Source organism: Chryseobacterium sp. RLHN22 (genome assembly GCF_051011795.1).
GTDB lineage: Bacteria > Bacteroidota > Bacteroidia > Flavobacteriales > Weeksellaceae > Chryseobacterium > Chryseobacterium zhengzhouense.
Window position 1 is genome coordinate 346,029 of sequence record NZ_JBPCHW010000001.1, and the last position, 115,343, is coordinate 461,371.

The following is a 115,343-nucleotide window of genomic DNA, read 5'->3' on the forward strand; positions in this document are numbered from 1 at the left end:
TTCCAATAAAATTGTACGTTATCTGAAGAAAATGGCGGTAAGCTATGAAATTCCGGATGAAAGAAGATTTGAAAATGACGTCGAAGAAGTTCTCAATTTTGTTCACAGTACTTCTCTGAAAGATATTGATCCGAACGTAATTATCAACAAAATGAAAGACGTTCTGAAAGACAACAGACTGTATATGCCTGATTATTTTTATCTTTTATTTAAAGGAATCGGCTTAATAGAAGGGGTTGGAAGAACCATCAATCCTGATTTGGACATTGTAAAAAGTCTTCATCCGTACACAAAAAAAATGTTCACAAAGAAAATCAGTCCTAAAAAACTCCTGAAAAAAGGAGTGGAAAAGGTCATGACTTTTACGGATAATGTGGATGAAATACCTAAAGAATTACGTTCTGTTCTACAGAAATTGGATGACAACAGTTTTACAATTTCAAGTGAAATTAAAAATATTGAAAAGACCAATCAATTAATCAAATCGAGTATTGTAAACCTGATTTTAGCGATGGTTTTGGGTGCAAATATAATTGCAACAGCTATTGTTTTTGTATCAGAATCAGGTCCGAGAATTTGGGAGATGTCTTTGGTAGCGATTTTAGGATTTATATTTTCGGTTTTATTGGTAATTATTCTTTTGTTAAGAATTTCAAGAAAATAAATTTCCCACTAATGGCACAGGTTTTCACAGATGTTTGAAAATAAAAATTGCCACGAGTACATGAATTATCTTCTATAATTTAAAAGAAAAAATTCGTGTATTCGTAGCAATCTGGAATATAGATGTTCCGGAATTTACTGTTTAAATGCATTTAAAAGATGATAATCTGTGTAAATCAGTGAAACCTGTAGGACAAAACTTCCCGCTTACAACATCCATCATTCAGCCTTAACACCCATCATAAAAATTGTCTATCTTTGCAAAATGGAAAAACTCACTTTTGCAGATTTCGAATTACAGGAAAAAATTCTCGATGTTCTTGCTGATTTAAATTTGTTTGAACCAACTCCGATTCAGGAAAAAAGTTTAAAACCAATTCTTTCAGGAAGAGATGTGATGGGAATTGCACAAACCGGTACCGGAAAAACATTAGCTTATCTTTTACCCGTTTTGAAAACCTGGAAGTATAATAAGTCAGGAAACCCAACGGTTCTTGTTCTTGTTCCAACAAGAGAATTGGTGGTTCAGGTAACTGAAATTGTAGAAAAGCTGACCGAAAATATTACGGCAAGAGTGATTGGTATCTATGGTGGAAAAAATATCAATACCCAGAAGCTTTTATTTGATAATGGCTGCGATATTCTAGTGGGAACTCCGGGAAGAGTAATGGATTTGGCGATTGACAATGCGATTTCTCTGAAAGAAGTAAACAAGTTGATCATCGATGAGTTTGACGAGATGCTGAACCTTGGTTTCAGACCCCAGTTGACGCATATTTTTGAAATGATGAAAGAGAAGAGACAGAATATTCTTTTCTCGGCAACCATGACAGAGGCGGTTGATGATATGCTGGATGAATATTTCGCAAGTCCTGTAGAAATTTCTTTGGCTAAATCAGGTACTCCACTTGAGAAAATCGAGCAGACAGCAATTAAAGTAGAAAATTTCAACACCAAAATCAATTTGCTTGAGCATTTGTTGAAAACCAATGAAGAGATGTCTAAGGTTTTAATTTTTGCCAATAATAAGAAACACGCAGATCTTTTATTTACGAAAATAGATGAAATTTTTCCTGAACAGTTTGATGTGATCCATTCAAACAAATCTCAGAACTATCGTTTAAAGGCGATGAAACGTTTTGAAAACGAAGAAATAAGAGGTTTGATTACGACTGACGTAATGGCGAGAGGTTTAGATATTTCAGATATCACACACGTTATCAATTTTGAAACGCCTGAAGTTCCTGAACAATATATTCATAGAATCGGTAGAACGGGTAGAGCGGATAAAGACGGTAAAGCCATAACTTTCGTAACGAAGAAAGAAGAAAATTTAGCATTGGATATCGAGTTGTTAATGGATAAAGAATTAACTTATGTTGATTTCCCTGAAACCGTAAAAATTAATCCTAAGAAAATTGCTGCTGAAGAAGATAATGTAGTCATGAAAAATCCTGTTCAGGTAAAACTGAATGAAGGTGGTGGTGCATTTCATGAGAAAAAAGACAAAAACAAAAAAGAAAACTGGGGCGGACCTTCCAAAAGAAAAGCTCCTAAGAAATTCGGAGCCAACAGAGCACAACAGAAAGCAATTTCAAAGTCTAAAAGAAAGAAATAAGAAAAAACACTTCCCTCTGGAAGTGTTTTTTTGCATTTATCTTTTAAAGTAAACGATGTATTCATCATCTTTACCATCTCCGTCATAATCATCATTTTCTCCCTGAAGAGCAAGCTCAGAGCCTGTAAGGTTTAATACTCTGAAGTTTACAGTACCATCTCCTAAATTGATTGCAAGTGTTTTCCCGGATTCGTTGTAAGAATACGTTCCGTTATCATTATCAGAAACGCAGTTTCCTGAACTTGTATAATAATCATTGCTGGTAACAGATCCGTCTTCCTTGAAAGCAACAGTCGATTTAGCTTCACATGCATCAGGAATTTCTGTATCAGAAGATCCACTGCCATATTTATAAACAAACTTATTAACCTTCCAAGTTCCTACAATTAAATTCTGATCGTCATCGTCTTTTTTACAAGAGCTGAAAACGAAACCTGCAGCTATTGCTAATACTAAAATTCTTTTCATTGTTATTAAAATTTTTAAAGTTCACAAAGAAATGAATTTTTATTATATCAAACAAGAAAGATTTATTTCTAAAAAATACTTCCGGGAATAAGTGTTTTTTTTAATTATCTTGCTAAAACAAAAATGATTTTATCATCAATACCGTCATTATCTCTGTCATCATACTCACTCACAATTTGTATTTCATTTACTGTACGGCTTACTATTTCAATGTTTTCCCCATCAATCACTAATTTCTTTGCCGCATGATCATAAGTATAAGGAACTGTTTCTATACCTGTACTTACGCAATTATTGCTGGTATTCAATTCAAATATATTTGAAACCAAAGTGTTGTTTGATTTAAAATCAAAAGTACTTGTTGAATAACATCCTGAATAAGATGTGTTTGAAAGTGTTACTCCGTTGCTTCCTGAAACTACAATTTCTCTTGAAGGCTGCCATATTCCTACAATTGAAAACTCGTTATTCTGTTCGTCATCATCATTAGAACAAGAAGTAAATAATAATCCTGTAGTAAATGCAATTGCTAAAAGTTTTTTCATTATAATCTATTTGGGTTCACAAAGTAATGAATTTTTATCAATAAATTGGGTTACTTATTTCAGGAAAGAAAAAACTCCAGTAAATCTGGAGCTTAAAAGAGGTTTTTGATTTATTTCATGTAAGGACTCATGACAGAAGTCCAAAGTCGGTAACCTTCCGGAGTCATGTGGAGCATATCTTCCACGAAAAGGTCTTTTCTGATATTTCCGTTTGAATCGTTCATCACCTTGGTAATGTCTATGAAATCAGCATTTTTTTCTTTTTTCATAAACTTTGCAATCTTCTTGTTGGCTTGTTTCATTTGTGGCCAAAGATGCTCTCTGCTTGGCGAATATTTCATTGAAATATAATCTACCTGGATATTCGGGAATTTTTGCCGGATTTTTTTATAAAAAGTCTTGTACCGGTCGACTACGACATCCGCTTTTAATTTGGCATCATCTGCAAAATCATTTTCACCGCAATACACAATAATCTGTTTTGGCTGATAAGGACTTAATAAATCTTCTGAAAAATAATTAAGATCTGTTAATCTTGAACCTCCGAATCCTCTATTGATAATTATTTTACCCGGGAAGTAATCTGAAACATCCTGCCATTTGGTAAATGATGAACTTCCTAACAAAAGAATTGAATTCTTTGGTGGCGTAGTTTCCTGATCAAGTTTTTTAAAATTCTGAATATCTTGCCAGAACATGGGTTGTTTTTCCTGAGATAACATCAGGGTACATGCGAATATCAGTAAGAATACTGAAAGAATCTTCTTCATTGTCTCTAAATTTTTAACGGAATAAAGGTAATAAAAAACTCCCGGAATTACCGGGAGTTTCGTTTATCTTTTGTACGTTGTGTACGTATAATCTATTTTCATGTCACCATCCTGATCGACGTTGTCGCTCATGGTCATCATTCTCAATTCGGAGTTGCTTAAAATAACTACTTTGTAAGGTCTTTCGTTATCATTATCAAATTTTGTTACAAGCAGTTTTTCTTCGCTGTCATAGCTGTATGTACCTTCTGTTTTTGTATTGTTACAGTTAGCACCCACTCCTGTAAAAGCGTTGTAAGAAAGATAATAATCTGTTCTGAATTCCACTGTATTTTTTGTTTCACAACCGGATGGGGTGATGGTAGTGATAACCGTTTTATTGTCAGCTCCGGAAATTACTTCAGTTTTTACAGTTTTCCATTCACCTTTAAGCATATCCAATTCATATCCTTGAACGTCGTCATCCTCACATGAGGTTAATGCTAATGCAGAAAAGGCAAATAAAAGTAGGTGTTTTTTCATTTTCACAAATTTAAGAATGTGCTAAAATATAAATAAATTTGTAATATCTGTAATGAAATCAAGGTTTTTTAAGCTAAATTTTACAGAAAAGATAAATTTCTGTTTTAGGACAAATAATTAATCCAAAATGTTGTAGATAAACTTAATATTTTAGACAACAATCATCAGATAACAAAATTATCTTTAGTAACTCATCTCTACAATTTTATAGGCATCTTGCGGAGAAAGCTTTCTATATTCACCTAAACCAAGCCAGTTTCTTTCTGTGAAAGCTCTTTCAACACGTTCTGCGGTTCCTGAAAAATCTTGAGTATAATCTGAGAGTTTTGTTTGAATATTTAAGCTGTGGAAAAATTCTTCCAGTTTTACGATTCCCTGTTCAGCCTTTTCTTCTACAGTTCCATCTGTGATTCCCCAGACTCTTTCCGCATATTGTGCTAATTTTCCTTTTTTAGCTTCAAAATTATAGCGGTAATGCGATGGTGCGATCACAGCCAAAGTTCTTGCATGATCAATTCCATAATAAGCGGTCAATTCGTGTCCCATTGCATGAACGGCCCAATCGGTGATTACACCTTTCTGAATCAATCCGTTTAAAGCCATGGTACAGCACCACATAAAGTTAGCAGCAGCATCATAATTAAATTCATCGTCCATTACTTTCGGGGCTGCATTCTGAAGACTTACCAAAATACTTTCAGCAATTCTTTCCTGAAGATCTGCAGAAGATGGCGCAGTCATATACTGTTCTAAAACGTGGGTATAAGCATCAGCAATTCCGTTAGCAATCTGATTTTTTGGAATCGATCTTATAACTTCCGGATCCAAAACTGAGAACTGCGGAAATAGTCCCGGTCCGCCCGAAGATAATTTTTCATTGGTTTCTCTTCTCGAAATCACATATCCTGAATTCATTTCCGAACCTGTTGCCGGTAAAGTTAAAACAGTTCCGAAAGGCATACCTTCACCCTCAAAAGTTCTTACCGGTTTTTTTAAAATTTCCCAAGGCTCTCCAACGTAATTGGCTGCTGCAGAAATAAATTTCACACCGTCAATCACAGATCCGCCGCCTACAGCGAGAAGGTAAGTGATATTATTTTCTTTAATGAAACTTAATGCATTGATGAGAACTTCATATTCCGGATTGGCAGGAACTCCGCCAAACTCATACAACTGATGATTTTTTAACGCTTCTTTTACCTGATCATAAACGCCATTATTTTTGATGCTTCCACCGCCATAGATCATCAAAACTCTTGCATCAGATGGGATTTCGTTTGAAATTTTAGCGATTTCACCTTTACCGAAAAGTATTTTAGTCGGATTTTTAAACTCGAAATTAAGCATTGTCTAATTTATTTTTATCAAAGGTAAGAAGACATTGATAAAAACTGAGTTAATAAAATTTTAAAATTTGTATCATTAAATTTTACGCAAACTATCGGTATTTTGCTTTGATTTCATTTAAAGTATAAGTTGTTGGCATAATCTCTTTTCCGTCAGTATTGATCATTCCAAAACCATGCGTGTAGTTTTCAACTAATGCTAAATCTTTTTTAATTTCGCCGAATTTTCCGATTTTAAGATATACTGGCCGCGTAATTTGTTCTCCTTTACCGTTAATCAATCCATAAAGTCCTGTGACCGATTTTACAACTGTCAGATCAGAATGAATTTTACCAAAAGCTTCTATTTTATCGTACTCTGCAGGTGTTACTAAATTTCCTGATTTATTAATTAAACCATACAGTCCTGTAATCGATTTTACAACAGCTAAATCAGGGTGAATTTCTCCAAATTTTCCGATTTTTGAATAGATAGGAGCGACAATCTGTTTTTTGTTCTGATCTATAAGACCATAAGTCCTGGAATCTGTTTTAACCAAAGCCCAATCCTTATGATAATCACCATAAGAGTAGATCTTTTTGTATTGAGCATTCACAAAAAAATTCAAGCATACAAATACGGATAATGATACAATTTTTTTCATGGGAATTACTTTATTTATAAATATTTGGATTTTCGGGATTTAATTTCGGTATTGATCTGATTAATATTCATTAAAGTAGGCATTAAGATGAAAAAACTACCAAATGCTATAGCAATAAGCGCAAAATTTCCGGTTATAACCGCAAAATAGAAAAGGACGCAACAGGCAACAAACATTACAGCACTGATTCCTATTGCTGCACCCTGAATCTTTTTCTTCTTTGATGTTAATTCTTCCAAGCTTAGTTCTGATAATTTATTTTCTTTCTTCATGTTAGTCTAATACAATTCTGTAGTATCCGTTTTCTTTTGTAGCTGCTACATTTTCAAAATGAATCTCATCAATCTGAAATCCGTCACAATCTGTTGTTACAGATGATGATTTGATGTTAAAAAAGAAAATCGTCGTTCCTGAAGTAAACCTGTAATCTACTGTTCCGTTAAATGATCCTGCATTTTTAAGAATTATTTTTTTATCTTCAGTGGGAGTTAGCTCGACGCTGGTATAACTGTTTTGCCCGGTTTTTCGCATAATGCTGTAGCTGGTAAGAGTTCCATTAGCAATAAGATTTTCTCCCGAAGCATTTACAAATTCAAAAACAACCTTTTCCGGTGCAGTATAGCAATCTTTCTTGCATGAAATAAGAAATAAGGAAAAACACAGTAACAGCATAACATTCTTGAACATAATCTCGGTATTTTGGATTTGAATCTTACGAAACTACAAAAAATAAGGGAATTTTTAAATTAAAATTCCCTTAATATTGAAAAATATTGATCTTGTTTTGTTATTAAATCACTCTCATTAAAGCATAATTTATTTCATAATAAAACTATTGCAGTACAATCTTATAATACCCGTTTGCATCGATTACATCGATGTCGATACCGGTGAAAGTTAGCTTATTGATTTGATAGCCATCGCAGCCACCTTTAAATTCTGACGATTCTATTGAAAAATCAAAATTTTTGATATTAGAAAAGAAATTATAATTTTTTGTACCGTTGTAAGCACCCACGTTTTCCAGAAGAATCTTGTCGTCATCTGTTTTGCTGAGCTCTATTCCTGTCTGGTTTTCTTCATTAATAGTGTAAGTTGTAAGTGTTCCGTTTGTGATAAGATTTTCACCATTAGAATCAACAAACTCAAAAACGATTGGTAGTGGAGGATTGTAGCAATCTTCGCCACAGGCAGTGAGAAGAATAGTGATTAAAAAGAAAACAAATATTTTTTTCATAGGATTGATGCCTTATTATATGATTGTTAAGAGAACTATTCCCAAAATTAATTAATATTCATGCAATAATTTAATATTTGTTTTAAATTCTTATTGTTATTTATCTGTAAAATTCCCACATTTGTTATATGATACACGACAAACGCGCAGAAAAATTCAGGCAGATCGTGGAAAATAAGTTCCAGATCTACAATTCATTGTTTATGAGCCTGCCTTATGATAAAATGACGAATATCGGGATGTTGCTTCCGTTTCTTTGTGAAGAAAGCAAGATCGGTTACGATCAGGGGAAAACTCCGGTAGAAATTGTCGAAGAATTTTTTAAAAATCATACCGATTTAGAATCGGAAGAACAGAAACTTGAACTGCTTTTTAAAATCATTCAATATATTGAAAGACAGGTAGTTCTGTTTGATAGTATTGAAGATGCTGCATTTCCCGGATTGCATTCTGAAAGTGACAGCGGAACAGTTACCAATCTATACGAAAGATCATTTCATGATCACAAGCTTGAAAAAGTACGTGAAAAGCTGAAAGATTTTTCCGTAAAAGTTGTTTTCACCGCTCACCCGACTCAGTTTTATCCTAATTCTGTGCAGCGAATCCTTCATGATTTGAGAAATGCAATAACGAACGATTCAATTACCAATATCGATACACTTCTACAGCAATTGGGCAAAACGCCATTTGTAAATAAAGAAAAGCCGACACCGATTGACGAAGCGATGAGTATCATTTATTACCTGAGATATGTGTATTATGATACGATTGGTGAATTATTTACTAAAATAAAGTCGACATTCAATAATGATCATTTTCATCTGCATGAAGACCTTATCCAGCTTGGTTTCTGGCCGGGTGGTGACCGGGACGGAAATCCTTTTGTGACTGCAGAAGTCACTAAAAGAGTTGCAGAAGAGCTTCATTCTGCTATTTTAAAAGCGTACTATAATCATCTGAAATCTGTCAGAAGAAGACTCAGTTTCAGAGGGGTTTCGGATGTTCTGACTAAACTAAGTAACGAATTGTACGCGGCTATTTTCAGAAACGAAAAAATGACGGCAGATCAGATTGTCAACAGAATAGAAGAAGCTGAAAAAATTCTTACAGAGCAGCATAATTCTTTATTCATTGAGGTTTTATATGATTTTAAAGACCGTGTGAAGATTTTTGGAACTCATTTTGCGACTTTAGATGTACGACAGGACAGCAGAATTCATCAGAAAGTTATTGATGAAGTGTTTGCTAAAGTTACCGGAGACATTAATGCAAGTAATGAAGATAAGTTTAATAAATTAATTCACATTTCGGAAAGCGTAAATCCTGATGATTTTGAAGATATTGTAAGAGATACTTTACTGACCGTTTCTCAGGTTTCAGAAATCCAGCAACTAAATGGATTGCGAGGAATGAACCGTTATATTATTTCCAACTCTGATGCCGTAAAGGATGTGATGAATGTATATGCATTTTTCAAAATTTGCGGTTACAAAGATGAGGAAATCAATATGGATATTGTACCGCTTTTCGAAACAATGGAAGGCCTTGCGAATTCTGAAAATGTAATGAATGAATTGTATCAGAACTCCATCTACAAAAAACATTTGGAAAGAAGAGGAAATCAACAGACGATTATGCTTGGTTTCTCTGATGGCACAAAAGACGGCGGTTATCTGAAAGCAAACTGGGAAATTTATAAAGCAAAAGAAGTTTTAACAAAATTATCAGAAGAGAACGGAATTAAAGTAATTTTCTTCGATGGACGTGGCGGCCCACCTGCAAGAGGAGGCGGTAAAACCCATGATTTCTATGCTTCACAAGGTAAAACAATTGCCAATAATAAAATTGAACTGACAATTCAGGGACAAACCATTACAAGTATTTTCGGAAATAAAGAACAGGCAAAATATAATTTTGAACAACTTCTTACAGCCGGGGTGGAGAATGACGTTTTCAAAAACTCCAAAAAAGATTTAACCGAAAAGGAAAGGGCATTAATAATAGAATTGGCAGAAATCAGCTATCAGAAATATTCGGATCTTAAAGCTCACCCTATGTTTGTGCCTTATCTGCAGGAAATGAGTACCCTGGAATATTACGGTAAAACCAACATCGGAAGTCGCCCATCAAAAAGAGGTGGTGGAAATGAGCTGAAATTTGAAGATCTTCGTGCTATTCCGTTTGTTGGATCATGGTCTCAGCTGAAGCAGAATGTTCCCGGCTTTTTCGGATTCGGATTTGCGATGCAACAAATGAAAGAACAGGGAAGGTTCGAAGAAGTAAGGGAGCTTTACAAAGGTTCTGATTTCTTTAAAACACTTGTCTTAAACTCAATGATGAGCATGAATAAGACCTATTTTCCGTTGACGTATTATATTAAAGATAACCCGAAATTTGGCGCATTCTGGAACATTTTGTTTGATGAATATTCACTTTCTAAAGATATTATGCTGGAATTAACAGGGTTTAAATTACTACAGCAGGAAGATCCGATTTCCAGAAAATCGGTGAAAATTCGTGAGCGAATTGTTTTGCCTTTGTTGAGTATTCAGCAATATGCCTTAATGAAAATCCAGAAAGGTGAAGGTAACAAAGAAGCGTATGAAAAGCTGGTAATGCGTTCATTGTTTGGAAATATCAATGCAAGCAGAAATTCAGCTTAAAAGATTTAATTGTAATTTAATAAACGTATCAGAAAATCTGATACGTTTATTTTTATAAATAAATTGGTATTATTGTAGTTTAATTCAAATCACAATGAAAAAAATATTTTTCCCTTTAGTTATTATTGTGTCTTTTTTGCAGAACTGTAAAAAAAACGAAGAAATTAATCCTGTAAATAAACCCAAAGAATTAATCACAAATTCTATTGTGCCTGAGCGATCTTTAAAGGAAGAAAAGCCTAATAAACCTGAGGATTTTGTTCCGAAAGGCTTCAGAATTTTTGAAAAGACGGAAGGTGATCTTAACGGCGATGGTGAAGCAGACTGTGTATTAATTATTAAAGGAACCGATAAAGATAAGTTTATTAATCATGAATACCGTGGCGAATTAGACCGTAACCGAAGAGGATTGGTTATTCTTTTCAAAAAAGGAAATCATTATACTTTAGCCCTGAAAAATGAAACCTGTTTTTCATCTGAAAACGAAGAAGGAGGGGTTTATTTTGCTCCGGAGTTGGTGGTTTCTGCCGAAAAAGGAAAATTATTTGTTCATTATGCTCACGGAAGATATGGATATTGGGCTTATACTTTTCAATATAGAAATTCAGATTTTTATTTGATTGGATACGATTCTAGCGAGAATCACGGTCCGATAGTACAAACAATTACAAGTATAAATTATCTTACGGGTAAAAAACAGGTTAAGGATAATATCAATAAATATGAAGGTGATGCCGATGAAGTTTTTGAAGAAACTTGGACGAAAATTGATTCGAAAAGGCTGACGAAATTATCAGAAATTAAAGACTTTGATGATTTATTATAGAAACTAATTCAAAAAAATAACCTCCCGAGATTGGAAGGTTATCTATTTTTTTAATTTTTAGTGATTTCCTGTTCGTTAGAAGTATTTACTAAAGTAATACTAGTAGGTGTTACCAAAGGAATTCCATCCGCATCAAGCCGTTTTTTTATCTTCATTAATGCTTCGCTTTTGATGTGAACCATATTAGCACCAACTGCAATCCAGAATTTTGCTTGTAACGTGAAGATTCCCTGTTTCAGACTGGTAAAAATAACTTCTGAAGTTTCTACACGGTCTATGTTTTCAAGATTTTTAATGACATCTAAAATTCCTTCCTGTGCTTTTGTAATATCTTCATCTGCAGGAATTTCAAAGTCTAAAATTATTTTTCTCTGCGGCGATGCTGTAATGTTTGAGAATGGCGCATTAAAGATTACCTGATTCGGAATGTAGACTTTCTTTCCGTCATCACTGATAATTTTTGTTGTCAGAAAACCAATGTCCATTACTGTACCTGAATTGTTCCCTAAAATGATATAGTCACCGACTTTAAAAGCTTTATCAATTCCGATCAGCATTCCTGAAAATATACTTGAAACCAGATCTTTCAAAGCAACCCCTGCAATAACCCCTGCAACTCCTAAACTACCAATAAATTTCCACAGGAAACCACTGAATCCCATAATTTCAAGAGCGATAAAAGTTCCCATCAGAATAATAATAAATCTGAAAACTCCGATCACCGTTAAAACCGAGCCTTCATTTCTGCTTTTAGGGAATACTTTATGCATGATTTTTACCGCAAGCTTACTAAGATATTTGCTTGTAATCAGGAAAAAACTGAAAACCAAAATCCCCACAACAAGTTTTGGAGTGAGTTTTGCAAATGTGATATACCAGTTTTCTAATACTTTGTAAACCGTATCTATATAGCTCCAGCCATTTTCCATAAACGTAAAATTATTTTTATTTTAAGATTTTTTTTAAGCAAAAATTTTGCCAGTTGTAAAAAGTCTATTAAATTTGTAGACTAATAAAACGAAATATTATGTCAATCAAATTAGGAGATATCGCACCGAACTTTCAGGCAGATTCATCAGTAGGAAATTTAGATTTCTATGAATATTTAGGAAACTCATGGGGAATATTGTTTTCGCATCCCGCCGATTTTACTCCTGTTTGTACAACAGAATTAGGCTTTACTTCAAAATTGCAGTCTGATTTTGAAAAAAAGAATACCAAAGTGATTGCCTTGAGTGTAGATGGAGTAGAAGATCATAAGAAATGGATTGAAGATATTAACGAAACTCAGAACACGGAAGTGAAATTCCCTATTATTGCCGATAAAGACAGGAAAGTTTCGGAGCTATATGATTTTATACACCCCAACGCTTCTTTAACCGCAACGGTGCGTTCTTTATTAATTATTGATCCTGAGAAAAAAGTAAGATTAATTATTACATATCCCGCATCTACAGGAAGAAATTTTAATGAGATCAACCGTGTTTTAGATTCATTGCAATTGGTAGATTCTCACAAAATTGCAACTCCTGTTAATTGGAATGATGGTGATGACGTTATAATTCCACCAGCAATAACTACGGAAGATGCTAAAAATATTTTTCTTAAAGGGGTTACCGAAATAAAACCTTATTTGCGTTATACACCGCAACCTAATAAATAGGCTTAGATTTTTTATTTATTATATATAGTTTAGTTTAATTGAAAAAGCGGCTCAGAAATTCTGAACCGCTTTTGTAGTTTATTATGATAATAGTTTATCCTTATCTTACATCGTTAGCAATATCTTTTGCCTTCGAAGTTGGTAAATAGATGCTGAAACCAACATTAAAAGTAATATTTGAATTCAGACCTTCATTGCCAAATCCTGTTTGTCCCTGATATTTTACTAATCCTTCAAGACCGATGTTTGGCGTGATAAAATATGAATAACCAGGGCCAACTCCGAAATCTAAACCTGTTGTAGAGTTTCCGTTTTCAACAGAAGAACCTCCGATTCCCACATTACCTTCAAAGAACCAACGACCGTGGTTTAATAAATTATCAACTCCTTTTTCGCCCGGTGATAAAAAATAACGTCCTAAAGCTCCAACTCCATAATCAAATCTTGTCGGGCTTCCGTTTGTTACTTTACTGATTCCAAGATTTACATATCCACCGACTGCAACGTTATCTTCTACAAAATATGCTCCTTTTGGCTGTAATGCAATGCTGTAACCACCACCTGTATTTAAACCGAAATTACTTGAAAGCAAGCTGCTTCCTACCATCCAGTTGCCTTTTTGAATCTGTGCATTTGCTGTAGTAGCCAATCCTGCAATCGCTAATATTCCTGTAAAAATTAACTTTTTCATAATTTATAATTTTAATAATTAATGTTTATTATTTTTGATGAAAATTGAAATCCAATTAATGTGCCACAGAGCTGTTTCAGGGACATTTTTTTCAATTTTTTGTGATACATTAATTATGAAAAAAGTTAAAGACTATAGTTATAATTATAAATTACAGCTTTTATATAAGTAGCAGAATAATAGAAATCACCAGACCGGCAATGGTGAATTTAACCCCTCTTTTGAATGGTTTGCTTTTAGGATTGAACATCCAGAAGCTTGAGATTACGAAGAAAAATAAACAGATTCCGAAAAATGCATTTAAGGGAGAAAGGCGGTCTTCTGATTTTGCTTTATGAAGCTTGGTCATTTTATCTAAGACAAAAGGAAGCTCTTTTTTTGTGTAATTTGCTTGCCCTGTAAGAGTATTGTAAGATCCTTCTTTAAACCGAATAATATTATTTTCAGTTTTCAGCACTTCGAAATTTTTTATTTTGAGCTCTTTTCCAAGTTCTTTTTCGGAGAGGTTTTTCGCAATTACTTTATCATAAATCTTTTCTCTTTTAAGAAAATCTGTGTCTCTGTAGATAAGTAATACTCCGCTTAATGCATAAATTACCATGATTCCTGCCATAAAATATCCCAGATATCGGTGGGTAATTCTCATGAAACTTCTTGTGTCCTTAATTTTATCCATTTTTTTAATAAAGATTATAAAAATTCAAAAGTGAAAACTGCAAAAATGCAACTTCCACTTTGATCTGAAAAATTATTTAGTAATAATTTAAAGCTTATAAGTTAATGTGAAATAATAATTTCTTGGTGTGATAGGATTTACGGAGTAATTTTCGTGAACATTGTAATTTTCAACATCAAACAGATTTCCTACTTTCGCCTGAATCATGAACTTTTTCCATTCATAACCTGCAGATACAAAAACTGTTGTGTAATCTTTTAGTTCAAATGATCTGCTTACTCCATTTCTTACAGACAAACTGTTTGCTCCTGTCTTCGTATCATTCCAGCCTGCGAGTCTGTCACCAATATAATAAGCTCCTGCTCCGATTTTCAAGCCCTTCACTCCTTTGTTAAACGTATAAAATACAGAGAGATTTGCAGTTGTAGCCGGAGTTCTTACTAATCTCTGCTTTTCTACATAACCGACTTTTTCAGGAGTATCTAAATACACAGAATTGTTGTAAGAAAATCCTCCTACAATAGATAAATTGGTAGTCGGATTACCCGTGATATCCAATTCTACTCCGCGGCTTCTCATTTTTCCGACAAATTCTTTTAAATTTCTTGGATCCGTAGAAGCCGCATTGGTTGCAGGATCCACATAAGCCTGATAAAAATCTCTGTATGAAATCTGATAAACAGAAAGATTAACGGCAAGTGCATTATTCCATAAATTTTTCTTTGCCCCAACTTCATATTGGTCTACCAAAGAAGGTTTTAAAGATTCAAATGAGAAAGCATCCAATCCTGTATTAGCAACAAATGAATTGGTGTATGTTGCAAAGATCGAAAGATTTTCGTCAGGATTATATACCAAACCTACTTTTGGAGAAACAGCTTGGTCTGAAGTCGCTGAATTATCTACTAATCCTTTACCGATTGTTGAATTAGGATTGACAATATTATTTTTTGCTGTCTTAAAATCTGTCTTTATTGTAGGCATATTTTCAATATACGACCAACGCAAACCTGCAATTACCTTAAATTCTTTTGTAAGACTGATAAAATCCTGAGCATAGAAACCGATTCTTCTCGTATTTACCCTTGTTTTACTCAATCTTGCAGAGTTAGGCATTGTTCCTGAAACCCAGGTAGACGAGTCATCCAGGTAGATGGTTCCTGGCTGTCCGTTGATGCCAGATAAACCATTGGTGCCAAAATAGTAGCTTGTACCAAAAACTTTGTTATTGTCGGGATTATAATAAGTGTAAGAATCTGCAACCCCATAATCGGCATCAGCTCCGATTAAAACTTTATGGTTGATCCTCCCTGTATTGAATTCACCATTTAAATTTATCTGGGCGGAAGTATAATTCTGTTCGTTATACGTTCTGTTTAATGGTCTGTTCCAGGAAAGTCGGGTAGGGCTTGCTGCTGCATAACCCCACTGAACTCTTTCCGTAGAGAAATAATCTTTTGTGTAATTCTGATAAGAGACTGTAGAATTTAGAGACCATTTTTCATTAAGGTGATGATTAAAAGTTACATTCGTAGAAACCTGCTCCACATCCTGATATTGCCAGTCTGTTCCCAAGAACGCATTTCTGGCCAATCCCGTATTCATAGAATAGCTTTTATCTTTATTTTCTACAGCACCGATTCCGAAATCTGGGGTAAAATTATTTTTAAGATAATCTGCTTCTATGATCAGCTGAGATTTAGGGCTTAAATTAAACAGAAAAGAAGGATTAAAATAATATTTCTCAGATTGTACAACATCTCTGAAGCTTTCAGCATACTCATAAGCTCCATTTACCCGGAATGCTATGTTTTTTGTCAATGGCCCGTAGATATCAACAGTTGGTTTGTAAGAATTCCAGCTTCCTGCATTCATACCTATACTTCCTCCAAAATCAAATTTAGGCTTTTTGGTAATCATGTTAATAACTCCTCCTGCTGCAGTATTTCCATATAACATGGCATTTGCGCCTTTTAAAACTTCAACTCTTTCTAATCCGCTTACTTCAGGGAAAACACCACTGTTTATTCTTGATCCGTTTTTAAACATATTATCATTGCCAAGGATGAATCCACGTCCTCCGAAGCTGTCCTGAGAATTTCCTCTGGAAGAAGTAACGTACATCCCGTTTACATTTTGTAAAACGTCACTCAGCTGCTTTGCCTGTTGCTGTTCAATAATCTCATGCGTTACAATTGCCATAGCCTGCGGATTTTCCATTACCGTTAAATTGGATTTAATGGATAGTGGTCGAGCTTTGTTAGGATTTCCGGTTTTATGAAGATTCACATCTTCGATCGTTTGAACCTTGATGCTATCATTTTCAGAATTTCTTGTCTGTGCGAAAGCTGTTGCTGTCATGATGAGAAATCCAAGCGTGGTAATTTGTTTTTTCATAGCTTATTTAGAGCAATTTTAAATAATGCGCAAATGTATGATTGTTGTTTAGAATAATTAAAAATAAATTTGTGATTTTTATCATATCATTCTTAAGATTGAAATTATTAATTCAGGTGTTTTTAAATTAAATATCTTTGTTGAAAATACATCTTATGCAATTGGTAAAAGTAGGTCTTTGTGCGTTTGGAATGAGCGGCAAAATATTTCATGCTCCTTTCTTAAAGCAGCATCCAGGTTTTTTTCTGGGAGCGATTGTGGAGCGTTCAAAAGAGGAATCAAAAATAAAATACCCTGATGCTAAGCTTTATCGTTCGGTAGAAGAAATGCTGGAAAATGCAGACGTTGAAGTTGTTGTTGTAAACACTCCGGTCCAGACTCATTATGAATACGTGAAAATGGCTTTAGAATCGGGTAAAAATGTAATTGTTGAAAAACCATTTACTGTCAAGGCTTCTGAAGCTCAGGAACTGGTTAATTTGGCTGAGAGCAAAAATTTGTTTTTAAGTGTTTATCAAAACAGAAGATTCGATCGCGATTATCTACAGGTGCAGAAAATAATATCGGAGGGCAAGTTGGGAGATATCAAAGAAGTTGAAATACGTTTTGACAGATTCAGAACGGAGCCGAGTGCCAAAGAACATAAAGAAAATCCTGAACTTAATGGTTCCGGTTCTGTTCATGATTTAGGTTCGCATGTGGTTGATCAGGCGACTCAGTTTTTTGGGTATCCGGAGAAGCTTTTTGCTGATGTCTTTTCGATGAAAGGGGAGACATTTGCTAATGACTATTTTGAAATTGTTCTTTATTACAAAGATAATCTGAGGGTACGACTAAAATCTTCAGTTTTCACAAAAGAAGATCATTTTGCCTATAAAATTCATGGTAGCAAGGGAAGTCTTTTACAGGAAAGAAGTGATGAACAGGAAAATGAGCTGGGTGCAGGAGCAATTCCTACCTACGGAGAAGACTGGACTAAACCTTTAAAAGAAGCTGACGGAATTTTAAATTTTTTAAATGAAAATTCAGAGACAGAAAGAATTTTAACTTGGAGTGAGCCAGGAAATTACATGAATTATTACCAGCAAATCTACGAACATATTGTTTTCGGTTATGCTTTGCCATCATTGGGGAATGAAGTTGTACAGAATATGAAAATCATCGAAGCAGCTCTTGAAAGTTCAAGCAAAGGAAAGCTTATTGACTTAAATTAAAAAGAAAGTTAAATAATGAAAAGAGCTGCAATTTTTAAAGATGCAGCTCTTACTATTTGTATTGAGTTTAGTTTCCCATCATTTCCTGCAGTTCAAGCCATCTCATTTCGTGATTTTCCAGTTTTTCTGAAATGGCTTCCAATTCGGCAGAAAGCTTTGAGATTTTCTCATAGTCTGTTTCATTGTTTAGTTGTTCAAGAATTTTGGCTCTTTTTTCTTCGAAATCGGGCATTTCTTTTTCAATAATTTCCAGTTCTCGCTGTTCTTTGAAAGAAAGTTTCTTTTTTGTTTGTGGCTGGATAACTGAAGCTGAAGAAACAATTTCGTTTTCTTTAATAGTTTCATTTTTTGGAGCTGAGGTTTCCGTCTTTTTGCTTCCATCTTCCAGCCTTTTACTTTCACGATATTCTGAAAAGTTGCCGATGAAGTCTTTTATTTTTCCTTCTCCTTCGAATGCCAGAATGTGGTCAACAATTCTGTCCATGAAATAACGGTCGTGAGAAACGATAATCAAACTTCCCTGAAAATTCAGAAGGAAATTCTCTAATACCGTTAAGGTAGGAAGGTCAAGGTCATTCGTAGGTTCGTCAAAAATCAAAAAATTGGGATTTTGATACAAAATATACATTAGATGCAGCCTTCTTTTTTCTCCACCCGAAAGTTTTGAAATCGGCGAATATTGAGTCTGATCATCAAATAAGAACAATCTCAAAAACTGTGATGCAGAAATGGTTCTTCCGTTTGCTAAAGGAAAATTTTCTGAAATTTCTTTGATAAAATCAATAACTCTTTCGTCTTCTTTATATTGTAATCCTTTCTGAGAAAAATATCCGAACTTAATGGTTTCTCCGGTTTCGATTTCTCCGGAATCTTTCGGCTCAAATCCCTGAATAATATTTAATAAAGTAGATTTTCCGGCTCCATTTTTTCCTACAATTCCTACTTTTTCACCTCTTTGGAAAGAATAGCTGAAATCTTTTAATAATAATTTATCACCGTAGCTTTTCGAAATATCTTTTAATTCCAAAATTTTATTTCCGAGCCTTTTCATTTCAAAATCAAGTTCCAGAGAGTCTTTTCTTGTGTCTGTCTTTGCTACTTTTTCGGTTTCGTAGAAAGCATCAATTCTCGATTTTGATTTTGTGGTTCTTGCTTTCGGCTGTTTTCGCATCCATTCCAGCTCCTTTCGGTAAAGATTGTTGGCTTTATCTATGGTTGCGTTCATATTGTCTTCACGAATCATCTTGTTTTCAAGATACGTTGCGTAAGAACCTTGATGAACGTATAGATTCTGATCTTCCATTTCCCAGATAATATCACAAACGCTGTCTAAGAAATAACGGTCGTGTGTCACAAGAAGCAAGGTTATTTTAGCTTTATTTAAATAATTTTCAAGCCATTCTACCATTTCTACATCGAGGTGGTTGGTCGGCTCATCCATGATCAGCAAAGTATGACGGTGTTCGGCTCTTGTTTCCGTTAACAATTTTGCCAAAGCGACACGTTTGATCTGCCCTCCGGAAAGCATACCCATTTTCGCTTCAAGATCTGTTATTTTAAGCTGAGAAAGAATCTGTTTCATTTCATTCTCCAGATCCCACGCTTTGTGAGCTTCCATATCCAAAAGCGCTTTTTCAATAAAATCGTTATCAGTAGAATGCAGTGATTGATGATAATTTTTTAATGCCTGAATAGGAGCAGAGTCTAAAGTCATCATAAACTCATCAATGGTAAGATCAGAATCAAAATCGATTTCCTGATCAAACAAAACGACCTGAATATCTTTATTAATTATTACATTTCCGCTGTCTGCGATTTCTTTGCCCATCAAAATTTTCAGAAGGGTAGACTTTCCGCTTCCGTTTTTTGCGACGATGGCAATTTTGTCACCTTCATTGATGTGAAATGAGACATTTTTAAACAAAGTTTTAATCCCATATGATTTGGTAAGGTTTTCGACAGAAACGTAATTCATTTTAGAGTGAAGCTTTTGATTGAAATTTCAAGTGAGCCGCAAAAGTACAAAATTTAAACCTTAAAAATATGATAGTAAAATTACGTTCGATTCCTAAAAAAAGATATTGGGATTATTTTATTTTAGTCTCAAGATTTTTATTGGCTTATACTTTTATAGGATATGGTTATAGTAAACTTGACGGTAATCAGTTTGGGGTTTCAGCTGATGATTTACTGATTCCTTTAAAAGACTCATCTTTGTTTAAGATAATGTGGTTTTTATTTGACCATGAACCATTTAAAACAGTTGTAGGAATACTTCAAATTATTACAGGGATACTTTTGCTGTTTGAAGCGACCGCTATTTTGGGTGTGGTTTTCTTTATTCCTGTTGCTGCAAATATTGTACTGATGGACATTAGTTTTATGGATAGTGCGATGGGAACTGCATTTACTTATAGATTTATTTTCTACTTTTTTCTATGTTTTTTGATTTTGTGGAATGACAGAGAAAGAGTAAAAATAATTTGGAATGCAATGATTAAAAAGATTTCTACTAAACGAAAATTTCCGGTAATTTTATATTTATTGCTTCCTTTATTTGCATTGTCATTAGAAATTTTGCATGGAATTCCTTATGCTATCTTTTATTATATAAATAATCCTGAGAAAATTTCTGAAAGTATTAAATTAGTTCAAAGCCTTTTTAAATAAACTTAGTTATATATTTTTTTTAAAATGTTTTTGTAATCATTTTTAATGTAGATTTGAGAAACTAAACTAAATATAAAAACTATGGTGCAAATTAATTTTCTGGCAATACTTTTTGCAGCTTTGATTCCCTTAGTAATGGGATTTATCTGGTACAATCCTAAAGTTTTCGGAAGTGTATGGATGAAAGAATCCGGCTTAACGGAGGAAAAAATGAAATCTGCAAACATGGGTGTAGTGTTTATTTTGTCGATTATTTTATCAGTCTTGATTGGAATGTTTCTTCAGTTTGTAACGATTCATCAGTTTGGAGCTTTGGGAATGATCGGAGGTGATGAAACCTTGGCAAAGCCTTCTTATACAGCTTTTATGCATGATTACGGAAATGCTTACCGTTCTTTTGGTCATGGTGCTTTGCATTCTTTTATGACAGGAATCTTTTTTGTGTTTCCTTTAATTGCAATCAATGCGATGTTTGAAAGAAAATCCTGGAAATATGTTTTTATCAATACTGGCTACTGGACAATCACCATAACTTTAATGGGCGGTATGATCTGCGGTTGGTATGCAATGGACGGATTCAACTGGGTAACTCAGAAATAATTTCACATTATAAATTATAAGGCTACATTTGTGGCCTTTTTTATGTCTTATACCTTTCAAATTTTCAGTTCTGTAAAAGAACTTCCAACAGATTGGAACAAAGTCATCGGGCAGCAGAATATTATGTTGTCTGTAGAATATTTTCATGTTTTGGAAGAATCAAAACCAAAGAATATGAAATGTTTTTTTGTCGGTTTTTATTCAGGTAAAGATTTGATTGGCGGAGCTTTGTTTCAATATTTAAGCTTTATTGAACATAAAACGTTTCAGAAAGATGATGTCTTGTGCAGCTTCAGAAATTTTTTATCCAAAAAATTTTCGAAAGACGTGATGATTCTAGGAAATAATATGTTGACCGGACAAAACGGATTTTATTTCGATACCTCAAAAGTTCCTACCGACAAAGCGATTCTTTTATTAAATGAGGCAGCTAAAAATCTTCAGGAAAAATATAGAAAATCTTCTTTAATTATTTTTAAAGATTATCAGAAAGCGTTTTTAAAGAATTTTGAAGAAGAAAAGTTTAAGGCATTTTTCAGATTTTCAGTTCAGCCAAATATGATTTTAAATATAAAGCCTGAATGGATAACTTTTAAAAATTATGCTGATGATTTTTCCAAAAAGTACCAAGCAAGACTGAAATCTGCAAAGAGAAAGCTGGAAGGAATTCAGAAAATTGAACTTGATCTTGATGATGTAAAAACGTATCAGAAAGAAATGAATATTTTATATCAGAATGTTGCTGAAAATGCCCCTTTCAATACTTTTTTCCTTACTGACTACCATTTTAAATATATGAAAATGTATCTTGCTGAAAACTTTAAAGTTTTCGGATATTTTTTGAATGAAAAACTGATTGGCTTCTATACCCTGATTCTCAATAATCAAGATATTGATACTTATTTTTTAGGTTATGATAAAGAAATTCAGAAAGAAAAACAGATATATCTGAATATGCTTTTTGATATGACCGAATTTGGAATTTCCAATCATTTCAAACGGATTATTTTTGGAAGAACCGCTTTAGAGATAAAATCTACGATCGGTGCTGAGCCTGTTGAAATTTTTGGACTCATCAAACACAGCAATAAAGCAGTTAATCTTTTTACGGGAAAGATTTTCTCATCGCTAAACCCTAAATATGATTGGGTTCAGAGAAAACCTTTTAAATGAAATTAAGATTTTGGGGTCACTTCGTTGTGATTTTTTAAATAATATTTAACGGTTTCAGTTTTAAATTTAATAGGATTTTAAGAGCTTATCATGTGAATATTAATGAATTTTGCTTCAAAATTATATCATGAAAAAACTTAATCTTCTTTTGTGTGTTTTTACCGCAGGCTTATACTTTTCTCAAACCATCTCCGGAACTATTCTCTCCAAAGACGAAAATCATCCGATTGCTTATGCTAAAATAGGTGTTGATAAAGAAAATGTCGGTGTCATTACCGATGAGAACGGAAATTTTAGCATTGACCTGTCCAATACGAACACTTCAGGTAAAATTAAAGTTGAGGTAGCGGGCTATGAACCTTTTACTGAAACCATTTCTGATTTTATCAAACAAAATTCTCAAAAAATCTATTTGAAAGGAAAGGTTAAAAATATTCAGGAAGTTAAACTAAAACCTAAAAAATTAGTCGATAAAAACTGGGGTGTAAATACAAAAACCAAAACTGTGATGTATTCGGTAAATCCGGCATTTAAAAAAGAAGATTTTTTAGGAGAAACCGCATTAGAATTTAAGGCAAGCAGGAGATCAAAAATAAAAACCATCAATCTGAATATTGCAAGTACAACAGCAGACCGTCCTGTAGTGATGCGTTATACGATTTATAACGAAAAAAACGGTTTTCCTAATGAAAGTATTCTGGATGAAGAAATAACCGTTGAGCTAACAAAAGATAAAATTATTGATCAGACCTTCAGTTTGGATGTGAATGATAAAAATATTTGGGTTCAGGGTAAATTTTTTGTCGGAATTCAGTTTTTAAAAGAATTTGAAGGCAGATTGAATATCAGTGCGGCACTTTTCAGAACAGGATACATCCGGAAGTTTTATAGTGATTGGAAAAAGATGACAATTGCCGCTCCTGCTATTAATATTGATGTGAAACTAGATAAAAATGCTAAAGATGAAGAGAAGCAGGAAGAATTTAATGATCAGGCTCTTGCCTATGATTTTGGAGATGTAAGTAAATATATTGAAGAATCAAATAAAGAGATTTACGGAAAAAATGATAGAGTCGGGAAGTTTTTAAACCTGAAAGATGCAGACCTGTATTATGAGGTTTACGGAGAAGGTGAGCCCCTTTTTTTATTACACGGAAATTCTGGGAGTATAAAAGATTTTTATCAGCAGATTCCTGAGCTTTCAAAACAATACCAAGTGATTGTGATGGATACAAGATCGCAGGGAAAAAGCACGGATAAAACGAAAAAAGATTTTAATTATAAGATTTTTGCCGATGATGTAAAAGCGCTTGCAAGCCATTTAAATTTAAAAAAAATCAATATTGCAGGCTGGAGTGATGGCGGAAATACAGGATTAGAATTTGCTTTAAAATATCCCGAAAGTCTTAATCAGTTGATTACTATTGGTGCAAATGCTTTTCCTGAGGGAGTTGATAAAGATTTGACCGAAAATTTTATGATTAAATATAAAGTTTCACAGCTTGAAAATAAACCTGAAAGTTTCAACCAGGGCAGACTGCTGAAATTAATGCTCAAAGAACCGAAAATCACTGATAAGCAGTTAAATAAAATTCAGAATAAAGTTTTGGTAATTGCCGGAGAAAAAGATGTCATTACTCAGGAACACACTCAGTTTTTGGCCAAGCAAATGCCTAATTCCGAATTGAAAATCTACAAAGATGCAACGCACATGATTCCTTTTGAAAATGCAGAGCAGCTTAATCAGGATATTTTAGATTTCATGAAAAAATAACCTAATTATTCTTTCAAAAACTTCTCGTAGTAAACATTGTCTTTTGCCTGGACTTTTAGATAGTAAGTTCCTTTGGCAAAGTCTTCTACTTTGATTGATTTTTGAGATGATTTTAAAATCAGTCTTCCTAAATTATCGTAAACTTCAACTGAAATTACCTGCGCTTCAGTAGCAATATTCAGAATACTTTTTACGGGATTTGGGAAGATGGCTAAATTTTTCTTTTTTACAAGCTCAGAAGTATTTAAAGTTGAATTATAGAAATTTCCGAAATTCAGAATTCCATACCCCATCTGATTAGTATGGGAAGGAAACAGAGAGGCTGTCTGTCTAAGATTTGTTCTCATCAAATCTCTGTTCATTGCAGGAAAAGCCTGAATTAAACAGGCTACTCCTCCTGCAGCAATCGGAGTAGCAATCGAGGTTCCCGAAACAGAAACTGTAGCATTATCATCAACGGTTGTTGAAAAGCTTCCTCTTGTACTTGCATCAGGTTTTATAGCTCCTAAAGAATTCGGACCATACGATGAAAATGCTGACGAACTTCCTGCAGCATCTACTGAGCCAATGGTAAAAACCTTCACATTATCAGCTGGAGTTGTAATATAATGCCAAGGAACTTCTCCCGAATTTCCGGCAGCAATTAAAACGAAAATTCCTTTATTTACGGCAATTTCACTTGCTCTCGCGATAAACGATTTCGAACCGTTCATATCAGCATATGTATAGTTATATTTCGGATCATCAAAATTATTATATCCTAATGAGGTGGTGATAATATCAACACCTTTTCTGTCGGCTTCTTCGGCAGCTTCAATCCAATATAATTCTTCTTCAGGAATTTCGGCGGTTGTGGTTTCACTTCTGTAAAGATAGAAATCAGCATCAGGAGCGGAACCGACAAAAGAATCGGTAAGAAATCCTCCAATGGCTCCCAAAACTACCGTACCATGATGATTTAATGAAGCATTATAAATATCGGAACTTTTTGATACAAAATCATAGCCGCCTTTTATTTTATTATTGGTCCATAATCTGGAAAAAGCAGCTCCTGTATTTACTGTTGGAAATCCCGTGTCAATAACGGCGATTGTTACGCCTGTTCCTGTATAGCCGGCAAGGTGAAGCGGTCTCAAATTAATTTGGTCTATTTGAGCTGAACCTGAACCATAATCGAATACGGTCATATTTTTCTGAGCCAGTTCAAAGTCAGCCCACTTATTAGTTTGCTGAGCTTTTAAAACTAATGAAGAGTTTTTAGCAAAACTTTCAACCGATTGTACAAAAGGTTGAGCTTTAATAAGATTTGCCTGTGTCTGATTTACATTTACAGCCACGCCATTTAACCATTTAGAATAATCGGTAATGGTAAATCCTAAATTCTGTAAGCTTTGAATATACGATTGTTCGATCGGGGCATCCTGATCGTTTAATGCAATTCCCAATGCAGTACGTCTGTCAAGTGACTTTTGTGTAAGTTCAGAAAGCGGATTTGCATAAAATGCTGCTTTGTTGGGTTTATCTGTAAAATATACAAAGACAAGCTCTGTTTGTGCAAAAGTTGTAGAGTAACCTGCTAAAAAACAAAAGAGTAAAAATTTTTTCATCCAATAATTTTGTATAAAGATAAAACAAAATCAATAAAATTTTTGATAGCACTTTAAATTCCTTATTTTTACGAAAATATTCGTTTAGGAAATCGCTGAATTTAATCAAGCGCCAGACTAAAACTTAAAAATAAAATTTACGTATGAAAAAGATACAGATGGTAGACTTGCAAAGTCAGTATTACAAAATTAAAAATGATGTAGACAATGCGGTATTAAATGTGATGGATTCTGCTGCTTTTATCAATGGACCTGAAGTAAAATCTTTCCAGAACGAAATGGAAGCTTATCTTGATGTAAAACACGTTATTCCTTGTGCAAACGGAACTGATGCTTTACAGATCGCTCTAATGGCTTTGGATTTACAGGAAGGTGATGAAATTATTACTGCTGATTTCACTTTTGCAGCCACAGTAGAAGTTATTCATTTATTAAAATTAAAATCTGTACTGGTAGATGTGGATTATGATACCTTCACGATTTCTACCGAAGCAATAAAGAAAGCAATTACACCCAAAACAAAAGCAATTATTCCGGTACATATTTTCGGACAGTGCGCCAATATGGAGGAAATTTTGAAAATTGCCGAAGAGCATAATTTATTTGTAATCGAAGATAATGCGCAGGCAATTGGTTCGCAATTTACTTTTTCAAGTGGTGAAGTAAGACATGCAGGAACAATGTCTACAGTGGGAACCACTTCTTTTTTTCCGTCCAAAAATTTAGGATGTTATGGAGATGGCGGAGCAATCTTTACCAATAATGATGAACTGGCTCACCGTTTACGTGGAATCGTAAACCATGGAATGTACGAAAGATATTATCATGACGAAGTAGGAGTAAATTCCAGATTAGACAGTATTCAGGCTGCTATTTTAAGAAAAAAACTTCCGAATCTTGATTCATACAACGATGCAAGAAGAAAAGCAGCAGATTATTATGATGAGGCTTTTGCAGCAAACGAAAATATTTTGACACCAAAAAGAGCTGAATATTCAACACACGTATTTCATCAGTATACATTAAGAATTCTAAACGGAAAGCGTAACGAATTGCAAAAATTTCTGGCTGAAAAAGAAATTCCGGCAATGATCTATTATCCTGTTGCTTTAAGAAAACAAAAAGCTTATTATCAGGAAAGTAATGATGCTGATTTTGTGAATACCGATAAGCTTTTGGATCAGGTAATTTCTCTTCCGATGCATACCGAACTGGATGAAGAGCAGCTGAAGTATATTACGGATGCTGTATTGGAGTTTATGGGATAAAGTGAAAAAGCGGGTTTTTAAATATAGATTTGTTTATTGGCTGATTATTTCATTAAACTTTTTTTTATTCATATCTTTTTCAATAGGTTTAATTAATAGAATAGAGACTGATAATTTTGATAATTCAATAGATGTGTTTTCATTTACTGCTATTATTATGATATGTATTTTATCTCTCTCTTCTCTTATAATGTTTATTGTAAAGAATAAAAACTCAATTATTACTTTTTCAGCAGTATTGTTTCTAATACTGCTGATCATATCTTTTTTTCTCTTTTATTCAATATTTATCATTAAAGATTTTGGTGAAAATGTTACAGATTTTTACACAGTACCATTAGTGTATGGGATAATTTTAGGCATTCTATTTATTACTAATTACTTCAAGTTTAAAAAAAATATTAATGAACTTGAAATAGAGGAAATTGGACAAAAGCAAAATTAAAAAACATAAATAAAAAATGGCAATACTCGTAACAGGAGGGTTAGGTTATATTGGTTCTCACACTGTGGTAGAACTTATTAATAGCGGATATGAAGTAGTCATCGTAGATGATTTATCGCATTCAGAAAAGTTTATTTTAAATAATATTGAAGAAATTACAGGTAAAAGACCAATCTTTTATCCTTTCGATTTAAAGAGAAAAGAACTTCTTACTCAGGTTTTTCAGGCACATCGGATCGATGGGTGTATCAATTTCGCTGCGTTCAAAGCGGTTGGTGAAAGTCAGGAAAAACCGGTAGATTACTATGAAAATAATTTATTTTCTTTAATTAATATTTTGCAGGAATTTAAATCAAGAAATATTTCTAACTTTATCTTTAGTTCCTCATGTACTGTTTACGGACAAGCGGACGAAATGCCTATCGACGAAAACACACCACTGAAAATGCCTGAAAGTGTTTACGGAAAGACAAAACAGATGGGAGAGGAGATTTTAAAAGATTTCGCTAAAGGGTATAAAAGAAAAGTAAGTCTTTTGAGATATTTTAACCCGATTGGCGCACACCCTTCGGCTTTATTGGGAGAATTGCCGATCGGAGTTCCTAATAATCTGGTTCCTTATGTGATGCAGACTGCTGCAGGAATTCGTGAGAAATTGAATGTCTGGGGAAATGATTATCCAACGGAAGACGGTACGGCGGTTAGAGATTATATTTATGTAGTAGATTTGGCGAAAGCTCACGTTGCGGCTTTAAAAAACTTAATGAGTATACCTAATGATGAAGCTGTAATTGATGTTTATAATTTAGGAACAGGAAAAGGATCATCTGTTTTGGAGGTTGTAAAAGCTTTTGAAACGGCAAATAATGTAGCAGTTCCTTATCAGATTTGTGACAGAAGGGAAGGCGATATTACAATTGCATATGCCAATGCTGACAAAGCGGAACGAAATTTGAATTGGAAGTCTGAGACTTCTTTGGAAGAAGCGTTGAAAACTGTCTGGGAATGGCAGAAATATTTAGAATCAAGAAAAAATTAAATTAACTATAAATAAAACACATGAAAAACGAAAGAATAGGAATCACATTTTCTTCATTTGATTTGCTGCATGCAGGACATATTAAAATGTTGGAAGAAGCAAAAACAGTTTGTGATTACCTGATTGTAGGATTGCAGATTGATCCGTCACACGACCGTCCAAACAAAAATAAACCAACACAGACTATTGTGGAAAGATATATTCAGTTGAAAGCCGTAAATGCAGTGGATGAAATTATTCCTTACTACACGGAAGAAGACCTTGAAGATATTTTGAAATCTTTTGTAATCGATGTAAGAATTATAGGTGATGATTATCTTGACAGAGATTTTACGGGTAAAAAGTATTGTGAAGAGAAGGGAATTGAAATTTTTTATAACAAAAGAGATCACAGGTTTTCTTCAAGTGATTTGAGAAGAAGAATTTATGAAGCAGAAGCGGCTAAAGCTTTAGTAAAATAAATGAAAATCCCGAAATAAAATTTCGGGATTTTTTTATGATAAATAATCTGATTACATTGGTCCGCCTTGCTGGTCGTCTCCTGTTGCATTAGAATTAATATCTTTTTTACGCTTAGGCTGCTCAATTTTTTCGCCCTGTTTAAATCTGTAAGTTAATGATAAAGCAAATTGTCTAGGTTGCCACTGCATATAAGAATCTCTTACGAAATTTGATCCGTATGCGGTTGATTCCATCGCTCTTGTATTAAAAATGTCCTGAATATTAAAGCTCAACGTGCCATCTCCTTTCCAGATTGTTTTTGAAGCACCAAGATTTAAGGCATACATATCTTTTCTGTCGATACTTTGTGTTTTCTGACCTCCTCTGTAAAACCCTTGAATCTGAAAGCTGAATGTTTTATCAATTTTAATAGTTGAAGTTAAACGTGCTCTTGTTGCAAAACCGCTTCCTTCAAAAGAGAAAGGTTCTGGAACAACAGAAAGGTCGTTATAGGTTCCGTTCGTTTTATAACCAAATAAATCTACGTTTCCTAAGAATTTAAGCCATTTTGTTGCATCCCAGTTAAAGTTTAAGTCTAAACCATAACGGTCGTCTGTTCCTAAATTAATAGGTTTAGTTTTAAAAACTCCATCATCAGAGTAAACCAGCATTTTTACATCATCAGTTGTATGTCTGAAGTAAATCGTCGGGTTGATGGTGAACTTTCCTTTTGAAATGCTGTAACCCAGTTCATACGAATCTACGTAAGAAGGATTCAGATCAATATTCCCTTCAAAGATATTCTGATTATCTGTATAGCTTGGATTAGGAATTAAAAACCACGATCTCGGTCTGTCTATTCTTCTTGAATAGTTTACCAAAAACTGATTGTCTTTTGCAATTTCATAGCTTAAGAAAACAGTCGGGAATAGATTGTTATAGCTTTTTTTGTTGTCAATATTTTTTGAATCAGGATTTAAGTTTGAATATTGAATGTCCACATTAGAATATTCATTTCTTACACCAACCTGATAGCCTAATTTTCCGATTTTGCTCTTAAACTGTACATATCCTGCATTAAACATTTCTCGGTAGTTAGCATTGTATGTAAAGTTATTTAAATAATGGAAATCTGCATCAGATGCATAACGCTCTAATACATCATTATCATAATTGTTGTTATTGATGTCGATTCTATAGCCCGCTTCAATTTTTGAGTTTTCACCTATAGGAAGCTCATAATCAGCCTTACCTACCAACGTTTTATTTCTTGTATTTTGGTTGATAGAGTTTTGTAATTCAAAGATATTACTGGTAACCTGATTTACGTTGGTGTCATTATATGATCTGTTACTTTGCAGACTTACAGATAATGAAATGTTTTGTCCCTTATCGTCAAATTTATGGTCTAAACCAAAATCTCCCTGAAAAGCAAGGTTATTATTAGAACCTGTATTCATTCTTTCTGTAAACAGGCTCGGAGCATTTAAGAAACGATAATCATAAGTAATATTTCCCAGGTTGTCACTTTCAAATGTTCTCACCGTTCCGGATGCATTTACTGATGTTTTATCTGAAATATCATAGACCAATCCCGAAGAAACATTATAGTTATTGTTCTTGTTTTTAGTAATAGATTCCTGATCGGTCTGCGTTCTTCCGCCATCGGCTGCATTGAAGAAAGTTGCGTTATTTCTGTTTGTATTTTTAGATTCACGGTAACCGCCTCCACCATTCAAAAACCAGGTTAGATTACCTTTTCTCCAGCTTAAATTGGTATTGAGGTTGGTTTGAGGTAAATATCCTAAAGTTCCGATCACACTACCGTTAAAGCCGGTTTTTTTCGATTTTTTAAGAATAATATTTAAAATACCGGCAGTTCCGCTTGCCTCAAATTTAGAAGAAGGATTGGTAATCACTTCAATTCTTTCAATCTGATCAGCAGGAATACTTTGTAAAGCATTAGCTCCGTCATCAATTCCTAAAAGAGCTGAAGGCTTTCCATTAATTAAAAACCGTACATTTGAGCTACCTCTCATCGAAACAGTACCGTCTGTATCTACCGAAACTGAAGGAACATTTGATAAAACATCCTGTAAGCTACCTCCTTTACTTACAATATCCTGAGAAGGATCGTATGTTCTTTTATCAAGCTCAACTTTATATGGCTTTGCAGTTGCCGTAATGACTACACCCTGAATATCCTGAGTTTTCATATTGGTAGCGGTTGCTTCCGGTTCAATAGATAGTGCAGCTATACTTCCTGCAGTAGTAATCTGTTTGTTGACAACACTTTTCTTGTAATCGATTGCTTCAATGGTAATATCATAATTTCCAGGAGTAAGATCCAGTTTATAATTTCCTTTTTCGTCGGTAAGCGTTGCATCGCTCAAAAGTTTGCTTTGTTTATTGCTGAATGTTACAGAAGCATAAGGAACAGGCTGGTTGCTTTTATCTACAACCGTTCCCGAAATTCCTACTTTATCCTGAGCAAAAGCAAGAGCTGCTGCAGACAATACGAAGGTAAGCCCCAAGGTTTTCTTTGTGAAAATACTGATTATTTCCGTTTGATTCATAAGGTATTCTTTAGATAAAACTGTAATAAATTGTCATAAATTTTTAAAATTTATTAAAGAAGAAAATTACAGCTTTACGATTCGTTTATTTTTATTTTTAATAGATCAGTCGTTTTATAGGCTGATTTGTTAATTATTAATTTGTTAAATTAAAGTTAAATATTTTTATTATTTGATATTCTTTGAGTTTAACCAATCCTGATATGCTTTTGCATTGATAGCATGCTCTTCTGCACTGGCTGTGAACTTATGATATCCGAACCTTGCGGGATCCGCACACATGAAAATATAGCCATTCTGTTCAGGACTCAATACTGCATCTACTGAATTTTTATCAACAACACAGATAGGTCCCGGAGGAATTCCTGTGTTTGCATAGGTATTGTAAGGAGATGGAGTAGTAAGGTGTTTGTAGAAAACTCTTTTAATAGGTTCTTTAAAGTTGGTCTGTTTATTTATTGCATAAATTACCGTCGGGTCAGATTGTAGTTTCATCCCTTTTTTGAAACGGTTTAAGTATAATCCAGCAATGGTCTTCATTTCGTCTGGTTTTCCACCGGACTCTTTATAAACAATAGATGCTAATGCATAAATCTGATCTCTCGTTAAGCCGGATTGTTGCTCTTTAGCTTTTCTATCAGAATTCCAGAAATCATTATACTGATCTTCAAATTTTTTGAAAAATTCTTTAGGCGTAACGGTCCAGAAAAAATTGTAAGTATCGATGAAGAAATATTTTTTAAGGTCTTCTGCATTTTTGTAGCCTTTTTCAGAAGCAATTTGATCAAGATCATTTACAAATCTCAAAGAATCGAGTTCTGTTTTTTTACTTACTCTTCCAACCATCTGATACATATCTCCGAAATCTCCGATTCTGAAAGAATTTTCAGACTGATTTCCTGCTTTAATCATATTCACAAGACTTGTATTGCTTGCTCCTTTCGCAAAATGATAACGACCCGGTTTGAAATACTCATCCATATTCTTATCTTTTGCAACTTCTGTGAAAGATTCTTTATTTTTAACGTAAGGTGTAATCGAATCTAAAATCTGATCGAATTTTGCACCGTGTGGAATTAGAACATATCCGTCTTTTGAGATATTGTTCCCGTAATATTTATTGTAAAATTTAAAACCAAAAAATCCTGCCACGGCAAGAATAAGAAGTACGATAATGAGAATAGCTTTTTTCATTACTTACAAGAGATTAAAAGTTTTGTTTTTTAAATAAGATCTATCTTACCTCTGAAAACCTGTTTTGCAGGACCTTCAAGCCAGATTTCACGGAATGATTCTCCATTTTTCTCGGCATAAACTTTCAGGTTTCCGCCCAACGTTTTAACTTTTACAGAGGTTAGATTGTTTTTTTGCAGAAAAGTTAAAGCAGAGGCCGTAACTCCGGTCCCGCAACTGAAAGTTTCATCTTCAACGCCTCGTTCATAGGTTCTTACAAAAATTTCATCATCAGAAATATTTTCCACAAAGTTTACGTTGATGCCTTTCTCCTTATAATTTTCAGAATTTCTGATGCTGTTTCCTTCCGCAAAAACCTTGTAATTTACAATGTCTTCGACATATTTTACGTAATGTGGTGAACCAGTATTTAAAATCGAGTCATTGCCGTCGTTGGAAATTGTATCGACGTCAATCATCTTCAGTTTTACGATTCCATTGTGGATTTCAGCTTCATGTTCTCCATCGATAGCGATAAATTTACATTTGCGCTCAAAAATATCGAGAAAAAACGCAAAAGCAACCAGACATCTTCCGCCATTTCCGCACATCGTACTTTCTCCGCCGTCAGAATTGTAATAAACCATTTTAAAATCGTACTGCTCGTCATTTTCTAATAGAATTAAGCCATCTGCTCCTATCCCAAAACGTCTGTCACACAATTTTTCAATGATGTTTTTGTCTTTAGGGAACTGTAAGTCACGATTGTCGACCATAACGAAGTCATTTCCTGTACCCTGATATTTATAAAAGTCCATACTTTCTGTTTTTCTAAAATCAACCTGCAAAATTACTGTATTTTATACAAAAAACGAACAGGTCTTCCTGCTCGTTTTATTATTTAGAATACTTATTTATTATCTGAAACCACCTGAGCGATTTTCTGTGTTCTGACGTGGCTGACTGTTGTTTTGTGGTGCTTCAGTTCTGTTTCCGCTGGAATTGTTATTTCTGAAACCACTGTTGCCATTATTTCTGGGAGCCTGTTGTGAGTTATTTTGTTGATTATTTCTGAAACCGCTATTACTATTGTTGCTGTTTCTCGGTGGCTTCTGATTATTGTTCTGTCTGTTATTATTTCTAAATCCGCTATTATTGCTGTTATTTCTCGGAGTAGAAGATGTATTGTTTCTGAAGCCACTGTTTCCTGTAGCTCCACTACGTCTTTCTACGTAAACTTTTGTTCTGTTGTTTCCGTAATAATAAGGTATCCCATTGTCGTAATAATAATTCAGATCATTTCTGTAATAATATCCGTCATTTCCCCAATATCCGCCGTTTCCGTAATACGCCTGCGGAGCATAATAATATCCGTTGTCATAATAAGGATCTCCATAAGCTGAATAGTTGCCGCCATATGCGGTACAAGATGTCAAACTTAAACCTATGAAAATTCCGAATCCTATTTTTATTAAATTTTTCATGACTTTGCTGTATTTTTTACTTTAAAACTTTTTATCCATGTAACATATCCCATGATAGCCATAATTGTAAATACCAAATATTGAACCGAAGTGATTCCGAGACCTTTATAAATAAACATGGGCATACAGATTAAATCACCAATTATCCAGAAAATCCAGTTCTCTATACGTCTTTTGGCCATTAACCACATTGCTACCAAAAATATAGAAGTTGTTAAAACATCAAGCCAGTTTGCCCAATCTAGATGGTTTAAACCAAGACTTGCACCTTCCATCAAAAACTGATTATCTATGTACGGTTTGTAATAATAGATAACCGTTACAAGAATAATACTTAAAATAAACAATGCAAAAGAGTAGATCCATTCTTTGCGAGTTGCATAAGTAACATCTACGTGGATGTGATCTTCAGAATTTTTATGCCATAAAATCCAGCCATAAATACTCATGATCGTGTAATAAACATTAATCATGCAATCACCTAATAATCCGAAATTGAAGAGTATGTAGACATATATAAATGTAGAAATGATTCCGGTGGGATAAAGCCAGATATTTTTTTTAATAGAAAAGAAAACACTGAGAATACCAAAAACGGCAGCAGTGGCTTCTAAAAGAATTTGAACATTTGTGTAGGCTTCATATGGTTTTATGAAGAGATCATATAGATTCATGAGTTCAAAAATAAATAAAAAGTATGGTATTTAAAAATGCATTAAAATAAGTGTGAATCAGTTTTTTATAATTTAAAATTAAAATAATTAGATTAAAATGTGTCAATAAATGTTAAGGTCTCTAAAATTTTTATATTTTCGTAAATCTTTAATAAATAAAAAATATGTCTAAAATTTGGGTTAAAAAACCAATGAGCGCTTATGAAGCTGATATTCAAAAGAGCGAACTGAAGCGCGTTTTAGGAAAATGGAGTCTTACTGCCATCGGAATCGGGGCAATTATCGGGGGCGGAATTTTTGTTCTTACCGGAACCGGGGCTTACTACAATGCAGGACCTGCATTGGCATTATCATTTGTAATTGCTGGGATTGCCTGCGTTTTTGCAGCATTATGTTATGCAGAATTTGCATCAATATTGCCTGTAGAAGGCTCAGCTTATGCTTATGCTTATGGTACAGTAGGTGAAATTTTTGCCTGGATCATTGGTTGGGGTCTAATTTTAGAATATGCAATGGGATCGATGACGGTTGCCGTTTCCTGGTCCGGATATTTTGGTAAACTGTTGAAAATGTTTGGTCTGCATCTCCCTTACTGGATGACAACCGATCCGGGAACTGCAAACAAAGCATTTGGTGAAGCAACAAAACAGATTGCAACAGGAAATTTACCGGCAGAAAAATTGGCTGATTTTCAACAAACAATAAGCAACTTCAATGCAGCACCTGAGCTTTTCGATATGAAAATATTTTTCAATCTTCCTGCTTTGGCAATTGTACTGTTGGTAATTTCAATTTTGATCAGAGGTACAAAAGGTGCAGCAAAGGCGAATAATTTTATTGTTATTTTGAAAGTTTCTGCGATCATTTTCGTAATTATTGCCGGATTATTCTTTATTGACACCAATAACTGGTCACCATTTATTCCTGAACCGACTACCATTACCGAAAACGGAGTTTCCCATTCTGCTTATGGCGTTGCCGGGATTGTAGCCGGAGCTTCTGCAATTTTCTTTGCTTATGTAGGTTTCGATGCGGTTTCTACACAGGCAGGTGAAGCCATTAATCCTAAAAAAGATGTGCCTTTTGCAATTATCACATCGTTGGTAATCTGTACACTTTTATATATATTGGTTTCATTGGTTCTTACAGGGATGATGAAATATACCGATTTTAACCCACTTGGAAAATATCCTGATGCCATCAAAGCACCTGTAGCATACGCATTTGATATTGCAGGTCAGGCTTGGGCAGGCTATATTATCACGATTGCAGCAACAGTAGGATTAATTTCTGTATTAATGGTAATGATTATGGGGCAATCAAGAATTTTTCTCGGGATGTCTAAGGATGGTTTAATTCCTTCTACTTTCTCTAAAGTAAATCCTACAACGGGAGTACCTACGAAAAACCTTATTATTTTAGGAGCTGTTATTTCTGTAATTGCATCTCTTACACCGATAAATGATCTTGCACACATGACAAGTTTCGGAACTCTATTCGCCTTTACTATGGTTTGTGTGGCAGTTTGGGTTTTGAGAGTAAAAGAACCGAACCTTCAGAGAAACTTCAAAGTTCCGGCTTTACCGGTAATTGCTTGTCTGGGAATTGCAATCAATGTGTATTTGATTATTAACCTAAGTAAAGAAGCACAGATGTATTCTCTTGCATGGCTGCTTATCGGATTTGTTATTTACTTCCTTTACAGCAGGAGACATTCCAAGCTTCAGAATGGCGGCTACGGCGAAACATTTAAGGCAGAACAGGAGCCTTTAGAAAAACCAGATTTGGATTTATAAATAATACTATAGAAGTAAGCTATCTGATGAAGATAGCTTATTTTTTTAATGATAATTCAATTCTCTTCAACGGGATAAAATGTATATTTGTACTTTAAAAAAACAAGTATGAAATTAAAATTATTCCTCTTTTGTTCATTATTTATCTACTCGTTTATATTTTCTCAGAATAGCAACTCAAAAATCGACAGTGTTTTTGATGCCTTTGAAAAATATGAAAAAGGAATGTTCTCGGTAAGTGTTTCTAAAAATGGTAGAAAACAATATTTCAGAACCGTTGGTTTTGCCAATTTAGAAGCCGAGAAAAGAGCAGATCTTAATACGAAATACAGAATCGCATCAATTTCGAAAGTATTTACAGCGATACTGATTTTCAAAGCAATTGAAGAAGGAAAACTTAAACAAAATACCAAAGTTTCAACCTTTTTTCCAAAAATCAGAAATGCAAAAGATATTACCATTAGCAATCTTTTGGATCACACCAGCGGAATGAAGAACATATCAGAATTAAAAAACTTTCAAACCATAAAAGCAGCGAATCTCAGTAAAGAACAATTGTTGGATGTTATGTTTAAACTTCCGTCAGATTTTCCTCCCGGATTCAAATATTCATACAGCAATAGCGGTTATTCTGTTTTAGGTTTTATTTTAGAAAAGATATACGGCAAAAGTTATGATGAATTGCTGGCCGAAAAAATTACTGTTCCGTTGAATATGACCAATACAGAAATCGGAAAGACGATAAAACCTGAAAATAATGAGGCAAAGTCTTATCGTTTTTTTAAAGACTGGAGAAAGGCAGACGACGCAAACCTGAGTTTCTTTTTCGGTTCTGCAGATATCGTTTCTACAACGGGAGATCTGAATTTATTCTTTGATGCGATTTTCTCAGGAAAATTGGTCTCGGATAAATCTTTAGTACAAATGAAAAATCTTAATCAAGGCCTAAAATATTATGTTTTTGATGAATATAACGGATACGGCCATACGGGTTCTATGACAGGTTTTTTATCTTTTTCACTGTATTTTCCGTCTCAAAAACTGGCGATCTCAATTACCGAAAATGGCATTCGCTATGATATTCATGACATTGCAGAATATGTGATAAAACATTTTTTACATAAAAACTACGATTATCCTGATTTTTCGGTTGTAAAACTGAGCGATGAAGAATTGTCTAGGTTTACAGGTGAATACGAATCTAAAAACGATAAAACCAAAATGTTGAACATCTATTTAGAAAAAAATAAGCTTTACTTACAGTCGCCGGGTGAAGATTTGTCGTCTATTTATCTGGAACCGAAAGCCAACAACACATTTAGATACGATATAGGCAAAATGGATGCTGTTTTTGATGAGAAGAAAGGTAAAATGACTTTAATTAACAGCAGAAACGTAAAATACGAATACAAACGAAAGACTAAAATTTAATCGTCTAAAAATCCACAGAATTCTGTGGATTTTTTATTTTTGTTGGCATGAAAAAGATTTTTACACTTTTGTTTTTAGCTTTAAACCTGATGTTGTTTTCTCAACAAATTGAAAGCTTTGAAACAATTCTAAATGATAGAATAAGCATTAGAGCAATAGAATTGTATGATAATAAAGTCTGGTATAGCGGAACAGATTCTAAATTTGGTTTTGTTGATTTAAAAAATAATACAAATCAAAAGCAGATAAAACTATCTGAGAAGAAACTGCAGTTTAGAACATTAACACAAAATAAAGATGCTTTTTATGCCATCAATATTGAAAGTCCGGCTCATTTTTTTAGAATAGATAAAAAAGATCTTTCAGTTATCAATATTTATACAGATACTTTGAAAACTGCATTCTATGATGCATTAATTTTTGTAAACGATGAACATGCTGTTGCTTTCAGCGATCCTGCAAAAGATTTGAATCTGAAATTATCTTTTATAATGCCAAAATTGAATTCTATTTTAGATTTCAATACCCTCACCAAAAGAGAAGGATTTAACAGTATAAAACTTAACGAAGGTGAAGCTGCTTTTGCAGCAAGCAACACCAATATTGCTCATCAAGGAACCAATATCTGGATTGCAACAGGAGGCAAAAGTTCGAGAATTATTAAGATAGATTACACGACTTTAGAATCGAATATCTATAAAACACCTTTTGTTCAGGGAGAATCTGCACAAGGTATGTACTCAATTGATTTTGCCAACCAGAATTTCGGAGTTGCTGTTGGTGGTGATTATACCAAACAGGAAGCAAATATCAATAATATTGCAACTACAAATGATGGCGGTAAAACGTGGAAAGTTCAGGCTTCGGGAAAAAATGCCGGCTATATGACCTGTGTGAAAATTAAACCTGATTCAAAAGGAAAAGAAGTGATTGCTGTTGGAGATCAGCACATCAGTTATTCATCAGATTTTGGAAAAACCTGGAAGAAAATATCAGATGAAAAAGGTTTTTATGTCTGCAAATGGATTGATAAAAATACGGTTGTTCTTGCCGGAAAAGATAAAATATCTCTTTTGAAATTAAAATTTTAGTTTCGTACAGGATATTTAACTTTTAAAATAAATTTTCTGTGTTTCTTTAACTGTAATAGTTTATAGTCCATAAGATTTAATTTAAACCAGATTTAAGTATTTAGACTCATTATAAATTTTAAAAAGAAAGACTAATATATTTCATAATCTCTAATTCAGAACTTATGGTTAATTTTGCAGTATGAAATTCCTTTGGAATTCCATTTGACCTAGAAAAAATTTAAAGTCCAAAATGAGCTCTTTAATCGATAAATATAATATTCCCGGCCCGCGTTACACCTCTTATCCTACCGTTCCTTATTGGGACGAGTATACTTTTTCCCCGGAAAAATGGAAATCAAGTGTGATTAAATCTTTTAATGAAAGCAATTCGGCTGAAGGAATTTCAATATACATACACCTTCCGTTTTGTGAAGCATTGTGTACGTTTTGTGCCTGTCATAAACGTATTACCAAACAGCATACTGTAGAAATTCCGTATCTGGAAAGTGTTTTGAAAGAATGGATGCTTTATCTTAAATTATTTAATGAAAAGCCGAAGCTTAAAGAATTGCATTTAGGTGGCGGAACTCCGACATTTTTTTCTCCAGAGAATTTAAAAACTTTACTTCAGGGGATTTTTGATACGGTTGAAATTGCCGAACATCCCGAATTTTCTTTTGAAGGACATCCGAATAATACAACCAGAGAGCATTTACAGACTTTGTTTGATCTTGGTTTCAGAAGAGCCAGTTTTGGGGTGCAGGATTATGATTTGAAAGTGCAGAAAGCTATCAATAGAATTCAGCCTTTCGAAAATGTAAAAAATGTCACAGAATGGGCCAGAGAAATTGGTTATACAAGTATTTCTCATGATTTGGTTTATGGTTTACCGCACTCCAATTGGGAAAGTATGGCTCTTACCATTCATAAAACTTTGGAGCTGAAACCGGATCGCTTGGCTTATTATTCTTATGCTCATGTTCCTTGGATAAAAGGAGTAGGACAAAGAGGTTTTGATGAAAGTGATCTGCCAAGCGGTGAAGAAAAGAGGAGATTGTATGAAGACGGTAAAAAATTATTAGAAGAATTAGGGTATAAAGAAGTGGGTATGGATCATTTTTCTCTTGAGGACGATGAGTTATACAAATCTATGATTTCAGGAAATATTCATCGTAATTTCATGGGATATTCTTCAAGCAAAACTCAGCTTATGATTGGTTTAGGGATGAGTTCTATATCAGATTCGTGGTATGCTTTTGCGCAGAATGTAAAAACTGTTGAAGAATATCAGAAAATTGTTGAAACTGGTGAAATTCCTGTAGTAAAAGGTCATATTTTGAATGAAGAAGATTTGTCAATCAGAAGACATATTCTTAATCTGATGTGCCAATTGGAAACTACTTTTGAAGATAAAAACGCTATTCCTGAGCTTGAAAATGCTTTCGATATGCTTTCGGAAATGGAACGTGATGAATTGGTTGAAATTCACGATAATCAGATAAAAATTACTGAAAAAGGCAGAGCTTTTACAAGAAACGTTGCGATGGTTTTTGATCTCAGAATGTTGAGAAATAAACCTGAAACGAGAATTTTCTCAATGACGATATAAAACAAAAGCGATTCAGATCTGAATCGCTTTATTTTTGCTAATTGCTATTTAATAATCAATTTCTGACTGTAAGATCTCAAATCTCCCGATTTAATATTGATGTAATACGCTCCTGCGGGAATTCCTGTAATATTAATGCTGTTTTCGCTGTCAAATTTTGTTTCCTCCAAAACTTTTTTACCATCTGTACTAATGATTTCTGCGGTGCTTTGGCTGTCTTTCAATCCGTCTACAAATATTCTTTCATGAGCAGGATTAGGATAGATTCTGATTCCGTTAAACATATTATCATCCTGAACGCCTAAAGTTGAAGTCGTAATCTTATAAATTTTGCCATTGTTTACTGCAGCAACATAAAGATTTTTTTGGCTATCCTCACCAAAAGTAGAAAAATTGTTGCCTGTATATGCTGTCGTCCAAGTGATTGCATTGTTAGAATCCATTACGCCGATTTGGGAAGAACAATAATCTGCGAAGAAATATTTTCCCTGTAAGCTTGGATATTGCGCTCCTCTGTAAACATAGCCTCCCGTAACTGAACATTTATTACCGGAATGATCATAAACAGCCACAGGAAAGGTCATTGTTGTAGAAGCGGCACAACCTGTTGTATTGTAATTGTTGTTTCCTTCGTAGCATCTCCATCCGTAATTGATTCCGGCTTGAGAAATTGGCATTCTGTTGATTTCTTCAATTTGTCCTTGTCCAACATCGGCAATCATAGCATTTCCTGTGGTAAGGTCAAAAGAAAATTTCCATGCATTTCGTAATCCGTAAGACCAGACTTCATCGGCTCCATCAACTCCGGATCCGACAAAAGGATTTCCTGCAGGGATATTGTATGGTCCGGTAGAATTAATATCAATTCTGAGCATTTTACCTAAAAGCGAATTTTTATTCTGAGCATTATTGTTGGGATCACCACCATTTCCACCGTCTCCGGTTACAATCCATAAATTCCCGTCCGGCGCAAAATGAATACTTCCCCCATTATGATTGTCAAATGGTTTAGGAATATTTAAAATAATTTTTTCAGAATTGACATCAGCAACATTTGCGTTTGAGCTACTTACGGTATATCTTGCTACAATAATATTTCCGTTTGAACTATTATTATAATACACGAAAAAATACCCGTTTGTTGCGTATTGAGGGTGAAAAGCCAAACCTAAAAGACCTCTTTCGCCTCCAAACAATACTTTACTGCTAATATTCAAAAAGTCTGCAGCGTTCACAGTCCCGTTAGGCTGAATAATTTTGATGATTCCGTTCTGCTGTACCACAAAAAGCCTGTTGTCATTAGCATTTATGATTTCTACGGGACTTGAAAGCCCAGTCGCAAATTCTTCCAGATTAAAACTTTGAGCTTGAAAAATAAGGGAAGAAAACATACCGATAGAAAATAGTAGTTTTTTCATAATATTTTGATGTTTAAGGTGTTGTAAGGTAGTAAGTGAAAATTTCATACCAATAGAAGTGAAATAAGTCGAATAGATTTGAAATAAATGTTTTGCAGAAATTTTAACAAAAAATTAATTGCCGATATATCTGAAAATAAACCATTTCTGTTGTTAAAAATTCATAAAATATCAATAAAATCATTATATTTGCCGACTTAATTTAACGTAGTTATAACAAAATGCAAGGAAAAGGACTTATTACAATTGTTGCTATTGTACTAGGGTTAATTTGCTTAAATGAGCTATTACCAACATGGTACGCCGGCAAAATTGAAAAGCAGGCGACTGCTATTGCAGGAGACAATCCGGAAAAGTATCAGAAAGAAATAGAAAGACTTTCTAAGGATACACTGAATTTAGGTTTCACAGAACTTTATTATTCTAAAGCGAAAGACAAGGAAATGAAACTTGGTCTTGACCTTAAAGGAGGAATCAACGTTCTTTTGGAGATCAACCAGAGAGACTTGGTGAATGATTTAACGAATTATTCTACCAATCCTATTCTTATTGAGGCTTTAAACAGAACAGACGAAGTTCAGAAAAATTCTACAAAATCTTATATTGATAATTTCTTTGTGGAATTTGATGCTGTAAATAAAGCTAAAGGTGCAAACCTTAAACTTGCAGATCCTGAGATCTTCGGAAATACCAATCTTTCTGAAATTAAATTCAATACTACTGATGAGCAGGTAAAAAGCATCGTTAAGAAAAGAATTGATCTTTCTGTAGGAACAGCTTTCGAAGTAATCAGAACGAGAATCGATAAACTTGGAGCCATCCAGCCAAACGTACAGAGAGTTCCGGGAACGGCAAGAATTTCTGTAGAAATGCCGGGTATGAAAGATATCGACAAAGTGAAGAAAATGCTTCAGACTTCTGCAAAACTTCAGTTTTGGGAAGTACAGCAGGTTCCGGAAGTATTGCCTTATTTCCAAACTTTAACATCTACTGTTTCTGCTAAAGGAGATTCTATGGGCGTGAAGAAAAACGTGAATTTCATGAACCTTCTTCAGCTTGATAAATTGAGAACAAACGGTGTTGCTTCTGTAAAACTATCTGATACTGCTGCTGTGAATAAAATCATCAACAGCAAAATTGGTCAGTCTTTACGTCCGGCAAACATTAAATATACCCAGTTCATGTGGGGTTATAAGCCTGAATCTACAGATCCGAACAGCTTGGTATTGTATGCTATAAGAGGAAATATCAACCAAAAAGCTCCGGTAGATGGTGCCGTAGAAACTGCTAACATCAGCTATGATGAATTGAGCAGAGTAGTGGTAGATATGCAGATGGATTCTAAAGGTGCAAAAGACTGGAAAACGCTAACGGAGAAAAACGTTGGTAAACCGGTTGCTGTAACTTTGGATAACAGAGTGTATACTGCTCCAAATGTTGTAGGTGCAATTCCTAACGGTAGAACCCAAATCTCTGGTAACTTCTCTCAGGAAGAAGCTAAAGAATTGGTAGACGTTTTAGGAGCTGGTAAGTTACCTGCAGGTGCAAAAGTGGTTCAGGCTACACAAGTTGGTCCGTCTTTAGGGCAGGAATCAATTGATGCAGGGGTAATTTCATTTGCAATCGCATTCTTAATTATTATTGCATATATCATTTTCTATTACGGTGGAGCGGGAGTTTACGCTGTAATTGCAATGATTATCAACTTATTCTATATTTTCGGAATTATGGATTCCGGAGACTTTACGCTTACTCTTCCTGGTATCGCAGGTATTGTACTTTCGATGGCAATGGCGGTAGATACAAACGTAATTATTTACGAAAGAACAAAAGAAGAATTGTTTGCAGGTAAAGGTATCTTAGAAGCTTATAAAGATGGTTTCAAACATGCATTGAACGCAATTATCGATGGTCACTTAACGATGATCTTAACGGCGATCGTATTGTTCTTCTTCGGAACAGGACCTATTAAAGGTTTCGCACTGACGTTGTTAATTGGTGCGGTAATGACTTTATTCACTTCTATCTTGCTTTCAAGAGTAATGATTTTCAACAGACTGAATAAAGGTAAAGGACTTTCTGTATGGACTTCTCCTACAAAAAACCTTTTCAGAAATACGTGGATCGACTTCATCGGAAAGAGAAAATATTCTTATATCATTTCTGCAATCCTTACCGTTATTTCCCTGGGTTCGATTTTCGTAAACGGATTTAAATACGGTATCGACTTTACGGGTGGTAGAAACTATGTTGTAAGATTTGATAAGGATGTAAATGCTGAAGACGTTGAACATAATTTGGTGAAAATGTTTACTACTGAAGACGGTAAAAACTCTTCTGTAGAAGCTAAAACTTTCGGTAACGATAAGCAATTGAAAATCTCTACAGATTATCTTATCGATGACGAATCTTTGAAAGCTGACCAAACCATTGAGCAGAAATTATATGAAGGTTTAAAACCAAATTTACCTTCAAACCTTACTTTAGAAGATTTCAAATCTGCAGACAAAGATCACGCTGGAATTATCTCTTCGGAAAAAGTAGGACCTACTGTTGCGGATGATATCCAGACACATGGTATTCTTGCAGTTGTAGCTGCTTTGGCGGGAATCTTTATCTATATCTTATTCAGATTTAGAAAATGGCAGTTCTCTTTGGGTGCGGTTGCAGCATTGTTCCACGATGCGATTATCATTTTGGGAGCATATTCTTTACTTCATAAAGTGATGCCTTTCAATATGGAGATCAACCAGGATTTCATTGCGGCGATTCTTACCGTATTGGGTTACTCAATCAATGATACCGTAATTATCTTCGACAGAATCAGAGAATATTTAAGAGAGAAAAAAGCATTGACGTTATCAGGTTTATTTGATGATGCAATCTCAAGTACATTAGGTAGAACATTCAACACGACGTTCACTACATTGCTGGTAATTCTTGCAATTTTCATCTTCGGTGGAGACAACTTGAGAGGATTTATGTTTGCCTTGTTGATCGGTATCGGATTTGGTGCTTATTCATCTATCTTTATTGCGTCGGCAATTGCTTACGATTTCCTTAGAACAGGGAAAGAAGAAGAAGTACACGGTAAATCTTCTTCAAATAAAGAAGTTCTTGCAACAAAATAATTTAAACTACATTAAATAAAAAAAAGAGTCTTTCAAAATGGAAGACTCTTTTTTTATTCAAAATTTCAAGCAAAAAATAATTATAAAATTCCAGACATCCGTCATGCAACAACTATCAACCAATTTAGAATCATTATTTTTTCTTATTTGAGTATTTTTGCACCGTTATGGAGAATTCAAAAAAACAGGCAGCCATTGGCTTTATATTTATTACGCTTCTGATTGATATTACAGGATGGGGAATCATCATTCCTGTTGTTCCGGATCTGATCAAAGAACTGATTCATGCAGACATCAGCGAAGCCGCAAAATACGGAGGCTGGCTTGGTTTTGCCTATGCTTTTACGCAGTTTGTTTTTTCGCCTGTTGTCGGAAATCTCAGTGATAAATTCGGAAGAAGACCCATTATTCTGATTTCACTTTTCGGTTTTGCGATAGATTATATTTTCCTTGCTTTAGCTCCGACAATTGTCTGGCTTTTTGCAGGAAGAGTGATTGCAGGAATTACAGGTGCAAGCGTGACAACGGCAAGTGCGTATATTGCAGATATTTCAACAGATAAAGACAGAGCAAAGAATTTTGGTTTAATCGGTGCTGCTTTTGGTTTAGGATTTATTATCGGGCCTGTTTTGGGGGGACTTTTAGGACATTACGGTTCAAGAGTTCCGTTTTATGCAGCAGCTGCTTTATGTCTTTTAAATTTCCTTTATGGATATTTTATTCTTCCCGAGAGCTTAGATAAAGGCAAAAGAAGAGAATTCAGCTGGAAAAGAGCAAATCCTATAGGTTCATTTAAATTTTTAGGTAAACACCGAGAGATTTCAGGTTTAATTTTCGCTTTAATTTTAATTTATATTGCAGGTCACGCTGTTCAGAGCAACTGGAATTTCTTTACCATGTATGAATTCAATTGGGATGAAAGAATGGTAGGAATTTCTCTTGGGGTAGTTGGGCTTTTGGTAGGCTTGGTTCAGGGTGTTTTAATCCGATGGACAACCCCGAAATTAGGTGAACAAAAAAGTATTTATTATGGCTTGACTTTGTACGCGATAGGAATGTTGCTATTTGCGTTTGCAACCGAAGGTTGGATGATGTTTGTATTTTTAATTCCTTATTGCTTAGGTGGAATCTGCGGTCCTGCTTTGCAGTCGGTGATTACGAAATCGGTTCCAAGCAATGAACAGGGTGAATTGCAGGGAGCTTTAACGAGTTTGATGAGCGCTACTTCGATTATTGGTCCGCCAATGATGACGAATTTATTCTATTATTTCACCCATGATGAAGCACCATTTGAATTTCCTGGAGCCCCATTCTTTCTGGCCTTTGTGATGATGACTGTAAGCGTAGTTGTTACTTACTTTGCTTTTCAGAAGAAGAAATCTTAAAATTAGTTTAAAATTAAATGAAATCTAAATTAATTCTACAATCTTTTGTAATTTAGCGCCATGGAATTAAGCATTGGAGAAATGGCACTCATTGCCATTGCAATCGTGGTTTTATTCGGTCCGGATAAGCTGCCTCAAATTGCCCGTGATCTTGGATCAGGGGTAAGAAAAATGCGTGGTGCAGTAGAAGATATCAAAACCGAAATTTTAAAGGAAACAGATAATCCTGTCTCGGAAATTAAAAAAGAGATTGAAAAGGTAAAAGATGCTGCGAAAGATTTCAATCCCATGAAAAATATTGAAGAAAACATTTTGAACGAGCCATCTTCGGCACCGGAAGCTCCAAAGATCAAACCTGCAGATGACGATTCTTACGAAGGACCGGTAAGCCGATAAATACAATATGGAAGAAATCATTCAGGAAGATAAAAATCTGTTTCTTTATCTCAATAATTTAGGAGATACTCCTTTTGATCAGTTTTGGATCATAATTTCAGAAAAGTGGATATGGATTCCTCTTTACATTATTTTCCTTTATTTTCTGTATAAAAATTACAAACTTAGATCTCTTCTGTACATTCTTTTGTTTACTGGAATTGGCATTACTGTTTCAGATCAGATTTCAGGAATTTTCAAATACGGTGTTGCCAGATTAAGGCCTTGTCACGATCCCACACTTCAGAATGCAATGCGCATTGTGAAATGTGGCGGGCAGTTTGGTTTTTATTCTGCACATGCGTCTAATACGTTCTTTTTGGCGAGTTACCTTACTTTTTTATTAAAAGATAAGCTTAAATTGTTTCCTTATGCTATATTTGTATGGGCGGCTATTGTTGCTTATAGCCGTATTTATTTAGGAGTTCATTTCCCAATAGATATTTTGGTGGGGGCGTTTGTTGGAACTTTATTGGGAGGGCTTTTTGCTATGCTCGCAAAAAAAGTAATCAACAAACAAACTATAAATACATGAAAAAACATCTACTTCTTATTTTAGCTTTTACATCTTTCAATTTTATCTCTGCACAGGACAAAAAAATTGCAGAAGAATGTTTTAAAAAAGCAGATTACAAATGTGCGGAAGAGCAATATTCGAAACTGGTGCTTACGGAAAATATTCAGAGATATCAATCAGATTATTATGTTAATCTAGGAATTGCACAGAAAAGATTGGGAAAACCGGCCATGGCTTTTAAGTCTTTCGAATCTGCTTTAAAATCAAACCCTAAATCTATTTCGGTTTACGAAAATTTAGCTTCATTGCACAATCAGAAAGGAAATCGTACCAAAGCGTTGGAGTATGCGAATACCGGGGTAAAACTTGAACCCGAGAATGCCGAAATTTATCTTATCCGTTCCAAGATTTATAATAATTTAGGAAAAAAAGATCTTGCCATGGTAGATTTAAACCAGATTTTGACCTTTGCCCCCGATAATATTTTTGCAAGAACTGGCTTGGCAACTCTTAAAAAGAACAACGGAGATCTTGAAGGTGCTTTAAAAGATTACAACCAAATGCTTACCGAAAAACCCGAATCTTTACTTTATAACGGAAGAGCAGAAGTTTATCTGAAATTGAAAAAATCTAAAGAAGCTTTGGCAGATATTAACAAAGCGATCTCCATTGATCCTAAATTTTCTCAATCTTATGTAACAAAAGCCGCAGTTTTATTTGAATCTCAAAAAGATAAAGAAGCTTGTGAAAATTTGGAGAAAGCAGTTGCTTTAGGGCACGAAAAAGCTTTAATAAACGAACTTACAACAAAGTGTCTGAAAAAATAAGAATTTTAGTAAATAAAATTTTATCATCAACAATGTCATCGTAAAAGATGGCATTTATATTTATAAACAAATAAAAAATTCATGTTGAATATTGTTCTTGTAGAACCGGAAATCCCCAATAATACCGGAAATATCGGCAGATTATGTGTAGGAACCGAAAGCCGATTACACCTCATTCATCCTTTCGGATTTGTGATTAACGATAAAAATCTGAAGCGTTCCGGTCTGGATTACTGGGTTCATCTTGATGTCACTGAATACGAAAATGTAGATGAATGGATGAAAGTTATTCCCGATGTATCGCGTGTATTTTTAATGAGTTCACATGCGGAAAAATCCTATCTCGAAATCGAATTTCAGGATGGTGACTGGCTTGTTTTCGGAAAAGAGAGTAAAGGTTTGAGTAAAGATGTTTTAGACCGTTTTGAAAATCATTTGACCATTCCGATGTCGAAACTAATCAGAAGTTTTAATATTGCGAATTCTGTTGCTTTTGTTGTAGGTGAAGCAAAAAGACAAATTAGTTTAAAAGGTTAATTCTCGAAAATGGGAATTAATAAATGCTAAAAACTGTTAAATAAGATGAATGGTTAAAATTTATTGAATGTCTTTCGTATATTTGAAAAATATCACTAATTAAAGATTTATTTAAATTATGAAAATACTTTCCAGACTGGTTTTATCAGCAGCTTTTGTAATGACTTTAGCAATTTCTAACAATGCTTTTGCTCAGGAAACTAAAAATACTCTTGCGATAGAAACCAATTCATTATTAGGAAATACAGTCAAAAGACATGAAGCATCTCCTGAATTAAAAGCAACGACCTTAATCTTAATCGATAAAGTTGAAAGCTCGCTAAGTGACCTTAAAGGATTAAAAGGAGATGATGTGAAAAACATAAAAGTTTTGATGAATGACTCTGTAAAAAAGAAGTACAAAGAAAAAGGGATTAAAGAACTTATTTCAGTTACTACAAAATAATTTAATCGTTGTGATACGGCTTTCCCTGTAAAATCTGGTCAGCTCTGTAAAGCTGCTCTACGATAAAAAGTCGGATCATCTGATGAGTAAATGTCATTTTAGATAATGACATTTTTTCGTTGGCTCTTGTATAGATTTCATCCGAAAAGCCGTAAGCTCCGCCAATCAGAATATGAACTTTTTTAACAGAAGAATTCATCCAAAAATCGATTTTTGCTGAAAATTCACGGCTTGTAAACTGTTTTCCTTTTTCATCCAGAAGAATGACGAGGTCATTTTTATCAATCTGATTTAAAAATAGTTTGGCTTCTTCCTTTTTTAAAAGATCAGAAGAAAGGTTTTTGGCATTTTTTACATCAGGAATTTCGGTAATTTCAAAATTCCAGTGTTTGGGAAGGCGTTGGAGGTAATAATTGATTAATGACGTAATTTCTTTATCATCTGTCTTCCCGATACAAACTAAACTGATTCGCATTTCTTATATTTGCTGAGCACAAATATACTTTATGGCTATAAAAATTCCTAAGTTTATATTAAAAATTCAAGAATTTCTGGACGATATTCATCTTCCTGTATTGGGAATATCGCTCTGGCAGATGTTTCAGATCTATATTTCGGGAATTTTTAAAGATAAAATCGGAAGAAAAGCGGCAGCAATTTCCTGGAGTTTTACTTTAAGTCTGTTTCCTTTTTTGTTGTTCCTGCTGTCGGTAATTCCATATATGCCGCACTACGACAAACTTCAGTTTTATATTTTTGAGGTATTGATGCATAATATTTTCCCTTCGAATATTGAAGGGGATGTACGAAGCTATATTCAGGATAATATTATTCCCAATATGAAGGGAATCAGTAATTTGACGATTCTTATTGCGCTTGTTTTTGCCACAAACGGTACTTTTTCATTAATTAATGGTTTTAATGAAAATTCAGAAGAGAAACTAACTGATGTAAAAGAATTCATCCTTTCTTTTTTTATCACAATAGGCTTCGTGAGTATTATATTCTTAGCGCTTTTCGGGGTATATTACACCGAAGTTGTTTTAAAAGATTTTTCCCCGGGGTATAATCTTTCCTGGCTGGTAAGAAATTTATCTAAGATAATTGGTTTTTTCTCTTTTCCTTTTTTCTATTTTATACTTTTAGCTTTGTTTTACTGGTTGGGAACTGTGAAGATTATCAGATTCAGGCAGGCAATTCCGGGAGCCATTTTAACGACGGTCTTGTTTGTGGTAACTACTTATTTTTTTGCATTGTATGTGAAAAATATAGCTCGTTACAACGTACTTTACGGGTCGATTGGAAGTATGATTTTATTAATGGTCTGGGTGAATGTAAATGTGTATTTACTGCTTTTCGGAAATGAATTAAACATGGCTTTAAGAAAATTAAGAATTGAAAAATTACTTTCAGACGAGATTAAGAGAGAAGCGAAAAATTATCATTCAGAACAATCGGAACCCAATCTCGATAGTGATGATGAACACAAAAGACCCTATATTAACAATAAAAAAGATGAATAAATTAAAGATTTTACCAAAAGCTTTATTATTAGCGTTTGTAATCGTATTACAATCTTGTGATCATGTGATTGATCAGATTCATGAAAACGAGCAAGAGCAAAATTATATATCACCGTACCGAGGAAACTATACAGGAACTTATACGGGCGATCTTAACGGGAATATAGTTATTAAAGTAAGTGATAAAGGTAGCGTTGAAATTACAAGGATTGCTGTAAATGCTCAGGAAAGTTATATGACAGGATTGATCAATTCGTCTTTCAGCACTGCGAATAAAGCCCCTTCAGGTTTTATTTTGCTGGGAAATCTTGAATCGAAAGCAGGAACCTGGGAAATGGGTAACTTGAAAGGAACCTGGAATGTCACGAAGAACTAATCGTCTTCCTCTTCTATAATTTCGTTATTTTTTGAGCTTAAATTTAAAACCAAAAATCCTGTAACCGCTGCAATTACCGAGGCTATTAAAATGGCAAACTTGGCTTCATCCTGAAAATCGATTTCATTTTTAAAGGAAAGCAATGCTATGAAAATGGACATTGTAAAACCAATTCCGGCTAAAAGTCCAACACCCATCATTTGCTTCCATGAAGAATTTTGTGGAAGCGAACTTATTTTTAGCTTAACAGCAATCCATGAGAAAAGATTAATTCCTATCAATTTTCCTAAGACTAGTCCACCAATTATTCCTAAGCCTAGGCTGCTGAATAAACCGTCGATCATGCTGTTTTTAAACGCAATATTGGTATTTGTTAAAGCAAAAATCGGCATGATAATAAAGCTTACAGGATAGTGTAAAGAATGTTCAAGTTTTTCTAAAGGAGAAATGATGGTAGTCGATTCGTTTGTTGGAATGCTAAAAGCGAGTAAAACTCCTGCAATCGTGGCATGAATTCCGGAATGATGTAAGAAATACCATAAAAATAATCCCGGAATAATATAGAAAACGATTTTTTTAATCTTTAAATAGTTTAGAATAAATAAGAAGGCAACAATTCCAAATGACAAAAGAAGATAGTTCCAGTGGATCTGATCCGTATAAAAAATCGCAATCACTAAAATAGCTCCCAGATCATCGACAATCGCCAAGGCTGCCAGGAAAATTTTGAGCGATGCGGGAACTTTTTTTCCGAGCATTGAAATGATTGCCAAAGAAAATGCAATATCTGTCGCCATTGGAATTCCCCAACCGTTGCTGTAATCAGTTCCTGAATTAAAACCTGCATAAATAACCGCAGGAATCAGCATCCCGCCAATTGCAGCGAAAATAGGCAAAGAAGCATTTTTAAAGGATGACAGTTCGCCTTCTAAAAGTTCTCTTTTAATTTCCAATCCAACCAAAAGAAAGAAAATAGCCATCAATCCGTCATTAATCCAAATGCTTACAGAATAATCCAAATGTAAGCTTTCAAAACCTATTTTTGAACCTAATAAAGCCTGGAAGCCGTTTCCTAAAGATGAATTAGCAATAATTAAGGCGAAAATAACACAGAAGATCAGTAAAATTCCTGATGCCTGGCTGCTTTGAAAGAATTTTTTAAAGTATACAGATAGCTTCATTATTTTCTTTTAAATTCTTCTTATTTTTGACACTCCATTTATTGCCTTTAATTTTTTAAAGGTTTCTTCAAGCTGACCTTTGTGCTTAACTTCTAAGTTGATATTTCCTGTAAAAATACCGTTATTCGATTCGATCGACATACTTTTCATATCCATTCCCATAGCGCCGCTGATGACAGTAGTGATATCGTTAATCATTCCCATTCTATCAAGACCTTCAATTTCAATCTTAATACGGTTTTTAAAGCTTTCCTCATTTACCCATTTAGCAGGAATTACCCTGTAATCATACTGAGCACGAAGATTTATTGCATTCGGACAGGTATCGCTGTGAACTTTAATGCCTTCTGAAATCGTAATAAAACCAAAGATTTTGTCGCCCGGAATTACAGTACAGCATTTTGCGTACGTATAATTCAGCTTTTCTTCATCTTTTCCGAACACAATCATGTCAAGATTCTGCTCTTTTGGTTCTTCGTAATGCTGGTTCTTGCTTGGACTTCTTTTAAATCTCGAAAGCAAATTGTTGAATACGTTTTTACTCTCGATATATTTTCTCAGGCTGCTTGCATCAAGCTCGTTGGTCTGGAATTTTAAAAATAATTCCTGTGAAGTTTTAAGATTAAAGAACTTCTGAAGTTTGGTGATTTCTTCATCGTTAAAATTAATTTTGGCATGACGAAGTTTTCGTTGTAAAATTTCTTTACCTTCCTGTACGTAAGAGTTTTTCTCAGAATTCAGGAAGCTTTTGATTTTAGATTTTGCTTTTGAAGTAACCACAAAATCAAGCCAGTCAAACTTTGGTCTTTGGTTTTGCGAAGAAAGAATATCTACCTGATCCCCGTTTTGCAGAACATACGAAATAGGAACCAATTTTCCGTTGATTTTTGCTCCCAAACATTTCATTCCCAAATCGGTATGAACTGAAAATGCAAAATCCAAAGCGGTTGCATTGGTAGGAAGGATTTTAATTTCGCCTTTTGGCGTAAACACAAAAACTTCTTTTGAATAAAGATTAAGTTTAATATTATCCAAAAGCTCAGAAGTAGAAAGATTCTGCTGTTGTTCAAGTACATCACGGATTTCAGTCACCCATTTTTCGAAATTTCTGTCGTCGCTGCTTTGCTTGTAACCTTCTTTGTATTTATAATGAGCGGCAACACCTTTTTCTGCAATATCATCCATTCTTTCAGAACGAATCTGTACTTCGATCCACTTTCTGTCGGGACCGAGAACGGTTAAATGTAAACTTTCATAACCTGTTGAACGGGGTTGAGTAATCCAGTCACGCATCCTTGAAGGATTGCTATGGTAAACATCCGTTACAATAGAGTAGATTTTCCACGCTAAAAACTTTTCGTTCTTTGCATCCGATTTATAAATAATTCTGATGGCATAATTATCAAAAACTTCTTCAAAAGGAACACCCTGTTTCAGCATTTTTCTGTAAATGGAAGAAATTGCTTTGGCACGTCCTTTAATGCTTACATTTAGACCTTCTTCTTTTAACCTTTCCGAAACTTCTTTGGTGAATTCTTCAATGTAACGTATTCTGTTATCTTTTGCAAGCTCAAGTTTTTCTGTGATTTCATTATAAACTTCAGGATTGTTATATTTTAAAGATAAATCTTCAAGCTCAGATTTAATATTGTACAACCCAAGTCGGTGAGCCATAGGCGCATAAATATACACCGTTTCCGATGCAATTTTTTTCTGCTTGTCGGGAGCCATGCTTTCCAGAGTACGCATATTGTGAAGTCGGTCTGCAATTTTGATCAAAATCACACGGAAATCTTCAGAAAGTGTCAGCAACAATTTTCTGTAATTTTCAGACTGCACAGAAATATTCTGATGATTCATAATTGAAATCTTGGTAAGCCCATTGACGATTTCGGCAATTCTTTCCCCAAAGATTTTTTTAAGATCCTCATAAGTGTAATCTGAATCTTCAATCACATCATGCAAAAGTGCGCAAGCAATAGAGGTAGCACCCAAGCCAATTTCTGTAGCAACAATTTTGGCTACGGCAATAGGATGGTAGATGTAAGGTTCTCCTGATTTCCTTCTTTGATCTTTATGAGCATCGAGAGCAATATCAAAAGCCTTCCGGATGAGTTTGTTATTTTCTTCATCCAAAGTTCTGTATGTGTTAGAAATCAGGTCTTTATATCGCGCTAAGATCTCTTTGTTTTCTTGTTCTAAGTCGTAACTCATCTGTGTAAAAGGCTTTATTTAAACGAAAATACGAAAAAAAATACGATTTGTCAATTGATAAAATCAAAAATCCGCAGAAAGAAATCTGCGGATTACGGTTAATTAGTTTTTATTTAGTTTTAAGCTTTTACTTCAGAATTGATTCCGTCATGCTGAACTTTTATTCTCACATCCGGGCTGCTGTGAATTTCTGCTTTAGATCTTGCATCTATCAGCCGTTTCAGGTTACTATAAGAAGCCTGGTTAATGCTCATGTTTTCAAAAAGATAAGTTTTAAGAACATTGTTTTCATCAAAGATTTGTCTTGTTTTATCAGTCAGATCCCTGTTTTTTATTTCTACACTCACCATATATTGGGAGTTATGATGGTCATCACTTAGATACACAATGTACTCAGAATCTAAATAACCTGAAGCTTCCAAATCATTTTCAAGCTTTTTATAGTCACTGTGCTTGGCAAATATTCCTGCTAAAATGTTTGACATAGTAATATTGTTTTGGTTATTTAAAGTTAGAATTATTTTTAATATAATTAATAAAAATTTAATAAAATTTTATATTTATTATTTTATCTATAATTAATTAATATAAATTATGAATCTGTCTATTTTATTAAAAACATTAAACTCTGCACAATGTACAGAGTTAATGTATAATTGGTGATTTTTAACCTAATCTATCATTTTTAATCTCTTCAACAATTTCAGGATTTAATAAAGTGGTAATATCTCCGAAATTACTGAAATCTCCTTCTGCAATTTTTCTCAGAATTCTACGCATGATTTTCCCCGAACGTGTCTTCGGAAGCCCTGAAACAAACTGAATTTTGTCTAATTTAGCAATCGGTCCGATCTGATCTGAAATCAGCTGATTAATTTCTTTTACCAAATTTTCCTGCTTTCTGTCTGCTCCGGTATCTTTTAAAATGACAAAACCGTACAAAGCATTTCCTTTGATATCATGAGGATAACCGACAATTGCGGATTCTGCCACAGCCGGGTGTTCGTTGATGCTGTCTTCAATTGGCGCAGTTCCCAGATTATGTCCTGAAACGATAATTACATCATCAACACGGCCTGTAATTCTGTAATATCCAACTTCATCCCTCAATGCACCGTCTCCTGTGAAGTATTTTCCGGGGAAAGCCGAGAAATAGGTTTCTTTATATCTTTGGTGATCCCCCCAAATCGTTCTTGCGATTCCCGGCCAAGGAAAACGGATACAAAGGTTTCCTGTTACTTGGTTTCCTGAGATTTCATTACGCTTGTCATCCATTAAAACAGGCTGAATTCCCGGCAAGGGCAGGGTAGCGTAGGTAGGTTTGGTCGGAGTGACAAAAGGTAGCGGCGAAATCATAATTCCTCCGGTTTCTGTCTGCCACCAGGTATCTACAATCGGACATTTTTTCTTTCCGACATGATCGTTGAACCAATGCCATGCTTCATCATTAATCGGTTCTCCAACCGATCCGATAACTTTTAATGAACTTAGGTCATGTTTATCAACCCATTCCGCACTTTCTTTCGCTAAAGAACGGATGGCTGTCGGAGCAGTGTAGAATTGGGTAACTTTATGCTTGTCAATAACTTCCCAGAATCTGTCTGGTTGAGGATAGGTAGGGACCCCTTCAAAAATTACGGTGGTTGCACCATTTAAAAGTGGCCCGTACAAAATATATGAATGCCCTGTAATCCAACCGATATCGGCAGTACACCAATAAATATCATTTTCCTTATAATTGAACACATTTTTAAAAGTATAAGCAGTATACACCATGTATCCGGCAGAAGTATGAAGCATTCCTTTCGGTTTCCCTGTCGATCCGGAAGTGTAGAGGATGAATAGCGGATCTTCGGCATCCATTATGATGGTGACAAAATCGGCAGAGGCTTTTTCATATAAATCTGCCAACCAATGATCTCTTCCTTCTTTCATCTTGATTTCGTTGTGTGTTCTCTTCACCACCAAAACCGATTCTACAGAAGGTGTTTTTTCTAAAGCTTCATCAACAATGCTTTTCAGGTCTAAAACTTTGCTTCCTCTGTAACTTCCGTCTGAAGTAATCACCATTTTCGCTCCACAGTCGTTCACTCTCGAAGAAACTGCTGATGCAGAAAACCCAGCAAAAATAACGGAGTGAACAGCCCCTAATTTTGCACAGGCCAGCATGGTAATTGCCAGTTCCGGAATCATCGGAAGATAGATGCAGACTCTGTCTCCTTTCTCGATGCCCATGTCTTTTAAAACATTAGCTGTTTTGTTGACTCTTGTATATAATTCGCTGTAAGAAATATGTTGTGCTTCTTCTTTCGGATCGTTGGGTTCCCAGATGATTGCTGTTTTTTCGCCTCTTACGGAAAGGTGTCTGTCTAAACAGTTTTTGGTGATATTCAGTTTTGCATTTTTAAACCATGTAATTTTTGCTTCATTCATATCATATTTCACCACCTTGCTCCATCTCTGGTACCATACAAAATTTTGGTCGGCAATCTTGTCCCAGAATTTTTTAGGATTTTTGATAGATTTTTTGTACTCTTCAAAATAGTGTGGCAAATCTTCTATTAAGTAATTTCTCATATCCTTTTCCTTTTTTGAAATTTGAATTTTTTATTATTTAAATTTATAGTTAATTTCTTGTTTAAACCCTATATTCCCTGATTTTTTGCTGGATTTCCTCAATAATTTTTTCATCATCAATCGTCGATGGAATCTGAAATTCTTTACCATCAATAATGGTCCGTATTAATTTTCTTAAAATTTTTCCGGAACGCGTTTTAGGTAATCTTTTCACAACCATCACAGATTTGAGAAAAGCTACCGCTCCGATTTTTTCTCTGACGTTTTGAATGATTTCTTTTTCGACGTTTTCCTCTGAAATTTCAGAACCGTTTTTCAAAACGATGGTTGCGAAAGGAACCTGTCCGCGCAAATCATCATCGATTCCTACGACGGCACATTCTGCAACATCGGGATGTGAAGAAACGATTTCCTCCATTTCGGAAGTTGAAAGCCGGTGACCAGCAACATTAATCACATCATCAACTCTTCCCGTGATGAAAATATAGCCATCTTCATCTTTGATCGCTCCGTCTCCAGAAAAATAGTAACCTTTATATTGTGACAGGTAGCTTTTTTCAAATCTTTCGTAATCATTCCAGATGCCTAAAAGAGCTCCGGGAGGAAGCGGAAGTTTGATGACCAAATATCCTTCTTTATGTTCGTTTAATTCCAATCCGTTTTCATCAAAAATTTTAATGTCATAACCCGGAATTGGTTTTCCTGCAGAAGCCCTTTTTATTTGATAGTTTTCATTAAAAGTCATTAAGCCTAACATTGGTGAACCGGATTCTGTCTGCCACCAATGGTCGATTGCAGGAACTCCGATGTGTTCTGCAAACCAATCCAACGTTGCCACGTCGCATCTTTCACCTGCTAAAAACTGTTTTTTGAAATGACTTAAATCGTATTTTTTTACCAATTCTCCATTCGGATCTTCTTTTTTAATTGCACGAATCGCAGTCGGAGCTGTAAACATCGCCGAAACTTTATGTTCAGAAATAATTCTCCAGAAAGTCCCTGCATCAGGAGTCATAATCGGTTTTCCTTCAAAAATAATGGTTGTATTTCTGTTAATTAAAGGTCCGTAAACTGTGTAACTGTGACCAACCGCCCAGCCAAAGTCTGAAGCCGCCCAAAAAGTTTCACCCTGTTCAATTCCGTAAATGTATTTCATAGAGAATTTCAAAGCGGTTGCGTAACCTCCTGTATCCCTTGTAATTCCTTTAGGTTTTCCGGTGGTTCCTGAAGTATATAAAAGATAAAGCGGATGACTGGATTCCACCGAAACACAATCTATTGGCTCTGATTTGGAAACCAACTCTTCGTAATCAATAATTCCATCAAACATTTCATGCTGATTATCAACTAGTTTTCTGTTGAAAACGATAATGTTTTCGACTTTATCGTGCGCCAATTCGATGGCCTTTTCAACCAATGGTAAATAAGGGATTCTTTTGGCAATTTCAATTCCTGCGGTGGCTGTGATTAAAGCTTTTGGTTTACAGTCATCGATTCTTACCACCAATTCGTGTGGTGCAAAACCTCCAAAAACCACGTTGTGAATCACACCGATTCTTGCGCAGGCCAGCATTGCAAAAAGTGTCTGCGGAATCATTGGCATATAAATCACCGCGGTGTCGCCTTTTTTTAATCCTAAGGAGACCAGGCCGCCTGCTAATTTTGAAATTTCTGATTTTGCCTGATTATAAGTGTACTTTATTTTCTGATCAGTAACCGGAGAGTCATAAATAATCGCAATTTCTTCTCCGAAGCCGTCTTCAATATGTTTGTCAATGCACAAATAAGATATATTCAGCTTTCCGTCTGCAAACCACTGTGTATAATTGTTTTCATCCTGCGAAATAATCGTTTTCGGGAATTCAAACCATGAGATTTCCTGAGCCTGTTCTTTCCAGAACTGCTCTTTGTTTTCTATGCTTTGTTTAAATAAGTTATCTGTGTTCATATAAGTTTTGTGTTTTAGGTCATTGTTAGAAGCGAAGCAATCTTTTATCTGTTATTTTTTAATTTATTCCAGCATTTCTTCAATTTGTTGAATCAGTTTTTTAATGGAATATGGTTTCGTTACATACGCGTCGGCTCCCATTTCAAGTCCTTTCTCAATATCTTTTGGATTGTTTTTGGCACTCAGGAAAAGGACTTTTGTGTTTTCAAGCGCTTTATTTTTTTTGATTTCTTCTAATGTGCTGTACCCGTCAAGGTTTGGCATCATGATATCGAGTAAAATCACATCAGGAGTCAGTATTTTCAGAAATTCCAGTACTTCTGTTCCGTCTCGGGCAATAAAAACTTCATACCCGATTTTTCTGAAACTGTATTCTAACGACATTAGTATTTTGTGTTCGTCATCCGCAATTACTATCTTTTTCATTGTGTATTTTCTGCTTTAAAGTTCAACTTCATTGTTTTTATATTTTTTCTTTGGGGGAACCCGAAGGGTTCAATTGTAATAGCCGTAGGTGAAACCTATGACATTACGTATTATGATTGGGATCAGATCAACCCGTAGGGTTGAATATATTATTTTCATCAAAGTCAATTCCATGTTCAGCTAAAAACTTTTTAAATTCATCTTCAAACGTTTCCGTTTTATGATATTCTTTTTGATTTTTTATATAATTTATAATTGTTTCTTTGTCTTTAAATGAAACAGTAAAAGCGCCATAACCTTCCTGCCATCCAATGAATTCAGGGAATAATCCCGATTCTTTCATCCATAAATTTGTAGCAACTTTAATATCTTTTACCAAATTGCTGAGATTTATATTTGGATGAAGATCGCAAAAAATATGAATATGATCGGGCATTCCATTTATTCTGTATAATTTACATGTTTTATTGTTTAAAATACCCCAAATGTATTTATAGAGTTCTGATTCATGTTCTTCATTAATTGTTGGTTCTCTGTGTTTTGTTCCGAAAACAATATGATAAAATATTTGTCGATAGGTTCCCATTTTTCATTTGTGTTTTTTGTTGTTGAACCCTTCGGGTTCTAATGGTGTTTTGCTTATCCGTTCCCATAGGTTTCACCTACGGCTACTGTTATTGAACCCTTCGGGTTCGCCGTCCTCAACATCAATCCTTCTTGGCAAAGTAACTGTAAAAGTCACTCCCAATCCGCTGTTTTCTGCTTTTATTTTTCCGTGGTGGGCTTCGACAATCCTTTTTGAAATGGCCAATCCGAGTCCGCTTCCGGTGGGTTTTAAGATGTTTTGATTTTTCGACTGGTAAAACTTATCGAAAATCATTTCCAAATCTTCTTCAGGTATATTTTTTCCGGTATTAAATATTTTAATAATTAAATCATTTTCTTTTTCCAAAAATTTAGTTTGAATAGTTCCTTGTTCATCGGTGAATTTTAAGGCATTTCCTATAACATTCTGAAACAACTGAATCATTCTCGCTTCATCATATCTCGAAATATGATTGTTTAATAAATCGACTTCACTGATGTGAATAAACTTTTGCTGAATTAAATGCAGAATCGGATTTAATGCCTTTTTATAAGTCTCAATAATGTTATTTTCCTGAATATTTAAGGCGATTTCACCATGCTGGAGCTTATCCAGATATAAAATATCGTTGATGATCTCACTTAGGCGGTCAGATTCCGTGATGATGTTGTTTAAAAATTCTCTTTTAATTTCTAATGGAATATCGTCGTCATCGGCTAAAATTTCTCCTGCCGAACGGATTGCTGTGATCGGTGTTCTTAGTTCATGCGCAACAGAATCCAGGAAATCATCTTTCTGTCGGTCTTTTACAATTAAATTTTCATTGGCAATTGTAAGGTCGTTGGAAAGCTGCTTTAACTCTTCAGACTTTTCAGTTAGTTTTTTATTTAATGAAATATTTTCCTTTGATTCCTCTAGAATATTTAATACTTCTTTCAATGAAATTTTATCTTCTTTCGTCACACCTTCAATTAAAATCTTCGCAGAAGCGGTACCGATTCTTCCTGCCAAAAGGTTTTCCGAGAACTTAATGAATCTTGAATCTGCGGTTTCGGTCTGAGAATCAATATTGTATTTAATATTAAAAATCCTCATGGCCTGTTCGGTTTTCTTTTTACCTAAAAAACGTTCCAGAATATTTTGAATATCAGAAACATAAGCGGTTCCTCTCCAGATGAAAGCATTCTCGTGATTTTGAATATATTTGTCGATGTCAACATACAGTTCGGCAAAGTTTCTTTCGCGATAATTTCCTTTCATGCTTACAGAAAGAATGCTGAACAAACCTGTATTTACCAAAATAGACCAAAAGAAAATTTCAGGAATTCTGGTTAAAAATGGAATATCAAAAAACTGAAAAGTATTGTACATATCACGCAAAGCTCCTTTCAATTCCTGATTGTAAGAAAAATAGTATTGGGGAATAATTAAACCGAAATAGCAGATGATTAAACCGGCTAAAAGTCCGATTACCGCACCATTGTAACTTCCTCTTCTCCAAAAAATGGCTCCGAAAAACGATGGTGCAAGTTGGGTAATAACTACAAAGGAAATGAGTCCTACAGAATCGAGTGAAGTTTTCAGAATAAAATATTTATAAAACCCAAAGGCTAAAATAACCAATCCAAAAATCGAAAACTTCCGGATATTGGTAATATTTCTGGTGTTCTGAATTTCATTTTCAGCTTTAAATTTTCCCAGTAATCCGTAAGGAATAATCAGGTTGTTGGAAAGCATGATGGATAAGGTGATTGCAGAAATAATAATCATCGAAATGCATGAACTTAAACCTCCCAAAAATACCAAGACGGTAATCAGAGCATTGTTAAAATATTGCGGAATTAAGATAGAGTAGAACTCGGGATTCACATTCTGACCCTGAAAAATCAATCTTCCGCCCCAGGCAATCGGGAAAATAAAGACTGTAAAAATCAATAAATAAAGAGGAAAAAACCAAATGGCTGTTTTGATGTGTCTTTCCTGTCTGTTCTCAACAATGGCGGTGTGAAACTGTCTCGGCAAAATACAGATGGCGGTTCCGGAAATCATGCAGAGAACCATCCAGTTCATCGCACCCTCAATTCCGTTGAATGTATTTTTAGCTTTAAAATCAGAAAATTTACTTGCTTTCTGATACAAATCCGAAAATCCGTCAAATGCGAAATAAATCACGAATAATCCCAAAATGATAATGAAGAACAATTTAAGAAAGCTTTCTAATGCGATTGCCGAGATAATTCCTAATCGTTTTTCAGAAGCGTCTACATATTTTGTCCCGTAATAAGAGGAAAATACGGCGATTAAAACAACTACAAAAGTGGCATTATCCGTTAAAATATTTTTAGACATCGGAGTTTCCGTGACCAAATGAAAAGTTTCGGAAATTGCTTTGATCTGCAATCCAATGTAAGGAACGATGGCAAAAACGCAAACCAAAGTAATGATGGCGCTGAAACTTCTGCTGTTTCCGTAGCGTAAAGAAATAAAATCTGCAAGACTGCTGATTTTGTTAACTCTGGAAATTCGGACAATTCTTGTATTAATGTAAATCCATGCAGGAATGATTATAATCGGTCCGATGTAGATCGGTAAATAATTCAGTCCGCTTGTCGCTGCAACCCCGATACTTCCATAATACGTCCAGGCTGTGCAATAAACAGCTAATGACAAAGCATAGATATACGGATTGTTAATCCAGAACTTACTTTTTTTCTTCTCTGCCAAATGGGCAACTAAGAACAAAAGTGCGAGATAGATTAAAACAACGATAAATAATGCGAAACTACTCACCATATTTTTTTACGATTACAAAAGAAATAATGATGGAAATCATCCAGACAGCAAACAAATACACCAAAATCATCGGATAACCCAAAACTTCTCTTTCACTGTTAAAAAGCAGTGATACCGGAATGCTGAAGGCGATCAGCAAACCTATGCTTAAAATAATCAGTTTTTGTTCGTGCCTTTTTTTCATAAATGATGAATGATTATTGGTAATTGATTGATTCGAATGTTTATTTCCTGATTCAATTTTTCCTTAAAAACGATAATTGATGAACAGACCGAAATCATTCATCAATTATCATCTATCATTTATAATTACTTGTCGTCAGAATATTCTCCTGTCAAAGAATAGTATCCGAAAATTGCCATTCCGCCGGAAACAATCGGTACCAGTACGAAAAGAATGATGATTCCGAATACGAGGTCTTCCTGTTTTCCTGAGGTGAGTTTTGGGATTCCCATCACGGTTATTCCGAAGTAGGCAACAACCAGGGCAATTAAAATCCAAACGATGCCTAATATTTTTTTTAATCCGTCCATTTTTGTTAGATTTAAAATTAATAAATTTTTAAGTGATTACGCCTATTAATCGTGGATATTTTGATTCTTATTTTTAAGATAAATCAATCCGATAAGCAAGCAGACCGCGGCAACTCCAATCGGATACCAAAGTCCTTCCAGATACCACTTTGCATGACCTGCATCTTTTCCTTGAGTTACAAGATAGGTTGCCACCGCAGGAAGTAATCCTCCAAACACGCCGTTACCAATGTGGTATGGTAAGGACATCGATGTATAACGGATTCTCACCGGGAACATTTCAACTAAGAACGCCGCAATCGGACCGTAAACCATCGTTACAAAAATCACCTGAATGAAAACTAAAAATACCAAATACCATCTCGTATCGCTGTTCAGTGTAATTGATTTTGAAACTTTGGGTTCTTCCGCTTTTCCGTCTTTCATTACAGGACCTGTTGCAGACCAATGAACAATACTGTCTTTTTTGATTAAAGTGCCGTCTGTGTAAGCAGTTTCTTTGTGGAAAGTAATTAAACTGTCGGTTGTAATCGTTTTGTGAATTGCTGCAGTTCTTGTTTCTTTAATTCCGTTTTCGGCAACGGTTTTTGCTTCTATGTTAACGCTTTTATACATGCTGTCGTAGATGGGTCGGTAGGCTAAAATTGCTACCAACATTCCCGTCATCATAATCGCTTTTCTTCCGATTTTATCCGAAAGCCAACCGAAAAATACGAAGAACGGTGTTCCCATCAATAATGCAGTTGCCATTAAATAATCGACTTGCATCGAATCAATATTCATTACTTTTTGAAGGAAACTCATGGCGTAAAATTGTCCAGTGTACCAGATTACACCCTGTCCCATCGCAGCTCCGAATAATGCCAATAAGACAAATTTGAAGTTGAATTTATTCCCGAAGCTTTCTTTTAAAGGATTTTTTGAAGTTTTACCTTCACTTTTAGCTTTAGCAAACAAAGGAGACTCTTTCATATTTTTTCTGATGAAATAAGAAACTCCCACCATTAAAATGGATATCCAGAACGGAACCCTCCATCCCCAAGCATCAAATTCTGCTGCTGAAAGTGAGTTTTTGGTAATTAAAATCACAATTAATGAAATGAAAAGTCCTGCTGTAGCGGTTGTCTGAATCCATGAAGTCCAGTAACCTCTTCGGTGGGGTTGGGAGTATTCTGCCACGTAAGTTGCTGCTCCGCCGTACTCTCCACCTAAAGCTAAGCCCTGTAAAAGTCTTAAAATTAAAACTAAAACAGGGGCCATGAATCCAATCGTTTCATATCCCGGAATACATCCAATCAGGAATGTGGAGAAACCCATGATTAGTAACGTTACCAAAAACGTGTATTTTCTTCCGATGATGTCCCCCAATCTTCCGAAAAATAAAGCTCCGAAAGGTCTTACGACAAATCCTGCGGCAAAAGTTGCCAGCGTAGATAAAAATGCTGCGGTAGGATTATCAGCAGGGAAGAATTTGGTTGCCAAAACAATGGCCAAACTTCCGAAAATATAGAAATCATACCATTCTATCAGAGTTCCGAGTGATGACGCAGTAATGACGCTCCAGATGGTGCGGTTTTTCTGCTTATCTGTCATATTATCGTAGGCATCGTGGTGTTGTTCGCTCATATCACTAGATTTTTTTTGTTTAAATTATTATAATGGAATTAGTCTTTTTTATAAATAAATCTGAAGCTGTACAATAAATTCTCCTTTAGATTTCGGACTTTCTGTTGCACTCGTGTAAACGGGTCTTGTAGAATATTGTGTAGTAATTTTTGCGTGATGACCGTCCAAAAACCAGTTGGCTCCCACATCAAATTGTGAAGAAGGTTTGTCGAATGCTTCAAAATCTTTATAAGTATACGCCGCAAAAGGCTGGATTCTGATTTTCGGTTTCTCTGCCTGACTTGGTAATAATAATCCGGCTTGAGCATAAACCACATTTCCGGTCCCTATCATCGGTTGAAGATTTCCTGGCCCTGCTAAAGCTCTCTGTCCTACAAAATTCGGGTCATTTGCTGCAATGTTCATAGTTCCTAAATTTCTCACGTAATTCGGACCGAAATTGTAGTTGAAATAGCCTGCATATGCAGAAACTGCCATTTTATTTTTAGCTTCACCTAATGGAATATCTGCAAAAGCATCTACAGAAAGCAAAGTAATGTCGTGTTTTTCGATATTTGAATTAACTGAAGTTCTTGTTCCCTCTGCCTGATGATAAAAACCCGCTCCTACATTGAAAACTTTTTTAGTCCCCAAATAAGAACCCACCTTGAAAGGAAGAAGATTAGATTCTGTGTCTAAGAATTGATATTCAAAATAACCTGCTTTAGACCAGTTCGGGTTTCCGTTGTTGTCTACGGCTACTTCATTTCCGGGAACTAAAGTGTTTGCCGGAGTTAAATCGGTTGCGAATGGTTTGTTTAAACTCATTCGGTATTCAAATTTTCCGTATTTCCCTTTTGCGAAAACACCCATTTGCCTTGCAAACTGATCAGAATTATCAATTAAAGGCCAGCTGAAAATAGGAGAGTCTACCGTAAGGAAATTAAGCGTAGAAGCCATTGTCATACGGGAAAGCCCCATGTAATAATGAAGACCGCCTCCCAAAGTCAAACTGAATTTTCCTGCTTCACCCGGCATTAAAACTGCATATTCATTCCACGCATCATGAAAGAAAAGCTGAGGTTTTTTTCCGTTTCCATAGCCACCAGTGCCTGTAGAGCCTGTTGCGCCGCCATTAATAAAAGTTTGATTATTGATCCCAAAATGAGCGAGAATCATGTATCGTTTCGTAACCTGTGCATAGGCTAAAATACGTGCTCTTCGGTTTCCTAAGTTCCAGGTGTTGTCGGTGGGTTCGCCTCCGACCATACTTCCGGGGTTCATTTCTGTATTCCTGATCCAGAACTGATCCCATAAAATAAATCTGATATATTTATCTCCTTCAGGATTTAAATTTATTTTTAAACCATTTCCGTAATCGGGAGACCCTTGTGAATATACAGAACTGCTGATTAAAGCTAATCCAATAAAACTTAATACTTTCTTCATAAATTATTAATTTTTTGGCTGTTATTTTGTGAAAGCCAAATTGTAATTAATAATTTGTTTGAAGAAATTTAATATATATTAATGGTAATACTATAGTTATAAAGTATGAATGATGGATGATGAGTTGCTGAAATGTGTAAATTATTGAATGATTTTTGATATTTAATATTCTGGATTTAAGTTGTTTATTTATTTTGATTATGCATGGTAAAAACTCATAATTAATAACTTATAACTCACAATTCCTAAAAAGTCTATTTTTTAAACCGTTCCCATTTTATCAACATATATTTGTCGGCAAACTGGGTGATAATCAATCCGGAATTTTTAATATTTTCTTCCTTACTCATGTATTCAATCAGTTCATTTTGTTTTAAAACTTTATACACCGGATGGAATTCTGAATGGGGAGGTCGTGTAATATTGTATTTCTTAATCCATGAACTGATCGTAACATGAGAAACGCCTATAATTCTTTCTATTTCACGAAAACTCAAGCCTTCAAGGTAAAGTTGTAAAGCTTTGGTTACATAGTAATCATCAATCTGTTTTCCGAGTTTTTTTACGGTAAAATAATAGTTGCAGTCTTTGCAATGGAATCTTTGTTTTTCATTGATGATTCCACTTTTTACGACCTTGGTACTATTGCATTTAGGACATTGATTTTCCATGTCTATATCTTTTTAGCAAATATATAATAATTTAGCAAAATGTTAATTCATTATAAAGATAAAATTACCTGTGTATTAATTTAATTCAATAAAATTATCTTTTTTATTTGGTTTTAAAAGAAATTATATTTTAAATTTGCCGAAAAATTTAGATAAATAAATGGAAATAGAAATTTCCTCATCCATGCATCTGATGTATGTGAGTGAAATACAGCAGGAAATGTACGATTCTGCACAGCGTAGAGGGACGGGTATTGCCAAACGTTCCATAGAATATTTAAGTAAGAAGATTTCAGAAGGCAATGCTGTGGTGGCTACTGAAAATGAGGAGTGGGTAGGCTTCTGTTATATAGAAACCTGGTCGCACGGTCAGTTTGTGGCCAACTCCGGGTTGATTGTTTCACCGAAATTCAGGGAAAGGGGTGCTGCGACTTTAATTAAGAATAAAGTTTTCCAATTATCTAGAGATAAATATCCAAATGCGAAAGTTTTTGGGCTTACGACAGGTCTTGCCGTAATGAAGATCAACAGTGATTTAGGTTACAAACCGGTAATTTATTCTGAACTCACTCAGGATGAAGAGTTCTGGAACGGTTGTAAAAACTGTGTGAACTATGAAATTTTAATGAAAAAAGAACGTAAAAACTGCCTTTGTACGGCTATGCTTTTCGTTCCGGAAAATATAACAAAAAATGGAGCTGCCCATACGCAGCCGGAAATTAAATATAGCAATGAACAAGAAAGTCGTCTTAGCGTTTAGCGGAGGTTTAGATACCTCTTACTGTGCTAAATATCTTAGTGAAACACTAGGATATGATGTGTATGCAGTTACTGTAAATACCGGAGGTTTTTCTAAAGAAGAGGAAAAAGAACTGGGGAAAAAAGCCTTGAATCTTGGGGTAAAAGAATACAGGTGCGTAGATGCTCAGGAAGATTATTACAATTCTTGCGTGAAGTATTTGATTTTTGGAAATGTGCTGAAAAACAATACCTATCCATTATCTGTAAGTGCAGAACGTACGATTCAGGCGCAGGAAATTGCAAAATTTGCGATTGAAGTTGGAGCAGATGCAATTGCTCACGGAAGTACAGGTGCAGGAAACGATCAGGTTCGTTTTGATTTGATTTTCCAGGTAATGTGTCCGAATGTAGAAATCATTACGCCGATTCGTGATATGGCTTTGTCCCGTGAAGAGGAAATCGAGTTTTTGAAAAGTCACAGTTACGAAATGGAATTCCATAAAGCACAATATTCTGTGAATAAAGGACTTTGGGGAACTTCGGTTGGTGGAAAAGAAACATTGACATCAAGAAATTATCTACCCGAAGAAGCTTTTCCTTCTCAAATTAAAGAAACTCAGCCTTCAGAACTGGAAATTGAGTTTAAAAATGGAGAAGTCGTAGCAGTGAACGGCGAAAATTTTGAACATTTCGTTTATGCGATTCAAAAAATTGAAGAATTAGCTTCTGCTTATGGAATTGGTAGAGATATTCACGTTGGAGATACGATTGTTGGGATTAAAGGAAGAGTTGGTTTCGAAGCAGCTGCGGCATCCGTAATAATCAAAGCTCATCATTTATTGGAAAAACATACACTTTCAAAATATCAGCAGATGATGAAGTCTCAATTATCCGATTGGTACGGAAACTGGCTTCACGAAGCACTTTTTTTAGATCCTGTCATGAGAAATATCGAGTCTTTCTTGGTAGATTCTCAAAAAACGGTCAGCGGAAAAGTTTTTGTAACGCTTCATCCTTACCGATTTATTTTGAATGGAATTGAATCTCAACACGATCTAATGTCCGATAAATTCGGAAGCTACGGCGAAGCAAACAGAGCCTGGACAGGCGAAGATGTGAAAGGCTACACCAAAATTGTAAGCAATTCTTTAAATATATATCATCAGATTAATTCAGCATTATGAAGATGAACCCGAAGGGTTCAATATGAATAGCCGTAGGTGAAATCGAGGAACGAGATTCGGTGAAGCCAAACCTATGGATTAAAAAAGATCAACATAAACAAAGAACCCGAAGGGTTCAATAATAATAGTCATAGGTGAAACCTGTGGAAAAAATAAAATGATTGAGATTAATCAAAAAGAGATAAAAACAACAGGAATCATCGGAGCCAACGGTTATACGGGCAGCGAATTGGTTAGACTGCTGGCTTTTCATCCTCATGTGTCTTTGAGTTTTTTATATAGTCGATCGAATTCGGGAACAAAGATTTCAGATTTGTACCCGGATTTAGCGACAGTTTGTGAAATGGTCTTGACAGATAAATCTGAAGAGGTAGATATTTTATTTTTGTGTCTTCCTCACAAAGAAAGTCAGAATTGGCTGACCCAAAATCCAGTAAAAGATTCAACATTGGTCATTGATTTAGGAAATGATTTTCGTTTAGATGGAAATTTCGGAAACAGAAATTTTATCTACGGTTTGCCTGAAATCAACAAAAAACAACTTTCTGGAGCGAAAAGCATTGCGAATCCGGGATGTTTTGCAACGGCAATTCAATTGGCTTTGCTTCCTTTAGCTCAAAAAGGTTTGTTAAATGAAGTGTACACAACAGGAATTACAGGTTCAACAGGTGCTGGTCAGTCTTTGCAGGCAACAACACATTTCACTTGGAGGAACGATAATATTTCGGCTTATAAAACATTGACACATCAGCATGTGGGTGAGATTTTACAGCAGTTAGTTTCTTTTAATACGAATGAAATCAATCTAAATTTTGTTCCATGGAGAGGGGATTTTGCGAGAGGTATTTTTACAAGTTCCACAGTGAAAACAGATTTAGAACTTTCAGATATAGAGCGGTTGTTTAAGGATTTTTATGCAGATGAACCTTTTGTAAAAGTAAGCGAAAAAGCAATTGATCTAAAGCAGGTTGTCAACACGAATCGCTGTGTGATACAGATTGAAAAGAGTGGAAATGTTGCGGTTATTCACTCAGCGATTGACAATTTGTTAAAAGGAGCTTCCGGACAGGCTGTTCAAAATATGAATATTGCCATGGATTGGAAAGAAAATTTAGGATTGAACTTAAAACCGATTGCATTTTAAAAGTCAATTGTCAAATAGTCAATTGTAAATATTACAACTCTATTTAAAAACGGCTTAGGAAAATGGAGCGTTAAGAAAAATAGTTTTGTGAACGTAAAAAAAATTCTACTGTTCGAAGCGCGACACGAAAGTCTAACCGAAGAACAAATACTGATTTCGCGCAAGTTTTAGAATTTTTAGAGAACAAAAATATTTTTTAGCGGAAGTTTCCAAGTCTTGAACTTTTGTTTCTTTTGTTTCAAGACAAAAGAAAATAATAAAAAACAAAAAATGAATTTATTCAACGTATATCCACTATTCAACATAAATCCTGTAAAAGCTCAGGGATCATTTCTTTGGGATGATAAAGGAGAAAAATATCTTGATTTTTATGGAGGTCACGCAGTGATTTCTATCGGGCACAATCATCCGCATTATCAGAATAAATTAAAAAACCAGTTAGATAAAATATCTTTCTATTCAAACTCGGTTCAAAATGAATTACAAACTGAACTGGCTGAAAAATTAGGAAAACTTTCAGGCTTGGAAGATTATAATCTGTTTCTGTGTAATTCAGGAGCTGAAGCGAATGAAAATGCTTTGAAACTGGCTTCTTTTCATAACGGAAAAAACAAAGTGCTGTATTTTTCAGGTTCATTCCACGGAAGAACTTCGGCAGCAGTTTCGGTTACAGATAATCCAAAAATTGTAGCTCCGGTAAACTATGATGAAAGATTCATCAAATCAGAATGGAATAATATCGAGCAGCTTGAACAAATCTTTGAAGAACAAGGAAACGAAATTTCATCTGTAATAATAGAAGGAATCCAAGGAGTTGGAGGAATTATGATTCCAACCGTTGAATTTATAACTAAAATTAAAGAATTATGTGAAAAACATGATGCGGTTTTGATTTTGGATGAAGTTCAGTCAGGCTACGGAAGAAGCGGATATTTCTTTGCCCATCAGGAATTTGAAATTGAAGCGGATATCATTACCACAGCAAAAGGAATGGGGAACGGTTTCCCGATTGGCGGTGTTTTGATTCACCCGAAATTTCAGGCAAGCAATGGTTTGTTGGGAACAACTTTCGGAGGAAATCATTTAGCTTGTGTTGCAGCGATTGCTGTATTGGACGTCATGAAAGATGAAAATCTCATCGAAAATGCTCAGCAAATGGGCGTTTATATTGAAAATGAAATTAAAGATTTTCCACATATTAAAACCATCCGAAGGAAAGGCTTGATGATTGGAATTGAACTCGACAGGGATTGCTCAGAAATGAGGAACAGCCTGTTGTACAATCATCATATTTTCACAGGGAACTCTAATGATAAAGCTGTATTGAGGATTCTTCCGGCGCTTACCATTAAAAAAGAAGAAACTGATGTATTCATCAGTGCTTTGAAAAATGTTTTAGAAAATCTTTAAATTTTAATTAACCACAAAAGTCACAAAAGTTTTAAATACTATAAATAAAGAAAATATAAATCTGTGATAAGAGCAAAAAAGGACTGCCGGTAATCAAAGATTTTAGCTTATGTGAACTTATATTTTTAAAATATTAAACTTAAAATTGATAATAGTCTTTTGTGACTTTTGTGGTAAAACAAATCAATTCAAAATGAAAAAATTCACCTCTGTAAGCGATGTTGAAAACTTACAGGAAATTATAAAAAAAGCGTTACACATTAAAGAAAATCCTCTTTCGGAAACCGGGAAAGGAAAAGGAAAAACTATCGGACTTGTATTTTTAAATTCAAGTTTGAGAACCCGTTTAAGCAGCCAGATTGCGGCTCAAAATTTAGGTTTAAATGTATTAACGTTAAATGCTGCTCAGGAAGCATGGAATTTAGAATTTGCAGATGGTGCGGTAATGAACGGCGATACGGTTGAACATATTAAAGATGCGATTGAAGTATTAAATCAATATTGTGATATTATCGCGGTTCGTTGTTTTGCAGGAATGAAGAGTAAAGAAGATGATGTTAATGAAAGTATCTTAAGCCAGTTCGAGCAACATGCAAAAGTTCCGGTGATTTCACTGGAATCGGCTATACGTCACCCTTTGCAAAGTTTGGCAGACTGTATTACAATTACAGAAAACTGGAAAGAAAAACGTAAGCCGAAAGTGGTTTTAACTTGGGCGCCTCACATCAAACCGATTGCTCACGCAGTAGGAAATTCTTTCGCAGAATGGATGCAGGAAATGGATGTGGATTTTGTTATCGCCAATCCTGAAGGATATGATTTGGATAAAAAATTCACAAAAGATGTGCAAGTAATCCATAATCAGGATGAAGCGTTGAAAGATGCAGATTTTATCTATGTGAAAAACTGGTCGTCTTTTGATGATTATGCGGCAATGCCCGAGGTAAAAGAAAGCTGGATGCTGACGAATGAAAAATTAGAAAATACCAATCAGGCAAAAGTAATGCACTGCCTTCCTGTTCGTCGAAATGTAGAATTGAGTGACGAAGTAATGGATGGTGGAAATTCTATTATTTATCAGCAGGCAAAAAACCGAATTTTCTCGGCTCAGGCTGTTTTCTCTGAAATTTTAGAAGAAATTAATTCAAAATAATCAAATCATGCAAGAAAAGCTTTTCGTCATAAAAATAGGAGGTGCTTTGATTGATGATGAAGAATTATTAGAGCAATTTCTGGAGCAGTTTGCTGAAATTCCAGAAAAGAAGATCCTTGTTCATGGTGGTGGAAAATTAGCAACGACTTTAGCGGATAAATTGGGTATTGAGCAAAAGCTGATCAACGGACGAAGAATTACGGATAAAGATACCTTGGATATTGTAGCGATGGTGTATGCAGGAGGTATCAATAAAAATATTGTGGCTAAACTTCAACAGAAGAAATGTAAAGCCATAGGATTTTCCGGTGCAGATGCCAATTTAATTAAAGCTAAAAAACGGGAACATGCCGAAATAGATTTCGGGTTTGTGGGAGATATTACCGAAAAAAGTGTGAACAGGAAATTGATTTCAAAGTTGCTTAAATTGGAGTTGGTTCCTGTTTTTTCGGCGATTACTCACGATAAAAAAGGACATCTTTTCAATACCAATGCAGATACGATTGCTTCGGTAATTGCGCAGGCTTTATCAGTGAAATATGATGTAGAGTTATTGTATTGTTTTGATAAAAAAGGTGTTTTGGAAGATGTAAACAACCCAGAATCTGTTATTAAAAATATTTCTGAAGAAGAATTTTCAGCCTTAAAAAACGAAGGAAAACTTCACAAAGGAATTCTTCCCAAACTGGAAAATGCTCTTGGAGCAGTAAAAAATAATGTAAATAAAGTCTTCTTAATTAAAGAAACCGAACTAAAAAACCATATAGAAAACCATCATGCAGGAACTGAAATCTGTTTATAGTAAAGAAGAATTACTGAATAACGCAGTAGAATTGTTGAAAAAACTGATTGAAATTCCGTCATTCAGCAAAGATGAATTTAATACGTCGGTGGAAATTGAAAATTTTTTCAAAAAACATCAGATTCCTACCAAACGTTTTAAAAATAACATCTGGGCGGTGAACAAAAATTTTGATGTTTTCAAGCCGTCGATTTTGCTGAATACGCATCATGATACGGTAAAACCGAATAAAGCGTATACATTGGATCCGTTTTTACCCATAGAAAAAGACGGGAAATTATTCGGACTGGGAAGTAATGATGCGGGAGCTTCTTTGGTTTCGATGGCGCAGGTTTTTTTGCATTTTTTCGAAAAAGAAGATTTACAATATAATTTAGTGATTGCTTTGACGGCAGAGGAGGAAATTTCAGGGTTTGACGGTATTGAAGCTTTATTCCCACAGTTACCCAATATCGAGCTCGCCATTGTAGGAGAACCAACGCAGATGAATCTGGCGATCGCAGAAAAAGGATTGTTGGTGATAGACGGGGAAATGAAAGGTACTCCTTCTCACGCCGCTCATCCGAACAACGATAATTCAATTGTGAAATGTATGGAAGATCTGCAGCATATTCTGAGCTTCAAATTTCCAAAAGTTTCGGATTATTTGGGTGAGGTAAAAATAACGCTGTCGGGAATTCACGCCGGAGTTCAGCATAATGTGGTTCCGGAATCGTGTACTTTTACTTTAGATGTGAGAGTTACCGATGAATATTCCAACAAAGAAGTATTTGAAATCATCCAATCGCAGATGAAATCTACGTTGACGGCGAGATCTTTCAGATTGAATTCTTCAAAAATCGAAGTAGATCATCCGTTTGTACAGGCAGGCCTGGAAATCGGAAGGACAACTTACGGTTCGCCAACTTCATCCGATCAGGCCATTATTCCTTGTACTTCTGTAAAGATCGGTCCGGGCGACAGCAGGCGCTCTCACACTGCGGATGAATTTATTTTCATCGATGAAATTGCGGAGGGAATTGAAATTTATATTAAGATTTTAGAGAAAATTTTATAGGCTGGAAGTATGGAAGATGGGTGATGGAAGTCTAAAAGTTGTGTATTAATGACTTAGGAAAATGGAGCGTTAAGAAAAATAGTTTTATGAACGTTAAGAAAATCCCACTGTTTGAGTGCGAGACAAATATCGAATCGAAGAACCAATATTCAATTCGCACGAGTTTTGGGATTTTTAGAGAATGAAAATATTTTTTAGCGGAAGTTTCCAGTCTTGAATTTTTGTTTCTTTTGTTTCAAGACAAAAGAAAGTATAAAAGGAAAATATTCACTTTGTCATTCAGAACGAAACGAAGTGGAGTGAAGAATCTTTTAAAATATAAAGATAGATTCCTCCTTCGTCGGAATGACAAAATTGTGTTTAATAGTTAATGAAAAAGAAGATAAAGCAGTTGGTAGTAAACTTCCATCACCTGGCTTCAATCTTCCAACAAAAAAGAAATTTTATGAAAAAAATATGGCAAAAAGACGATAATGCCACCAATATATTAGTAAATAAATTCACAGTCGGGAAGGATCTTGACTTTGATGAGCGTTTGGCAAAATACGATGTCAAAGGTTCGATGGCGCACTGTACAATGTTAGCAGAAGTTGAGATTATTTCCAATGAAGAATCGAAGCAGATGCTGTCTGTTATGGCAGAGATTTTAGAAGATATCGAAAATGGAACTTTTGAGATCGATAAAAATGCGGAAGATATTCATTCGCAAGTGGAATCTATTTTAATTGAAAAATTAGGAGACACTGGAAAAAAAATCCATACAGCAAGATCCCGTAATGATCAGGTTTTGTTGGATATTAAATTGTATTTAGTTGATGAAATCCGGGAAATTACAGCTTTGACAGATGAATTCTTTCAAATATTAATTAAATTGGCAGAACAGCACAAAAATGTTTTGCTTCCGGGATATACCCATTTACAGATTGCGATGCCATCCTCATTTGGATTATGGTTTGGTGCGTATGCAGAAGCGTTGTTGGATGATGTTGAACTATTGTTTTCAGTAAAAAATATCATTAATAAAAATCCACTGGGTTCGGCAGCAGGTTATGGTTCATCTTTTCCGATCGATCGTGAGAGTACGACGTATAATTTAGGATTTCAGTTTATGAATTATAATTCTGTTTATGCTCAAATGACGCGTGGAAAATCAGAGAAAATGTTGTCAATGGCAATGGCGACTTTGGCAGGAACTTTAGGCAAATTTTCTTATGATGTTTGTCTTTATTTAAGTCAGAATTTTGATTTTATCAGTTTTCCTAAAGAATTTACCACGGGAAGCAGCATTATGCCGCACAAGAAAAATCCGGATATTTTTGAATTGGTTCGTGCGCGTTGCAACAGAATCCAATCGTTGCCGAATGAATTTATTTTATTGACCAATAATCTTCCTTCAGGCTATCACCGGGATATGCAATTGACAAAGGAAATTCTTTTCCCTGCCATTGATTCTTTAAAGGAATGTTTGGTGATTTTAAATTATACGCTACCCAATATTCAGGTGAAAGATGGGATTCTTGAAGATGAAAAATATAAATATCTTTTCAGCGTAGAGAAAATCAATGAAGAAGTGAAAAACGGAAGTTCATTCCGTGATGCTTATGTAAAAATAGGACAAGAGATTGAAACTAATGCGTTTGATTTTGAAATCGGCAATTTGAATCATACCCACCACGGAAGTATTGGAAATCTTTGTCTGGACAAAATAGAATATCAGTTTAATAAACTGAAGAATAAATTATTGGGTTGATTTATTTCGAACCATTAAGATCTTAATTAAGGGGTTAAGTTTAATTGAGAAAATTTAGCATTATTGCGAAAAACTTAATGCCCTAAACTTCTTAACTAAAGCTTAATGGTTCAATTCATTTTAATCCAGATCAATCTTAAACTTAGTAGATTTTTTTACTTCATGAAGCACGATAGAACTATGGTATTGCCCGATATTAGGAATATTTGAAATTACATTGACGGCGAATTCATTGTAAGAATTGATGTCCTTTGCAATGATCTTCAACATATAGTCGTATTCACCGGAAAGACTGATGATTTCCTGAACTTCATCATGTTTACCAATGTTTTTCTCGAATGTTTCTAAAACCTTCTGAGATTGTTCTTTTAAACGGACATTGCAATAGACCACGATATTCAAACCTAATTTTTCACGGTTTAAAAGACCGACATATTTCTCAATAATCCCGTTTTTCTCCAATTGCTTGATTCTTTCATAGGTTGGAGTAAAGGTAAGACCGATCTTTTCCGAAATTTCTTTCACGGATAAAGTGGAGTCTTCCTGAATAATACTGAGAATCATTCTGTCTTTTAAATCCATATCATAATGTTGAGTTGTAACAAAAATAATATTTAAAAATGAAAATAACGAGAGATTATCATTTTTTAATCTAAATCAAATTTTAGTTTTGTCAGTTTGTAAAATTGTTGTATCTTTGCACCTAATGAATAACACAGTATTTATATCATTAGAATTACCGGGCGTAGACGCCCTTTACGATATTTATTTATTTTAAGCGAAGATATTTTCTTCGCTTTTTTTTTGTGAAAATTTGAAAATATTATGTTTACAATTACAGAACTAAGCACCGAGAGAATCAACAGTATAGTAACAGAAGCACTGGCTTTTGCCAACGGAAAAACTGCCAAAATAGAAGGCGAAGTTTTTTGTTCAAACCTTTTCTTCGAAGACAGTACAAGAACAAAGACAAGTTTTGATATTGCCGAAAGAAAATTAGGATTACAGGTTGTTCCTTTTGATGCTTCTCACAGTTCGGTAAACAAAGGGGAAAGTCTTTATGACACGGTAAAAACCATCGAGAGTCTTGGAGTAAATCTTGTGGTAATAAGAGATAAGAAAGACAGATATTTTGATGAACTGAATAATATTAAAATTCCTGTAATTAACGGAGGAGACGGAACAGGAAACCACCCATCTCAATGTATGCTGGATCTACTAACGATTTATCAGGAATTTGAAAAATTTGAAGGTTTAAAAATAGGAATTGTAGGAGATGTAAAACACAGCCGGGTTGCCAATTCTAATGCAGAAGCATTGAGAAGATTAGGCGCAAAAGTTTATTTCTCAGGACCTGAACAATGGTTTGATGAAGGGGCTTTAATTAATGGAACTTATCTTTCAGTAGATGAATTAATTAATGAAGTTGATGTTTTAATGCTTTTAAGAATTCAACACGAAAGACACGATGCAAAAATGAGCTTCTCAGCTTCAGATTACCACAGAAAATATGGTTTGACGAAAGAAAGAGAAAAAGCAATGAAAAAAGAAGCAATCATCATGCATCCGGCTCCAATCAACAGAGGAGTGGAAATTGATACAGATTTGGTGGAATGCGAACGCTCAAGAGTTTTCAAACAAATGCAGAATGGCGTTTTCGCAAGAATGGCAATTTTAAAAGAAGCCTTAGAGAAAGAAGGATATACTTTTAAATAAAAAGAGCCAAGCTAAAAGAAATAAGTAAAAAGTTAGTGAGCCCCGAAGGGGCGAAATATCAATAGCCGCGGGTGAAACCCGTGTGAAACAAAAAGAGAGAAAGATTATCCAAGCCCCAGAGGGGCGACCTATTAATAGCCATGGGTGAAACTCATGTAACAAAGATAGAGATTAAAAGAGCTCCGTAGGAGCGATCTGTTAATGAAGATCAATAAAATAAATAATAAGAGATAAAAGTTTAAAATGAAGAAAAAATTAATACTGGAGTCCGGTGAAGTGTTTCATGGAGAAGGTTTCGGAGCAGAATTGGAAACGGCAGGAGAAGTGGTTTTCAATACCGGAATGACAGGGTATCAGGAACTGATTTCTGACCCGTCTTATTGCGGTCAGATTGTGTGTATGACCTATCCATTAATCGGAAACTATGGGATTAATAGAGATGATTATGAGAGTATCGAACCGGCTATCAAAGGTCTTATCGTAAAAGAACTTTGTGATTTGCCGTCGAATTTCCGTACTCAGATTACTTTAGATGAATTATTTAAAAAGAAAAACCTTTCAGGAATTTCAGGAATCGATACCAGAAGACTGACAAGAATTCTTCGTAACCAAGGAGTTGTGAAAGGAAAAATCGTAAACACTGATGCAGACGAAAGCGCAGTGGTTGCAGAATTAAAATCAACAAACTTCCCTACCAATCAGGTGGAGCAGGTTTCTACAAAAACGCCTTATGCGAATCCGGGAAGAGGTTTAAAAGTAGTATTGGTAGATTTTGGTTCTAAATTAGGAATTATCAGAGAATTATCTCAAAGAAACTGCGATATCACGGTAGTTTCTCAGGATGTAACGGCAGAAGAAATTTTACTGATGAATCCGGACGGAGTAATGTTGTCAAACGGTCCCGGTGATCCTGAAGATAACCAACAAGCTCTTGAAATGATTAACGGAATTCTAGGAAAAGTTCCGATTTTCGGAATCTGTTTAGGACACCAGTTGATCGGTTTGGCTTGTGGAGCAAAAACGTTCAAATTAAAATTCGGACACAGAGGAGGAAATCACCCGGTACTGGATTTAGAGAAAAACAAAGTGGCCATCACTTCTCAGAACCACGGTTATGCAGTGGATCAGGAAAGTTTAAAAGGAACAGATTTAATTGAAACGCACATCGCCTTGAACGACAGAACAAACGAAGGTCTGAAACACAAAATTCACCCTTGTTTCTCCGTTCAATATCACCCGGAAGCAAGTCCAGGCCCTGAAGATGCGAACTATTTATTTGATGAGTTTATCCAGTTAATGGAAGATTTTAAAAAATAATTTAGATTTCAGATATTAGACATCAGATAACAGACTTACCATGCATAATTTTGAGAAACTACTTTTCTGGCAAAAATCAATACAACTTGCAAAAGAAGTTTATGTTATTTGTGCAGATTTACCAAAAGATGAAAAATTTGGTTTGATTTCTCAAATTAAAAGATCAGTTATTTCAATTCCTTCTAATATTGCGGAAGGCGCTGGAAGAAACAATGACAGAGAGTTTTATCATTTTCTAGGAATTGCAAATGCTTCCTCTTTTGAACTGCAAACTCAATTAATTCTGACAAGAGAATTAAATTTATTAGATGTAGAAAAAGTCAACAGTTTAATATCAAATCTGAATGAAATTCAAAAAATGATTTATTCATTTAAATCTAATTTAAAAAAGTAAAACACCATGCTGGACAGTCTGAAATCTGACATCTGGCATCTCATATCTAAAATAAAAAATGGCAAAACGTACAGATATAAAAACAATTTTAGTAATCGGTTCAGGTCCAATCATCATCGGTCAGGCGGCAGAATTTGATTACGCAGGAACGCAGGCTTGTCTGTCTTTAAAGGAAGAAGGCTACAAGGTAATTTTGATCAACTCAAACCCTGCAACGATTATGACGGATGTTGAAATTGCAGATAAAGTATACATCGAGCCGATTTCACTTCAGTTTGTAAGTCATATCATCAGAAAAGAGCGTCCGGATGCGCTTTTACCTACTTTGGGAGGACAAACAGGTCTGAACATGGCGGTAGAATTAGAGAAATCAGGAATTCTTGAAGAATGTAAAGTAGAAGTTTTAGGAACAAAACTTTCAGCGATCAACAGAGCGGAAGACAGAGATTTGTTCCGTGAATTGATGAGAGAATTGAACGAACCGGTTCCTGAATCAGACATTGTAAATACGGTAGAAGGAGCTTTAAATTTTGCTAACGAAATCGGTTATCCTGTAATTGTTCGTCCTGCCTTCACAATGGGAGGAACAGGTGGTGGAATCGCTGCCACTGAAGCAGAATTGAAAGAAATTGCTGAATTAGGATTAAAGCACAGTCCAGTTACACAGTGTTTGATTGAAAGATCTATCGCAGGTTTCAAAGAAATCGAATATGAAGTAATGCGTGATGCAAACGACAACGCAATTGTGGTTTGTAATATGGAAAATATAGATCCGGTTGGAGTTCACACAGGAGATTCAATCGTTGTGGCGCCTTCTCAAACGCTTTCAGACAGAGAGTATCAGATGTTGAGAAACGCTTCACTTAAAATCATCAGAGCATTAGGAATCGAAGGGGGATGTAACGTACAGTTGGCATTAGACCCGCATTCATTCAACTATTATATCATCGAGGTAAACCCGAGAGTTTCCCGTTCATCAGCTTTAGCATCAAAAGCAACTGGATATCCGATTGCTAAAATTGCTGCAAAAATCGCAGTAGGATTAACGCTTGATGAAATCATGAATCCTGTTACAGGAAAGACTTACGCTTGTTTCGAACCAGCTTTGGATTATGTGGTAACTAAATTCCCAAGATTCCCGTTCGATAAATTCGAAACAGCCGATAGAAGATTATCAACGCAGATGAAAGCAACAGGTGAAGTAATGGCCATCGGAAGAAATTTCGAAGAATCTTTACAGAAAGCCATCCGTTCATTAGAAACAGGAATCAGACATATCGGTTTAAAAACGAAACAAGCTACAGCTTTAACGGCTGAAGAAATCGAAAGAAGAATCAGGGTTTGTGACGACGAAAGATTGTTCATCATCGGCGATGCTTTAAGAAGAGGGTACGATTGGGAACAAATTGTAGAATGGAGCAAAATCGATAAATTCTTCATCTGGAAAATCAAGAAATTAATTGATTTCGAAAAAGTTATCGCTGAAAATAAATTCAACAAAGACACTTTATTAGAAGCTAAAAAATTAGGTTTCGCAGATGTAAACATTGCAGTTCTTTGGAACGTAACGGAACGTGAAGTTTTCAATTTCAGAAAAGAAAACGGGGTAATGCCGGTTTACAAAATGGTAGACACTTGTGCAGCAGAATTCGAATCTGAAACACCATATTTCTACGGAACGTACGAAGAAGAAAACGAAAGTGTTGCTTCTGATAAAGAAAAAATCATCGTTCTAGGTTCTGGACCCATCAGAATTGGGCAAGGGGTTGAGTTTGATTATGCGACAGTTCACTCAGTTTGGGCAATCAAAGAAATGGGTTATGAAGCGATTATCATCAACAATAACCCAGAAACAGTTTCTACAGACTTCTCAATTTCAGATAAATTATACTTCGAACCTTTAACGGAAGAAGATGTAATGAACATCATCGAATTGGAAAAACCAAAAGGTGTAGTTGTACAGTTTGGTGGACAAACAGCGATCAACTTAGCTGATAAATTGGCAGGTCATGGAGTTCAGATTTTAGGAACTTCTCTGGAGGATCTTGATAGAGCTGAAAACAGAGATAAGTTTGAAAAAGCCCTTCAGGAAATGGGAATTCCTCAACCTTTAGGAAAAACTTCAACTTCAAAAGAAGAAGCTATAAAAATTGCTAACGAAATCGGTTATCCTGTTCTGGTTCGTCCAAGCTATGTTTTGGGAGGTAGAGCCATGGAAATTGTGTATTCAGAAAGCGAATTGGCTCATTACATGGAGTTTGCGGTAGATGCAAGTCCTGAACACCCAGTTTTGGTCGACAGATACATGGTTGGAAAAGAAATCGAAGTCGATGCTATCTGTGATGGTGAAACGGTAATCATTCCGGGAATTATGGAGCACATCGAAAGAGCGGGAGTTCACTCCGGAGACTCGATTGCGGTGTATCCTCCACAAAATATCTCACAAAGTGAGGTTGAGACTTTGGTAGATTATACGCAAAGATTAGCAAAAGGATTGAATGTAGTTGGTTTAATGAACATTCAGTACGTTCTTTTCGAAGGAAATGTATATGTGATCGAGGTAAATCCACGTTCATCAAGAACAGTCCCTTTCTTGTCTAAAATCACGGATGTTCCGATGGCAAACTTGGCTACAAAAGCAATTTTAGGTCAAAAACTGACAGATTTAGGCTACAAAAACGGATTGGTTCCAAATAAAGAAGGTGTTTTCGTAAAAGTTCCTGTGTTCTCTTTCTCTAAATTAACGAAAGTTGACATCTCTTTAGGCCCAGAAATGAAGTCTACGGGAGAGGTTATGGGTAAAGATACAACACTTGAAAAAGCTCTTTACAAAGGATTGGTTGCAGCAGGAAGAAAAGTTCCGATGCACGGTTCGATCTTGTTTACAGTAGCTGATAAGCACAAGCAGGAAGCGGCTGATTTGGCTGCGAGATTCCATGAAGTTGGTTTCAGAATCTGGGCTACGGAAGGTACGGCAAAATTCTTCGAAGAAAAAGGAATTCCTTGTAAAATAGGATACAAAATCGGAGAAGAAGATGTAAACCTAATCGATTTGATTCAAAAAGGAAAAGTTCAGTATGTTGTCAACACGACTACAAAAGGAAAACAAGCTGAAAGAGACGGTTTCCAGATCAGAAGAATGAGTGTGGAAAATGGTGTTCCTTGTTTAACATCAATGGATACAGTTGAAGCGATCTTGAAAGTAATCGAAAGTATGAGTTTCAAAATGGAAACGATGTAGTTTTCGGATTAAGATATTTTTAAACCTCGTAAGTTTTCTTGCGAGGTTTTTTTGTTTTACAGGTACAGAAGTTATATATTTTTTAATTTTACATCACAAATACATTTCAATGATTGAATTTTTACAAACTTTATCAACTAGAGAAATATCAATATTAGTCTGGTCAAATTTATTTTTCTCAATTTTTATATTTATTGCTAGGAGAGAATTTCTAAGTGTTTTAAAAGCTTTATTTAACTATAAAATTATTTTTTCACTTATTATTTTTTTATGTTATTGTTCATTTGCTGTATATCTTTTATATCAAATAAATTTCTGGGACTTGACATTTCTTAAAGATACATTGTTTTGGTTCTTCACAGCTGGAATGGTCGTTTTTTTCAATATAAATAAAGTGAATAGTACAAATTATTTTGTTGAAATATTAAAAGATAATTTAAAAGTTATTCTTTTTTTAGAATTTGTAATAAATTTTTACACATTTGGAATAATTACAGAATTAATATTAGTTCCAATCATCAGTTTGATAACTATATTATTTGAATATTCGAAAAATAGTATGCAAAAAAATCCAAAACATATTAAGGCAAATAAATTTTTACAATCTATCCTTTCAATATTCGGAATAGCAATTTTGATTTATATTTCCTATAAAACATTTAGTGATTATAGAAATTTATTAACCGAGACAAATTTAAAGTCATTCTACTTACCAATTATATTAACATTAATAAGTTTTCCGTTTTATTACTTTTTAGCAATCATAATAATTTATGAAGACTTTTTTATTCGAATAAATTTTATGTTTATTGATAAAAGGAAAGTAAAAGAAGTTAAAAAAAGCATTTTACTTATTGCAAATATTAATTTGAATAAACTCACTAAAATTAAGAATTCATTTGAAAAAAAATTCGTTTATGAACAATCGATTAAATCTTATATTAGATCCATATCAAAATAAATCAAAGAAACTATTATCCATTAAAACATATTAGATAATTTAAGGCTATTTTCAATATTTTACGACATAGGAAAATGGAGCGTTAAGAAAATTAAAAATTAATCCGTTAAAAAATTCCCACTGTTTGAAGCGCGAGACAAATTTTCAACCGAAGAACAAATCTTGAATTCGCGCAAGTTTTTGGAATTTTAGGATTAAATTTTAATTTTTAGCGGAAGTTTCCAAGTCTTGAATTTTTGGTTCCTTTGTTTCAAGACAAAAGAATTTGATTGAAATCTAAATAGAATATTTTGAGCTCATTTCATTTAGAAAAGCATCAATTTCTGTATGTTGCTCGTAATATTTTGAATGTTATGGAGACTGTTCAAGCGCTTGGATGCAATATTTGGAAAAGCTGGAAAAAAACCTGAATTAAAATGTAATTAAAATTCACTTCTTTTCCAAAATTCATCCATAAACTCCGGTCGAGATACACATGCTATTAGAATAATCTTATAGGACATTTAATTAAATTAACATTACTGTATTAATTATAGTGGTAATTTTAATCAGAATTTTATCATATGATTTCATAGTATGGTTCATTAAAATACTTACTCGCTTTTATGTAGACCGTTTTCCTGTCCTTATCAAAGATCCAGTTGAATCTGCGCATCACATCGGCAGCAAGATAATTGGTCTTCTGATTTTTAATTTCTCCTATGAAAAATCCGGCTGTAACGTTTCTTAAAACAATATCACCAAGCTTGAAAAATGGTAAAATTGCCTGTTTGGAAATCATGGTCTTTCCTGAAGAATTTTTGAGCTCTTTTTCTCCGATTATTTTTAGTTTTTTATCTAACTGATTGTCTTCTGCAAATTGGTCACTATAAATTAAACCACCTGAATATCCTGACTGTAAAAGAAAATAGGCTTCCTGCTATTTGTCTTCAACCACATTATCTGCGGCGATAAAATATTGTCCGTTTTTTTCCAAAAGATTTATGGCTTGATAACCTTTTAAATCAGGCTCCTTATCGTAGGTTACAAATTGGCTATGATCATAGTCGATTTTGAAATATTTATCTTTAAAAATTCCGGTTCCTATCTTACCGTCAGATTCATGTCCAGAAAATTCATTATCAAAAAACAGGATATTTTCGTATTTTTTGTTTCCGATTTGAACGACATTTCCGTTACTCATTTCATTGGTGAATTTTATGTGGTCTGCTTTCCGGGTTCTCTGTGGAGAGATAGAACATTCTTCCATTGCAATCTGAAACATCAGATGAAGCGAATCTTTATTATTTACCAGGGTTTTTACAATGATGTTATTGTGCTTGGTCAATCTGAAAGGAATAATTTCCTGAGCAGTAACCGTAATAAAACCTACAATAAATGATAAACCGAAGACTGATTTTGTAAACATTTTTAAAAGACAAATTTCATCAAATATAATCAATAAATTTATCTCTATAAATTGACATAAATTATTCTTGAATTTTATTTATATTAGATTTATTAAATAAAACAAATGACCAAACATCAACATCGTGTGAACGAAGTTCATCGTTTCTTCGACAATAGAGATACCGTTCTGGGATTCAGAAAACTGCTCGATTGTGCTATGGATACACAAGATATGGCTATTTATAAGGAAGCGATTGAATTGACAGACTGGAAAGAAAAGTATCCTGTATATACCGAAGAGTTGATTGAAAAATCAAAAAATCTTCTTCAGAAAATTGAAAAAATTCCCGTTCAGGAACATTCTTTGGAGAAATCTGTACTGCGGGCAAGAAATATTCTGAAATCTTACGGAAGCAACCGTTTTTCGTTAGGGCCGGTTTCCGTGGAAATCAATAAAGGGCAGGTTTATGGTTTGGTAGGAGAGAACGGAAATGGGAAAACAACACTTTTAAGAATTTTAGCTAAAGAAATTTCTTTTAACGAAGGTGAACTTAATTATTCTTTCAATACTGAACCAAAAGATGAATACAATCTGCGTACAAAATTGGTTTATATTCCGCAACGTACCGAAAAATGGTATGGAAGTCTGAAGGATAATCTTAAGTTTGTTCTTGCAAATTACGCCGTAAAACCTGAAGAAAATGAAATCAGAACTTTAATGATGATTGCCCGGCTCGGATTGTGGAATTACAAACATCTGAAATGGAATGAACTTTCTTCCGGGTACAAAATGCGTTTTGAACTGGCAAGAACACTTCTCCGAAAGCCTGAAATTTTGTTACTGGATGAACCGTTGGCGAATCTGGATGTTCTGGCACAACAGGTGATTCTGGAAGATTTGAAATCAATCGCCAATTCAGTCAACAACCCGATTGCTTTGATTTTGAGTTCACAACAATTATATGAAGTGGAAAAGATTTCTGATAAAGTAATTTTCCTTAAAAATGGGCAGTACAAAGATAATTCCGAGCTTCAGAATACGGAAAACGGGCATTTAATTATAGAAATTGATACGGCTGAATCGCGTGAAAAATTACTGGAAGTTTTCAAAGATTTCAATCTCGAAAAACTGAATTTCAACGGTGGAGTTTATGTTGCTTATTTTTCGCCAGAAACTGCATTTTATGATGTGATTTCTGCTTTGGGAAGTGCCAAAACAGAGATGGTGTATATCCGGAATATTTCGTCTTCCACAAGAAGGTTTTTCGTTAATTAATCTTCATTAATTCAATTAAAATGCAAAAACTCAATAAATTCAATCAATTTCTGCTTGAAAAATATCCTACCATCTGGAATACCAAAATTGTATGGATGCTTTTGGCTGCTTTAGCGGCACACATTATCTTTTTTGTGATTGGTTATCTTTCTCACATTGACCCGATTTCGCTTCAGAAATATAGTGTAAAAAATGATTATTTTCAGGATGGTGTCATCTTTATTCATCTTATTATTTCAATCTTATTGCTTGTAGGATGGCTTTTGATGATGTTTAAGAACAATGCGTTCAAAAATTTTTATCCCTCTTCAAAAGGAAAGCTGTTTGGTCAGTTTGTACAGTATTTTATAATTATCTTTTCTTGTACGACATTTTATTTTTCTTACATGACGGGTTTCAGAATGTTTATCAACAATAAATATTCAGATAAAGAAATGGCAAAAAATATAGATGTCATTAACCGTGCAATACCTTTTCTCTCTCAAAATATTGAAGATTACACGCTGGAAAACAGATTATATCCTAAACCTTTTTATGATCTTTATTGCGAAACAAATGTTGACCATGCGGTACGGGATAAGAAGTATTTTGTGTATTATAACCGTGTTTATCAGTTTTATACAATATATTCTAAAACTTCATACAAAAAGGATAAAAAGAATCAGTTTATAGTACCTGAACCTGAAAGGTCGGCAAAAACACCGGAAGCCTACAGTGAACAGACAGAAAATTCTAAAGTTTTTTACTTCAAAAAAGATGTTGTAGATCTTTCACCTTATATTAAAACTACAAAACCGAGTTATTACAATTTCTCAAACTTGTTTTACGATTATGATTTTTCAAATCAATATTCGTATACAGATATTGATTATGATAAGGATTATCCTGATTTTGTATTAAAAAAGAGAAAAGCAATTATCAATGAAAAAACGGCAAAGCTTTTAAATAAGAAAAATCCTGCTGAACTTGAAAAACTTCTGACAGACTTTATCAATATTTCAAAAGAATTTAAAGTTAAGAATAATCTGGATGCAAAAATCTGGACAAAAATGATTTATACGCCGAATAATTCTGATTTTGAGGTAAGATATTTTTTTAAGGATTACGAACCGGGAAAAGATACTGATGATGGTTATTCTGCTGTTGATGAAGTTCAGACAGCTGCAGTGTACGCGGATTCTGCTGCTGCAACAGTGGACGGTGACGGAAGAATTGTGGATGACAGCATCAAAATAAAAGCTTTCAACCCGGAAATCAACAAACAGCTTTCGCCGGATCAGTACTTTAAAAATAATCTTACGAACTATTATTATAAAACTGAGAGCATGAAAGATTTGCTGAAAAATGTTGATTCTGTGAAGAAAGAAGACTTTTTTTCTGAGAATATTCATATATATCTATGGATCGCATTCTTTTTATCAACCTTCATTTTCAGCTTCAGAATTACTGGGTTGAAATCTTTGCTTTTCAGCGTAATCAGCGCGGGGATTTTGGTGCTGTCTGTTGTTTTACTTACTGTTTTCTATTCATTTTCTTTAAGCGGAAAAGAAGAATATTTTGCTTCTCATCTTACCCTTTTAGTAGGCCTTATCATATTACTGATTCCATTAACGATGATAAACAGATTCAGAAAACTGATCTCTTCTATCTTTGTTAATATTTCAATGAATGGTTTTGTACTTTTTGTATTTTTAATATTTGCCATTATTACAATGTATCAGAGAGATGCTTGTGGCGGAACAGTTTACAACCCTGAGACAGGAGAGGCATACGAAAACTGTAGTACAATTATGGAATCTCTTGGTTTTGGCCTGAGTTATATTATTTTAATTTTAGGGTTTATTTTTATGTATTTCTATACTGCCATCCTTCAGAAATGGAAAGCATTGCCGGAATAGATTTCTTTTATAATTTTCAAGCCTCATATATTTTTATGAGGTTTTTATTTAATTTAAAATTCAGATTGTGAATATTATTCAGACTCTGCTTAATGCAGATTTGTTTCAAAAGAAGAAAGTCATCAACAGACATCATTTTCTTACGCTGGAAGGCGATATCGATAGCAATATTTATTTTATTGAAAAAGGAAGTTTACGGATTTTTATCAGAGATGAAGATCAGGAAAGAGTCATCCGTTTTGGTTATAAAGAGAATATCATTGTATGTCTTGACTCGTTTTTATCTGAAAAACCAACTGATTTTTATATTCAGGCAATTAAGAAAACCGAAATAAAAGTTGCCTCAAAAAAGGACTTCTACAAATTCATTACTTCTTCAAATGAGAATTTAAATTTATGGACGGCTATTTTGGAAGATTTAGTTTTGCAACAGATTGAAAGAGAAAAAGACTTATTAGTCAATTCTCCGAAAGAACGTTACGACAGAGTCTTAAAAAGAAGCCCGCAGCTATTTCAGGAAATTCCAAATAAACATATTGCCAATTATTTAAGGATGAGTCCGGAAACTTTATCAAGGCTTAAAAAATCTTGACTCTAATCAATATTTATTGTTTTTTGAAACAGGAAATTTGCCATAAAAATAAATATGAAGATCGCAACAAAGCAATTGATATATGATTTGAAAAAGATAACAGAAGAAAATCTACATTTTGCTGAAAATCTTTTAAATAAATCGGATGAGATGCTCAATTTCAGACTTTCAGAAAAAAGTTGGAGCATTTTGGAGTGTCTGGAACATCTGAATCGTTACGGTAAATTTTACATTCCTGAAATAAGTAAACGATTACAAAATTCCAATATCAAACCAACAGAAATCTTCAGTTCGGGAACTTTAGGAAATTATTTTGCAAACAGTATGCTGCCAAAAGAAAATTTTAAAAAAATGAAAACCTTTAAATCAATGAATCCCATTCACAGCAATCTGGATAGAAGTATTTTAAATGAATTTATTTCTCAGCAGAAGCAAATGATCCATCTTTTGAATAATGCTGAAAATGTTGATTTAAATAAAACAAAAACAAGCATTACTATTTCTAATTTCATTAAATTAAAACTTGGTGATACCTTCCGTTTTGTAGTTTACCATAACCTGAGACACATTGAACAGGCAAAAAGAAATCTTTAATTTTATGAACTTTGCTGAGTAAAATCGAAGATTCGACGGACTCAAACACCTCAGCGAACAAAAATATACAGAACAATATTAAAAAAAGTTTTTGCGAGCATTACGTTAAAATAAAAATCAGCATTTTAATTTAACAAAATTTATCAAAGTCGAAAAGTGATTTTTGAACTCGATTTTGTAATTTTAGGCAAAATTTAAAAAAAGTGAAAAAATTATTATTCGCAGTTTGCATATCGGTTTCGGCTTTAAGTTTTGCACAGGATTATTCGGTACCGGCAGCAAGTCCGCGTCAGAAAGTAGAGCAGCAGTTTTCAATGTCGAAAATCACTGTCGATTATGGTAGACCAGGAGTAAAAGGTCGTAAAATCTTCGGAGAACTGGTTCCTTACGGACAGGTTTGGAGAGCGGGAGCAAATTCATCAACAAAAATTACATTTGGTCAGTCTGTAAATTTCGGTGGAAAAGTGGTTCCTGCGGGAACTTACGGTTTGTTTATTGTACCGACAGAAAAAGAATGGAAAGTAATTCTAAATAAAGATTTTCAGCAGTGGGGAGCTTATACATACGATCCAAAACAAGATGTGGTTGATGTAACGGTTCCTGTAAATAAATTAGCTGACAAGCAGGAGTGGTTTGAAATTACTTTGAATCCTACAGACGAAAATTCCGGTAATTTGGTTATCAAATGGGATATGGCTCAAGCTGAAGTTGCTTTGAAACCGGCAAAACTGGACGCGGTAAATAAGATTTCTGAAAAATTAAAAGAAATCAAAAAAATCGAATCAGATTCTAATAAAAAAGGATAAAAATGAATTTTTCAATTCAACCTGAATTAGAAAACGAAAAATATCAATTAATCCCCTTATCACAAGGGGATTTTGAGTCTTTATACGAAGTGGCCTCCGATCCGAAAGTTTGGGAACAACATCCGAATAAAGACCGATATAAAAGAGAGGTTTTTGAAAACTTTTTTAAAGGTGCGGTTGAAAGCAAAGGTGCTTTTAAAATTGTTGAAAAAGAAACCGGAGAGGTTTTGGGAAGCACCCGTTTTTATGATTTTGATGAAAATAAGAACAGTATTTTCATCGGATATACGTTTTACGGAACAAAATCTTGGGGGAAAGGAATTAATCCTCAGATCAAAAAAATGATGCTCGATTATATTTTTCAGTTCGTTGATACGGTTCATTTTCACATCGGAAAAGAAAATTATCGTTCCCAAATTGCATTAGAAAGGCTAGGCGGAAAAAAGATTGCGGAAGAAGAAGTAGCTTATTTCGGTGAACCGACAAGAACTAATTTTGTGTACGAAATCAAAAATGAGGATTATTTTAATTAAATATTTCTCGCAGATTTTGCTGATTGAGCAGACTGTAAAATATCTGTATTGAAAAAAAAACTTTTTAAGCTCATATAAGTAAAACGGCTCTGTGAAACTTAAAAAAAGTTAGTAGTCAAAAAACTCTGTGAACTTTGTGTTCAAAAATATTTAAATTAAACATGAAAAAATATAAAATCCAAAAATCACCATTTTTCGTTCCCACCACAGATGGAAAATTAATAGAAGAGCACTGGGGAAATTCTACCCAGAATTCAAATATTTCTATTGCTCATATGGTTGCTCCGCCAAATTGGAGCGAACCGCATCAGACTCCCGAATTTGATGAATTTACCATCATTATTTCAGGTAAAAAGCAATTTGAGATTGACGGCGAAAATGTTGTTTTAGAAGAAGGACAAAGTATTTTAATTGAAAAAGGAGCCAGAATCCGTTACAGCAATCCGTTTTCAGAACCTTGCGAATATCTTGCGATTTGTCTTCCTGCTTTTTCGATGGAATTGGTCAACAGAGAATCAGAAAATAATTAAAAATATGGGATTATTAGTCTGTCCGAAATGTAAAGAACGTTCATTTACCTGGTTCGTCGGTGGGAAATATGGTCTCACAATCTGGAGCTGTTTCGATTGTGATTATGATGCAAAAGAAGTCGAGAACAATAAGTCTATTTGTGAAAACTGTGAAGAGGTTGCAAAAATCAAGTTAAAAGATAAAGAAAAGGAATATTGCTGGTGTTTTAGTTGTAATACAATCAACGATATAAAAAAATAACCTCAATCATTTGAGGCTATTTTTATTTTATTTCAAAATTTCTTTTAAGAACAAGAGGGTGTGATTCCACGCTCTTTTTGCCATCACTTCATTATAGTCAGGAGATTTTGGGTCTGTAAAGGTATGCTTTGAATTGGCATAAGTAATAATTTGCCAGTCTGCTTTACCATCATTCATTTCTTTGATCAGATTATTGTAATCTTCAGGCGTCACACTTTTATCTTCTGCAGGATTTTCTACTAAAATTTTAGTTGAAATAACTTCATTTGGTCTTGACTGGTCTTTCCCGATACTTCCATGGATAGAAACAACACCGGCAACAGGCAATTTTCCTCTTGCTGATTCCAAAGCACCGGTTCCGCCAAAACAATATCCGATAACCGCAATTTTATCTGAAATTGCCCCGTTTTTCTTTAATTGTTCTAAAGCTAATGAAATTCTTTTCTGATAAGCTGCATAATCTTTTTTATAAAACCCAGCGGTTTTTGCCGCTGAAGCATTGTCGGCCGGAATATTTCCCTCTCCATAAATGTCTGCAATAAATGCGATATACCCTTGCTTTTCCAAATCGGCAGCTGCTGTTTTTGCTTCGTCGTCAATTCCTTTCCATGCAGGAAGAATAAGAACTCCGGGAAGTTTTTTTCCGGCATTCGATGTAACCAATCCGTTAAGTTTTTGCGAACCGTCCTGATAAGAAACAGGTTTTAATTTCTGACTGAAAACTGTTGCCGAAGAAAATAAAAGTGTGGATAATAATATTGAACGTATCATATTTTGTTATTTAATTGAACACAAATTTCACTAATGCTTTTCACAAGTCACACCGACAATTATTGTGAAATTCGGGTGAAAAATTTGTGTTTTTTGTGGTTAAGTAACGAAGTTAATAAAATAACTCAAAATGAGTATGAATAGAATGTTATTTATCTTTTATAAAAAATTCTCAACTTAGGTCTTAACCCTAATCTGGTTTATAAAACTGATACTGCCCATCTTCATAAAAAGCATTAATATGCTGCAAACCATTCGTCAAAATAATCTCTGTTGCTCCGATAATGGAATTGTATCTCGCTGTCTGTTCAAATGTTTTTTCCGTTAATTTAATTTGTGGAGCTTTGCATTCAATCAGAATTTTAGGCTGTGCTTTTTCGGTAATTAAAAGATCAATTCTTTTTGTTAAACCATTTAAAACAATCTTTTTTTCAGTAATTAAAGCAGATGTAGAGTATGATTTTACAGTAAGATAATAGTGAATCCAATGCTGTCTTACCCATTCTTCAGGCGTGAGCAAAAGGTAAGTTTTACGAACCAAATCATAAATAAAAAACTTATCTTTGTCTTTCTTGAATTTAAAATCAAAAGTTTCCTGAAAGTTCAGTTTTGGAAGTTCCATTTATACGATGAAAGAATTAGATTTAATCCTCAAAAATATTAAAAATAAAGAAGTTTTACCGATTTATTTTTTCCACGGAGAAGAACCTTACTTTATTGATGTTGCTGTAAAAGCCCTTGAATACGATTTTTTAGAAGAAGACGAAAAAGCTTTCAACCAAACGGTAACCTACGGAAAAGATACAACCTATCAGGAAATTCTTTCTTTGGCTCGACAGTTTCCGATGATGGGCGACAAACAGGTGATTATCGTAAAAGAAGCACAGGATTTAAAGCTGAATGACGATGAAAGCAAAGCTTTGGAAGCCTATGTTGAAAATCCTGTTCCGTCCACTGTTTTGGTTTTTGCACACAAACACAAGAAATTAGATAGCCGTAAAAAGGTAACAAAGTCTTTAGATAAAGCCAATGCACTTTTTCTGAGTGAATCGATAAGAGATAATAACCTCCCGAAATGGATTGCCGATGAATGTATTAAATTAAACATCAAAACCGCACCGAATATTTCTCATCTTCTTGCTGAGTATCTTGGAAACGACCTGTCCAGAATTGCCAACGAGCTCGGAAAACTGAAAATCATCCTTAAAGAAGGACAAATCTTAGACGGAACCGTGGTTGAAAACCACATCGGAATCAGTAAGGAATACAATGTTTTTGAGCTTCAAAAAGCTTTAGGAACAAAAAATGCTAATGCAGCATTCAGAATTGCTCATTTTATGGGTAAAAATCCTAAAAACAACCCGTTTGTAATGATGATGGCGAGTCTGTACAGCTATTTCTCAAATATCATTATTTACAATACGATGATTAATCAACCGCCGCAGGTTATTGCTTCCCAGATGGGTGTCAATCCTTATTTTATAAAAGATTATGCGGAGGCAGCGCGATTATATCCTTTAAAACATGCAACCCGAGTGATTTCTATTTTAAGGGAATTTGATATGAAAGGTAAGGGGTTGGGTGCAGTAAATATGGATGATTCTGAACTAATTAAAGAATTGGTTTACAAAATTATCAATGTGGATAAGATTAAGATGAAAGTGTAAAAGTAAATCGTGACAAGGTCAATTTTGCTTAGCAAGTGAATTTTTCATTGAGGTGAAAATTTGATTACTTCGAAAGTTATTTTAAACTTCTGTTTTGGCAACAATTTGACTACGTCGAAAGTCATTTTTTATATATTTTTACAATGGCGACTTTTCCGCCCTCCGTTCCCGCTTTTTTGCTTCCACTGCGTTGCAGCAAAAAGAGCTCCACTCAGGTCGGGCCGCAATGTTGTGATCATTTAAAAGTTTCGTTTAATATTGATAGGTTTTAGTTGTAAAAAATTAAATATGAGAAGTCTATATACACTGGTTTTAGTTCTATTATTTCATTTTTCTTATTCACAATTCAGAATAAAATCAATTTCTCCTGCCATAAATCAGCAAGATTCATTCAATGCTAAAATTATTGAAACTCTTGAAGAATTTTTAGAAACAAAAGATCCTAAATTTTGGCTTGATTCAGACTTTAAAAGATTCAAATCTCCTTACTACGAAATTATCGGTATTGAGAGCGGAAAATTAGGAAATAATTTTTATCAACCGTCAGTTATGGAAATAATCCCAACAGACGAAAATGATAAAAGAATTGTAAAAATAGCTTTTATCGGATATAACTCGGAAACAAGATCCAATCTTATAAAAGCAATCTATAATGTAATCGCTGTAAAAAAAGGAGACAGAGTTTTCTTTAGTAAATATATTGATTACGCAACAAAAAACTGGAAAATTAAAAATGAGGATAATGTAACTTATTATATTTCACCAAATAAAAATTATAATATTGCCGAAGCTGAAGCACAAAAAAAAGACATTCATATGCTTTCAGACTTTTTCGGAGCTGAAAAATTTCCTATTACATATTATTCAACAATTTCTCCCGAAGAAGTGTTTAAATTGAAAGGTTTTGATTATCATCCGATGATGTATGCTGATAAATCTGGCGGATTTGCAGAAGGTTATAACATTATTTTTTCAGGAAATAACTCAGAATATTATACCCACGAACTTGTTCATTTATTTACATCAAAACTCTTCCCTAAAATAAATCCCTATTTTGATGAAGGAATTGCCACTTATTTTGGAGGAAGCGGAAAGTTTGATTATAAATGGCAGAAAGAAAAATTGAAAAATTTTCTGACAGAAAATCCTGGTTTTGATGCTTTTGAACACTTAGACATCTACGAAAGATTATTTTTTGAAAAGGAAACACCAATTCCTTATGTAATTTCAGCTGTTTTGTGTGAAATGATCATTTCTAAATTTGGTAAAGAAAAATTGTTTATGGTTTTAAAAAGTGGAAATTCAGTAGAAGAGGATCTCAAAATTTTGAATTTGAATAAAAATAATATGAATTATGAATTGAGGAAGTTTCTAGAAAATTAAAAACGGTTAAATCGTTCATTGACATTCGACATATTAAATATTGACAACTATCATTAAATTTACTTTAATTAAACATTAAAAATTACGAAATTAGCACCCTTGAAATTGATTAATAAATTATGGAGCAAAATATTTTAGATTGTGTGATCGTTGGATCGGGACCCTCAGGTTTTACAGCGGCAATTTACGCAGCAAGAGCAGACTTAAAACCTGAATTATATACAGGTCTTGAACCGGGAGGACAATTAACAACAACAACAGAAGTTGATAATTTTCCGGGTTATCCTGCAGGAATTACAGGTCCTGAAATGATGATGGATCTTCAGAAACAAGCTGAAAGATTCGACACAAAAGTGCATTACGAAATGATTACCAAAGCTGAATTTTCAAAAGAAGTGGGTGGTATTCATAAATTATATGCGGGGAACAAAGAGATTTTTGCTAAATCTGTAATTATTTCTACAGGAGCTACTGCAAAATATTTAGGTCTTGATGACGAGAAAAAATATAATGGAGGAGGAGTTTCTGCATGCGCAACCTGTGACGGATTTTTTTACAGAGGAAAAGATGTAGTCGTTGTCGGAGCAGGAGATACTGCGGCTGAAGAAGCTACTTACTTGGCTAAATTGGTAAATAAAGTAACCATGCTGGTAAGAAAAGACGAGTTCAGAGCTTCAAAAGCAATGGTTCACAGAGTGGAAAACACTCCGAATATCGAAGTGAAATTTCATCATGAATTAATTGGAATTGAAGGTGAAAACAATTTGGTAGAAAGAGCTGTTGTCATTAACAATCAGACTCAGGAAAAATCGACGATTGATGTACACGGAATTTTCATCGCCATCGGTCACAAGCCAAATACCGATATTTTCGCAGGTCAAATTGATCTGGATGAAAACGGATATATCGTTACTGAAAAAGGTTCTTCAAGAACAAATCTTCCGGGCGTTTTTGCTGCAGGAGATGTTCAGGATCATATCTACAGACAGGCAATTACGGCTGCAGGAAGCGGATGTATGGCGGCAATGGATGCTGAAAAATATTTAGCAGAATTACATTAGCAAATTTCCCTATTTTAGATATTCAGGCATCTCGAAAGAGATGCTTTTTTGTTTAATATTGTTTGTTTTGTCTGTTGTAGAAATTAATCAATAAAAATAATTCCCTTGATTTATAGTTGATTATTAAGTTTTGTTAAAATTTATCCTTAAAATGTTTTGCAATCAGCGAAAAACACTTTATATTTGCACCACTGAAAACGAGAAATCGTAGCAAGTAAGGAGAGTTGGCAGAGTGGTCGATTGCGGCAGTCTTGAAAACTGTTGACTGTAACAGGTCCGGGGGTTCGAATCCCTCACTCTCCGCCATTGGGGAAACCAAAATAAGCTAAAACGCTGTAAACATCAATGTTTACAGCGTTTTTTGTTTTAGCGCAGTATCAAAATAAAACAAAAAAGGCCATAATAAAAGTGACCTATTCAGTGACCAATCAAGAAAATATCAAAATAGGTCACTGAAATCTTTGGAAAGCCTGACCAATAGGCAGTCTAACGATTGTACATCTTGCAAAAAGTGGTAACAAAAAGTAAATTATTAAACCATTAAAGTTATCACATTATGAACAAAACATTCAACCTTTTACTCTACATCAAAAAGAATAAAATCAGAACAAACGGAACCGCTCCTATCTATTTACGAATCACAATAGATGGCAAGGCAGCAGAGATTGCGGCTAAAAGGTATATCGACCCTAAGAAGTGGAATAATAAAGCACAGAAAGCTATAGGTAATAGCCAAGAAATTAAGACACTGAACTCTTATCTTAAAACGTTAGAACAGCAAGTATATGATTTCCACTTTTTAATGCTGAAAGAAGAAATTGTTGTTAGTGCAGAGAGTTTAAAATCTAAACTGCTTGGAACGGATATTGAAAAAAGAATGCTTATTCCCATATTCCAGGAGCATAATGACAAAGTGGAAGCTTTGGTCGGTCAGGATTTTGCTCCCGGAACACTGGAACGTTACAAAACATCTTTAAAGCATACCCAGGAATTCATTTATTGGAAATACAAAGTTTCTGATATTGATATCACGCAAATAGATCACGGTTTTGTCAGTGATTATGATTTCTGGCTACGCAGTGTCCGTAAATGCGCAAACAATACCGCTGTGAAATACCTCAAAAATTTCAAAAAGATCATTCGTTTGTGTATGGCGCACGGTTGGATCACCAAAGATCCTTTTCTCGGCTATAAAGCAAAAATAAAAGCTGTGGAACGTCCTTATCTTACCAAAGAAGAAATTCAGATGATCTACGAAAAGGAATTTACATCAGACCGGTTGAATCAGGTTCGCGACATTTTTCTTTTCAGTTGCTACACCGGTCTGGCTTATGTGGATGTCAAGCAATTGTCTAAGTCTAACATAAATATCGGCGTTGATGGCGACCAATGGATTTTTACTCATCGTCAAAAGACTGATACTTCAACAAGGGTTCCCTTATTGCCCGTGGCTCAGGAAATGGTTTTAAAATATGAGAATCATCCGCAATGTGTCGATTCAGATGTTCTGTTTCCTGTTCTCAGCAATCAGAAAATGAATTCCTATCTCAAAGAAATTGCCAGCGTCTGTGGAATCAATAAAGATCTGACGTTCCATATAGCAAGACATACTTTTGCTACTACTGTTACATTGTCTAATGGCGTTCCGATTGAAAGTGTGAGTAAAATGCTTGGACATACAAATATAAAAACTACACAACAATATGCTAAAGTTTTGGATAAGAAAGTGAGTGATGATATGTTGGTTCTACGGAATAAATTTCAATAAGAGAAAAATAAGAGTTTTATATGTACTTAAATGCTAAATAATACAGTTTAAATGATTATTCCAATATGTTCTTTGTATGCTTACAGTCATAAGTTTAGGAGAAAAGTTTAGCTAAATTGTTACTACAAAACCAAATTACATAATTATGCAGCATCTACTCTGTTTTAGTCATCTATCGTGGAACTTCGTCTATCAAAGACCTCAACACCTTCTCACAAGATTCGCTACTCAATACCAGGTTTTCTATTTTGAAGAACCAAAAATAGCTGAAAGGGACGAATATGTCGTCAATTTACAGGATGGTGTTTGTATCGTCCAGCTCTTAATAAAAGATCCTAGTAGTTCCGAAATCCAAGTCCAAAATCTTATTCAGAATCTTATCTCTGAATACAATATTGAAAGTTATATCAGCTGGTATTATACACCGATGGCATTACAGTTTACCGATCAATTAGCACCGGAAATCATTGTTTATGATTCTATGGATGAACTGTCTGCCTTCCGATTTGCCCCGCCTCACCTCATAGAGCTGGAAAATGAACTCTTCAGAAAAGCTGATGTTGTCTTTACAGGCGGTTACTCGCTTTTTCAGGCAAAAAAAAATCGCCACCAAAATATTCATGCAATGCCTAGCAGTATTGATAAGCATCATTTTGAGCAGGCAAGAGTACCACAGTCAGATCCATATGATCAGGAATCAATTAGTCATCCGAGACTTGGATTCTTCGGGGTCATTGATGAGCGTTTTGATATAGATCTTCTTCGAAATGTGGCTCATCTTCGTCCGGGGTGGCAGTTTGTAATTATCGGTCCGGTTGTGAAGATTGATAAAAGTGATTTACCACAAGGACATAATATTCATTATTTAGGACCAAAATCTTACACCGAGCTGCCTACATATATCGCTCACTGGGATATTGCTTTGATATTATTTGCCTTAAATGAATCAACAGAATTTATAAGTCCTACAAAAACCCCGGAATATCTTGCAGCAGGAAAACCTGTAATATCCACCGCCATTAAAGATGTTATACATCCATATGGGAATGCAGGTTTGGTAAAAATTGTTAATGGCTCAGAATCTTTTATAGAAGAGGCTGAAAAGATTTTTAGAGATAAGGATAGAGATCATTGGCTCAGAAAAGTTGATCATTTTTTGGAAAATGATTCATGGGATCATACTTTTTCTATGATGAGCACCTTAATCAATAATGTAAAGTTTAAAAACACTCAAAAACAGATAAACCATGTATGATTTTTTAATAGTAGGTTGTGGTTTTGCCGGCACTGTCCTGGCTGAACGCCTTGCCAAAGAAGGAAAGAAGATTCTTATAGTAGATAAAAGAAATCATATTGCAGGTAATGCTTATGATTTTTATAATGAAGAAGGTATTCTTATCCATAAATATGGTCCTCATATTTTTCATACGAATTCGGAGGATGTTTTTAAATATTTAAGCAAATTTACGGACTGGAGGCCCTACGAACATCGGGTTTTGGGAAGTGTTGATGGGCAGCTTGTTCCAATTCCGATTAATTTAACTACAATTAATTCTTTATATGGAAAAGAGCTTAGTTCAGATGAGGTTACAGATTTTCTTGCGTCTAAAGCTGAAAAAAGAAACCAAATACTCACTTCAGAAGATGTGGTTTTAAATGCTGTTGGAAAAGAATTGTATGAAAAGTTCTTTAAAGGCTATACAAAGAAACAGTGGGATTTGGATCCGTCCGAATTGGATGCATCTGTAACTGCACGTGTTCCGACAAGAACCAATAAAGATGACCGTTATTTTACGGATACTTTTCAGGCCATGCCCAAAAAAGGTTATACTGAAATGTTTAAAAAAATGCTGTCTCACGAGAACATAAGTATTATGTTACAAACCGATTATAATGACATTGTTGATGTAATTCCATTTAAAAAAATGATTTATACTGGTCCTATTGATTCGTATTTTGATTATTGCTACGGAAAACTGCCATATCGTTCGATCAATTTTAAGTTTGAGACATTAAATCAAGAAAACTTTCAGAAAACTGGAACTGTCAATTATCCCACTTCTAACTTGTATACCCGAATTACAGAGTTTAAACACCTAACTGGACAAAAAAATCCAAATACCACGATTGTTTACGAGTATCCAACTGCTGAAGGCGATCCTTATTATCCGATACCAAGAAAGCAGAATCAAGAAATTTACAATCAGTATAAAAAACTCTCTGAATCCCATACCGATGTTTATTTTACGGGTCGTTTAGGAACCTATAAATATTATAATATGGATCAGGTTGTTGCGCAGTCTTTAGCATTATTCAAGAAAATTAAAACAAAAGAAGAATATGTTCAGTAATGTTTCTTCTACTTTTTATAAAAATCCATTTAAAAGTTTTTTAATGGGTGGTTTTGAATGTGCGGATCATCTTAATGCATTCGGAAACAGAGTGGATCTTTTTTCAGCATCAGGACATGATATAAAACTTCGGGAAGATTACGATCTTTTAAACATACTAAAAATAAAGACTATTCGTGAAGGTATAAGGTGGAGTACAGTTGAAATCCGTCCTTATGACTATGATTGGTCAGATTTAGATTATATGATGGCTACTGCAAAAGATAACAATATCCAAATTATATGGGATATTTGCCATTTTGGCTTTCCTGATGATCTGACTCCACTTCATCCGATGTTTGCCCGTAGATTCGGTCAGCTTTGCCGGGCCTTTGTAATAAAATACAGAAATCTGGATCCTTATGGAGAATTGATTGTTACGCCAATTAATGAAGTGAGTTTTTTATCTTGGCTCGGTGGCGATGTAAGAGGAACTTCTCCATATTGTATCGGGCAAGGATGGGAGGTTAAATATGCGCTTATGAAAGCGTATATTGAGGGGATTGAGCTAATGAAGGAAGTTGATCCTTCAATAAGAATTATGCTGACAGAACCGTTGGTCAGTATTATTTCAAATAACGCATCAGACCCGGCAGCATTATTAAAAGCAGAACAAAAGCATTTCGAGCAATTTCAGGTTCATGATATCCTCTGCGGTAAAATTTGTCCTGAGTTAAGAGGTAAGCCGGAATATCTTGATATTATCGGTGTAAATTACTATTACAATAATCAATGGATTAATGAAACTCATGAAACTGTTCCGTGGGGAGAACGACCGCCTCATCCATTATACCGAAGTCTTGAGAAGCTTATAGAAACTGTATTTACAAGGTACGGAAAACCAATTATTATATCTGAAACAAGTCATCCCGGAGAAGACCGTGCAAAATGGTTAAAATCTGTAACAGAAGAATGCTTTTCTATTTTAAAAACCGGGATTCCTCTTTTAGGATGTTGTATTTACCCATTGATCGACCGGCCGGATTGGGATCATTTAGATAATTGGCATCACAGCGGGATTTGGGATATTTACGACTTATCTACAATGAAAAGAGAATTGCATCATGAAAGCTTTTTGGTTTTGCAAGATTTTTACGGAACATTATATACTGAGTTGAGTGTTGATCGTGAATTGGAGATTTAAAATTCTATAATAAACTATAATTTTTCTTCGAATTTTTAAAACTAGAAAAAATATACCACAAAGGCTCTGTGTGGCTTAATTTTCGTAATAATGAAGTACAACCAAATTAAAAATATTATGGCACAAAAAACAGAAACAAAGACAAGCACATAGTCCACTGCTTCAAACGGAAAATTAAAAACGAAAAGTGATGCAGCAGACAGTTTAAGAGATTTTCTCATTGACGGCTTAAAAGATTTATACTGAGCAGAAACCCATCTCAAAAAAGCCTTGACAAAAATGGAGAAAAATGCTACTTCTGAACAACTGAAAAAAGCAATTACTGAACATCAGATTGAAACAGAAGAGCAGATATCGCGTTTTGAGAAAGCATTTGAGGTTTTAGGCGAGAAAGCTAAAGCAGAAAAGTGTGACGCAATGGATGGTCTTATTAAGGAAGGAGAGAACATCATGAAAGAGACAGAGTCCGGTCCTGTAAGGGACGCTGGAATTATAGCTGCGGCGCAAAAAGTTGAGCATTATGAAATAGCTTCTTATGGTACCTTAATTTCTTATTGTAAGTTGCTTAAAGAAAGTGAAGCGATGAAAATTCTTCACCAGACCCTTGATGAAGAGAAAAACTGTGATTCTTTGCTCACAAAACTTGCAGTTTCGGAAATAAATCTTGAAGCATCGAAAGCATAGAGTTTTTTATAAGCACTAAAGATAGCAGCCCGACAGGCTGCTTTTTTTTTCTAATGGTCTTTAGAAGATAGTTAATCGAGCAGTTTACTTACATGCTTGATTCATTTTAATATTAACTATTTTATAATTTATGTACGCTATGCTCTGTAAATGCCAAATGTGTATATAATCAGAGCGATGTGTAGGCTACATATAAAGCTTATTGTTTTAATATTGATTTGCTTATCTTATTGCTTACATATTTTGAATCATTTATATAAAACCGTAACGGCAGAGAAGCGTGTTCCTCAGCATAGCCAACTCCTATCCTGGACACCTGCGAAATTAGAGATTCATGATAATAGATTCCATGATCTTCAATCCATATACGGTTCTTTGTTAAATTCTCTTTGTTAAAGGTCAGGTCTATTCCCAAAGCTTTTGTTAGCGATCCTGGTCCTGAAGATATTTTAGTGTTTTTTGCAGGTATTTTTCGTCTTATTTCCATTTCAGCAAGACCGTGAAATGGTTCAATACTTCTGAGTAAGACACATTTCGGATCACCTTCGCTTGAGGTAACAATATTTAGCAGGTGGTGTATTCCATAACATAAATAAATATAGGTCAAGCCACCCTTGCCATACATAGCCTCCGTTCTTGCAGTGCGACGATTTTTGTAGGCATGAGATGCCTTGTCATCAATTCCGAAGTAAGCTTCTGTTTCTGTGATAATACCGGCTGTTGTGATACCATCAATCTTTGTATAAATAATTTTACCCAAGAGATCCTTCGCCAAAAAGGTGACATCAGGATCTGTATAATAATTAGCTGTTAATTTTATCATAATGGGATAACTAATCCTTATAAAGCTGAGCAATTTCAGAGTAATTTTTAAAATCTGGATCGCTTATTCGACATAAATCAAACTATAACTTTCTTGTCGGCGTTTTTAAAAATATGGTTAATAGCAAATTATATATCGCCACTAATTTTCCAGCTTGATGATTTGATCTTACAAAATTAAAGGCTTTACAATAGACTCCGGTTCTTCTCATACTTTGGTAAATATAATGATTATTTCGTTGTATATTGACGAGGCAAGCTTTCCGTATATTACTGATAAAAAAGATGAATATTTCTCACTAACCCTTAACAGTGACCTCAGATATGCTGAGACGATATATTACATTAAGAGACTGCTTCTAAACATCTCTTTTATTATTATGAATAATTTCGGGTAAACTTAGAGTCCTCTTTCCACTTTAACTGTCAAATTTGAACTTGCTACGGAACTTAAAGTGAAATTAGAAACCATAAAATCAGTATTTTTTTTTCCAAGATGAAAGTAATATTACTTTTACGTTAATCCTTATCTGCGTAAAATAGCATAGTTAATTTAATGGAAAAAGCCTGCAAGTATTCATCTGAAAACAGTTGTATTGTGGAAATCAAGACAATAAAAATAATGAGAAAGCAATGGAATTTTCTTATTGATTTTATAAGAATAATTAAAAAGCATAGATATTCAGTAAAACAAATTTTGAATACAGTAAGAGAAAACAAATTACAGTTAAATATATGTTAGAGCGTTTAAATATGATCTCTGTTGACAGTTACAAATTTTACATTGACAAAGTTGGAATAATTTATTCGTTGATGTATTAATCTATAAAACAGTTTTTTATATTTATTTTTTAATTGTTGTGGTATTTTTTACTTAGTACGACAATGTTTTCCTTATAATTTTAATTACTATTCATAAAAACAATATATTTTGTGTTAAAATGTTAAATTCATGATAAAATTCACTTTTTAGAGAGATTCATAAAGTGAATTGTAATCAATTCAGTAATTATTACTAAATTGCTTATCGAAAACTGAAAATTTTGATGATGAAGTATCTCTTAGTTCTTATTGGACTAGGCATTTCTTCGCTTTTATTTGCTCAAAAACCTGTATCACGCATTTATTCTGATTATGCGGGATACTGGAACAGCGATATGAGTGCAAGCATAAAGCCTGACAACAGCCACAATCTACTTGCATTTACCTGGGATCCAGACGGCATTGGGCCAGTATCAGCAACAACATTTAGCACAGGAGTCAATAATCTAATATTAGACAATAATAACATTCCTTATACGGCAGGAAGCTACATTGCTTTACCGGTATACACAATACCAGCTGCTAATGGTGATACCTATATAGGAGTTGGGAAGAAGTACGGAGGCGACGGTAATGTTTCGCCTCTTCCTGTAAGTAATAATCTTGTTCAGTATCTTTCAGATGGTATACAGGGGCTTGACTTGGGAACAGCTTTATTTAATATTACTTCAGGATCTAGCATTAGCTTGAATACCTTGGGTATTGTGCCATCTTCTATCGGAGATAATGTTCCTGATTTGATTTTTACACAGGTAGGTACGATTAACGACACTACTTTACCTGATACTTTTAAATTCGTGAATCAATCTGGTCAGACCATAGGAACTCCCTATGTGGTTTCTTTTAGTACAGTTCCCAGTATTGGGAGCGCATGTTGGAAGTTTTATCATGCAAATACCAATCCACCAACCTACAGTGCAAGTACTTCGAGTTCATGCACAAGGGTGATCCGTGTATTAGCTGCTGACTGGTCGGAATTCGGTATAAATTCTTCAAATTATTCACAAGCAGTTCAACTTATACAGACGTTTTCGGGTTCGTCCGATTTGGCTTTCATAGGCGCTTACAATGAACAGTCAATCACATTTGCTGCGAGTTTCAATGGAACGGTTTTTAATGATAATAATGCGGGTACACCTGACGGCATTGGATATAGTGGAGTTTCAATGACTTTAAAAAGTAACAATGTATTTGTAAAGAATGCAATAACTGATAGCAATGGATTTTATTTCTTTGATAATATAAACACCAATACATTTCCTGGACCTTATACTATCGAAATGACCGTTCCACCTGGCTTTTCAGTAGTAGGAAACCGCGTCGGCACAATCTCTAATACGATACCGGCAGTACTTTTAACAGGTTCATCGCTGAGCAACAATTTTGGAATAAACCGCCCCCCATTTGCAGGTCATGATACATTCTCTGCTCCTAAGAATAATGTAAAGACTTTTAATTTAACGACTAATGACAATGATTCTGATGGTGGAATTCTTGTTCCCTCAAGCATAAATCTTATTGCACCTGCTAACTCAATTAATGTGATTAGTAGCGGTGGAAATGTTAAGGGCTTTGATATTACCAATCAAGGAAGATGGAAAGTCGATGATTTTGGAATATTAACATTTACTCCAGCTACAGATTTTTACAGTACAACCGCAACTATACAGTATAGTATAAAAGATAACGCAGGATTGACCAGCAATAATGCGAATATCAATATCAAGGTAGACTACTGTTATAAGCCAGGAGTTGCAGGCATTCCTGCTTCGTACACCAAATTGGGAATATCTACTTTATCTGAACGTTACAGAAATTGGCCTGAAGGTCCCGAGATTTCTCAAGGCGGTATACCCAACGGTTTTATTGCCTTAAATTCCGCTAATAAGGGTATGGTTATCAGTAGGGTACCAAATTCATCAGTTGTTGTGGAACCTAAAAAAGGAATGATCATTTATGATATTGCTTCTCAATGTGTAAAACTCTATAATGGTGCTGGGTGGAACTGTATCAGAAGAACTTGTAACGAACCTAATTAATAATGAAAAAAACAATTATTTTACTGTTTATTCTATTCTTGAAAGTAAGTTATGCACAGGTAGCAATTGGCAAAGCCAGTCTTTCAGGAAATAGCTCGTTAATGGAGTTTGCAGGTAACACAGCAAGCAATCTGCTTACTGATATAGAAACGACCAATACTAAAGGTCTTATATTACCGGCAGTCACTTCAATGCCGTTACCGTCAAATTCACAGAATGGGACATTCGTCTTTGACCGACAGAGCGGGAAAAACAAGTTTTACGAAAACGGAGTATGGAAAGATATGTCGGATGAGGGAAGCATCACTGATATGGTACCAATTACCGGAAGTGAGGTCGGCAATGGTGTTATCATTGGTTCAGATTCGAGCATAGCAAAAGGCATATTGATATTTGAGTCAGCAGACAAAGCGCTGGTCCTTCCGCACATTAAAAATCCTCATCTTTCAGTGTTAAAACCTTATCAGGGAATGATGTGCTACGATACAGAAAGTAATGCTATCGCTGTTTATGACGGAGTTAACTGGAATTTTTGGAAATAAGATAACAGAAAGAGAAATACATACTGTGAGCAGAACATTGATATTAATGTGTTGTGATATATAAAAGTACTTTTTCAACTGCATAAGAAACAATCTCTCTGATGGCTAACGATTAAAACTAATGAAGTTCTAAGAATGAAATACCCTTAAATAAAACTAAAACAGCATCACGTAATTATACATGATGCTGTTTCTATTAACATGGTTTATGTAACGACTAATTTATTTAGAGACTTACTCGTTACAATATATTTATATGTAGATGTTTAGCGTTTTATAACTTTTACCATTTTTCCAACTTCACCGTCGTTAACCATAAGTTGATAAACGCCCGGGAGCAAATTTGAAAAATCTAATGTGGTCTTATTATCATTTACGATTTTGCTCAACACTTGTCGTCCTGCCATATCATAAACAGTTACCGATGAAATTTTTCTTTCATATGTGATTGTTAATACATTGTAAACGGGATTGGGATAAACTTTTAGTTGATAATCTTTTAATGATGGGATACCAACTAATGGAATCTTGTTTGATGAAATTCTGTTGCTAACCATTGTGCTTGCAGAACACTTAACAGGAGTGAATATTTTCTTCTGAATGATGGTATCGTCACCTATTTGCCCGTGACCATTATCGCCAGAAATTGCTAAAAGTCCACTAGAATTTATTGCGAGTGTGTTCTGAGCTCCTGCCGCAACAGTTTGCCAATCAGTAGATGTAAGCATCAAAGTGGGTACAGAACGATGTATTTGCGTCCCGTCTCCCAACTGACCCAATGCGTTATATCCCCAGGTCCAAAGCGTTCCATCTGTTTTAGTAGCAATCGTGGAGCTATTGAACCCGATACTGAAATTTTGCCAGTCTGTTTCTGTTCCTATTTGCGTAGGAACAATCTTTGAAATTAGGGTTCCATCTCCCAATTGTCCCCAACGGTTATCACCCCAGGTCCAGAGTGTTCCGTCTGTTTTAATTCCGATTGAGCTTAATCTTGCTCCTTCAGCAGCCACCCAATTTGCAGATGTGCCTATTTGGACAGGTACATTGCTTGCTGTCAATGTACCGTTGCCAAGCTGTCCATAAGTATTATCGCCCCAACCCCACAATGTTCCGTCAGTTTTAATGGCAAGCGTGTGATTACCTTTGGACGCTACGCTTTTCCAATCTGTTGCAGTTCCTACTTGTATGGGGACGCTTTTGTTCACATTTGTACCATCTCCCAATTGTCCCCAACGGTTATCACCCCAAGCCCAAAGTGTTCCGTCCATTTTTATCGCAACAGTGTGCGCATTGCCTCCCGCTATTGTAATCCAGTCTGTGTCGGAACCTATTTGTGCCGGAGTATTCCTTTTAATTGTTGTACCATCACCAAGTTGTCCGTTATAGTTATACCCCCATGTCCATAATGTTCCATCTGTTTTTATTCCCGCAGCATGAGTTAGCCCGGCACATATTTTTGTCCAATTGGCTGAACTTCCTATTTTTACGGGCGTATATCTGTCAATGAATGTACCGTCTCCCAACGAACCATCGTAATTGTCTCCCCACGCCCATAATGTGCCATCATTTTTTAGTCCTAAAGAATAATAAGCTCCTGCACTCGCACTTTGCCAGCAGCTTGCTTCGGTTGAAGAAAGTGTAGTAAATGAACCTCCGGGCAACCACACAACCTGGCTGAATCCGCAATCAGGGGCAACCCACCAATAATAGGTGGTGTTGGGTAGCAAATTTGTCAAATGTACGGTGCTGGAAACGGTGGCTCCGTTATTTCCTCCCATTAAAGGATTAGTGCTGTAGAGGTATCGATAACCTGTAGAAGGGGTCTGGCTTGCAGCGGTCCAGTAAATCGTAGCTGAAGTTGCGGTAATATTAGTAGTGGCAAGCTGAGTAGGGGCAATACATACTTCGGGGCAGGAAATTGATATAAAAGTGTTCTTACTAATAGTAGTGCCATCCCCAAGCTGCCCGTAATTATTTTGTCCACAAGATTTTAAATTACCGTCAATAGTTTCGACAAGAGCATAATTTTCTCCTGCATAAATACTTAAATTATCTGAAGAAAAACCAACCTGCAAAGGTGATGTACCTCCATTTGCCTGGCCGCTGATACCATGTCCCAACTGTCCGTAATAATTGTATCCCCAAGACCAAAGGGTTCCATCAGTTTTCGTTGCGTAGGTAGCTGCATTTTTTGAAGCTGCGTTGAGCCAGTCGGTCGCTGTTCCTATTTGAACAGGAGTGCTTTTTTTAATTGTAGTGCCATCTCCCAATTGCCCATAGGTGTTCCATCCCCATGCCCATAATGTTCCGTCCGTTCTTATTCCCATAGAATGATTATCAGACGCAATCGCTTTTTTCCAATTTGTTTCGTTTCCAACTTGTGTCGGAATCATTTTTGCAACGGTAGTCCCATCCCCAATCTGTCCTAATGTGTTTGAACCCCATGCCCAAAGTGTTCCATCTGTTTTGATTGCTAATGCATATTTATTTCCCACATCGACTGTTTTCCAATTTGTATCTGTCCCAATTTGAGTCGGAATATTTTTTGAAATATTTGTGCCGTCACCTAACTGTCTTGAATCATTGCGCCCCCAAGTCCAAAGTGTGCCATCTGTTTTCAAACCAACTGTAAAATCATCTCCAGCGCTGATTGTACTCCAATTTGTATCAGTACCTATCTGTGTAGGGATGTTTCTATAAGATGTAGAGCCATCGCCTAATTGCCCATAGTTATTACCTCCCCAAGCCCACAGTGTTCCGTTCGTTTTGATAGCAAAGGACTGATTATAACCAGCACTAACAATTTTCCAATCCGTGGACGAACCTATACGAGTGGGAGAACTTCTGTTCATATTTGATCCGGTACCCAATTGTCCCGAATAGTTGATTCCCCATGCCCACAACGATCCATCCGTTTTAACAGCAATTGAATGCTGGTTTCCTATTGCAAGGCTTTGCCAACATTGGGCAAAGGAATTTAAGCTGATAAAAACAAAAAATAAAAAGAATTTTCTCATATCTATTTTATAAAATTTCCCTACTCATAAGCTTTTCGGTTCCGCTTTTTTTAATGGTGTCGATTACTATATAATATCAGTAAAAATGATTTTTAATTCAATAAACTCACTTATAAGGTTTTACACTGTAACCATAATCTAAGACCTATAGCATTAGATGGATTATCTTCAACAACAAGTGATGCTAAATAATTTATTTGCTGGATTGATGCAAAATCTCGTAAGAAAGCTTTCGAAAGGATAGAGGTAATTACGTGATTATAATTCCTTATATTATTGGAAGTAATTTACTGCGCTAAGAATAGCACATATTTTCTGTTGTTTTTCATGTTAATAGTTTTTAGGTTTAGTTTGGCAATAACATAAATGCATGTTATATTTCACAAAAATATAACATTATAGTGAATTAAAAAATATCAACTAAAAATATTAAAAGATTCCCACAGACCAATCTTAGTCAGGAGTCAAGATTCAAAAGTTCGTAGTTACCTCAACAAACTAGTACGAAATGACAACAGCCAATATTTAAACTTTTTTTATTTACGAAACACATCTCAAAACAATTTAAATTTGCTACATCTTATGCAGGTCCTCTGCTTATATATTACGTGATAGTACGCATCACTCCAGATGGTCATAAAATGAAAAATATTCATTTGGCTTTGTTCTATTTTTACTTACACCTTATTCTGCAAGGGTATAATAAATAATCCACTAAAAGAAAAACTTGAAATGTCACGATTCTTGGCTTTAAAATAAATATTTATAATTAAACGTTTAACCGAAATGTAACATTAAAAGGCTATTTGTTAAAATTAAATTAATACATTAGTAATTTGTTTGATTTTATCTTGTTGATATTCTGTGTTTTAAATCATTTTGTATCAAAAAATAAAATTTGCCAAATTACACTTTTTCCTGAAATGACCAAATAAAATCAACTATTGTTTTTTTAATTTATTATTAAATACTTTGCATTGTAAATCAGAATAATGAAACGAGCATCGATTAAGGACATTGCCAGAATTGCCGGAGTTTCCGTAGCAACAGTTTCGTATGTTCTGAACAAGAAAGAAGGACAAAGAATTAGTGAGGACACCAAGAAAAAAATTTTTGAAATAGCTGAAACGATTAACTATACTCCAAATAAGATTGCCCGAAGCCTTCAGAATAATAAAAGTAAATTATTAGGACTGATTGTAGCAGATATTTCCAATGATTTTTATTCCAGCATTGCCAGAAGTTTAGAAGACAGAGCTTTGAAACTTGGATATACTTTAATTATCGGAAGCTCTGATGAAAATGCAGAAAAGTTTGAAAAACTGATCGACCTATTTTCCCAACAACAGGTTGATGGGATCATTGTTGCACCAGTCGCCGATTCTGAAGTCAGTCTGCAGAAATTATTGGATAAAAATTATCCTTTGGTCACAATCGACAGATATCTTAAAGGTATCAATGTTGCTGGTGTTATATTGAATAATAGAGAGATTGCGGAGAGTACAACTTCTTATTTGCTAGAAAGGGATTTTAACGAGATTATCTACTTAGGTTATGATACAAAATTGCCTCATCTTTTGGATAGAAAAACGGGGTTTGAGACAAGTATTGCAGATTCAGGGAAAAAAGTAAATACCAAATATATAGCTGTGGGTCTGGAGAATATTACGGAAGAAATTCATTCTAAACTTGGACTGTCTTTAGGACAAAATCCAAAGAATACAGCACTTTATTTTTCAAGTAACAAACTTGCTGTTGCCGGTCTTGCTTATCTTGTAAAAAACAATATCAAAGTTCCTGAACAGGTTTCTGTACTTGCTTTTGATGAAACGGAAGCTTATAAATTATTCCCTTCAGAGATTACTTATGTGAAACAACCATTAGAAGAAATGGCAGATGAAGCTATCAAATTGCTCGATATTCAAATCAATCAATATACTTCTGCTGCAAAAAAAATAATTCTCTCCGGAGAGCTTATTATTAAAAATTCTATAAAATAATTTTTTTGTTAATTAACTTAAACGTTTAACCTAAATATGAATAATAATAAATCTTACACCGTATGTTTCGGAGAGGTTCTTTGGGACATTTTTCCAGCCGGATCACGAGCTGGTGGTGCGCCTTTCAATGTGGCGTACAATCTTGACAAAATGGGAGTCGAGGTTCAAATGATCAGTAAAGTCGGAAATGATGAATTGGGAAATGAACTTCTAAATCAAATCAAAAACTGGAATATCTCCACAGATTTTATTCAGATTGATAATGAAAAGAAGACAGGAACGGTCATTGCAAATTTTGATGAACACGGAGAAGCACATTATGATATTGTAGATAATGTAGCTTGGGATCATATCAAAGTTACGCCGGAACAAAAAGAATTGATTCAAAATTCTGATGCTTTTGTTTTTGGAAGCCTTGTTGCAAGAAACGACGAATCAAAAAAAACACTTTTGGAATTGATGGAGCTTTCCAAATTCAGAGTATTTGATGTCAATTTCCGTCCGCCCTTTATCGATTTTGATTTGATTAAAGTTTTACTTCAAAAAGCAGATCTTGTAAAAATGAACAAAGCAGAATTAAGAACCATAATCGAGTTTCTCGGAGAAGAATACATTGATGAAGATAACAGCATCGAACAAATTCAAAAACATTTTGACCTGAATGAGATCGTACTTACAAAAGGAAGCAAAGGTGCAAGATATTTTGTCGGAGATAAAAGTTACAATTTTTCAGCAGTTCCGATAGAAGTTAACGATACAGTTGGAAGCGGCGACTCTTTTCTTGCCGGCTTTTTATCAAAAAGAATTCAAGGGAAATTACCTGAAGAGATTATGAAACAGGCTGTTTCTCTTGGCGCTTTTATTACTTCGAAATCAGGCGCTTGTCCGGATTATACATACGAAGAATTCAAATCTTTCCGCGAAGAACATTATGGTCAAACTATTTAAAATCAACACTATGAATACTGCAAAATTTACAGAAAAGAAATATGTTGTCGTACTGGCATTTGTGATTTCATTATTCTTCTTTTGGGCGATTGCTTTAACGATGGGTGATGTTCTGAACAAACATTTTCAGAATGTTTTGAATATCTCCAAATCAAAATCCGGTCTTGTACAACTTTCAATTTTTGGAGCGTATGCTTTAATGGGAATTCCGGCGGGATTGTTTATGAAAAAATTTGGTTACAAAAAGGGTGTGATCCTAGGATTATCATTATTTGCGCTCGGTTCTTTTCTCTTCATTCCCGCTGCAAATCAGATGTCATTTGACTTTTTCAGAATCGCACTTTTCGTTTTGGCGATGGGAATGGCGACCTTGGAAACGGTTGCTCACCCTTTTGTAGCAGCATTAGGAAATGAAAAAACGAGTGATCAAAGAGTAAATTTCGCTCAGTCTTTCAATGGTTTGGGTGCAATTATAGGTCCGCTTTTGGGAGGTTATTTTATCTTCGGAAAGTCTGGTCTGGATGATAATTCGTTGGATTCTGTGAAAGATCTTTACACCTGGATTGGCGTTGTGATTTTGACCATCACTATTATTTTTTCTTTTATTAAAGTTCCAAGTCTGAAAGATCCTCACGCCGAAGATATTCAGATTTCTGAGAGCGAAAATGGAGTAGAAGCTTCAGTTTCAGACCCGCACGCGCCACTTTGGAAACAAAGACATTTTATATTTGCTGTTATTGCACAGTTTTTTAACATTGCTGCACAAGGTGGAACCTGGGCTTATTTCATCAATTATGGTGTTGAGAAAATGCATCTTCCGGAGATTCAGGCTTCGTATTATTTTTCTCTAAGTATGGCGATGATGATGATCGGACGTTTTGTAGGAACATTTTTAATGAAATTCATTGCTCCGAATAAACTTTTAGCAATTTTCACCGCTTGTAATATTTTATTATGTTTAATTATTTCACAAAGTTTCGGTTGGGCATCTTTCATTAGTCTAATATTATTAAATCTCTTCCTAAGTGTAATGTATCCTACTATTTTCAGCCTTGGATTGAAACGATTGGGCAGCAAAGTTCCGCAGGCATCTTCTTTTCTTGTGATGGCAATGTTTGGTGGCGCTATATTTCCTCCTTTGATGGGAAAAATTGCTGAGAAAGATATTGCACACGCTTATCTTCTTCCAATTGTTTGTTATGCTGTAATTCTATTATTTGCTTTGAAATTTTACAAGCCAAAGACACTTAAATAAGATGAAGAACTTCAATGTTTTTAAATACAGTTTTTGGTTTTTATTGATCATTAGCCAGGCTTCTCACGCTCAAATTGTGATCACGAATAAGGATTTTTCCTTTGGGACAACGGGTAGAATTGGCGTCGGATATTCACCAAATGCAGATGGAAAAACCGGAAGACAACTGAATCTTAATAATCAGGGTTCACTTGGAGGAAGAATGGATCAGGGAGATTATGTGGATTTTTTACCTGCTTTTCATTTCACGCCGGTTATGAATGGTGACAGTATAAAAACAACAAAAATCGATATGCAGGCGAGATTAAGTTTCTATTCAGGTGGCACTTTCCTGGGAAATGTAGATTCAAAATCCAACCAGGGAATGATTATCGCTTTGCCGGAAGCATTTGTGGAGGCCAGAAATATAGCGGGAAGTGATTGGGATGTTTGGGCAGGTTCACGATGGCTGAGATACGATGACATCCACATTGCGGATTATTTTTATTTCGATGACCATTCTGCGACGGGTTGGGGTGTGAGACATAAAAATACCAGATTCTCTATGTTTTTTCCGGCAGCGATTGATACTGCAGCGAGTAACTCGACGCCATATTCTTATACCAACGTCATCAGTGGTACAAAAAATCTGGTCTATAGACAACGCGAAGTTTTTATTTTAGAACAGACAATTCCATTTAAAAATAATATTCATAAACTGAAACTTTTGGCGGAATTTCATAATCTGGATAAATCGGGAAAAAATTCGATGGAGCAATATCCATCGGACAACGGCTGGGTTTTGGGAGCGAAACTAGGTACAAATTTAAAGACTAAGATTGCAGGTTCTTTCAATCAAATATCAGTGAGATATGGAAACGGAATCGCTAATGGAGGTGACAGCGGAAATACTCAAACCTGGAGAACTTATGGTGCTCCGGATGAAGTTACAAAAATCTATAAAAGTG

Annotated in this window: 103 protein-coding genes, 1 tRNA gene and 1 pseudogene (2 of these 105 cut by a window edge); 62 read left to right on the top strand and 43 right to left on the bottom strand. The window is 34.7% G+C overall.

The features are described from left to right. A protein-coding gene (locus tag ACR1PN_RS01405; RefSeq protein ID WP_433978562.1) for an ABC1 kinase family protein crosses the window boundary here: on the top strand, positions 1–664 show its end. It extends 986 nt beyond the left edge of the window; the window shows 664 of its 1,650 coding nt (coding positions 987–1,650); its start codon lies off the left edge, out of view; it ends in the stop codon at positions 662–664. Positions 665–928: 264 nt separating this feature from the next. Further along, complete coding sequence (locus ACR1PN_RS01410) at positions 929–2,281, top strand: DEAD/DEAH box helicase (protein WP_378172862.1); 1,353 nt, start codon at positions 929–931, stop codon at positions 2,279–2,281. A gap of 36 nt (positions 2,282–2,317) precedes the next feature. On the opposite strand, the gene ACR1PN_RS01415 is transcribed toward ACR1PN_RS01410, so the two are convergent. From ACR1PN_RS01415 to ACR1PN_RS01455, 9 genes are all read right to left on the bottom strand, one after another. Then, the gene (locus tag ACR1PN_RS01415; protein WP_378172858.1) at positions 2,318–2,749 is read right to left on the bottom strand and encodes a lipocalin family protein; all 432 of its coding nucleotides are present in this window, start codon (positions 2,747–2,749) and stop codon (positions 2,318–2,320) included. 104 nt (positions 2,750–2,853) lie between these two features. Beyond that, the gene (locus ACR1PN_RS01420) at positions 2,854–3,294 is read right to left on the bottom strand and encodes a lipocalin family protein (RefSeq protein WP_433978563.1); all 441 of its coding nucleotides are present in this window, start codon (positions 3,292–3,294) and stop codon (positions 2,854–2,856) included. A gap of 110 nt (positions 3,295–3,404) precedes the next feature. Further along, entirely contained in the window at positions 3,405–4,064 is a 660-nt protein-coding gene (locus ACR1PN_RS01425) for a GDSL-type esterase/lipase family protein (RefSeq protein WP_433978564.1), read from the bottom strand. Positions 4,065–4,127: 63 nt separating this feature from the next. Beyond that, positions 4,128–4,586, bottom strand: coding sequence for a lipocalin family protein (locus ACR1PN_RS01430; RefSeq protein ID WP_433978565.1), 459 nt, complete (start codon positions 4,584–4,586; stop codon positions 4,128–4,130). Between the two features lie 183 nt (positions 4,587–4,769). Continuing rightward, the gene (locus ACR1PN_RS01435) at positions 4,770–5,933 is read right to left on the bottom strand and encodes an iron-containing alcohol dehydrogenase (protein ID WP_433978566.1); all 1,164 of its coding nucleotides are present in this window, start codon (positions 5,931–5,933) and stop codon (positions 4,770–4,772) included. Positions 5,934–6,024: 91 nt separating this feature from the next. Next, entirely contained in the window at positions 6,025–6,576 is a 552-nt protein-coding gene (locus ACR1PN_RS01440; protein WP_433978567.1) for a WG repeat-containing protein, read from the bottom strand. A gap of 14 nt (positions 6,577–6,590) precedes the next feature. Continuing rightward, a complete protein-coding gene (locus tag ACR1PN_RS01445) occupies positions 6,591–6,848 on the bottom strand; it encodes a hypothetical protein (protein WP_433978568.1) in 258 nt (85 codons plus the stop codon). Between the two features lies 1 nt (position 6,849). Then, complete coding sequence (locus tag ACR1PN_RS01450) at positions 6,850–7,263, bottom strand: hypothetical protein (protein ID WP_433978569.1); 414 nt, start codon at positions 7,261–7,263, stop codon at positions 6,850–6,852. Between the two features lie 145 nt (positions 7,264–7,408). Further along, positions 7,409–7,813, bottom strand: coding sequence for a membrane lipoprotein lipid attachment site-containing protein (locus tag ACR1PN_RS01455; RefSeq protein WP_433978570.1), 405 nt, complete (start codon positions 7,811–7,813; stop codon positions 7,409–7,411). Positions 7,814–7,941: 128 nt separating this feature from the next. Here ACR1PN_RS01455 and ACR1PN_RS01460 point away from each other — a divergent pair, with 128 nt between their 5' ends. Next, positions 7,942–10,476 (top strand): phosphoenolpyruvate carboxylase, encoded by a 2,535-nt coding sequence (locus ACR1PN_RS01460; protein WP_433978571.1) that lies wholly within the window; start codon positions 7,942–7,944, stop codon positions 10,474–10,476. A gap of 94 nt (positions 10,477–10,570) precedes the next feature. Then, a complete protein-coding gene (locus ACR1PN_RS01465; protein WP_433978572.1) occupies positions 10,571–11,302 on the top strand; it encodes a hypothetical protein in 732 nt (243 codons plus the stop codon). Positions 11,303–11,352: 50 nt separating this feature from the next. Here ACR1PN_RS01465 and ACR1PN_RS01470 read toward each other — a convergent pair whose 3' ends face one another. Continuing rightward, the gene (locus ACR1PN_RS01470) at positions 11,353–12,231 is read right to left on the bottom strand and encodes a mechanosensitive ion channel family protein (RefSeq protein ID WP_433978573.1); all 879 of its coding nucleotides are present in this window, start codon (positions 12,229–12,231) and stop codon (positions 11,353–11,355) included. A gap of 98 nt (positions 12,232–12,329) precedes the next feature. On the opposite strand from ACR1PN_RS01470, the gene ACR1PN_RS01475 reads away from it, so the two are divergent. Continuing rightward, entirely contained in the window at positions 12,330–12,965 is a 636-nt protein-coding gene (locus ACR1PN_RS01475; protein WP_433978574.1) for a peroxiredoxin, read from the top strand. Positions 12,966–13,065: 100 nt separating this feature from the next. Here ACR1PN_RS01475 and ACR1PN_RS01480 read toward each other — a convergent pair whose 3' ends face one another. From ACR1PN_RS01480 to ACR1PN_RS01490, 3 genes are all read right to left on the bottom strand, one after another. Next, on the bottom strand, positions 13,066–13,656 hold the full coding sequence (locus ACR1PN_RS01480; protein ID WP_433978575.1) for a hypothetical protein: 591 nt from the start codon (positions 13,654–13,656) through the stop codon (positions 13,066–13,068). A gap of 160 nt (positions 13,657–13,816) precedes the next feature. After that, positions 13,817–14,332, bottom strand: coding sequence for a hypothetical protein (locus tag ACR1PN_RS01485; RefSeq protein WP_433978576.1), 516 nt, complete (start codon positions 14,330–14,332; stop codon positions 13,817–13,819). A gap of 87 nt (positions 14,333–14,419) precedes the next feature. After that, positions 14,420–16,729: a TonB-dependent siderophore receptor gene (locus ACR1PN_RS01490; RefSeq protein ID WP_433978577.1), complete on the bottom strand. Its 2,310-nt coding sequence runs from the start codon at positions 16,727–16,729 to the stop codon at positions 14,420–14,422. A 155-nt stretch (positions 16,730–16,884) separates the two neighbouring features. Between ACR1PN_RS01490 and ACR1PN_RS01495 the strand changes: the two genes are divergently transcribed. Then, the gene (locus ACR1PN_RS01495; protein ID WP_433978706.1) at positions 16,885–17,943 is read left to right on the top strand and encodes a Gfo/Idh/MocA family protein; all 1,059 of its coding nucleotides are present in this window, start codon (positions 16,885–16,887) and stop codon (positions 17,941–17,943) included. A gap of 67 nt (positions 17,944–18,010) precedes the next feature. Here the strand turns inward: ACR1PN_RS01495 and ACR1PN_RS01500 are convergent, their stop codons facing one another. Continuing rightward, positions 18,011–19,918, bottom strand: a complete 1,908-nt coding sequence (locus ACR1PN_RS01500; protein ID WP_433978578.1) for an ABC-F family ATP-binding cassette domain-containing protein — start codon at positions 19,916–19,918, stop codon at positions 18,011–18,013. 68 nt (positions 19,919–19,986) lie between these two features. On the opposite strand from ACR1PN_RS01500, the gene ACR1PN_RS01505 reads away from it, so the two are divergent. From ACR1PN_RS01505 to ACR1PN_RS01520, 4 genes are all read left to right on the top strand, one after another. Then, a complete protein-coding gene (locus ACR1PN_RS01505) occupies positions 19,987–20,613 on the top strand; it encodes a hypothetical protein (protein ID WP_433978579.1) in 627 nt (208 codons plus the stop codon). 81 nt (positions 20,614–20,694) lie between these two features. Further along, a complete protein-coding gene (locus tag ACR1PN_RS01510) occupies positions 20,695–21,213 on the top strand; it encodes a DUF1761 domain-containing protein (RefSeq protein WP_378172783.1) in 519 nt (172 codons plus the stop codon). Between the two features lie 42 nt (positions 21,214–21,255). Then, positions 21,256–22,386: an 8-amino-7-oxononanoate synthase gene (locus ACR1PN_RS01515; protein WP_433978580.1), complete on the top strand. Its 1,131-nt coding sequence runs from the start codon at positions 21,256–21,258 to the stop codon at positions 22,384–22,386. Positions 22,387–22,513: 127 nt separating this feature from the next. Then, positions 22,514–24,160, top strand: coding sequence for an alpha/beta fold hydrolase (locus ACR1PN_RS01520; RefSeq protein WP_433978581.1), 1,647 nt, complete (start codon positions 22,514–22,516; stop codon positions 24,158–24,160). A 5-nt stretch (positions 24,161–24,165) separates the two neighbouring features. Here ACR1PN_RS01520 and ACR1PN_RS01525 read toward each other — a convergent pair whose 3' ends face one another. Next, positions 24,166–25,767, bottom strand: a complete 1,602-nt coding sequence (locus tag ACR1PN_RS01525; protein WP_433978582.1) for a S8/S53 family peptidase — start codon at positions 25,765–25,767, stop codon at positions 24,166–24,168. Positions 25,768–25,910: 143 nt separating this feature from the next. On the opposite strand from ACR1PN_RS01525, the gene ACR1PN_RS01530 reads away from it, so the two are divergent. Further along, positions 25,911–27,035 (top strand): DegT/DnrJ/EryC1/StrS family aminotransferase, encoded by a 1,125-nt coding sequence (locus ACR1PN_RS01530; RefSeq protein WP_378172768.1) that lies wholly within the window; start codon positions 25,911–25,913, stop codon positions 27,033–27,035. A 33-nt stretch (positions 27,036–27,068) separates the two neighbouring features. Here the strand turns inward: ACR1PN_RS01530 and ACR1PN_RS01535 are convergent, their stop codons facing one another. Then, positions 27,069–27,296, bottom strand: a complete 228-nt coding sequence (locus ACR1PN_RS01535; RefSeq protein WP_433978583.1) for a hypothetical protein — start codon at positions 27,294–27,296, stop codon at positions 27,069–27,071. A 200-nt stretch (positions 27,297–27,496) separates the two neighbouring features. Here ACR1PN_RS01535 and galE point away from each other — a divergent pair, with 200 nt between their 5' ends. Together galE and ACR1PN_RS01545 are read left to right on the top strand one after the other, a co-directional pair. Beyond that, positions 27,497–28,519, top strand: a complete 1,023-nt coding sequence (galE, locus tag ACR1PN_RS01540; RefSeq protein ID WP_433978584.1) for a UDP-glucose 4-epimerase GalE — start codon at positions 27,497–27,499, stop codon at positions 28,517–28,519. A gap of 20 nt (positions 28,520–28,539) precedes the next feature. Continuing rightward, positions 28,540–28,980 carry an adenylyltransferase/cytidyltransferase family protein gene (locus ACR1PN_RS01545; RefSeq protein ID WP_378172755.1) on the top strand — a complete coding sequence of 147 codons (441 nt, stop codon included), beginning with the start codon at positions 28,540–28,542 and terminating at the stop codon, positions 28,978–28,980. Between the two features lie 51 nt (positions 28,981–29,031). On the opposite strand, the gene ACR1PN_RS01550 is transcribed toward ACR1PN_RS01545, so the two are convergent. The 5 genes from ACR1PN_RS01550 to pnuC all read right to left on the bottom strand — a co-directional run bounded on the left by ACR1PN_RS01550 (position 29,032) and on the right by pnuC (position 34,867). After that, entirely contained in the window at positions 29,032–31,536 is a 2,505-nt protein-coding gene (locus ACR1PN_RS01550) for a TonB-dependent receptor domain-containing protein (protein WP_433978585.1), read from the bottom strand. Between the two features lie 168 nt (positions 31,537–31,704). Next, a complete protein-coding gene (mltG, locus tag ACR1PN_RS01555; RefSeq protein ID WP_433978586.1) occupies positions 31,705–32,730 on the bottom strand; it encodes an endolytic transglycosylase MltG in 1,026 nt (341 codons plus the stop codon). A 29-nt stretch (positions 32,731–32,759) separates the two neighbouring features. After that, positions 32,760–33,527, bottom strand: a complete 768-nt coding sequence (dapF, locus tag ACR1PN_RS01560; protein WP_378172745.1) for a diaminopimelate epimerase — start codon at positions 33,525–33,527, stop codon at positions 32,760–32,762. Between the two features lie 99 nt (positions 33,528–33,626). Beyond that, complete coding sequence (locus tag ACR1PN_RS01565; protein ID WP_433978587.1) at positions 33,627–34,193, bottom strand: hypothetical protein; 567 nt, start codon at positions 34,191–34,193, stop codon at positions 33,627–33,629. Further along, positions 34,190–34,867 carry a nicotinamide riboside transporter PnuC gene (pnuC, locus tag ACR1PN_RS01570; RefSeq protein WP_433978588.1) on the bottom strand — a complete coding sequence of 226 codons (678 nt, stop codon included), beginning with the start codon at positions 34,865–34,867 and terminating at the stop codon, positions 34,190–34,192. Before pnuC ends, ACR1PN_RS01565 begins: the two co-directional genes overlap by 4 nt. A gap of 164 nt (positions 34,868–35,031) precedes the next feature. Between pnuC and ACR1PN_RS01575 the strand changes: the two genes are divergently transcribed. From ACR1PN_RS01575 to hemN, 4 genes are all read left to right on the top strand, one after another. Next, the gene (locus tag ACR1PN_RS01575; protein WP_378172731.1) at positions 35,032–36,663 is read left to right on the top strand and encodes an APC family permease; all 1,632 of its coding nucleotides are present in this window, start codon (positions 35,032–35,034) and stop codon (positions 36,661–36,663) included. Between the two features lie 108 nt (positions 36,664–36,771). Next, positions 36,772–38,094, top strand: a complete 1,323-nt coding sequence (locus ACR1PN_RS01580; RefSeq protein ID WP_433978589.1) for a serine hydrolase domain-containing protein — start codon at positions 36,772–36,774, stop codon at positions 38,092–38,094. Positions 38,095–38,141: 47 nt separating this feature from the next. Beyond that, complete coding sequence (locus ACR1PN_RS01585) at positions 38,142–39,185, top strand: WD40/YVTN/BNR-like repeat-containing protein (RefSeq protein ID WP_433978590.1); 1,044 nt, start codon at positions 38,142–38,144, stop codon at positions 39,183–39,185. A gap of 232 nt (positions 39,186–39,417) precedes the next feature. Beyond that, positions 39,418–40,776, top strand: coding sequence for an oxygen-independent coproporphyrinogen III oxidase (hemN, locus tag ACR1PN_RS01590; protein ID WP_433978591.1), 1,359 nt, complete (start codon positions 39,418–39,420; stop codon positions 40,774–40,776). Positions 40,777–40,820: 44 nt separating this feature from the next. Here the strand turns inward: hemN and ACR1PN_RS01595 are convergent, their stop codons facing one another. Beyond that, a complete protein-coding gene (locus ACR1PN_RS01595; RefSeq protein ID WP_433978592.1) occupies positions 40,821–42,194 on the bottom strand; it encodes a PQQ-dependent sugar dehydrogenase in 1,374 nt (457 codons plus the stop codon). A 221-nt stretch (positions 42,195–42,415) separates the two neighbouring features. Here ACR1PN_RS01595 and secD point away from each other — a divergent pair, with 221 nt between their 5' ends. The 7 genes from secD (at position 42,416) to ACR1PN_RS01630 (ending at position 49,471) form a co-directional block, all read left to right on the top strand. Beyond that, positions 42,416–45,325, top strand: a complete 2,910-nt coding sequence (gene secD / locus ACR1PN_RS01600; RefSeq protein WP_433978593.1) for a protein translocase subunit SecD — start codon at positions 42,416–42,418, stop codon at positions 45,323–45,325. Between the two features lie 167 nt (positions 45,326–45,492). Continuing rightward, positions 45,493–46,710: a TCR/Tet family MFS transporter gene (locus ACR1PN_RS01605; protein WP_433978594.1), complete on the top strand. Its 1,218-nt coding sequence runs from the start codon at positions 45,493–45,495 to the stop codon at positions 46,708–46,710. A 60-nt stretch (positions 46,711–46,770) separates the two neighbouring features. Then, a complete protein-coding gene (locus tag ACR1PN_RS01610; protein WP_433978595.1) occupies positions 46,771–47,106 on the top strand; it encodes a Sec-independent protein translocase subunit TatA/TatB in 336 nt (111 codons plus the stop codon). A gap of 7 nt (positions 47,107–47,113) precedes the next feature. Further along, positions 47,114–47,680 (top strand): phosphatase PAP2 family protein, encoded by a 567-nt coding sequence (locus tag ACR1PN_RS01615; RefSeq protein ID WP_433978596.1) that lies wholly within the window; start codon positions 47,114–47,116, stop codon positions 47,678–47,680. Continuing rightward, a complete protein-coding gene (locus tag ACR1PN_RS01620; protein WP_433978597.1) occupies positions 47,677–48,489 on the top strand; it encodes a tetratricopeptide repeat protein in 813 nt (270 codons plus the stop codon). The genes ACR1PN_RS01615 and ACR1PN_RS01620 overlap by 4 nt, the downstream gene beginning before the upstream one ends. Positions 48,490–48,570: 81 nt before the next feature. Then, positions 48,571–49,026 carry a tRNA (cytidine(34)-2'-O)-methyltransferase gene (locus tag ACR1PN_RS01625; RefSeq protein ID WP_433978598.1) on the top strand — a complete coding sequence of 152 codons (456 nt, stop codon included), beginning with the start codon at positions 48,571–48,573 and terminating at the stop codon, positions 49,024–49,026. A 118-nt stretch (positions 49,027–49,144) separates the two neighbouring features. Beyond that, positions 49,145–49,471: a hypothetical protein gene (locus tag ACR1PN_RS01630; RefSeq protein WP_433978599.1), complete on the top strand. Its 327-nt coding sequence runs from the start codon at positions 49,145–49,147 to the stop codon at positions 49,469–49,471. A 1-nt stretch (position 49,472) separates the two neighbouring features. Here ACR1PN_RS01630 and ACR1PN_RS01635 read toward each other — a convergent pair whose 3' ends face one another. Beyond that, positions 49,473–49,946 carry a 23S rRNA (pseudouridine(1915)-N(3))-methyltransferase RlmH gene (locus tag ACR1PN_RS01635; protein WP_433978600.1) on the bottom strand — a complete coding sequence of 158 codons (474 nt, stop codon included), beginning with the start codon at positions 49,944–49,946 and terminating at the stop codon, positions 49,473–49,475. 31 nt (positions 49,947–49,977) lie between these two features. On the opposite strand from ACR1PN_RS01635, the gene ACR1PN_RS01640 reads away from it, so the two are divergent. Together ACR1PN_RS01640 and ACR1PN_RS01645 are read left to right on the top strand one after the other, a co-directional pair. Further along, positions 49,978–50,994 (top strand): YihY/virulence factor BrkB family protein, encoded by a 1,017-nt coding sequence (locus ACR1PN_RS01640; protein WP_378172678.1) that lies wholly within the window; start codon positions 49,978–49,980, stop codon positions 50,992–50,994. Next, positions 50,987–51,370: a hypothetical protein gene (locus ACR1PN_RS01645; protein WP_378172674.1), complete on the top strand. Its 384-nt coding sequence runs from the start codon at positions 50,987–50,989 to the stop codon at positions 51,368–51,370. The genes ACR1PN_RS01640 and ACR1PN_RS01645 overlap by 8 nt, the downstream gene beginning before the upstream one ends. Here the strand turns inward: ACR1PN_RS01645 and nhaA are convergent. From nhaA to ACR1PN_RS01710, 13 genes are all read right to left on the bottom strand, one after another. Further along, complete coding sequence (gene nhaA / locus ACR1PN_RS01650) at positions 51,367–52,551, bottom strand: Na+/H+ antiporter NhaA (protein ID WP_433978601.1); 1,185 nt, start codon at positions 52,549–52,551, stop codon at positions 51,367–51,369. The genes ACR1PN_RS01645 and nhaA overlap by 4 nt on opposite strands. A 9-nt stretch (positions 52,552–52,560) precedes the next feature. Then, positions 52,561–54,765 (bottom strand): RelA/SpoT family protein, encoded by a 2,205-nt coding sequence (locus ACR1PN_RS01655; RefSeq protein WP_378172668.1) that lies wholly within the window; start codon positions 54,763–54,765, stop codon positions 52,561–52,563. A gap of 119 nt (positions 54,766–54,884) precedes the next feature. Continuing rightward, complete coding sequence (locus tag ACR1PN_RS01660; protein WP_433978602.1) at positions 54,885–55,250, bottom strand: hypothetical protein; 366 nt, start codon at positions 55,248–55,250, stop codon at positions 54,885–54,887. Between the two features lie 181 nt (positions 55,251–55,431). Beyond that, the gene (gene acs / locus ACR1PN_RS01665) at positions 55,432–57,342 is read right to left on the bottom strand and encodes an acetate--CoA ligase (protein WP_433978603.1); all 1,911 of its coding nucleotides are present in this window, start codon (positions 57,340–57,342) and stop codon (positions 55,432–55,434) included. Between the two features lie 61 nt (positions 57,343–57,403). Further along, complete coding sequence (locus ACR1PN_RS01670) at positions 57,404–59,338, bottom strand: acetate--CoA ligase (protein WP_433978707.1); 1,935 nt, start codon at positions 59,336–59,338, stop codon at positions 57,404–57,406. Between the two features lie 15 nt (positions 59,339–59,353). Continuing rightward, positions 59,354–59,716, bottom strand: coding sequence for a response regulator transcription factor (locus ACR1PN_RS01675; RefSeq protein ID WP_072953155.1), 363 nt, complete (start codon positions 59,714–59,716; stop codon positions 59,354–59,356). A 127-nt stretch (positions 59,717–59,843) separates the two neighbouring features. Beyond that, positions 59,844–60,302: an IS200/IS605 family transposase gene (tnpA, locus tag ACR1PN_RS01680; protein ID WP_433978604.1), complete on the bottom strand. Its 459-nt coding sequence runs from the start codon at positions 60,300–60,302 to the stop codon at positions 59,844–59,846. Between the two features lie 72 nt (positions 60,303–60,374). Then, complete coding sequence (locus ACR1PN_RS01685) at positions 60,375–63,095, bottom strand: ATP-binding protein (protein ID WP_433978605.1); 2,721 nt, start codon at positions 63,093–63,095, stop codon at positions 60,375–60,377. After that, the gene (locus ACR1PN_RS01690; RefSeq protein WP_433978606.1) at positions 63,085–63,279 is read right to left on the bottom strand and encodes a hypothetical protein; all 195 of its coding nucleotides are present in this window, start codon (positions 63,277–63,279) and stop codon (positions 63,085–63,087) included. The genes ACR1PN_RS01685 and ACR1PN_RS01690 overlap by 11 nt, the downstream gene beginning before the upstream one ends. A 125-nt stretch (positions 63,280–63,404) precedes the next feature. Beyond that, on the bottom strand, positions 63,405–63,629 hold the full coding sequence (locus ACR1PN_RS01695; RefSeq protein ID WP_378172652.1) for a DUF6814 family protein: 225 nt from the start codon (positions 63,627–63,629) through the stop codon (positions 63,405–63,407). A 45-nt stretch (positions 63,630–63,674) separates the two neighbouring features. After that, positions 63,675–65,255 carry an MFS transporter gene (locus ACR1PN_RS01700; protein WP_433978607.1) on the bottom strand — a complete coding sequence of 527 codons (1,581 nt, stop codon included), beginning with the start codon at positions 65,253–65,255 and terminating at the stop codon, positions 63,675–63,677. Between the two features lie 48 nt (positions 65,256–65,303). Then, complete coding sequence (locus ACR1PN_RS01705) at positions 65,304–66,683, bottom strand: porin (RefSeq protein ID WP_433978608.1); 1,380 nt, start codon at positions 66,681–66,683, stop codon at positions 65,304–65,306. 254 nt (positions 66,684–66,937) lie between these two features. Beyond that, entirely contained in the window at positions 66,938–67,354 is a 417-nt protein-coding gene (locus ACR1PN_RS01710) for an IS1/IS1595 family N-terminal zinc-binding domain-containing protein (protein ID WP_433978609.1), read from the bottom strand. A gap of 160 nt (positions 67,355–67,514) precedes the next feature. Between ACR1PN_RS01710 and ACR1PN_RS01715 the strand changes: the two genes are divergently transcribed. The 8 genes from ACR1PN_RS01715 to argH all read left to right on the top strand — a co-directional run bounded on the left by ACR1PN_RS01715 (position 67,515) and on the right by argH (position 76,595). Continuing rightward, on the top strand, positions 67,515–68,114 hold the full coding sequence (locus ACR1PN_RS01715) for a GNAT family N-acetyltransferase (protein ID WP_433978610.1): 600 nt from the start codon (positions 67,515–67,517) through the stop codon (positions 68,112–68,114). Next, positions 68,086–69,279, top strand: a complete 1,194-nt coding sequence (locus ACR1PN_RS01720; RefSeq protein ID WP_433978611.1) for an argininosuccinate synthase — start codon at positions 68,086–68,088, stop codon at positions 69,277–69,279. Before ACR1PN_RS01715 ends, ACR1PN_RS01720 begins: the two co-directional genes overlap by 29 nt. Positions 69,280–69,436: 157 nt before the next feature. After that, entirely contained in the window at positions 69,437–70,423 is a 987-nt protein-coding gene (argC, locus tag ACR1PN_RS01725) for an N-acetyl-gamma-glutamyl-phosphate reductase (protein ID WP_433978612.1), read from the top strand. Positions 70,424–70,693: 270 nt separating this feature from the next. Further along, entirely contained in the window at positions 70,694–71,833 is a 1,140-nt protein-coding gene (locus ACR1PN_RS01730) for an aspartate aminotransferase family protein (protein ID WP_433978613.1), read from the top strand. A gap of 193 nt (positions 71,834–72,026) precedes the next feature. Continuing rightward, positions 72,027–72,986, top strand: coding sequence for an N-acetylornithine carbamoyltransferase (locus ACR1PN_RS01735; RefSeq protein ID WP_433978614.1), 960 nt, complete (start codon positions 72,027–72,029; stop codon positions 72,984–72,986). Positions 72,987–72,993: 7 nt separating this feature from the next. Then, positions 72,994–73,788, top strand: a complete 795-nt coding sequence (argB, locus tag ACR1PN_RS01740; protein ID WP_433978615.1) for an acetylglutamate kinase — start codon at positions 72,994–72,996, stop codon at positions 73,786–73,788. After that, positions 73,763–74,845 (top strand): M20 family metallo-hydrolase, encoded by a 1,083-nt coding sequence (locus ACR1PN_RS01745; RefSeq protein WP_433978616.1) that lies wholly within the window; start codon positions 73,763–73,765, stop codon positions 74,843–74,845. The genes argB and ACR1PN_RS01745 overlap by 26 nt, the downstream gene beginning before the upstream one ends. Before the next feature lie 445 nt (positions 74,846–75,290). Further along, positions 75,291–76,595, top strand: coding sequence for an argininosuccinate lyase (gene argH / locus ACR1PN_RS01750; RefSeq protein WP_433978617.1), 1,305 nt, complete (start codon positions 75,291–75,293; stop codon positions 76,593–76,595). 120 nt (positions 76,596–76,715) lie between these two features. Here the strand turns inward: argH and ACR1PN_RS01755 are convergent, their stop codons facing one another. Further along, entirely contained in the window at positions 76,716–77,177 is a 462-nt protein-coding gene (locus tag ACR1PN_RS01755) for an Lrp/AsnC family transcriptional regulator (protein ID WP_039365735.1), read from the bottom strand. 243 nt (positions 77,178–77,420) lie between these two features. Here ACR1PN_RS01755 and ACR1PN_RS01760 point away from each other — a divergent pair, with 243 nt between their 5' ends. The 5 genes from ACR1PN_RS01760 to ACR1PN_RS01780 all read left to right on the top strand — a co-directional run bounded on the left by ACR1PN_RS01760 (position 77,421) and on the right by ACR1PN_RS01780 (position 84,224). Continuing rightward, on the top strand, positions 77,421–78,311 hold the full coding sequence (locus ACR1PN_RS01760) for an aspartate carbamoyltransferase catalytic subunit (protein WP_433978618.1): 891 nt from the start codon (positions 77,421–77,423) through the stop codon (positions 78,309–78,311). Positions 78,312–78,554: 243 nt separating this feature from the next. Then, on the top strand, positions 78,555–79,628 hold the full coding sequence (locus ACR1PN_RS01765) for a carbamoyl phosphate synthase small subunit (RefSeq protein WP_433978619.1): 1,074 nt from the start codon (positions 78,555–78,557) through the stop codon (positions 79,626–79,628). Between the two features lie 40 nt (positions 79,629–79,668). Continuing rightward, complete coding sequence (locus ACR1PN_RS01770) at positions 79,669–80,022, top strand: four helix bundle protein (protein WP_433978620.1); 354 nt, start codon at positions 79,669–79,671, stop codon at positions 80,020–80,022. 58 nt (positions 80,023–80,080) lie between these two features. After that, positions 80,081–83,263, top strand: coding sequence for a carbamoyl-phosphate synthase large subunit (carB, locus tag ACR1PN_RS01775; protein ID WP_433978621.1), 3,183 nt, complete (start codon positions 80,081–80,083; stop codon positions 83,261–83,263). A gap of 109 nt (positions 83,264–83,372) precedes the next feature. Beyond that, positions 83,373–84,224, top strand: a complete 852-nt coding sequence (locus ACR1PN_RS01780) for a hypothetical protein (protein WP_433978622.1) — start codon at positions 83,373–83,375, stop codon at positions 84,222–84,224. 559 nt (positions 84,225–84,783) lie between these two features. Here the strand turns inward: ACR1PN_RS01780 and ACR1PN_RS01785 are convergent. Both ACR1PN_RS01785 and ACR1PN_RS01790 read right to left on the bottom strand, forming a co-directional pair. Continuing rightward, positions 84,784–85,005 (bottom strand): hypothetical protein, encoded by a 222-nt coding sequence (locus tag ACR1PN_RS01785; protein WP_433978623.1) that lies wholly within the window; start codon positions 85,003–85,005, stop codon positions 84,784–84,786. 138 nt (positions 85,006–85,143) lie between these two features. Next, positions 85,144–85,632 (bottom strand): hypothetical protein, encoded by a 489-nt coding sequence (locus ACR1PN_RS01790; RefSeq protein ID WP_433978624.1) that lies wholly within the window; start codon positions 85,630–85,632, stop codon positions 85,144–85,146. Between the two features lie 105 nt (positions 85,633–85,737). Between ACR1PN_RS01790 and ACR1PN_RS01795 the strand changes: the two genes are divergently transcribed. From ACR1PN_RS01795 to ACR1PN_RS01830, 8 genes are all read left to right on the top strand, one after another. After that, a complete protein-coding gene (locus ACR1PN_RS01795) occupies positions 85,738–86,889 on the top strand; it encodes an ABC transporter ATP-binding protein (RefSeq protein WP_433978625.1) in 1,152 nt (383 codons plus the stop codon). A gap of 20 nt (positions 86,890–86,909) precedes the next feature. Then, the gene (locus tag ACR1PN_RS01800; RefSeq protein WP_433978626.1) at positions 86,910–88,787 is read left to right on the top strand and encodes a hypothetical protein; all 1,878 of its coding nucleotides are present in this window, start codon (positions 86,910–86,912) and stop codon (positions 88,785–88,787) included. Between the two features lie 67 nt (positions 88,788–88,854). Next, a complete protein-coding gene (locus ACR1PN_RS01805) occupies positions 88,855–89,379 on the top strand; it encodes a Crp/Fnr family transcriptional regulator (RefSeq protein WP_433978627.1) in 525 nt (174 codons plus the stop codon). Positions 89,380–89,433: 54 nt separating this feature from the next. Continuing rightward, the gene (locus tag ACR1PN_RS01810) at positions 89,434–89,973 is read left to right on the top strand and encodes a DinB family protein (protein ID WP_433978628.1); all 540 of its coding nucleotides are present in this window, start codon (positions 89,434–89,436) and stop codon (positions 89,971–89,973) included. A 203-nt stretch (positions 89,974–90,176) separates the two neighbouring features. Next, positions 90,177–90,779, top strand: coding sequence for a DUF2911 domain-containing protein (locus ACR1PN_RS01815; RefSeq protein ID WP_433978629.1), 603 nt, complete (start codon positions 90,177–90,179; stop codon positions 90,777–90,779). A 2-nt stretch (positions 90,780–90,781) separates the two neighbouring features. Beyond that, a complete protein-coding gene (locus tag ACR1PN_RS01820; protein WP_378172550.1) occupies positions 90,782–91,312 on the top strand; it encodes a GNAT family N-acetyltransferase in 531 nt (176 codons plus the stop codon). 161 nt (positions 91,313–91,473) lie between these two features. After that, the gene (locus ACR1PN_RS01825) at positions 91,474–91,842 is read left to right on the top strand and encodes a cupin domain-containing protein (protein ID WP_433978630.1); all 369 of its coding nucleotides are present in this window, start codon (positions 91,474–91,476) and stop codon (positions 91,840–91,842) included. Between the two features lie 4 nt (positions 91,843–91,846). After that, complete coding sequence (locus tag ACR1PN_RS01830) at positions 91,847–92,083, top strand: hypothetical protein (protein ID WP_378172542.1); 237 nt, start codon at positions 91,847–91,849, stop codon at positions 92,081–92,083. A 27-nt stretch (positions 92,084–92,110) separates the two neighbouring features. On the opposite strand, the gene ACR1PN_RS01835 is transcribed toward ACR1PN_RS01830, so the two are convergent. Together ACR1PN_RS01835 and ACR1PN_RS01840 are read right to left on the bottom strand one after the other, a co-directional pair. Then, positions 92,111–92,854, bottom strand: coding sequence for a dienelactone hydrolase family protein (locus tag ACR1PN_RS01835; protein WP_433978631.1), 744 nt, complete (start codon positions 92,852–92,854; stop codon positions 92,111–92,113). Between the two features lie 190 nt (positions 92,855–93,044). Next, on the bottom strand, positions 93,045–93,476 hold the full coding sequence (locus ACR1PN_RS01840) for a type I restriction enzyme HsdR N-terminal domain-containing protein (protein ID WP_433978632.1): 432 nt from the start codon (positions 93,474–93,476) through the stop codon (positions 93,045–93,047). A gap of 7 nt (positions 93,477–93,483) precedes the next feature. Between ACR1PN_RS01840 and holA the strand changes: the two genes are divergently transcribed. From holA to ACR1PN_RS01885, 9 genes and pseudogenes are all read left to right on the top strand, one after another. Continuing rightward, positions 93,484–94,521: a DNA polymerase III subunit delta gene (holA, locus tag ACR1PN_RS01845; protein ID WP_433978633.1), complete on the top strand. Its 1,038-nt coding sequence runs from the start codon at positions 93,484–93,486 to the stop codon at positions 94,519–94,521. Positions 94,522–94,809: 288 nt separating this feature from the next. After that, entirely contained in the window at positions 94,810–95,904 is a 1,095-nt protein-coding gene (locus ACR1PN_RS01850) for a hypothetical protein (protein ID WP_433978634.1), read from the top strand. Between the two features lie 119 nt (positions 95,905–96,023). Beyond that, complete coding sequence (gene trxB, locus ACR1PN_RS01855) at positions 96,024–96,965, top strand: thioredoxin-disulfide reductase (RefSeq protein ID WP_378172524.1); 942 nt, start codon at positions 96,024–96,026, stop codon at positions 96,963–96,965. Positions 96,966–97,183: 218 nt separating this feature from the next. Next, positions 97,184–97,271: transfer RNA gene (locus tag ACR1PN_RS01860), tRNA-Ser, on the top strand. A 250-nt stretch (positions 97,272–97,521) separates the two neighbouring features. After that, entirely contained in the window at positions 97,522–98,733 is a 1,212-nt protein-coding gene (locus ACR1PN_RS01865) for a site-specific integrase (RefSeq protein ID WP_433978635.1), read from the top strand. A gap of 145 nt (positions 98,734–98,878) precedes the next feature. Next, entirely contained in the window at positions 98,879–99,988 is a 1,110-nt protein-coding gene (locus ACR1PN_RS01870) for a glycosyltransferase (protein WP_433978636.1), read from the top strand. Continuing rightward, on the top strand, positions 99,981–101,084 hold the full coding sequence (gene glf / locus ACR1PN_RS01875) for a UDP-galactopyranose mutase (protein WP_433978637.1): 1,104 nt from the start codon (positions 99,981–99,983) through the stop codon (positions 101,082–101,084). Before ACR1PN_RS01870 ends, glf begins: the two co-directional genes overlap by 8 nt. Further along, on the top strand, positions 101,074–102,267 hold the full coding sequence (locus ACR1PN_RS01880; RefSeq protein WP_433978638.1) for a hypothetical protein: 1,194 nt from the start codon (positions 101,074–101,076) through the stop codon (positions 102,265–102,267). Before glf ends, ACR1PN_RS01880 begins: the two co-directional genes overlap by 11 nt. Positions 102,268–102,525: 258 nt before the next feature. After that, positions 102,526–102,951 (top strand): annotated as a pseudogene (locus ACR1PN_RS01885) (ferritin-like domain-containing protein); the annotation flags it as partial. A 199-nt stretch (positions 102,952–103,150) separates the two neighbouring features. Here ACR1PN_RS01885 and ACR1PN_RS01890 read toward each other — a convergent pair. Then, on the bottom strand, positions 103,151–103,774 hold the full coding sequence (locus ACR1PN_RS01890; RefSeq protein ID WP_433978639.1) for a DNA-3-methyladenine glycosylase: 624 nt from the start codon (positions 103,772–103,774) through the stop codon (positions 103,151–103,153). A 1,156-nt stretch (positions 103,775–104,930) separates the two neighbouring features. On the opposite strand from ACR1PN_RS01890, the gene ACR1PN_RS01895 reads away from it, so the two are divergent. Together ACR1PN_RS01895 and ACR1PN_RS01900 are read left to right on the top strand one after the other, a co-directional pair. Further along, positions 104,931–106,634 carry an Ig-like domain-containing protein gene (locus ACR1PN_RS01895; RefSeq protein WP_433978640.1) on the top strand — a complete coding sequence of 568 codons (1,704 nt, stop codon included), beginning with the start codon at positions 104,931–104,933 and terminating at the stop codon, positions 106,632–106,634. Between the two features lie 2 nt (positions 106,635–106,636). Next, the gene (locus ACR1PN_RS01900) at positions 106,637–107,176 is read left to right on the top strand and encodes a hypothetical protein (RefSeq protein ID WP_276161485.1); all 540 of its coding nucleotides are present in this window, start codon (positions 106,637–106,639) and stop codon (positions 107,174–107,176) included. 266 nt (positions 107,177–107,442) lie between these two features. On the opposite strand, the gene ACR1PN_RS01905 is transcribed toward ACR1PN_RS01900, so the two are convergent. Continuing rightward, positions 107,443–110,193, bottom strand: a complete 2,751-nt coding sequence (locus ACR1PN_RS01905) for a T9SS type A sorting domain-containing protein (RefSeq protein WP_433978641.1) — start codon at positions 110,191–110,193, stop codon at positions 107,443–107,445. A 992-nt stretch (positions 110,194–111,185) separates the two neighbouring features. Here ACR1PN_RS01905 and ACR1PN_RS01910 point away from each other — a divergent pair. The 4 genes in view from ACR1PN_RS01910 to ACR1PN_RS01925 are tightly spaced (at most 36 nt apart) and all read left to right on the top strand, a layout consistent with a single transcriptional unit that may run on beyond the window. Continuing rightward, a complete protein-coding gene (locus ACR1PN_RS01910) occupies positions 111,186–112,193 on the top strand; it encodes a LacI family DNA-binding transcriptional regulator (RefSeq protein ID WP_433978642.1) in 1,008 nt (335 codons plus the stop codon). Positions 112,194–112,229: 36 nt separating this feature from the next. Next, the gene (locus ACR1PN_RS01915) at positions 112,230–113,141 is read left to right on the top strand and encodes a carbohydrate kinase family protein (RefSeq protein ID WP_433978643.1); all 912 of its coding nucleotides are present in this window, start codon (positions 112,230–112,232) and stop codon (positions 113,139–113,141) included. A 10-nt stretch (positions 113,142–113,151) separates the two neighbouring features. Further along, a complete protein-coding gene (gene fucP, locus ACR1PN_RS01920; RefSeq protein WP_433978644.1) occupies positions 113,152–114,396 on the top strand; it encodes an L-fucose:H+ symporter permease in 1,245 nt (414 codons plus the stop codon). A gap of 1 nt (position 114,397) precedes the next feature. Then, positions 114,398–115,343: the 5' portion of a carbohydrate porin gene (locus tag ACR1PN_RS01925; protein WP_433978645.1), read on the top strand. Its footprint extends 356 nt past the window's final position; only the first 946 of its 1,302 coding nucleotides appear in the window; the start codon lies at positions 114,398–114,400; its stop codon lies off the right edge, out of view.

What these genes read in the sequence shown, in the direction of transcription:
- acs (WP_433978603.1), bottom strand. Translation starts at nt 57,342, where the DNA reads ATGAGAAATTACTTAATAGAAGATTTGCCACACTATTTTGAAGAGTAC.
- ACR1PN_RS01500 (WP_433978578.1), bottom strand. Translation starts at nt 19,918, where the DNA reads ATGAATTACGTTTCTGTCGAAAACCTTACCAAATCATATGGGATTAAA.
- ACR1PN_RS01675 (WP_072953155.1), bottom strand. Translation starts at nt 59,716, where the DNA reads ATGAAAAAGATAGTAATTGCGGATGACGAACACAAAATACTAATGTCG.
- tnpA (WP_433978604.1), bottom strand. Translation starts at nt 60,302, where the DNA reads ATGGGAACCTATCGACAAATATTTTATCATATTGTTTTCGGAACAAAA.
- ACR1PN_RS01595 (WP_433978592.1), bottom strand. Translation starts at nt 42,194, where the DNA reads ATGAAAAAACTACTATTTTCTATCGGTATGTTTTCTTCCCTTATTTTT.
- ACR1PN_RS01735 (WP_433978614.1), top strand. Translation starts at nt 72,027, where the DNA reads ATGAAAAAATTCACCTCTGTAAGCGATGTTGAAAACTTACAGGAAATT.
- fucP (WP_433978644.1), top strand. Translation starts at nt 113,152, where the DNA reads ATGAATACTGCAAAATTTACAGAAAAGAAATATGTTGTCGTACTGGCA.
- ACR1PN_RS01645 (WP_378172674.1), top strand. Translation starts at nt 50,987, where the DNA reads ATGAATAAATTAAAGATTTTACCAAAAGCTTTATTATTAGCGTTTGTA.
- ACR1PN_RS01830 (WP_378172542.1), top strand. Translation starts at nt 91,847, where the DNA reads ATGGGATTATTAGTCTGTCCGAAATGTAAAGAACGTTCATTTACCTGG.
- ACR1PN_RS01580 (WP_433978589.1), top strand. Translation starts at nt 36,772, where the DNA reads ATGAAATTAAAATTATTCCTCTTTTGTTCATTATTTATCTACTCGTTT.
- ACR1PN_RS01700 (WP_433978607.1), bottom strand. Translation starts at nt 65,255, where the DNA reads ATGAGCGAACAACACCACGATGCCTACGATAATATGACAGATAAGCAG.
- ACR1PN_RS01790 (WP_433978624.1), bottom strand. Translation starts at nt 85,632, where the DNA reads ATGTTTACAAAATCAGTCTTCGGTTTATCATTTATTGTAGGTTTTATT.
- ACR1PN_RS01450 (WP_433978569.1), bottom strand. Translation starts at nt 7,263, where the DNA reads ATGTTCAAGAATGTTATGCTGTTACTGTGTTTTTCCTTATTTCTTATT.
- ACR1PN_RS01435 (WP_433978566.1), bottom strand. Translation starts at nt 5,933, where the DNA reads ATGCTTAATTTCGAGTTTAAAAATCCGACTAAAATACTTTTCGGTAAA.
- ACR1PN_RS01865 (WP_433978635.1), top strand. Translation starts at nt 97,522, where the DNA reads ATGAACAAAACATTCAACCTTTTACTCTACATCAAAAAGAATAAAATC.
- ACR1PN_RS01410 (WP_378172862.1), top strand. Translation starts at nt 929, where the DNA reads ATGGAAAAACTCACTTTTGCAGATTTCGAATTACAGGAAAAAATTCTC.
- ACR1PN_RS01625 (WP_433978598.1), top strand. Translation starts at nt 48,571, where the DNA reads ATGTTGAATATTGTTCTTGTAGAACCGGAAATCCCCAATAATACCGGA.
- ACR1PN_RS01695 (WP_378172652.1), bottom strand. Translation starts at nt 63,629, where the DNA reads ATGGACGGATTAAAAAAAATATTAGGCATCGTTTGGATTTTAATTGCC.
- argB (WP_433978615.1), top strand. Translation starts at nt 72,994, where the DNA reads ATGCAAGAAAAGCTTTTCGTCATAAAAATAGGAGGTGCTTTGATTGAT.
- ACR1PN_RS01515 (WP_433978580.1), top strand. Translation starts at nt 21,256, where the DNA reads ATGTCTTATACCTTTCAAATTTTCAGTTCTGTAAAAGAACTTCCAACA.
- ACR1PN_RS01685 (WP_433978605.1), bottom strand. Translation starts at nt 63,095, where the DNA reads ATGGTGAGTAGTTTCGCATTATTTATCGTTGTTTTAATCTATCTCGCA.
- holA (WP_433978633.1), top strand. Translation starts at nt 93,484, where the DNA reads ATGAAAGAATTAGATTTAATCCTCAAAAATATTAAAAATAAAGAAGTT.
- ACR1PN_RS01745 (WP_433978616.1), top strand. Translation starts at nt 73,763, where the DNA reads ATGCAGGAACTGAAATCTGTTTATAGTAAAGAAGAATTACTGAATAAC.
- ACR1PN_RS01525 (WP_433978582.1), bottom strand. Translation starts at nt 25,767, where the DNA reads ATGAAAAAATTTTTACTCTTTTGTTTTTTAGCAGGTTACTCTACAACT.
- ACR1PN_RS01710 (WP_433978609.1), bottom strand. Translation starts at nt 67,354, where the DNA reads ATGGAAAATCAATGTCCTAAATGCAATAGTACCAAGGTCGTAAAAAGT.
- galE (WP_433978584.1), top strand. Translation starts at nt 27,497, where the DNA reads ATGGCAATACTCGTAACAGGAGGGTTAGGTTATATTGGTTCTCACACT.
- ACR1PN_RS01765 (WP_433978619.1), top strand. Translation starts at nt 78,555, where the DNA reads ATGAAGAAAAAATTAATACTGGAGTCCGGTGAAGTGTTTCATGGAGAA.
- ACR1PN_RS01490 (WP_433978577.1), bottom strand. Translation starts at nt 16,729, where the DNA reads ATGAAAAAACAAATTACCACGCTTGGATTTCTCATCATGACAGCAACA.
- trxB (WP_378172524.1), top strand. Translation starts at nt 96,024, where the DNA reads ATGGAGCAAAATATTTTAGATTGTGTGATCGTTGGATCGGGACCCTCA.
- ACR1PN_RS01895 (WP_433978640.1), top strand. Translation starts at nt 104,931, where the DNA reads ATGAGTGCAAGCATAAAGCCTGACAACAGCCACAATCTACTTGCATTT.
- ACR1PN_RS01915 (WP_433978643.1), top strand. Translation starts at nt 112,230, where the DNA reads ATGAATAATAATAAATCTTACACCGTATGTTTCGGAGAGGTTCTTTGG.
- carB (WP_433978621.1), top strand. Translation starts at nt 80,081, where the DNA reads ATGGCAAAACGTACAGATATAAAAACAATTTTAGTAATCGGTTCAGGT.
- ACR1PN_RS01835 (WP_433978631.1), bottom strand. Translation starts at nt 92,854, where the DNA reads ATGATACGTTCAATATTATTATCCACACTTTTATTTTCTTCGGCAACA.
- ACR1PN_RS01470 (WP_433978573.1), bottom strand. Translation starts at nt 12,231, where the DNA reads ATGGAAAATGGCTGGAGCTATATAGATACGGTTTACAAAGTATTAGAA.
- ACR1PN_RS01445 (WP_433978568.1), bottom strand. Translation starts at nt 6,848, where the DNA reads ATGAAGAAAGAAAATAAATTATCAGAACTAAGCTTGGAAGAATTAACA.
- ACR1PN_RS01455 (WP_433978570.1), bottom strand. Translation starts at nt 7,813, where the DNA reads ATGAAAAAAATATTTGTTTTCTTTTTAATCACTATTCTTCTCACTGCC.
- ACR1PN_RS01495 (WP_433978706.1), top strand. Translation starts at nt 16,885, where the DNA reads ATGCAATTGGTAAAAGTAGGTCTTTGTGCGTTTGGAATGAGCGGCAAA.
- ACR1PN_RS01890 (WP_433978639.1), bottom strand. Translation starts at nt 103,774, where the DNA reads ATGATAAAATTAACAGCTAATTATTATACAGATCCTGATGTCACCTTT.
- ACR1PN_RS01620 (WP_433978597.1), top strand. Translation starts at nt 47,677, where the DNA reads ATGAAAAAACATCTACTTCTTATTTTAGCTTTTACATCTTTCAATTTT.
- ACR1PN_RS01610 (WP_433978595.1), top strand. Translation starts at nt 46,771, where the DNA reads ATGGAATTAAGCATTGGAGAAATGGCACTCATTGCCATTGCAATCGTG.
- ACR1PN_RS01545 (WP_378172755.1), top strand. Translation starts at nt 28,540, where the DNA reads ATGAAAAACGAAAGAATAGGAATCACATTTTCTTCATTTGATTTGCTG.
- ACR1PN_RS01810 (WP_433978628.1), top strand. Translation starts at nt 89,434, where the DNA reads ATGAAGATCGCAACAAAGCAATTGATATATGATTTGAAAAAGATAACA.
- ACR1PN_RS01660 (WP_433978602.1), bottom strand. Translation starts at nt 55,250, where the DNA reads ATGTCAAACATTTTAGCAGGAATATTTGCCAAGCACAGTGACTATAAA.
- glf (WP_433978637.1), top strand. Translation starts at nt 99,981, where the DNA reads ATGTATGATTTTTTAATAGTAGGTTGTGGTTTTGCCGGCACTGTCCTG.
- ACR1PN_RS01900 (WP_276161485.1), top strand. Translation starts at nt 106,637, where the DNA reads ATGAAAAAAACAATTATTTTACTGTTTATTCTATTCTTGAAAGTAAGT.
- ACR1PN_RS01565 (WP_433978587.1), bottom strand. Translation starts at nt 34,193, where the DNA reads ATGAAAAATTTAATAAAAATAGGATTCGGAATTTTCATAGGTTTAAGT.
- ACR1PN_RS01715 (WP_433978610.1), top strand. Translation starts at nt 67,515, where the DNA reads ATGGAAATAGAAATTTCCTCATCCATGCATCTGATGTATGTGAGTGAA.
- ACR1PN_RS01870 (WP_433978636.1), top strand. Translation starts at nt 98,879, where the DNA reads ATGCAGCATCTACTCTGTTTTAGTCATCTATCGTGGAACTTCGTCTAT.
- ACR1PN_RS01530 (WP_378172768.1), top strand. Translation starts at nt 25,911, where the DNA reads ATGAAAAAGATACAGATGGTAGACTTGCAAAGTCAGTATTACAAAATT.
- ACR1PN_RS01465 (WP_433978572.1), top strand. Translation starts at nt 10,571, where the DNA reads ATGAAAAAAATATTTTTCCCTTTAGTTATTATTGTGTCTTTTTTGCAG.
- ACR1PN_RS01550 (WP_433978585.1), bottom strand. Translation starts at nt 31,536, where the DNA reads ATGAATCAAACGGAAATAATCAGTATTTTCACAAAGAAAACCTTGGGG.
- ACR1PN_RS01825 (WP_433978630.1), top strand. Translation starts at nt 91,474, where the DNA reads ATGAAAAAATATAAAATCCAAAAATCACCATTTTTCGTTCCCACCACA.
- ACR1PN_RS01820 (WP_378172550.1), top strand. Translation starts at nt 90,782, where the DNA reads ATGAATTTTTCAATTCAACCTGAATTAGAAAACGAAAAATATCAATTA.
- ACR1PN_RS01720 (WP_433978611.1), top strand. Translation starts at nt 68,086, where the DNA reads ATGAACAAGAAAGTCGTCTTAGCGTTTAGCGGAGGTTTAGATACCTCT.
- ACR1PN_RS01800 (WP_433978626.1), top strand. Translation starts at nt 86,910, where the DNA reads ATGCAAAAACTCAATAAATTCAATCAATTTCTGCTTGAAAAATATCCT.
- ACR1PN_RS01480 (WP_433978575.1), bottom strand. Translation starts at nt 13,656, where the DNA reads ATGAAAAAGTTAATTTTTACAGGAATATTAGCGATTGCAGGATTGGCT.
- secD (WP_433978593.1), top strand. Translation starts at nt 42,416, where the DNA reads ATGCAAGGAAAAGGACTTATTACAATTGTTGCTATTGTACTAGGGTTA.
- ACR1PN_RS01910 (WP_433978642.1), top strand. Translation starts at nt 111,186, where the DNA reads ATGAAACGAGCATCGATTAAGGACATTGCCAGAATTGCCGGAGTTTCC.
- argC (WP_433978612.1), top strand. Translation starts at nt 69,437, where the DNA reads ATGATTGAGATTAATCAAAAAGAGATAAAAACAACAGGAATCATCGGA.
- mltG (WP_433978586.1), bottom strand. Translation starts at nt 32,730, where the DNA reads ATGAAAAAAGCTATTCTCATTATCGTACTTCTTATTCTTGCCGTGGCA.
- ACR1PN_RS01415 (WP_378172858.1), bottom strand. Translation starts at nt 2,749, where the DNA reads ATGAAAAGAATTTTAGTATTAGCAATAGCTGCAGGTTTCGTTTTCAGC.
- ACR1PN_RS01755 (WP_039365735.1), bottom strand. Translation starts at nt 77,177, where the DNA reads ATGGATTTAAAAGACAGAATGATTCTCAGTATTATTCAGGAAGACTCC.
- ACR1PN_RS01430 (WP_433978565.1), bottom strand. Translation starts at nt 4,586, where the DNA reads ATGAAAAAACACCTACTTTTATTTGCCTTTTCTGCATTAGCATTAACC.
- ACR1PN_RS01690 (WP_433978606.1), bottom strand. Translation starts at nt 63,279, where the DNA reads ATGAAAAAAAGGCACGAACAAAAACTGATTATTTTAAGCATAGGTTTG.
- ACR1PN_RS01615 (WP_433978596.1), top strand. Translation starts at nt 47,114, where the DNA reads ATGGAAGAAATCATTCAGGAAGATAAAAATCTGTTTCTTTATCTCAAT.
- ACR1PN_RS01630 (WP_433978599.1), top strand. Translation starts at nt 49,145, where the DNA reads ATGAAAATACTTTCCAGACTGGTTTTATCAGCAGCTTTTGTAATGACT.
- pnuC (WP_433978588.1), bottom strand. Translation starts at nt 34,867, where the DNA reads ATGAATCTATATGATCTCTTCATAAAACCATATGAAGCCTACACAAAT.
- argH (WP_433978617.1), top strand. Translation starts at nt 75,291, where the DNA reads ATGAAAAAAATATGGCAAAAAGACGATAATGCCACCAATATATTAGTA.
- ACR1PN_RS01420 (WP_433978563.1), bottom strand. Translation starts at nt 3,294, where the DNA reads ATGAAAAAACTTTTAGCAATTGCATTTACTACAGGATTATTATTTACT.
- ACR1PN_RS01795 (WP_433978625.1), top strand. Translation starts at nt 85,738, where the DNA reads ATGACCAAACATCAACATCGTGTGAACGAAGTTCATCGTTTCTTCGAC.
- ACR1PN_RS01505 (WP_433978579.1), top strand. Translation starts at nt 19,987, where the DNA reads ATGATAGTAAAATTACGTTCGATTCCTAAAAAAAGATATTGGGATTAT.
- ACR1PN_RS01780 (WP_433978622.1), top strand. Translation starts at nt 83,373, where the DNA reads ATGATTGAATTTTTACAAACTTTATCAACTAGAGAAATATCAATATTA.
- ACR1PN_RS01850 (WP_433978634.1), top strand. Translation starts at nt 94,810, where the DNA reads ATGAGAAGTCTATATACACTGGTTTTAGTTCTATTATTTCATTTTTCT.
- ACR1PN_RS01460 (WP_433978571.1), top strand. Translation starts at nt 7,942, where the DNA reads ATGATACACGACAAACGCGCAGAAAAATTCAGGCAGATCGTGGAAAAT.
- hemN (WP_433978591.1), top strand. Translation starts at nt 39,418, where the DNA reads ATGAGCTCTTTAATCGATAAATATAATATTCCCGGCCCGCGTTACACC.
- ACR1PN_RS01520 (WP_433978581.1), top strand. Translation starts at nt 22,514, where the DNA reads ATGAAAAAACTTAATCTTCTTTTGTGTGTTTTTACCGCAGGCTTATAC.
- ACR1PN_RS01535 (WP_433978583.1), bottom strand. Translation starts at nt 27,296, where the DNA reads ATGATCAGCAGTATTAGAAACAATACTGCTGAAAAAGTAATAATTGAG.
- ACR1PN_RS01585 (WP_433978590.1), top strand. Translation starts at nt 38,142, where the DNA reads ATGAAAAAGATTTTTACACTTTTGTTTTTAGCTTTAAACCTGATGTTG.
- ACR1PN_RS01440 (WP_433978567.1), bottom strand. Translation starts at nt 6,576, where the DNA reads ATGAAAAAAATTGTATCATTATCCGTATTTGTATGCTTGAATTTTTTT.
- ACR1PN_RS01640 (WP_378172678.1), top strand. Translation starts at nt 49,978, where the DNA reads ATGGCTATAAAAATTCCTAAGTTTATATTAAAAATTCAAGAATTTCTG.
- ACR1PN_RS01635 (WP_433978600.1), bottom strand. Translation starts at nt 49,946, where the DNA reads ATGCGAATCAGTTTAGTTTGTATCGGGAAGACAGATGATAAAGAAATT.
- ACR1PN_RS01880 (WP_433978638.1), top strand. Translation starts at nt 101,074, where the DNA reads ATGTTCAGTAATGTTTCTTCTACTTTTTATAAAAATCCATTTAAAAGT.
- ACR1PN_RS01510 (WP_378172783.1), top strand. Translation starts at nt 20,695, where the DNA reads ATGGTGCAAATTAATTTTCTGGCAATACTTTTTGCAGCTTTGATTCCC.
- nhaA (WP_433978601.1), bottom strand. Translation starts at nt 52,551, where the DNA reads ATGAAGCTATCTGTATACTTTAAAAAATTCTTTCAAAGCAGCCAGGCA.
- ACR1PN_RS01760 (WP_433978618.1), top strand. Translation starts at nt 77,421, where the DNA reads ATGTTTACAATTACAGAACTAAGCACCGAGAGAATCAACAGTATAGTA.
- ACR1PN_RS01655 (WP_378172668.1), bottom strand. Translation starts at nt 54,765, where the DNA reads ATGAGTTACGACTTAGAACAAGAAAACAAAGAGATCTTAGCGCGATAT.
- dapF (WP_378172745.1), bottom strand. Translation starts at nt 33,527, where the DNA reads ATGGACTTTTATAAATATCAGGGTACAGGAAATGACTTCGTTATGGTC.
- ACR1PN_RS01770 (WP_433978620.1), top strand. Translation starts at nt 79,669, where the DNA reads ATGCATAATTTTGAGAAACTACTTTTCTGGCAAAAATCAATACAACTT.
- ACR1PN_RS01575 (WP_378172731.1), top strand. Translation starts at nt 35,032, where the DNA reads ATGTCTAAAATTTGGGTTAAAAAACCAATGAGCGCTTATGAAGCTGAT.
- ACR1PN_RS01485 (WP_433978576.1), bottom strand. Translation starts at nt 14,332, where the DNA reads ATGGATAAAATTAAGGACACAAGAAGTTTCATGAGAATTACCCACCGA.
- ACR1PN_RS01705 (WP_433978608.1), bottom strand. Translation starts at nt 66,683, where the DNA reads ATGAAGAAAGTATTAAGTTTTATTGGATTAGCTTTAATCAGCAGTTCT.
- ACR1PN_RS01730 (WP_433978613.1), top strand. Translation starts at nt 70,694, where the DNA reads ATGAATTTATTCAACGTATATCCACTATTCAACATAAATCCTGTAAAA.
- ACR1PN_RS01840 (WP_433978632.1), bottom strand. Translation starts at nt 93,476, where the DNA reads ATGGAACTTCCAAAACTGAACTTTCAGGAAACTTTTGATTTTAAATTC.
- ACR1PN_RS01475 (WP_433978574.1), top strand. Translation starts at nt 12,330, where the DNA reads ATGTCAATCAAATTAGGAGATATCGCACCGAACTTTCAGGCAGATTCA.
- ACR1PN_RS01425 (WP_433978564.1), bottom strand. Translation starts at nt 4,064, where the DNA reads ATGAAGAAGATTCTTTCAGTATTCTTACTGATATTCGCATGTACCCTG.
- ACR1PN_RS01605 (WP_433978594.1), top strand. Translation starts at nt 45,493, where the DNA reads ATGGAGAATTCAAAAAAACAGGCAGCCATTGGCTTTATATTTATTACG.
- ACR1PN_RS01905 (WP_433978641.1), bottom strand. Translation starts at nt 110,193, where the DNA reads ATGAGAAAATTCTTTTTATTTTTTGTTTTTATCAGCTTAAATTCCTTT.
- ACR1PN_RS01785 (WP_433978623.1), bottom strand. Translation starts at nt 85,005, where the DNA reads ATGATTTCCAAACAGGCAATTTTACCATTTTTCAAGCTTGGTGATATT.